The sequence below is a fragment of the Acinetobacter sp. 24-47-66 genome (assembly GCF_056779755.1).
Map to the genome: position 1 here is coordinate 57,672 of NZ_JBWYIL010000005.1, position 115,343 is coordinate 173,014.

Below are 115,343 nucleotides of genomic sequence, written 5' to 3' on the forward strand. Positions count from 1 at the left end.
CAAACGGGGGTCTAATTAACATCTTAAATGGTGGTATTGGTAACGACAAATTGTATGGCGATCTTGGTAACGAGACATACTATTTTGATCAAGGCTTTGGAGTAGATACAATCTATGAAAAAGGTGGTCAAGATACCATTCAATTTGGTGCTGGTATCTCAATTGATGATTTACTCGTTCAAGACTCTGGGAATGATCGTATCATCAAACTTAAAGATTCTGCTGATCAAATCACTATTAAAGATTGGGCAAAAGGTGAAGCACATCAAGTTGAATCAATCGTATTTAAAGACGGTTCTACATTCAACTTACTGACTCTAGATCAAAACTTAAGTTACGTGTAATTCTTAACCGCAAAAAAATAGGTGCTTAAAGCACCTATTTTTTTATCTTTTACCCATTGAGCGACGTGTACCACGTGGCGGCATCCATGTGCGATCAGCATAGCGCTGAGGCTTTGGACGTAAATCTTCGATTTCTTCATCAGCTTGCTTTGCGTCATTCACTTGCTTGATAGGAAATGGAAGATTCACTACAGGCTTCTTTTTGGGAGAATTTTCCGAACTCATTTGAGACTACTCATTTCAATCTAACGCTATTGTACGGAAATTTGTTTTTTTATGCGACCCACGTTGTTTAATGTGGATATGTATCATTTCATTAAAATTCGGTGAATTTCGTGATTTTTTGCTAATTTGCCTAGATATTGGACGACTAAAACATTCAATTTAAGCTAAGATAGTGTGCTTTTTATTTTTTAATCCCTATAAGAAGGAATACTGCCGTGGACGTACGTCTCTCTGATCGTGTCAATGCCATCAAACCGTCCCCAACGCTTGCTGTGACCAATAAAGCTGCAGAACTTAAAGCTGCTGGTAAAAACGTTATTGGTTTAGGTGCAGGTGAACCGGATTTCGATACACCACAACACATCAAAGATGCAGCAATTGCAGCGATTAACAACGGTTTCACTAAATACACCGCAGTTGACGGTACGCCAGGTCTTAAAAAAGCAATTATCGCTAAATTAAAACGTGATAATAACCTTGATTATGCTGCTAACCAGATTCTCGTTTCTTGTGGCGGTAAGCAATCATTCTTTAACCTTGCGCTTGCATTGTTAAATAAAGGCGATGAAGTAATCATCCCTGCTCCATTCTGGGTAAGCTATCCAGATATGGTGATCATCGCAGAAGGTGTGCCAGTTATTGTTAAATGTGGTGAAGAACAACGTTTCAAAATCACACCAGCTCAATTAGAAGCTGCAATTACTGATAAAACTCGCCTAGTTGTTTTAAACAGCCCTTCTAACCCAACAGGTATGATTTATACCAAAGAAGAATTAGAAGCATTAGCTGAAGTTCTTCGTAAATATCCTGAAGTATATGTTGCTTCTGATGATATGTACGAACCAATTCGTTGGGACGACGAGTTTTATAACATTGCTACAGTTGCACCAGATCTTTACGATCGCGTAATCGTTCTCAACGGTGTATCTAAAGCATATGCAATGACAGGTTGGCGTATCGGCTATGCAGCAGGTCCTGCTAAATTAATCGGCGCAATGAAGAAAATTCAATCACAATCTACTTCTAACCCAACTTCAATTTCGCAAGTTGCGGCAGAAGCTGCATTGAATGGTCCTCAAGATGTACTTAAACCAATGATTGAAGCTTTCAAACGCCGTCATGATTTAGTTGTTAATGGCTTGAATGATATCAAAGGCATTACATGCTTACCTGCTGACGGTGCATTCTATGCTTATGCAAACATTCGTCCATTGATCCGTGCAAAAGGTTTAAAATCTTGCACAGAATTCTCTGCATGGTTATTGGAAGAAACTGGTGTTGCGGTTGTTCCTGGTGATGCATTCGGTTTAGGCGGTTATATGCGTATTTCATATGCAACAGCAGATGAAGTATTGGTTGATGCGCTTGCACGTATCAAAAAAGCAGCTGACTCAATCGAAGGCGTAGATGCAGCAATTGCTTCTATCGCAGCTGAAAAATAATCTGATAAATTAATCAGATCAAAAACCCGCGATTTTCGCGGGTTTTTTTGATTAAATCTAAACCCCTTCATGCACCTACATAACCCAATACGCAAGATAAAACCTTTTGTTTAGTACGCTCGCTCACTGAAGCGAAAAAAGTGTGCTTTTAGGATTGGATAAAAGTCAGAAATTTTTTAAAAAGCAACTCAAACATGATCCAACAGTTGTCTAAGTAGCCCGCTGATAAATTAAGGTTTATACACTATTCATAGTATCGATAGCCCAATCTGAAACATCATATTTATCACTGAAAAATCCCATTTATAGATATGCTTTGCACCATCATATAGAAGTTGGAACTGATCTAAGTAACCATAATATGGGATTTAATTAATGAAAAATAAGTTCTAGAAACACCAATTCACCCTACTAAAGAAGATAAAATGACACAGGCTAACTTGGACTATATTTTAAAAAAAATCAATTCATTCAACAATTTCAGATTTAACTTGTGAAACTTTGCCTAAACTGTAAGCTGTTTATTAAACAAATGCTTTGAAGGACGAGAACAACTTAGGCATTCAACATAATATTTAAGTGGTGACTTTAATAAAATCTCGCTCACCGCATTCGACTCATTTAACCAAGCAAGCGATTTATTCGTGCCAAGAATAGCATTCCCTTTTATGGAGTAGATATAGACTTTATTTAAGTTAGCTTTTAAGTCATTTGCTGCCAAATATTGTTCAAGCGTGCATGATTGATCGTGATCAACAGACCATTTTTCAGAAAACCACAGCTGTAATAGCTCACCCAAAACCAGATGATGTTTTTTAAAAGGAAATACATCAATTACCGCGCCCTCTACTTCAATAAAATAAGCACTAGGCGAATTCAAGATAGACAGGTAATTTTGTTTATAGAATTCAAGATTGGAAAAGATCTGAGAAATGGTAAGCGTATTCATTCGCTTTCTCCTATTTTAGCCATTTAGTGCTGGCAAGTTGGTATAAATCCACACTGCTTAAAACTCTGTTTCAAGCGCTCTGTTGTTAAATAAATCTAACAAGCTCATTCTAAATTGGCAAGTAAATTTAAAAAAAACATTTTATTTGAGCAAATAAACAACATGCGGCTCAAAAGTGACAATTGTATGGCAATTTACACTTGACCCAATCTTAAATCCCCTTATAATCGCATTCAGATTCTCCAATAGCTCAGTCGGTAGAGCGACGGACTGTTAATCCGCAGGTCCCTGGTTCGAGCCCAGGTTGGAGAGCCAAATACTAAAAAGCCCAAGCATTTAAGACTTGGGCTTTTTTTATGAAAAAAAAATCCCCCACTTGGGAGGATTTTCTCAACCATATTTTAAGCTGCTTTTGCTGGAACTCCACTGTGAAAACGGAAGGTTTCATCAGGTGTTAAGATGAGTTGCTTTTCAACTTCACGAATGTGCTCTATACGACTTTGAATATCCTCCTCAGGATCTTTCAATTTCGCAGTTTTAGCCACATCCAGAGCTAGAGCCAAATAATCCTCGTAATGGCGTGATTCAGATTTTAGTAAGTAGCGATAATAGCGCCCTAATTCCTCATCGACTCTGGGCGCTAATGCATAAAAACGTTCACATGAGCGTGCTTCCACAAACGCACCAATAATTAAAACATCAATTAGCGCTTCTGGTTCATACGTCCGAATTTCTTTGCGTAAGCCACCCGCATAACGCCCAGCACTTAAACCGACCCATTGCTGCCCGCGCTTATTCATAAACTCTAAAACCTGCTCATAATGCAGCATTTCCTCACGCACTAATTGAGCGAGCTTAACTTGTAAATCTACAAAAAAGCTGTATCTAAACATGAGATTCATGGCTGTACTGGCTGCTTTCTTTTCACAGTTCGCATGATCTTGCATCAAAATATCAAGATTATTTACAGCCTCATCTAACCAAGCTTGTGGAGTTTCGCAACCAAGGAAGCCTATGACAGGCTTCATTAATTCATCATAATCAATATTTGACATAGTACTCATCAATCTTATCGTGCAGCTTTGATTGCTGCTTTCATATCTTGAACTGCTTGCGTAAGTCCTTTAAAAACAGCATCGGCAATCAGAGAATGTCCAATATTCAATTCATGTATTTGAGGAATTGCTGCAATAGGAGCAACATTGTCAAGATTAAGTCCATGCCCAGCATTTACAACCAAACCTTTAGCAGCAGCGTACTCTGTTCCACGGATAATACGTTGTAACTCTACCTGCTGTGCTTCTTCTGTTTCAGCATCTGCATAAGCACCTGTATGAATCTCAATAGTTGGCGCACCACAGGCAATTGCAGCATCAATTTGTTCAATATCAGCATCGATAAATAACGATACATCACATCCAATCGCTGCTAATTCCTGTGTAGCAGACTTAACAGCCTCAAAATTACCAACAACATCTAAGCCACCTTCGGTCGTGACTTCTTGACGCTTTTCAGGCACAAAACACACGTGATGCGGCTTTATTTCTTTAGCAAATGCCACCATCTCATCTGTCACTGCCATTTCAAGGTTCATGCGTGTTTTAAGTACAGGGCGCATGCGACGGACATCATCATCATGAATATGACGACGATCCTCACGTAAATGTAATGTAATGCCTTCGGCCCCTGCCTCTTCACAAATTAGTGCTGCCTGTACTGGATCCGGGTAGCGTGTGCCTCGAGCCTGTCTTAGAGTTGCAACATGATCAATGTTCACACCAAGCAATGCAGCCATAACATTTTCCTAATTTGATTTTGATTGAGCGTTTTGAATCCACAATTGACGACTTTTTAGTGGGCGATCACCCAATAATGAAGTAATCATTTGACGATATAATTTATTCAGTAATTGTAACTGTTCAGCGTTGAAATCTGTACCATTTTCATAATTTATCATGCTGCGAATTTGCTCACCTGTCAGTGTAGCAGCGCTTAAATAATGAACTGGTACGAATCCTTCATTTAATTGAAATTGATATTTTTGTGAAGTTAAAATTTCATTTTGGTGTGCATCTATCGAGTAATCAATCGCATAACCAAGCTCTTCTAGAAGTACGTATTCAAATTGACGAAGAATTTGCTTCAAGAATTCGTTAGGATTTGAATGTTGAGCTAATTTTTGTAAACTTTCTAATGTCTTGTGGTACTGTGCAAAAGTATCTGGCATTGCCTCTTCTAATGGGCATAATCTCAATAAGATTTCATTTAAATAAAATCCTGAAAAGAATGCATCACCATGAAAAAAAATGGGATGATTAACAATTTCTAATTTTGTGAAATTTTTTAATTCAGACTTTCCTGTCGCTTGAAGTGCGATAGGCTGATATTGCGGTGGTGGAGGTTGTCTTAGTATGCCATCAACTCGTCCATACTCTTCAGTGAATAAATGGACAATATGACTCCGCTCTCGATACTTTCGATGATGGATTAAGTATCCATGCAAAAATTCATTTCGCATCGACTAATCTTATTATTTATCTTTCTTTAGTTCTTTTTCATCATCGTCATCACCATCGGGAATAACAGCCCCAACTACTGCTGCAGTACCTTTGACGACTCCTTTGGTGGTTTTATACGCAACTTTTACAGGAACTGTGACAACTTTATGAATGCAACCTTGTAAAACCAAAGCACATACAATTATCGCAACCATCTTCATCATCATCAGCTCCTATAACCGTTTAATCCTTAGATATCACTATATCCTAGGCTTTTTAATGCACGCTCATCATCAGACCAACCGCCTTTGACTTTAACCCAAAGGGTGAGCATGATCTTTTCTTCGAACATTTTTTCCATATCAGCACGTGCATCCATACCAATTTTTTTCAACTTTGATCCTTTTTCACCGATGACAATGGCTTTTTGCCCAGGGCGATCAACAAAAATCGTAGCATCAATATAGGTACAAGCAGACTTCATACGACCAGTTTTCTCATTTAAAGTCGCTTCTTCTGTTTTAAACGATTCAATTTGAACCGTTAAATCATATGGAAGCTCTTCACCCAGTTGACGCATGATTTTTTCACGAATAATTTCAGAAGCTAAGAAGCGTTCAGAACGATCTGTGAGTTGATCTAGTGCATACAATGGTGGTTGAAACGGTAAGTATTTTTCGATCGTATCTCTAAGATGATCAAGGTTAGCGCCACGCAATGCCGATACCGGAACGATCTCAGCAAAATTCATTAATTTAGTACGTTCTTGAATTAGAGGTAATGCCTGATTTTTATTCTCAAATGTGTCCAATTTATTAATGACCAAGATGACAGGCATTTCGGCATTTTTGAGCTTCTCAAGGACTAATTCATCATTTTGAGTCCATTTGTCAGTGTCTACAACAAACAGTACAAGATTTACATCACGCAAGGCTGAATGAGCTGCACGATTCATCATTTTATTGATAGCACGGACTTCTTTCTTATGCATTCCAGGGGTGTCAACAAATACTGCCTGAGATTTCTCACGCGTATCAATACCCACAATCTTGTGTCGAGTTGTTTGAGGCTTACGAGACGTAATCGAAAGCTTCTGACCCAAAATATGGTTCATTAATGTAGATTTACCTACATTCGGACGACCTACAATTGCTACAAAGCCACTTTTGTAGTCTGAGGGAATTGTAGTACCTTGAGAACTAAAAAATTGATTGATTAAATCATTGCCGCTGTCTTGCGACTCGTGATCAGCATCGATGTGATCGGAATGAGTAGTCATGAAGACTTTTGCTCCAAAAATTTTAAAATTTCCGCCGCTACTGCTTGCTCAGCAAAACGACGACTTGAACCCTCACCCATACATTTTGGCAAGCCTTCAACCATACATTCCACTTTAAAATGTTGGTTTGGTGCATCACCCTGAATATCAACAACCTCATACACTGGGAGAGGTTTTTTACGAGCTTGAAGATACTCTTGTAAACGGGACTTAGGATCTTTCAATTGATCTGTTGGTTCAATATGATCTAAATAAGGTTCATACCATTTCAACACAATTGATTCTAACAACTTTAAATCTTGGCTATCAGTATAGATTGCACCAATAATCGCTTCGACTGTGTCAGCGAGTATCGACTCTCTATGATGACCACCAGATTTTAATTCACCAGTACTGAGTATTAAACTCTGACTAAGTTTCAAATCTGTTGCAATTTTGCCTAACGCTTCTTGTCGAACCAAAGTAGCTCGCATACGCGTCAGACGACCTTCGTTTTCATGTGGATAAGCATGATAAAGGTAATTGGCAATAATCATACCTAACAATGAATCGCCTAGAAACTCTAGGCGTTCATAGTTATGTTTATGGCTAACCGATCGGTGTGTCAACGCAAGTTGAAGTAATTCAATTTTCTTAAACTGATAACCGATGCGACTCAGTAAGCGAGAATCACTTACTTTGAACTGACCTTTGATCAAAACTTTTCTCGAATGTGAGGACTAAATCAATATTAAATAAGAATGGCTTTCTTACTTCATATTTCTTTGTCACTTGTAAACCTTGTTTAGATTTGACAGTCGCAATATCTTTGAACTCAATGTCACGGATATTGTTCATGCTAAACTTCTGCCCCATTGTTGAAGTAAACTGTTGTGGTGTTGTCGCCTTTGAGCTGATTGCAACTTGTTCTTCAATCAATTGATTGATTAGTCGGTCATCCCAATAAGGCTGCCACAATGCTACGAGCACTTTAAGTCCAAATGCCGCAACAATTACCCCTAATAAAATCGCTGTATACGATGCACCACGTTGAGTGTTACGCATTTTTTATTATCCATATATTTGAAGATTACTGAATTTGACCATTACGACTGAATGATGGCAATTTCAAACCAGCTTCTTTATGCATCCATACATAAATTGCTTGTCCTGTTAAATTTGCCTCAGGTACGAATCCCCAGATTCGACTATCAGCACTCTGATCACGGTTGTCACCCATGGCAAAGTAATATCCTTTCGGAACAGTTACTTCCCAGCTTTGACCATTTGTTCTCACAAAGCGATCATTCGCAGTGGCAACATAAGGAAGATCTTGTTTGGTTTGTGCATAATTGAAATGCGCAATAATCGGGTTTTGACCTTCCAAATTACGAACCAAATACTTATGATCACCTAAAGTTTCATAATGATAAATTGAATTTGGCGTGTCTGAAACATCTTTTTCACGATTAAATTCAGCCGATTCCGTTACAACTTTTTCACCATTGATGGTTAATTGATTATTCTCAAAAACGATATGATCACCAGGTAAACCAATAATACGCTTAATATAGCTAATTGATGGGTTTGGTGGATATCTAAATACCGCCACATCACCACGTTCAGGCTCATTGACATTCAACACTTTGGTGTTGCTAATCGGTAAACGAACACCATATTGATATTTGTTTACCAAGATATAATCACCCGTTTCCAATGCCGGAACCATGGATTCAGATGGGATATTATAAGGTTCAAAGAAGAATGATCGCAGCACTAACACAACTGCAAGTACAGGCCAAAAATCATATGCCCATGTGATAATGAAATTTTCATTCCCTTTTCCTTTGGTTGCTCTTTGTTTGAGTACCAATTTATCCAGCAACCATAATCCAAAAAAGATCAGGGTTGCAGGTACGAGAATGAGATTAAAATCAAAATCCATGGGATATTCCTTGTTGTTATCGCTCTACTTTTAACACTGCTAAGAAAGCTTCTTGTGGGATTTCTACACTACCCACCTGCTTCATACGTTTCTTACCTTCTTTCTGTTTCGCAAGAAGTTTCTTCTTACGTGAAACGTCACCACCATAACATTTCGCCAATACGTTCTTACGCATTGCTTTTACTGTTGAACGCGCGATAATTTGAGCACCAATTGCAGCTTGAATCGCCACATCAAACATTTGACGTGGAATCAAATCTTTCATTTTTTCAACAAGTGCAATACCACGATGACGCGCATCTTGACGATGACAAATCATTGCCAATGCATCGACTTTTTCACCATTGATCAAGACATCTACTTTTACAAGAGAAGAAGACTCAAAACGGACGAAGTTATAATCTAACGATGCAAAACCACGTGAACATGATTTTAATTTATCGAAGAAATCCATCACGACTTCAGCCATTGGTATTTCAAATGTAATGGCTACTTGGTTTGCCATAAACTTCATGTCTTTTTGAACACCACGGCGTTCAACGCATAACGTCATTACATTACCAAGATATTCTTGTGGCACAAGGATATTACATTCTGCGATCGGCTCACGAAGGTCTTCTACCGTCGAACCATCTGGCATTTTTGATGGACTGTCGATATAAACTGTCTCGCCACTCTTCATGACAGCTTCGTAAATCACAGTCGGTGCTGATGAAATCAGGTCTAGATCATACTCACGCTCTAAGCGCTCTTGTACAATCTCCATGTGCAGCATACCCAAGAAACCGCAACGGAAACCAAATCCTAATGCATCAGAACTTTCAGGTTCAAAGAATAATGCTGAATCGTTAATTTGCAGTTTTTGTAATGCTTCACGGAAAGGTTCAAATTCACTTGCATCAATCGGGAATAAACCTGCATATACCTGCGGTTTAACTTTTTTGAATCCAGGTAGAGTTTCTACTTCTGGCGTAGTTGCAAGTGTGATCGTATCACCGACTGGCGCACCAAAAATATCTTTGATACCAGCAATCACAAAGCCGACTTCACCTGCTTCTAAAATATCAGTTTCTGTATGTTTAGGATTGAAAATACCGACAGAGGTAATAATGTGCGTTTGACCCGTTGATTTCATCAACATTTTATCGCCTTTACGCACGCGACCTTGCTTGATACGGACTAAGGATACAACACCTAAATAGTTGTCAAACCATGAGTCAATAATTAAAGCTTGAAGCGGCGCTTCACGGTCACCCGTCGGAGCAGGAATGGTATTCACAAGTGTTTCTAAAACACCTTCGATTCCTAATCCAGTTTTAGCTGAACACGTAGGTGCTTCAGTTGCTTCAATTCCGATAATGTCTTCAATTTCTTGAATGACACGCTCAGGTTCTGCTTGAGGCAAATCGATTTTATTGAGTACAGGTAGAACCTCAAGCCCTTGCTCAATTGCTGTATAGCAGTTTGCAACTGATTGAGCTTCAACACCTTGAGCTGCATCGACAACTAAAAGCGCACCTTCACAAGCAGCAAGCGAACGTGATACTTCATATGAGAAATCCACGTGCCCTGGTGTATCAATAAAGTTGAGTTGATACTCTTCACCATTTGGATGCGTATAATAAAGCGTCACAGACGTCGCTTTAATGGTAATCCCGCGCTCACGCTCAAGCTCCATTGAGTCTAGAACTTGCGCTTGCATTTCGCGATCTTGCAAACCACCACAGGTCTGAATAAAACGGTCAGCTAATGTCGACTTCCCGTGATCGATGTGAGCAATAATCGAAAAGTTACGTATATTTTTGATATTTACGGATTTTTTAGCTTGCGCCATGGGTTACCTTGAACAATAAATTGCGCTATGCATGAAATAAAAACTACATAGCAAAAGCTGTTTAACAAATTGCGGACGATTATAGCAGATGGATTTTTCAAAGTATTCATAATAATGAACACCATGTGGTGAAATATTTAATTCGACCGACTCAAGCAATTCTTTAGTTAGCGGATAAAGAATAATCTTGAGTGAAATCCAAAGGATTTAATACCTCAGAAATAGGCTGATAAGCTTGAGTAAATGTTGGAGATAATCGTTTGGGTCTGCCTGTTGCAATCTCTACACAGGCCCATTTGGTATTTCCCACAAATAATAATGATTGGTCTGAAGGTCTAAAAAAAGCGTACTGACGAAATGAATACATCGCATTCAAATCATTAAGCCAAGTTCTTAAAATAATTTCATCATTTTCAAAACACGCCTTTCTGTAATTCATGTGATGCTCAACTGCAACCATGGCATGTTTGAGTTCTAGATATTGCTCAACCCCTAAACCCAGTTGTTCAATATGTGCTGTTGCAACATCTTGCATCCATTTTACATACACCACATTATTCACATGACCTAAAATATCAATGTCTTGTGCTATTGCTTTTATTTTAAGGTCAAAGATTGTACTCACTATATTCCCTTGTATTGCGTATTCATCATCAACATTCGAAAAGAGTTTAATATAATTTTAGAGTTAAATAAAAAAGACCTTGCTATCGCAAGGCCCTTTATTCAATTCATGTTTACTTGATTCTTAATCCGATCATGGCATTTCGCCCTTCACGGATGATACCCACTCGTGCAACGGTATTGGTTTTAAGATTAGCCACCGCCTCCACAAAATCTTGTGTTGTACTTACATTCTTACCATTAATCGAGGTGATCACATCACCAGCCATAATTCGAGATTGTGCCGCCAAACCTCCGCGTACAACCTCTTGAATGTAGACACCACCTTTAACACCAAGACGTGTTTTTTCAACAGGTGCAAGTTCGCGAATCGCAACACCTAGTGTAGGTCCGCGTTTTTTGGCTTCACTTACATTTTGCGCTTGTGCTGGTGTTTCATCTGGTGCTGATGCAAGTGTTGCTGTAATCGTACGTACACGTTCATCACGCAATATTTCTAACTGAATTTTTTGATTTGGCTGTGTTCTATTTAAGTAATTTAATAGCTCACTCGTTCTTGAAATTGCAGTTCCGTTGTATTTCAAAATAATATCATTTTGCTTTAAGCCAGCGCGCTCTGCTGGGGAATTTGGCGCAATTTCTGTGATTAAAGCACCTTCAGGTTTCGGTAACTTATAAGCTTCTGCAAGGTTACGATCAATCTCTTGTAAATGAACTCCAAGATATGAGCGACTGACTTTACCATTTTTCTTTAATTGATCTGCCACATCCATCGCCACATCGATTGGAATGGAGAATGACAATCCCATATATCCGCCAGTACCACTGAAAATACGAGAGTTCACACCAATCACTTGACCTTGTTGATTAAACAATGGTCCCCCAGAGTTACCAGGGTTTAATGCGACATCAGTTTGAATAAACGGAACTGATGTTTCACCCAACATATTTCTTGATTTGGCACTGACAATCCCCGCAGATGCCGAGTACTCAAAACCAAACGGTGAGCCAATGGCAAGAACAGGTTCTCCAACTCTTAATTGGTCGATATTCCCAGTCGAAAGTGCTGGGTAGTTCGCACCTTCAACTTTCAGTAATGCCACATCAGTACGTTCATCACTACCAATAACTTTGGCATCAATCTCGCGACGATCATTTAACATGATGGTGATTTGTGAAGCATTTTCTACAACATGATGGTTGGTAATCAGGTAACCATCACGGCTAATAAAAAATGCACTCCCAAAACCCGTTTTCTCTTGAGGAGCTTGGCGCTGCGGAATAATAATTTGATTGCCGAAGAATCGTTTCAGCAGTTCAGGTACTTGTTGTTGAAGAATTTCTTCTTGTGTCATTTTCTTAACAACATTCACGCTGACGACACCCGGACTTACTCGCTCTACAAGATTTGAAAAGTCAACAGTAGCCGCCGCTTGAGTTTGCACTGCCGCAGTAAATACTGCAGCAAAAAGTCCTGATGCTATAACGCGATTTTTCATGTTAAGTGAACTCTCATTTATGATTCTTGGATAAAATAATTTTTAGCACAATCAAAATTCTCTGTGCGTAAATAAATGTTTCTATATTAATAGAAAACAATACTTTACTTAAAATATGATTAAAAACTAATAGTTCAAGTGCATAAAAAAAAATTTGATCAATCAAACTCTTGAATTTTGCTTTAAAAAAGAGCCATATTAACGCACTTTTAAAATTCAGTTTGCGAATGGAAATGCCGAAAAATACAAGTGCGCATCAATTTGATGTGATTATTGTGGGCAGTGGCGGTGCGGGTTTAAGTCTAGCACTCTCATTACCTGATCATTTTAATATCGCAGTGTTAGCAAAATCTCATTTGAAAGATGCCAGCACGTATTATGCACAAGGCGGCGTTGCAGCTGTTCTTGATGAGGCTGATTCTATTCAACAACATATTGATGACACGCTCATTGCAGGTGCTTATCTCTGTGAAAAACAAGCTGTTCAACACACGGTTGAAGGAGGAAAACCCTCTGTTGATTTTTTACTGAAACAAGGTGTTAAATTCACACTAGATGATGAAGATAACTTGCATCTCACACGTGAAGGTGGGCATTCTCAGCGCCGCATTATTCATTCCGCAGATGCAACAGGGAAAGCAATTTCAACCACTTTAGTTGAACGGGCACAAGAAAAAAACAATATTCACATCTTTGAAAATTACATTGCGATTGACCTCATTACAGCGCATAAGCTGGGGCATTTGAATCAGGAAAATCGTGCTTTAGGCTTATATGCTTTAGATGAGCAAACCGAGCAAGTGCATACTTTCTTAGCACCATTTACTGCACTGGCATGTGGCGGTGCCATGAAAGCATATTTATATACCTCTAACCCTGATATCGCTACAGGCGATGGTATTGCAATGGCATATCGTGCTGGATGCCGCGTCGCCAATATGGAATTTAATCAATTCCACCCAACCTGTTTATATCACCCTCAAGCACGTTCCTTCTTAATTACTGAAGCAATGCGTGGTGAAGGCGCTTATCTTCGTTTACCTGACGGCGAACGCTTCATGCTTCGTTTCGATGAACGTGCAGAGTTAGCACCACGTGATATTGTAGCTCGAGCTATCGACTACGAAATTAAAAGATTGGGTATACGACATGTATGGCTAGATATTACCCACAAAACCCCTGAGTTCATTAAAGAGCACTTCCCCACTTTGTATGCTCGCCTACTCGAGCTGGGTATTGATATTACCAAAGATATGATCCCAGTTGTGCCAGCAGCGCACTACACCTGTGGTGGTGTCGTAGTCGATGAACATAGTCAAACGGACATTCAAGGTCTATATGCGATTGGTGAGACGTCTTATACAGGTTTACACGGCGCCAACCGTATGGCAAGTAACTCACTTTTAGAATGTTTTGTTTATGGCATGAGTGCAGCAAAGCATATTCAAGATCAACATCAAAATATTATAGATCACTATGAAGTCCCTGAATGGGATGCTTCTCAAGTCATGAATCCTGATGAAGACGTTGTCATTTTGCAAAACTGGGATGAGTTACGTCAGACCATGTGGAACTATGTAGGTATTGTACGAACGACCAAACGTTTAGAACGTGCATTACATCGCGTTGAAATGCTGAAACATGAAATCACCGAATATTATCAAGATTATCATGTCAGTAAAAATCTAATTGAGCTTCGTAACCTTGTACTCGTTTCTGAGATGATTATTCGTTGTGCGATGCAAAGAAAAGAATCACGCGGATTACATTACACTTTGGACTATCCTGAGCCTTCGCAAGAATTACGAAAAACTGTACTCACCCCACCAAATTTTGAAGTGGAAACACCTTTAGTTGAGGTTTAAGTTCAACATAAAAAAGCGAGTTCATACTCGCTTTTTTATGCCCTTTTGGGCGGAATTGAGTAAGTCCCAGTAACGTGAGCTATCGGCTCATCATCCCCAACAGAGTATAAGTAAACCTCTCCGACAACTAGAGTTTTGCCAACTTTCATTAATTTACAAACACCCTTGATGTCACAACCACCTTTGGGTTTTCTAAGAAAGTTAATATTCATATTGGTTGTCACTGTAAGACCTACAATACCAATTTCTCCCAGTATTGCGATATACAACCCATAATCGGCAGCTGTCATCATGGTCGGACCTGAAACTGTCCCTCCAGGTCTTAAATCATTTTCATCAACATGATAAATGACTGTAGCACCACGTGGCTCTACCGATACTATTTCACATTTTTGGAGACTTTGTGGAAATTCGGTTTTTAGGAATTTGAGTATTTCTTCTTTATTACTGATCATATTGAGTCTAATCGTTTTTCCATAAACAATGACTCAATATAAATCATATTTGCTTTTTTAATTAGCACTTATGCTCAGCTTTCCATGAACTAATTCGTTCAATTGCATCATTAAATACTTGCTCAGGACTTTGTGTTGCATCAATACGCTTAACACGATTCGGCTCTAACTGATGTAATTCAGCAAATCCTGCGCGTACTTTTTCAAAAAAAGCTGCTTTTTCTTGTTCAAACCGATCCAATGCTCCACGCGCACGCGCTCGTTGCATTCCGAGTTCAGTCGGAGCATCCAACCAAAATGTCAGGTCAGGCATTTTTAGAACAAAGTTTTGGTTTAAAAGCGCTAATTTTTCACGGCTTAACCCACGACCTGCACACTGATACGCGAAACTGCTATCACAAAAACGGTCGCATAACACGATCGAACTATTTTCAAGTGCAGGCATTATGACTTGTTGCAAATGTTGCGCTCGAGCTGCGTACATTAATAATAGTTCAGTATCATTACTCATTCTTTCTTCATGATTCACTGTCAGAAGTACGGAACGAATTTGCTCAGCGAGCGGAGTACCACCTGGTTCACGAGTTAGAACAACTTGCTTTGATTGCTCAAGGAAGTAGTCACGAATTTTATGAATCAATGTCGTTTTACCAACACCTTCTGTGCCTTCAAAGCTAATAAACACGTCTATTTTACCCCTTATTTTTTAGATCGAATCACAGCAAGATATTCTTGAACAGCGCGATTATGGTCATCTAGATTGGTACTGAATTTGTGACCTCCATTTCCAGTCGCCACAAAATAAATATAGTCAGAATGATCTGGATGCATTGCCGCTTCGATCGCTTTATCACTTGGTAATGCGATCGGTGTTGGTGGCAATCCGTAAATCGTATACGTGTTATATGGTGTTGGCGTTCTTAAATCTTTACGGGTAATGTTGCCCGTATATTGATCGCCCATACCATAAATGACGGTTGGATCAGTTTGTAAACGCATACCAATTTTTAATCGACGAACGAATACGCCCGAGACTTTATCTAACTCATGATCAACATTGGTTTCTTTCTCAATAATTGATGCCATGATGAGCGCTTCATATTTATTTTTATACGGCAAATCAGAAGCTCGATTTTCCCAGGCTTTATCTAGTGCCTTCATCTGATGTTGATACAAATCAGTTAAAATTTTACGATCTGTTTCACCCTTTGCAAAAAAATAAGTATTTGGCGCAAACAATCCTTCTGGATGTGAAAATGGAATATTCAATTCCTTTAATATTTCTGCATCGCTCAAATGAACCAGCTCTTTCGTCACCAATTCATCATTCTTAAGCGCATTTTTTAACTGCTTAAATGTTGTACCCTCAATGACCAAAATTCGATTCAATTGTGCATTTTCAGAATTTGAAATCATGTCTAGAACTTGACGGACACTCATTCCCTCTTTGACCTCATAGACTCCAGCTTTCATGCTGTCATGAATCATGAATCGTTGATAAATCTTTAAAATAATGGGAAATGAAACTTGCTTATTTTTAGCTAAACGATCAATAAATTGTGAGTAAGTATCACCATGATTAATCGCGAGCATTTGCTTTTTACCCTCTACAGGATAATCCTTCCATAGACTTGCAGATAGAATCATGGTTGCAAGCAACATTAGACCTGCAATAATGAATAAAAGCGCTTTAGGTTTAAAGGATGTCTTGCTGTTCTTTTTCTTTGTTGATTTCTGAGGAGAGGACATAAGCTTTAAATCTGATTAAGTTGAAGGTGGTGAAAAAGATCAATACACGCTTGTGTATCTAATCGACGATCATCAAGGCAAGAGGCGATTTTCATTGGGTGGAGCGCATTACAATAAAATACACTTTGAATGTGAAGAAGTTCATTCAAATCAATTACTCTTTTTTGGAACGTTATACCATAATGATTCATACGCTCCAAAATTTCAGCACGCATCACCCCATGAACGCCATTATAACGAAGTTCAGGACAAATCCACGTATCATTCAATCGTATAAAGCAGTTACTGCTGATTCCTTCAACAATATAGCCTTGAACATCTGTAACTAAGGCTTCTTGAAAACCCTTCTCATCAGCTTCCTGCTTTAGTAACACTTGTTCTAACCGATTCAGTGATTTAATTCCCACCAATTGTGGCATAGTTAAACCCATTACTCGCTCAAGTAAACCACTCTCAATGACTTCATAGTGATGATCAGTCACGTTTTGCGGATAATAATACAACCAAAGATCTGCTGAATGATGAGGTAAACTGTATCCTCGTTGCCCCTCGCCTCGACTCAGTACAATTTTAATCGTCCCGTTTAATTGCTCATATTCTTGCTGTAAATACTGGATAGACTCAGAAATATAGTCAAGATTAGCTTGAAGTGACAATCGCTCAATGGCCGTATTCAATCTTGTTAAATGACGTTCAAATAATTCAATTTTATTATTTCGAATTCTTGCCGTGGTAAAACAGCCATCCCCATAATGGAAGCCACGATCCAAAATAGATATTGCATCCATTGGCTTGGCATTTTTTAAACAGATCATTTCAAGCAACCTCATTCCTTTCTCATAGTGTAAAAAGTCACTCACAAAATGAATAGCTGTTTTGATCATAACTTTTTCATTTCTTCTTATTTTTTTATTTTAAAAAATTTCCCTATGCTCAAATCATCAAAAAATGACAAACACATAGGAATAATGATGCGTACTTTTAAAATTGGGGTCATTGCAGCTTTACTTTCAGTCACTTCTGTTTCCACACTCGCAAAAGATTTTTTAAATGTTTCATATGATCCAACTCGCGAACTTTATGACAACTTTAATAAAGAGTTTGGAGCATATTGGAAAAAGCAGACTGGTCAAGAATTGAATTTTAAACAATCTCATGGTGGATCTGGTAAACAAGCCCGTGCGGTCATTGATGGCCTAGATGCAGATGTCGTGACTCTCGCACTCGCAGCAGATATTGATGCGATTGCTGAAAAAACCAATTTATTACCAAAAGACTGGCAGAAAAAATTCCCACAGAACTCTACACCCTATACCTCAACCATCGTGTTTTTAGTCAAAAAAGGCAATCCCAAAGGGATCAAAGACTGGGGAGACTTGATTAAAAATGATGTTGGAATTATTACGCCAAACCCTAAGACGTCAGGTGGTGCGCGTTGGAATTACTTAGCAGCATGGGCTTGGGCAAAACACCAACCCGGCGGTAACGATGCTAAAGCACAAGAATTTGTACGACAAATTTATAAAAATACTAAAGTGCTAGACTCTGGTGCACGTGGTGCCACAACAACTTTTGCAGAGCGTGGCATTGGAGATGTACTCCTGGCTTGGGAGAATGAAGCGCATTTAGCACTTCGTGAACAACCTGGAAAATTTGAAATCATTACACCAACACTTTCCATTCTTGCTGAGCCCCCTGTAGCAATTGTTGAGAAAAATGCGCAAAAAGATGGCAACCTCAATGTAGCAAAAGCCTATTTGAATTATCTGTATTCTCCAGCTGGTCAAACCATTGCTGCCAAAAACTTTTATCGACCACGAAATACGACGGTACTTTCAAAATACCAATCCGTATTTAAACCTTTAAAATTGGTCACGATTGATAAAGAGTTTGGAGGTTGGACAAAAGTCCAAAAACAACATTTTGATAATGGCGGGATATTCGATCAAATTGTCAAAGCAAACAGTAATAAATAAATTAAGATTTAAGCTTTAACTTATGGCTTGCCGATCATATTCATGATCGGCATTTTTTTAACGACACACCTAAATCTTTTTTTTTCATATAAAATTCATTTTTAATTATTTTTTATGCATAAAGATTAGATTTATTCTAGCGCCATGTAACAGAATATTTTCTTTTGAGGTTGCCATGCGCTTTTCAGCTAAATTAAAACTTGGGGTTATCGCAGCTTTTGTTTCAGCTGCTTCGCTTAGCGCTTCCGCTAAAGATTTATTAAACGTCTCTTACGATCCTACTCGTGAACTCTACGTAGAAGTAAATAAAGAATTTGGTACGTATTGGAAATCTCGGACTGGACAAAACGTCAACTTTCGTCAGTCACATGGCGGTTCAGGTAAACAAGCGCGTGCAGTCATTGATGGTTTAAATGCAGATGTTGTGACTCTAGCACTTGCAGCTGACATTGATGCGATTGCTGAAAAAACCAATTTATTACCAAAGGATTGGCAGAAGAAATTCCCACATAATTCTACACCCTACACTTCCACAATTGTTTTCCTCGTCAAAAAAGGAAATCCAAAAAATATTAAAGACTGGGGTGATTTAGTAAAACCGGGTGTGGACATTATTACGCCAAACCCTAAGACCTCAGGTGGTGCACGTTGGAATTATTTAGCGGCTTGGGCATGGGCTAAACACCAACCAGGTGGAAATGACGCCAAAGCACAACAATTTGTTCAACAAATTTATAAACAAACCAAGGTCTTAGATTCGGGTGCTCGTGGCTCAACTACAACTTTTGCTGAACGCGGTATTGGCGATGTTTTGCTTGCTTGGGAAAATGAAGCTCATTTAGCACTGCGTGAACAACCCGGTAAATTTGAAATTGTGACGCCAACACTTTCTATACTTGCTGAACCACCTGTGGCGATCGTTGAAAAAAATGCAGAAAAATCAGGCAATAAATATTTGGCGCAAGGTTATTTGAATTTCCTTTACTCACCTAAGGGACAACATATTGCCGCGAAAAATTTCTATCGTCCGCGTAATCAAGCTGTATTAAAACAATATTCATCAACATTTAAGCCACTGAAATTGGTCACAATTGATCAAGAGTTTGGTGGCTGGGCGAAAGTACAAAAAGCTCATTTTGAGAATAATGGTATTTTTGACCAAATTACCAAAGCCAATAACACAAAAAAATAATCAGTGGAGCATGACATGATACATACACTCATTGTACCCGGCGTCGGCGGAAGTGATGAAAATCATTGGCAATCATGGTTGCAACGTCAAGTCATGCCATGCTCACGTGTTCAACAAGATGATTGGAACTTTCCCTTACTTTCAGATTGGATCAATCGTTTTGTAGAAAAAATTTCGCAGATAGATGCACCCGTACAGATTGTTGCACATAGTTTTGGCTGTTTAACGTCAGTCGCTGCTCTGCATCAGCACCCAGAAATAGCACAGAAAGTTAAACAACTGGTTTTAGTTGCACCAGCCAATCCAAGTCGTTTTGGTGAAAATGGTTTTGCTCGTTTGAGTTTGACTGATTATAGTTTTTACTTTCATCAAATTAAGATTAGCGTTCCCACAAAAATGCTCATCAGTGAAAATGATCCGTGGTTAGGTTTTGAGGATGCAAAAAAATTAGCAAAATCATGGGGTGTAAAACCGATTAACTTAGGTCAAGTCGGTCATATTAATGTTGATTCAGGATTTGGACCATTTCCAGAGATCTTCGATTTTTTGATTCATGAAAAGCTGTCGAACTATATCAATAGTATTGATAATGGCAAGTTGTATTACAAATTTGCAATTTAAAGTTCGCCACTTATTCTTGATAAATTTTTCAATTCAATTGCTTATTGATTACGGTAAGCTTTTTCTCTCATTTGAGGAGTAGTCATGTCGCAGCGATCCCGAGTGCTGCCAGGATTTGGTCTATCTCTAGGCTTTACCCTAGCGTATTTATCTTTAATTGTGCTCATACCATTGTCGGCTGTTTTTATTAAGTCTTTAGGTATTGGCTGGGAAGGTTTATGGGAGATTTTAAGTTCTGAGCGTATCTTAAAATCATTACAACTAAGTTTCAGTGCTGCACTCATTGCTGCCTTCATTAATGTTGTATTTGGCCTATTACTCGCTTGGTGTCTCGTGCGCTATAGTTTTCCTGGTAAACGAATTGTTGATGCATTGGTTGATTTACCCTTTGCGTTACCAACAGCTGTTGCTGGGATTGCATTAACATCTTTATATGCTCCGACAGGCTGGATTGGTCAATATCTTGAACCCTTAGGAATTAAAGTTGCTTATAGTCCTATTGGGATTACATTAGCGCTGATATTTATTGGCTTACCTTTTGTGGTTCGTACAGTACAACCTGTACTAAGTGACTTAGAGACTGAACTTGAAGAAGCAGCGTCAGCATTGGGTGCAAATCGACTACAAATTGTAACCAAAGTGATTTTACCGATTCTTTTCCCTGCATTAATCACAGGATTTGCTCTCGCATTTGCCCGTGGCGTGGGTGAATATGGTTCGGTCATCTTTATCGCAGGTAACCAACCCTTCGAAACTGAAATTGCGCCATTAATGATTATTTCTCGATTGGAAGAATATGACTATGCAGGTGCAACAACGATCGCCGTTGTCATGCTCCTTATTTCATTCGCTATCTTGTTCTTGATTAACTTGTTACAAGCATGGGCGAGTCGTCGTACAGGGAGAACTGCACAATGAGTTTGAATACAAATAGCAATGCTTTAGCGGAAAAATTGCAATCTCGTGATGCGACGCGTGAACCGACTTGGGTTCGTTATACACTCATTGTCATTGCCATGATTTTCTTCCTCAGTTGCTTAATCCTGCCTTTGATTTTAGTTTTTGTTGAAGCATTCAAACAGGGTATCGGCGTTTATGCGCAAGCTTTAGTTCATCCAGATACATTGTCGGCTGTAAAGCTCACCTTACTGACAGCTGCAATTGCTGTACCGCTCAACGTAGTATTTGGTGTGGCGGCAGCTTGGTCTGTTGCGAAATTTAATTTCCGTGGTAAATCCATATTAACCACGATTATCGATATGCCTTTCTCAGTATCACCTGTAATCGCAGGTCTGATGTTGGTATTAATGTTTGGTACTCAAGGTTGGTTCGGTGGATGGCTGATGGATAACGACATTAAGATTCTATATGCCGTTCCAGCAATTGTACTAGCAACCATCTTTATTACAGTTCCTTTTGTGGCGCGTGAGCTCATCCCCCTGATGGAAGCTCAAGGTACAGAAGAAGAGGAAGCGGCAATCGTTTTAGGTGCTTCAGGCTGGCAAACTTTTTGGAAAATCACGATTCCAAATATTAAATGGGGCTTGATATACGGGGTTATTCTTTGTAACGCACGTGCAATGGGTGAATTCGGGGCAGTCTCTGTAGTATCGGGTCATATTCGTGGAGAGACCAATACATTGCCACTGCATGTAGAGATTCTCTACAACGAATATACCTTTAGTGCAGCATTTGCTGTTTCATCCCTCTTGGCTTTATTGGCGATTGTGACATTGATTCTTAAAACATGGGTCGAAATTCGCCAAGAGAAATTAAGCAAACGTAATGAAGATTCTACAGTTTAAAGGAAGTATCCGATGAGTATTCAAGTTAAAAATATTGAAAAACACTTTGGTGCTTTCCATGCACTAAACAATATCTCCCTAGATTTTCCTGATGGTCAACTCGTGGCATTGTTAGGACCTTCAGGCTGCGGTAAAACGACTTTACTTCGCATTATTGCTGGTCTTGAATCTGCCGACAGCGGTCAAGTGATCCTTGAAGGTCAAGACTCAACAAATGTTCATGTTCGTGAACGTCAAGTCGGCTTCGTATTCCAACATTATGCTTTATTCCGTCATATGACAGTATTTGACAATATTGCTTTTGGTTTACGTGTTCGTCCACGTTCAACACGCCCTTCAGAATCTGAAATCAAAAAACGGGTTACACGACTACTTGATTTAGTTCAATTAGGATTCTTAGCAGATCGTTATCCAGCACAATTGTCAGGTGGACAGCGTCAACGTATTGCGCTTGCACGTGCGCTTGCAGTTGAACCTCGTGTACTACTTCTGGATGAGCCATTTGGCGCACTTGATGCAAAAGTTCGTAAAGAGTTACGTCGCTGGCTGAGAACTTTACATGATGAACTCCACATCACCTCGATTTTTGTAACCCACGATCAAGAAGAAGCGCTTGAAGTTGCAGATCAAATCATTGTAATGAATAAAGGTAATGTTGAACAAATTGGCTCACCTCGTGAAGTTTATGAAAAACCAGCAACGCCTTTTGTATTTGACTTCTTAGGTCAAGCCAATAAGTTCGAAGGTCATAATCAAGCGGGAATCGTACAGATCGGAAATGATCGCATTCAACTGCCTTTAGCTAAAGATGCACCTGAAGGTAAAGTGATTGCCTTCATTCGACCAGATGAGTTTCAAATTCACGCTCAACCTACAGACAATGCAATTCAAGCAACGTTCTTACGTGAAGTTTGGATTGCAGGAAAAGTGGTTGCCGAACTTCAAGGTCAAGATGGCAATCTCATCGAAATTCTACTCACTCCAGATGAAGCTAAACTGCATCAATTCCGCCCAAATCAATCGGTTTGGTTAACGACTAATACATTGCACTTATTTGCACAAGAAAACGCATAAAAATGTGTAGATGGGGCTTTTATATAGCCCCATCATTTTAAAGGTAACAAAGACTATGAACTTTCAACAATTAAGAATTATTCGAGAAACCGTCAGACAAAATTTTAATTTAACGGAAGCTTCCGCTGCCCTTTACACGTCTCAATCAGGCGTAAGTAAACATATTAAAGATTTAGAAGATGAATTAGGTGTTCAACTATTTATCCGAAAAGGTAAACGCTTATTAGGGTTAACTGAACCTGGTCAAGCTTTGCTCGGTATTGTGGAGCGAATGCTGGTCGATGCAGACAATATTAAAAGATTAGCCGATGATTTTAATCGTGTAGATGAAGGTACATTAACCATCGCAACCACTCATACTCAAGCGCGATATGTATTACCACCAATTGTAAATTCATTCAAAAAATTATTTCCGAAAGTTCATTTGATTTTGCAACAAGCAAGCCCAACTGAAATCACTGAAATGTTACTTTTAGGCGATGCAGATATTGGTATTGCTACTGAGAATCTGACTACTGAAGAAAACTTAGCAAGTGTTCCTTTTTATAACTGGAAACACAGTATTATTACGCCTCAAGGTCATCCACTTACTCAAATAGCAGCGCGAGAGATTAGCTTAGAACATTTGGCAGAGTATCCGATTATTACCTATCACGGTGGTTTTACGGGACGTTCAAAGATTGATAAAGCCTTTGAAGACTCAGGACTTGATGTTGATTTAGTGATGTCTGCGCTTGATGCTGATGTAATCAAAACTTATGTTGAATTAGGTATGGGTGTCGGGATTGTCAACGATGTTGCCTACGATACAGAACGAGATCATCGCTTAAAACAAATTGATACTGATTTATTCGGGGTGAATACCACTTGGATTGCTGTACGTAAAGGTCATTTGTTACGTGGATATGGTTACGAGTTTATTTCGCTATGTGCACCTAGTGCTGATATCAAAGCGTTAAAGCGTGTGGCTTATCCTGAAGATTAACAAACTACAAATAATAAAGGTGCTATAAGCGCCTTTATTATTTGCATTAACTTGCATAAAAAAACGAGCCGAAGCTCGTTTTTTTAATAGGATCTTACCAGTGGAAGCTCACACCCACTTTACCGACTGGAAGCCATTCGTATTTGTCTTTGTTAGCAATATCACTTTCTTGATCACGTAAAGCTTGACCTAATGTACGATCATCGCTACCAATTAAAGCATTATTATCAGAAGCTAGATTAACACTCGGGTTGCCCGTATAAAATGCACCAACTTCACCAAACACACCGATATTTTTGTTGATTTTAGGAGCAAAACCAAAACCTACGTATGGTGCAATTTCATTATCATAAGATAACTTACCTGCGATATTTACACCATTAGCTCCACCATTAAAACGAGAACCATCCACTTCTACAGAAGCGTTAGTACCAACACGTTTGTCTAAATCATATTTAGTATCAACATAACCTACACCCGCTGCCATATATAAGCCTTGAGCCCATGGATTTTCGCTCGCACCCCAAGGACGAATTTCAGCGTTTAAATAAGCTACATTATTATCCATTTCAGCATCATACTTAGTACCGTTGATTGATAAATCATCAGACCAAGAGATATCACCACCGTTGTAACCTAAAGCAAGACCAACGTATGGGTTAGCAGTCCAAAGTAATGCACCACCGTAACCAGTTGTACCAACTTCAGCACGAACACCAGTAGGGATTAATTGATTAGCTTCAAATACATTACCTGTACGTACAACTTGAGTGTCCGCCATAGCGAAGCCTGAAACAGATAATGCTGTTGTAACAGCGAGTAATTTTAACACTTTCATTTTTTTCTCCTCAAAGAAATGAGTTGTTCTTTAATCATTAATGTGTTCGACTCGGAAGCATCTTAATGGAGATTTCAAAGCTGGTTAATATTCAAATTGATGCTTTTTTGTTATTTTTTGATACAATTTTGATTTAGTTGTTGTTTTATAAATAATTTGCACTTAAGTCTTTTATTAACTTTTATTAACATACTTATAAAGAATAGTCATTATTGTCGGACATTTTTTCAGGATTAATTGTAATTTTTATAATCAATTTAGTGTAAAATCTTGGAAATTTTTTTTGGAAGAGAAGATTATGTCTCAGCTTTCGTCAATCATCGAACAAGCGTTTGAAGATCGTGCAAACTTCACAGCTACAGATTGCCCTGCTGAAATTCGCCAAGCAGTCGAGGAAGCAATTGCTGGCTTAGATAATGGTTCATTACGTGTTGCTGAAAAGATTGATGGTGAATGGGTTGTTCATCAATGGTTAAAAAAAGCTGTTCTATTGTCATTCAAACTCAATGATAATAAACCAATCGAATCATGCGATCTCCAATTCTATGACAAAGTAGACACTAAATTTACAGGTTGGACTGAAGAACAATTTAAAGCAGCTGGTGTACGTGTTGTACCGCCTGCAGTTGCACGCAAAGGTTCTTATCAAGCTAAGAATGTTGTACTTATGCCATCTTATGTCAACATTGGTGCTTATGTTGATGAAGGTACAATGGTTGATACATGGGCGACTGTAGGTTCATGTGCGCAAATTGGTAAAAATGTTCACCTTTCTGGTGGTGTTGGGATTGGCGGTGTACTTGAGCCTCTTCAAGCGAACCCTACGATCATTGAAGACAATTGTTTTATCGGTGCACGTTCTGAAATCGTTGAAGGTGTAATCGTTGAAGAAGGCTCAGTGATTTCAATGGGTGTTTACATTGGTCAATCAACTAAGATTTATGACCGTGAAACAGGTGAAATTCACTACGGCCGTGTTCCAGCAGGTTCAGTTGTTGTTTCTGGTAGCCTTCCTTCAAAATGCGGTAAATACAGCTTGTATGCTGCAATCATCGTGAAAAAAGTCGATGCTCAGACTCGTGCTAAAACAAGTTTGAACGACTTATTACGCGCTGACTAATTTTTTTATACTTTATAGTATTTGGAGTTACACTCCACATCTCTACGGTTAGTAATAATCGTAGAGATTTTTCTTTTATATAATCTCTATTTTAGTTTGGTTTTGTCGATATGAGTAATTTGCGATCTTCCGCTATTCCTGTTTCTGATCCGTCTGCGGGGTTACGTATTACGGAGATCTTCTATTCATTACAAGGTGAAGCCAACACTTCAGGCTTACCTACAGTGTTTATACGCTTAACAGGTTGTCCACTGCGTTGTACTTATTGTGATACCACCTACTCTTTTGAAGGCGGTGAACGTCAGTCTTTAGAGGATATTATCCAGACCACGCTTGATTTTAAAACACCTTATATTTGTGTTACTGGTGGTGAACCATTAGCCCAACCCAATGCATTACCGCTCATGGAGCGTCTAGCAGATTTAGGCTGTGAAGTTTCACTTGAAACGAGTGGAGCGCTAGATGTTTCAAAAGTGGATCGTAGAGTTTCTAAAGTCTTAGATTTAAAAACACCAACTTCAGGTGAAGACTCACGTAATTTAATGAGTAATTTAGACCATTTAACTCAACATGATCAGATTAAATTTGTCATATGCAATCGTGAAGATTATGAATGGTCTAAACAACAAGTGAATCAATATGAATTGCACAAGCGTGTAAGTACAGTTTGGTTCTCACCTGCGTTTGCTGTAGAAAAAGGTGCTGCAAAGTTACCGCAACTTGCGCGTGATTTAGCACAATGGATCTTAGAGGATCACTTACCAGTTCGTTTCCAGCTTCAATTACATAAGTTGCTCTGGAATGACGAAACAGGTCGTTAAAATGTAACAAATAGCTCAAATTAAAAACAGTACAGCACTTTTTGTGCTGTTTTTTTAAGAGAAAATGATCTTTTAGTGCGCTGACACTTTAATGGTCGTGCCATTTAAATTAATCCCTTTCATTGAAATATCCCCAATTTTATTATTTATTGATGATGCATCTCCAACGCCTACTCCCCATAACATGGCATTAAAGCCATTTTGATCTCCAAGACGATTTATTTTGAGTTCCAGTCCATCTGTACGTATCGAACCTGCAACATCAAAATCAAGATTATTGATGCCAAAACGCCCTGGTTGAGTATTTTTTAAATTAATAAATTCTATTCCAAATGCGCCACCACCATCATGATCGTGGACTTTAAAGCCTTCTAAACGTAAACCATCTTTAAATATTCCATTAAGTTTTAAAAGACTGCCTTGAGGTGCTGAACCGAGCTGAATATTGGTTGAGAGGTTGGATACATAAAATTTCATATTATCCATAATTTTAACGGGGTCACTATAGCCTCGTCCTGTTGGACTAACTTGACCCGATTTACCCACCCAAATATCACCGGTATTAATAATAATATCTTCAGGAACAAATACACCTAAATTCAGGAAAGGCCCTGTAGTACTATTCCCTCCTTGTGCATCGATTTTTAAAGTAATACTAATATCTGCCGAACCAGAAGAAAGTGATAATGGATTTTTACTACGCCCATTCGCAGTACCGAAAATTAAGGCACCTGCTTTTGTGTTTCCTTCGTTGTAATCTGGTCCGAATCCACTGTTATCGTGCCAAATCAAATCAGCTTGAATGGGTCCACCTGGTAAAAGGCTAATCGTAATACCATCTTGTGCTGCATAGGTTGACAATTCTTGATCTGAAAGCTCCTCAAATGCAAAAGAATTTGTACTGATCAACGCAGCAGTGGTTAAAATTAAAGTATTAATTTGATTCATTTTCATTCCGTAAAATTATTTTTGTAAGTTTTAATCAAGTATTTGTTAAATTATATTTAATATTTAAATAAAAACAACAACTGTTTAAACTTTATTCGACTCGAAAGAGAATCTTATCTCATCTTCTAAAACGAACTTTCACGTTCTTTATAATGATCTCATTTAGTTTTGTGACTTCTGCAGATCTATATATTCAAAAAATTTATACCCCATTATTCTTTATATAATCAGTTATAATTCATTTTTTATTTACTTTAATTTTTTGGAGTTCTCCTATGCGCCCTCGTGCCATTGTATTGTTATCAGGTGGTTTAGACTCAACGACTTGCTTGGCTTGGGCGCAAGCACGCTATGAATGTATCGCTTTAAGTTTTATGTATGGTCAACGCTCAACAACTGAATTGGATGCTGCACGTAAACTGACACAACAAGCAGGCGTTGAACATCGCGTGATTAATATAGATTTGGGTAATTTAGGTGGTTCTGCATTAACTGATCATTCCATTGATGTTCCTGATCAAGAACAAGAAGGCATCCCTGTCACTTATGTTCCAGCACGTAATACGATTTTCCTGTCTTATGCACTTGCAGCAGCAGAAGTGTTTGACGCAGAAGCCATCGTAATTGGAATTAATGCGGTGGATTATTCAGGTTATCCAGATTGTCGACCAGAATTTATTGAAGCATTTGCTAATTTGGCAAGATTAGCGACAAAAGTAGGTGTGGAAGGAAAACCTCTTAAATTTGAAACACCTTTACTACAATTATCCAAAGCAAATATTATTCGCTTAGGCATCGAACATGGCGTAGACTACAGTCAAACGGTGTCATGCTATCAAGCAGATGACCAAGGACGAGCTTGTGGAAAATGCGACAGCTGTCGTTTGCGTAAACAAGGTTTTGCAGATGCTGGCGTTGAAGACCCAACTCGTTATATACCGTAATAACAGGGTGCCATATATGAAAAATTTAAAATCAAACATTATTCTTTCAGCCATTGTTTCTGCTGCAGCACTTTTCGGTTCTGCTGCTCAAGCAAATGAGCCGAATAATAAAATGCAGCAAGCCTACAAAAGTACTAACGTAAAATCTGCACTGATTAATGTTTGTAAGGAAGAAACTGCTAAAGGGAACAAGCTTTCTGCTGCTGAAGTCAGCAAATATTGTACATGTGCAATTGAAGCAGACGGCAAGCTAACTAATGCTCAAAAATGGGAAATCCAAAGTGCGATTAACCAAAAGAAAAGCCCTTCTACTTTAGCTATCGTGAAGAAACAGAATACTGATCTTCAAGCATGCTTCGGCCCACAGTTAACGTCTAAGCTACAGTCGTTAACAGAGGAAGCAATGAAAGCAGCACAAGCTAAAAAATAATTGCAGCTTGTATAAGGTATAAGATAGCCACCTCGTGTGGCTATTTTTTTGAATTCCCCTATAAATGTAGTGACAACTTTTGAGGAAATTATAATGTCAACGGAAACGATTAGTTTACCCAATCAAACATTCCCAACGACTACAGGTTCTGTGAATTTAACTGAGTTGAATACAGATTGGCTCATCATTTATTTTTATCCAAAAGATTCAACACCTGGGTGTACAACGCAAGCTATTGGTTTTTCATGTTTGAAAGATCAGTTTGATGCGCTTCATACCACTATTTTCGGTGTTTCTAGAGACTCAGTAAAAGCCCATCAAAACTTCACCGAAAAGCAAGCTTTAACAATTGACTTGATTAGCGATAAAGAAGAAGTGCTTTGCCAACACTTTGATGTGATTAAAGAGAAAAATATGTATGGAAAAAAAGTGATGGGGATTGAGCGCTCAACTTTTATTTTTCATCAAGGTAAACTCGTTAAAGAATATCGTAAAGTCAAAGCTGCAGGGCATGCTGAACAAGTGCTTGAAGATTTAAAAGCTTTGCAAAAATAATAAAAAAAACCCACGATTGACGTGGGTTTCATCTATTTATACTTCTTTTTAACTACGATTAGAAATCAAAGCTTACGCCAAGTTTATAGGTACGTCCTGCACCCAATGTGGTAAAGCCACTGTTAAATACACCCGCCCAATATTTTTCATCTGTGACGTTGTCAATATTGGCACGGAAAGTCGTATCTACACCGCCAAGATTGGTTGTGTATTTCGCACCGATATCGAGTAACGTATAGTCAGGAAGTTCGAGCGTATTGGTATTGTTGAGATATTGGCTATCTACATAGTTAGCACGTGCATTCACACTTAAACCATCCACCGGGAGTTTATACTCAATGCCAAGCCCTGCTGTGAACTCAGGTTGACCTTCTACTGTATTTCCCGAAAGCTCAACTTTTCCACTCATACCTTTGGTATATTCAGCATCAATATAAGCCAAGTTACCCCAAATAATCACATCATCTGTGACATTGCCTGAGAATCCATACTCAAGTCCTTTTGAGGTAGTTTCACCACCATCTGTCGTAATCTGAGTCGATCCATTGATCGGGGTGGCATAAAACTCTGTAATTGTACTTGGTTTTTCAATTTGATATGCAGCAAGGGTATGTAACCAAGAACCATGTTGATATTTTGCGCCCATCTCATACTGTTTAGTTTGGAATGGTGCGAATGTTTTTCCAAAATTCACATCTGTTTCCGTCGTTACAGTATTGCCTTGAGACAACCCTTCTACATAACTTGCATAAAGCGAGATATCTTCACCCCAAGGTTTCACCACGATCCCTAAACTTGGTGAGACTTTATCTTCGCTATATTCAACGCCAGTCAATGGATTTTTGATGTCCATATCTTGGTAACGTGCACCTAAAATGAATTGTAATTTATTATCAAGCACTGAAATTTGATCAGTGAATGAATAACTGATGAAATCATTATCGGCCTGTTTAAATATTTCAGGCGCCTGCTCTGGCATATGACCTTCGTGGCTTGGATCGTAGAGATTGGTGACAAATGGGACAGCTGTAGATCCTTGTCCTTTATGTTTCACTGTTTCAATATTTAAGTAGTCTGCACGTAAACCAATTTTATGTTCAATTGATCCAGTATTAAATGCACCCTCTAAACCTAAGTTTGCTGAGGTATTATTTTGCTTTAATTTTACATGATAATATTGAGAGTTCGCGTCACCTGCATCATTGATTACGATCATGCGTGTACCAAAAAGATGCCCTTGATATTTTTGTTCTGCAGTACCAACGCCAGCAATGACTTTTAAATTATCTAGTAATTTATATTCACCTGACAATCCAACATATTGTGCTGATTGTTTACCATGGATATTCGGGAAAAAGTTACTACGACCGTCAGGTGCATCTAAGACTTTGCCAAGCTGTGCAAATGAAACCATCGCAGGCGAACCACCTTCACGTTTATCATCCGTCACATAAGCATCAAAATTCACTTTTGCTTTATCAGTGGTCCAATCTAATGCTAATACGGCTGAGGTACTTTCATCTTCTAGGCCATCAACAACATGTTCACCTTGTCCATAATTGGCACTTAAGCGAGCACCAAACTGTTGATCTTGACCAAAGCGGCGTGCAACATCAAAGCCAGATTTATAAAAACCTTCTTCTTCGAAATTCGCGGTGACACGGGTAAGTTCTTTGTCTGCACGTTTCGTATTTGCAACGATTACACCGCCAACGCTTCCACCCGGTGCCATCCCTGCAACAAGTGCATTCGGTCCTTTGAGCACCGTCACTGAATTGAGAATATCTGTGGTCACACGCCCCGTAGGTGCCATGCCATAAGTACCATTTAAATTGTAATCTTCCCAATTCACACCAAAACCACGAATACTAAAGTTTTCATTGAGATGCCCACTATTGGTCGTGGTACGAATACTTGGGTCGATCTTTAAGACATCCATAATGGTATGCGCGTGTGCATCTTGAATGGCTTGATCGCTGTAGTTACGGATGGTAAACGGCGTGTCTAACACATCCTTTTCACCTAAAATATTCAGTGTAGCTTTTTTTTTCAGTTTACCTGTGACATCGGTTTCTTGTGAGTCTGCTTTTACTACAATGGTTGCCAATTGTGTTGGTTCTTGCGCAACTGCAAAACACGGTATAGAAACTAAAGACAGAAATAATAGATTTCTTTTCACGTGGATGCCCTCTTATATACGGTTTTGGGCACATCATACACAATTTAAATGATAATGATTTTTATTTATAATTAATTTATCATTAATATTTACTTTTGTTTTTAACTAATTCACAGTTATATTCGATCATATTACAACCTTAGAAAAGTATCTCGTCCAACTTATTCAGAGCGACTTAGTTTGAAAATTTAAGTAAGCATAAATATCAAGTTATCGATCGAAGCACAGTGAATCTAGCCATGAATAATCTAAGACAGTATTAATTAAAATTTTAAATATGACCAAAAATTATGAGGTGGTTCTTAGAGTTACAGATGCTGTGATCAAACATTTGGAAAATAAAAGTTGTCTTTTAAAAGGTTTTTTGCACAACTCCATGCTTTAATTTCTAGTTAACTAATTAAGTTATAGGCGATGTACCACATGATTAAAGCAATCAAAATATCCAAGACTTGCCATGCGCGGGGATTGTGAAAGTAAGCTGATAGATATTGCGCACCAAAACCCAAACTAAAGAAAAATAACCATGATGCCGTGATCGCACCTATGGCAAACGATAATAAGTGATCTTCAAATTGCGTCGATATTGCGCCTACAAGCACGACAGTATCTAAATACACATGAGGATTCAGCCATGTAAATGCCAAGCAAATGAGAATAATTTTAAACCATGAAACAGCCGTATGATGATCAAGACACATCGATTTTTTGGTCGAAAATGCTTGATAAAAATGATGTAAACCATATACCACTAGAAATATAGCCCCACCCCATTGTGCATATGTCATCACTTGTGGATGGTCTGAGATAAACTTCCCAAATCCAAATACACCAGCCAAAATTAAAAGTGAGTCTGAAAAGGCGCAAATGAGGCAAATAGACAGAACATATTCTTTTTTTAAGCCCTGTTTAAGGACAAAAGCATTCTGAGCGCCTATCGCCATAATCAAACTTAAACTCGTTACAAAGCCATTAAACAGTACGGATAAAGACATAAAACACCTAATATTTATCATTAGGCGGATTATGAACAATTCAATCTCAAATTGAGTATTATTAAATTAATATTAAGTTCATTAAGTTTTATTAAATCATGATTTTCAATTATAAAGACTGTGTCGCGTTTATCACCGTGGCGGAAACTGGAAGTTTTGATCTGGCAGCTAAAAAGCTTTGTCTCTCTGCGGCTGCAATTACTCTTCGTGTCCAACAATTGGAACGGCAGATTGGTCAAACATTAATTCTTAGAGAACGACCTTGTCGTGTGACACATTCAGGTGAAATATTGCTTGAACATTTATTACGGCAAAAGCGTCAAGAAGAAAATGTTCTGCAGCTTATTCAGGGAAAAAATCAAAATTCTGAGTTTTATAAAATTATCATTGGAACGAATGCAGATTCATTAGAAACTTGGCTTTTGCCTGCGATTGCTGAACAGTTAATAGAGCATAAAATCACAATACAACTTCGAATAGATGATCAGGATCATACGCATCAATTAATGGAATCAGGCTATGTAAATGCATGTATAAGCGCTGAATCCCAACCCATGACAGGTTGCCACTCAGAATTTTTGTTCACGATGCGTTATCAAATGGTGTGTACGCCAGAATTCAAATTAGCATGGTTTAAAAACGGACTAAATCGAGATTCCTTTCGCCGTGCGCCTGCGGTCATCTTTAATGATAAAGATCATTTACATGAAACGGTTCTACTGAATCAATTTGGATTACCGCAATCTAGTTATCCATATCATTATGTCCCCTCTTCTAAGTCATTTGTCGATGCAATCCAACTCGGCTTAGGCTATGGCATGGTGCCTGAACTGCAAATTCAAGACTTACTCGATCAAGGACAATTGATTTGTTTGTTGCCTGAGGCAACACAAGACGTTGATCTATATTGGCATCATTGGAAACAGCAGTCCCCACAACTCAAACATATTACTGACATACTTATGACATTAAAAAAGCAGTGATTGAATCACTGCTTTCTTTTTCTCAATTTAGTTGGCTTTCCATTGCCCTTCAAGCTTGATATTCACTTTTTCGCCAATTCCACCAATCGCTTTGCGCATACCGAAATCACTACGGTTGATGACTGTTGAAGATTGTACATTCAACACATTTGGATTCGATGCATTTGGAGTTAAAGTTGTATCAAATGAAACTGGGCGTGTCACACCACGCATAGTGAGTTGTCCATCAAATTTGTATTTATTATTTCCTAAAGCACGAATTTGATTACTTTGAAAGGTCACAGTTTTATATTTGCTTGCATGAAAGAAACTGTCACCAAAGACCATATCCTTTAAAGAGTTTTTGCTCAGTTTAAGGCTATTCACATCCATCACAAATTTAGCTGAACCTTGATTAGGCTGTGCCGGGTCAAAATTCATCTGTGATTGATACTTTTGAAATTGCCCATTTACAATCGACATTCCTGCAGATCGGATATCAAAGCTGATCTTACTGCTAGGTGATAGTGTCCATGTTTGCGCTTGAGCAAAAACAGAAGCAGATAACAGCACTGTGGCCAAACTCATTTGTGTAATAGTACGCACGATTTCCCTCGGTTTTCTTGTGTTAAACACAATCATTCAATTGATGCACTCAAACTTGTACTGTCTTGACGTTGGTATTTAGTTTTCAGTTGTTGGTAAATTTCTGAGTTTTGAAACGCTTGTAAAAATTGAATGGTTCCGTGGGGAAGTTCTTTTTCCATAATTTCCCCCCGATAGTATGCTTCGCGAAGTGGTGTTGCAGAAATTGCACCTTTTAAACTATCGAGTTCCAACATCTCCCATTCTGGGAAAAATTTGAGGTAATAGGATGAGTCATCTTTAAAGTGACCGATTAAGCCAACTTGATCATTTGGCTGTACTACACTCGCCACTAAAGATTTGACCAATTTTTGCCATTTTTCATCATTATAAACATCAATGACGTGTACAAATTTGATTCTTGCCTGTTGATCAGGAGAAAAGTTAGACAAAATCATCTGTTCACGTTCAATGGCTAAAAATGGATTTTTTATATTCCGCTCTAATTGAGCAGAACCAAGCGCTAAAATAACGTTCTGGCTATGCGTTAGCGCAATTTTAATGGTTTCCATATGTGCCAAATGAAAAGGCTGAAAACGTCCGATATAAACCAAATAATCAAATTTATAATTCATCGCCAAGTCACGTTTATGAACTGATCAGTTATGTCACTCTTCGCCAGAATACGACATAATAGATTTCATAAAATCTATATTAATTGAAAGCAAGGATAGTACGATGTCATTAAGTTGTATTCAACAACCTCATGAGCATTTAAATGCAAAATTAGAAGATGGTGTGCTGACCTTGGCGATTAATCGTCCTAAAGCCAAAAATGCATTATACGGCGAATTATACCTCTGGATCGCCAAAGCCCTTGATGAAGCAGACAAAGATCAAGCTGTTCGTGTGGTCATTTTACGTGGCGAAGATGCGGATTTCAGTGCTGGTAATGATATGCAAGACTTCATGAAATCTGCGGCGATGAAAGATCAAATTCGTCCAGAAGATGGTCCTCCTTTTGTGCTTTTAAAATCTGCTGCTAAATTTTCTAAACCCTTGATTGCTGCGGTACGTGGTGTCGCAATTGGTATTGGCGTAACGATCTTATTGCATTGTGACTTAGTTTATGCAGATAACACTGCTTTGTTCCAAATTCCATTTGTAAGCTTAGGTCTTTCACCTGAAGGCGCATCTAGTAAATTACTAGCACGTCAAGCAGGTCATGTGAAAGCAGCAGAACTTTTATTAACTGCTGATAAATTCGACAGTGAAAAAGCATTGGCTGCAAACTTGATCAACAGTATTGAATCTGACGTTTATGCAACTGCCGCTCAAAAAGCCACTCAACTGGCTTCACTACCACTTGCTTCTCTCGTGCAATCTAAAGCCTTAATGAAACATGATGTTAATGAGATCGTGTCCTGGATTGATCATGAAGCAGTAATCTTTATGGGGCGCGTCGGTTCTCCAGAAATGATGGAAGCTGTACAAGCTTTTATGCAAAAACGTAAACCTGATTTCACACAATTTAATTAAGCTAAAAGATCCGAGTCTCACGACTCGGTGAATACTCTCTATCTAAGGAATGGATCATGACGACTGAAAAAAAACGCTACTACGAACCTGCACCACAAGGCATTGATGTTGAAAATTTCAAAAAGGTCGTGACCAGTCGTCGATCTGTTCGGAAGTTTACAGGAAAACCTATACCGTCTGATATCCTCGATCAATGTTTAGATTTAGCACTCTTGGCCCCTAATTCATCTAACTTACAACCTTGGACTTTTTATGTTGTCCAAAATCCTGAAAAGAAACAAAAGATTGTAAAAGCGTGTCTAAATCAATGGGCTGCGCGCACAGCGGCTGAATTGATTGTCTGTGTCGCACGTACAGATCGAATTAATGAAATGGCAAAGCTGAATATTCAAGAATTTCCATTTCCTGAGATTCCTCCACTCGTCAAAAAATATTACACCTATATTCCACTGAATTATAAAACGGGTTACTTAAATGCAATTGGTAACTTTAAGAAAGTAACTTTCAAAGTAGCACGTACTTTTGACAAACAAATGCCTGTTACCGCTTTTACACCTGCGGATGCCAAACTTTGGGCAGCGAAGACAACAGCTTTAGCCTGCGAAAATCTTGTACTCGCGCTCAGAGCTTATGGATTCGACAGTTGTATGATGGAAGGTTTTGACGAACCTTTAGTATGTAAAACATTGGGGCTAAATGCTAAAGAGTTTCCAATTATGGTCATTGGTGCGGGAGAGCGTGCTGAAGATGGTGTGTTCTTCCCACAATATCGTTTCGATCGAGACTTATTTATTCAAAAAGTTTAAATGTAATATCACACATTTTTGATGACTTATTTTTCGTGTTGACACTTCAAACAATTGCTTACTGTTTGTAGTGTCAATTTTTTTCTTTTATCTCGATTTATATTTTTGATTGTATTTTTCCAAAAATGATTTTAAGCCAAAATATTAATTGAGAATAAGATGAAAATTAAACTTCCCTCAAGCATTGTTAAACATATAGATCATTTCAGCTCTAGTAAATGGTCAAGCTTTTGATGCAAACACTGCGATCCACACACCTCTCGGAAAATATACCTGTGTACACTACGGGATCATGATTCCCAATCTACCTGCCCCATTCAACTTCTTAAATATGATTGTGGTTGCAGGACAACCTCTCGTTAAAATATTCAGAAATTCTCATTTAATAAAAACTTCAGATTTAGATACCGCAAATCTATTAATTGGTACTGCTGCAACGCAGCCTAATTTATTTTCTGGATATAGTATACAGCATGAATGTTTACTGGCGACTAATGGTCAATATCTCAAATTCGGTAATGACTTAGTTATAGAGGTTAACTACCCAGACATTAAAGCAACTCGCCAAGGTCATGCTTTCAATTATGAAATTAAATTAAAAGCGACTGATAAAATCGCACATTTCGTTAAACTCGCCGGAAGCATGTATGAACATTGGTCACTGCTTTGTGAGTACCAAGGATATTTAGAAATCGATGGACAGAAAACTCAAGTTCAAGGTCTATGCACCTTCGAATATGCACGTGGTGTCAATATCAACATTCCCATTCGATTTTTTACTTATCAAATCTTAAATATTAATAACCACACTCAAGTCTTATTTGTGGACACTCATGGTCCAATGGGCTTAGTTTTGCAAAGTCGTGTTTATGTTCGTTCTGTAGATCATCATGGAGGAATATACGAACGAGGGCTTGAATCTGTGGTGCATGAATATGAGCCTGAACCTGTAACTACACCAAATGGCATTAAAATGCGTTTACCTCGAGTCTTTGAATGGCAAGTCAATGATGATCAAGGCAATCTTCTGATTTCTATTTATGGCAAGGCTAATGGCGACTTTAAATATGGTATGGCTGGCGGTTATGCAGGTAGTTACCAATATTCAGGTCAATTCAAAGGTCAGCATATTCAGGGTCGAGGTTATATTGAGTATATTGATCCTATAAGCAATTAAGCGCTTCAAAATAAACTTTCAATAATTAAGCCTCATGAGATGGGGCTTTGACATTTAAAGACATGTTCATTCATTCAAATTATTTCTAAACTCATTTCAACATTATAATTTCAGCATTTTAAACTGAGGATAGAGCATCCTTAGTTTTTCCAATGCATGACTTGAGTCTTGAATATCGGTATGAGCGCAAGAAAAAGTAAAATCAGAACTGATGCTGGTATTTTTCCAAGCATGGTATACGAGACACTGCAAAATATGGGCGTTGATGTGGATTTAATATTTTCGCAATTAAATGCGTTACAACATCCAATCGACTATCCTCAACGCGATTTAAGATATGACAATCGTGTTCAAAAAAAATTCTGGGAACTCACAGAAGTTATTACACAAAATTCCAATATTGGTTTAACTGTCGGTCACCATCTCCCCACTTTTCGTGGTCAACTTTTTGAATACATTTTTTTAAGTAGTGCAAATTTTGGCGATGCATTAAAAATAGCAATGAAATACTATCAATATTTCACTACAGGATTGGATATTGAACTTCACATAGAAGATGACACCGTTACCCTAAAAGGTTTTCATCACCCTGTCCGTCATTATTTAGAATGTACGATTACCATTGTTTTATCTTTTTTTGATTATATCAGTCAGGGAAAATTTCAAGCACAAGAAATTTGGCTCAGCTACGACAATACAGAATTTCAGGACTTATATCATGAGCTATGGCATTGCCCAGTTTATTTTAATCAGCCTTATGGTTGTATAAAATTCAAAGCAGAAATTCTAGAATATGCCTCTCCGTCTGCTCAGCCTGATTTATTTCTGTTACATCAAGCTATCATTGAGAAGCACATTGAACTTGTAGATAAACATGAACTAGTCATTCAAATTGAAGAGGCTTTAGGCGAACAACTAAAATTAAGACAATTCGCTCTAGAAGATATCGCAAGAATTCTTAAACTCTCCCCGCGTAAAATCCAAATTTCACTCAAAGATATTGGAACGAATTACGAGAATGTTCTAACGTCATTCAGACAAAAACTTGCTCGTCAGTTACTAGCGAAAACCGCACTCAAACATGATGAAATTGTCTATTTAACAGGGTTTTCAGAGCCATCAGCCTTTTCTCGAGCCTTCAAATATTGGACAGGAGAATCTCCATCCTCGTATCGTCAGCGCATACAAAATTCAACCGATCATGGGTCAATAGAAATAATGTGTAAGAATTCAAAAGCTGGTTCTTCATAAGGATGACTGGCTTTTAATGCACGTGCCACTTCTATGGCTTTATCTTCAGGCACAATAGTTTCTACACGCCATTCTTCAACTTGTTCAAGCTCTCCAACTTGACCTATAAAAGGTTGAGCCGCATTGACAGGTTTAAATTGACCTAAGCCCTTGACCTGCCAAGCGCATTGCTCATAATCACCAATTCCGCCTGCACCTGCTTCAAATACTGCCTGTTTCGTCAACTCTAGATGTGATTCTGGTACAAAATAGATCAGTTTAAGCATTAATGACCTCTTCCGCGCTTTTCCGCTCTGTTGTCATTTGCATAAGGGCTTCAGTAATCATTTTCAATGCAATATTGTTTGAATGACGATGATAATTCGCATATAGACCAAGCTGTGGTAATTGCTCATCTGTTTTAACAATTTTGATATTATGATTTAAAAACTTCAGGAGGTATTCGGGAGCAAAACTAAAGCCCATTCCCAAATTAATCAGATTGATATGCTGTAATACATTAGTCACCCACAGCATTTGATCATCCATCTTTTCGAAGGGAACTAAAACATTTAATTTGTCATAGAATATTGGTGAAGCATTTTGTTCACACATAATGACTGATGAATTTTTTAATTCTTGTAGTTTCAATGTCCGTTCTGAAGGATGAAGATTGTCTGCAGCCACCAAATAAATTTGTTCTGTCAAAATATGGATATCTTCATAATCTGAATGATCCATTTTGTATCGAGTAAAACATATATCAAGTTCAGCATTTCTAAGTTTTTGTATTTGCTCAGTACAAGTCAAACTGTGTAAATGAATTTTAAGATTAGGAATATTCTTTCTTAACTGCGCCAGAATGCTAGGCATCAGTTTCAGTTCAGCCACATTCAAAAATCCAATGTGAATCTGATTATTCTTTTGCTGAGCGACCTGTCTAGCTGCAGCTACAGCTTGCTTGGCATTGTCCAGCGTCAAAGCTGCGTATTTTAAAAATGCTTCCCCCTCATCAGTCAGTTTGACTTTACGAGTGGTCCGATCAAATAAAGTAACACCGACTTCGTGTTCAAGATCTTTAATTTGCTGACTGAGTGATGGTTGTGCGGTATAGAGCTTTTCGGCAGCTTTAGTAAAGCTTTGCTCTTGCGCAACAGTCATAAAATACCGTAAATGTCGTAATTCCATATCTCAATCAGCCCATCGTGCATAAGTGCACGTTCATTACTTTGAATTTTATATAGATCGATAGTTTATATGAATACGACTATAGATCACTGCACTTTTTTTCTAGACTGACTCAATTCAAAAACTCTCCCCATGTATTCAATTCATTTAGGAAAAAGCATGTCTCAACATTTTGACACTGATGTTCTTGTCATTGGTACTGGTCCTGCTGGTTCAACTCTGGGGCTTGCCCTTGCCAATTATGGCGTCAAAGTTCAATTGTTTACCCAGTTTAATTGGTTAGCCAACAGTCCTCGTGCACATATTACTAATCAACGTGCCATGGAAGTCCTCCGTGATTTAGGTATCGAAGAACAGGTGAAGGAAATCGCAACACCTTGGGAACACATGGGTGAAAGCCTGATCACAACCAGTTTAGTCGGCGAAGAAATTGCCCGTATCAGTGCTTGGGGCACAGGCGATGAACGTCATGGCGATTATATCAAAGGAAGTCCATGCCCTTTAGTAGATCTTATCCAACCTAAAATGGAAGCGCTACTCGTTAAAAATGCGGCTGAGCGAGGCGCTATTTTTAACTTCAATACTGAATATTTATCTCACGTACAAGATGAACACGGTGTGACTGCGACTTTCCTCAATCGGATAACCAATACCGAATTCAATTTACGCGCCAAATACTTGGTGGGAATGGATGGTGCACGTTCAAAAGTCGTTGAACAGCTTGGATTACCCCTTGAAGGCGTGATGGCACGGGCTGGTACAGTCTATGTAACCTTCAAGGCAGATTTGTCTAAATACGTTCAGCACCGTCCTGCGATTTTGCAATGGATTGTCAATCCTGAAGCCAGTTTTGGTGATTTAGGTATGGGGCTATTGCGTGCTATCACCCCATGGAATGAGTGGATTATGGGTTGGGGCTTCGATATTTCTAAAGGTGAGCCTCAAGTGACTGAAGAACAAGTTCGCGCACGCCTTGATGCCTTCGTTGGTGAGCATGTAGAAGATGTCGAAATTCAAAAATTGTCTTATTGGTACGTGAACCAAACATGGGCAACTGAATATTCGAAAGGTCGCGTGTTCTGTGGTGGCGATGCCGTACATCGTCATCCACCATCAAGTGGTTTAGGCTCAAATACCTGCATGCAGGATGCCTTTAACCTCGGTTGGAAACTTGCATATGCAGTTAAAGGTTGGTCTCAACCTACGCTTCTCGATTCTTATACCGTTGAACGTGCGCCTGTAGGTAAGCAAATTGTTGCACGTGCCAACCAATCACGATTTGATTATAAACACCTCAAAGAAGTTTTTGGTTTTGATCAAGGTGTAACAACCCAAAAGCAAATGCTGGAGCGTATTTTTGCTGAAAATGAACAAGGCGCTGAAATACGTACAAAACTCTACAATGCATTAGCAATTAAAAATTTTGAATTTAATGCTCAAGGTGTTGAACTGAATCAGCGTTATAGCTCAAATGCTGTCATCTCTGAATCAGAACCTGAAGTATTTAAACAAGATGATCAACTTTACCTACAAGCCACTACACGCCCTGGAGCAAAAGTACCGCATACTTGGCTCATCAATGCTAAAGGTCAAAAAGTTTCAACTCTAGATATTACGGGCAAAGGTCATTTTACCTTACTCACAGGCCTCTCAGGCAAAGGCTGGAAACAAGCTGCTGAAAAACTTAATCTTGGGTATTTAGATGTTATTCAAATCGGTTCAAGAGATTATCGTGATGTCTATGGTACATGGAATGCGAAGTCTGAAATTCATGAGTCTGGTGCTGTTTTAGTACGTCCAGATGGCTATGTTGCTTGGCGTTATCAAGACAGTACCAACGATGCTTTTGATTATGAAAGTACATTGAAAGCAGTTCTTAGACATGTGCAATTAATCGTTTAAAATTTTCAAAGACGATTTTGTTAAACATTATGCACATCAATTTTTATAAAAGCCGAGTTCTTCTCGGCTTTTATATGTATTTCTAATCGACTAACTTAATAAATTTCGGAGTACCAATTTTTACATTCTCAAATGCGACAATCCCTACAATTTTTTTCTTAGGATCAAGTGGCTCAGTTAACTCACGATCAATCAATCCAACTTTGTGTTCAGTACCTTTAGAGTCCACTAGCTTAATTTGATCAGAACGGATAGTAATCGGCTGATTGCCCTGATTTTCAAGAGTAAGCTGATAATAATATGTATTGTCTTTCGATAAGTTTGTATTTTCTGCAAGTATTCGTAAATTTTTATTTTGCATCATATTGCTAGCGATAATTTCATCACCAACCACGATATCTTGTGTCTTCTGTATGTCATTTTTTATTTCAACATTTTTTGACTTTTGATCACATGCTGTTAAGCCCAATACAGCAATCATTGTTATAAAAATAATATTTTTCATTGTATTCTCCTAAATAAAAACAAATTTAAGTTTATTATTTTTTAATTAAATTACTTTTACTGTTTTGTAAAAATTTACAATAAGCTTCATGTATTAATTGGCCAAGTTCAATAGCCTATTAATTTGTAAATGTGAAACCCATGATTTTGGTTAACTTTTTTAAAAGCTCCTATTCAACCTTTAAAGCTTATTCTATATATCATTAAACTTTTACATAAAGAATAAAAGAATTTTCAAGCATTTTTATATTACTGGATAGAAATTAGATATCCTGCGATTAAAAACAAAATTTGTAGACCTGCAATGAAGAAAAATAGCTTCCAACCTTTTTGACGTGACTCTACTTTATTGGTCATTACTAACGCTTTATTCATATCACCACCTCATTGATTAGTGTTACAACAGCAGCATTGTCATTCTTGGCATCTATGCATAGATGCATCTAAATTGTGCAATAAATAAACTTTTCTTTCACACTAATATAAAAGCAAAAAACAAACCAATTTTTAATTGTAATAAAAAACAAATCTACTCTTTCAGCCAACTCGAGCAATCCTCACTTACATATTCCGTCTTCTTTAAAACAACATTGATCTTTTGACTAGGAAAATCACTCAGTGCAATATTATCAACAGTTCCATAACCCGCTTTAGAAACGCACATCGACCAACTGTAATTTTGTATACCATGAATGATTAAATTCTCCATTTTCCATTCTTTTACACTTTTAAAAATAGCTATACCCTCGGCATCAGTTTGAATAAGAACAAACTTGAGGGGTACTTTAGCAGGATGCTGTTCCGTAATGAGTAGAACATCTGCACCTTCTACTCTTTTCCCATTTTCATCCACAATATGAGCATCAAAAGGTAAACGAATGGTTTTATAAACAGGATAGCAGCCTGATAGGACTACACTGATCAAACCTAAAAATATGCAATACTTCATTTTAATATGTTATCCACACCTAAATTTCAGTATATAAAAAAAGCCACCCTAAGGTGACTTTTAAAATCTTTTTACAGCTTAACCAATAAATTTACGAGCATTACGGAACATACGTAACCATGCACCATCTTGATCCCAATCTTCAGGTTTCCAAGAATGTTGAACCGCACGGAAGTTACGCTCTGGATGAGGCATCATAATCGTTGCACGACCATCAGTTGAAGTCACACCTGTAATTGCTTCAGGTGAGCCGTTCGGGTTCAATGGGTAATGTTGAGTTGGATTACCTTGGCTATCAACATAACGTAAAGTCACTTGATTACCCGCATTCAATGCAGCAATAGAGCTGTCCGCTGCAACAACGCGACCTTCACCATGCGCCACAGCAATTGGTAAAATCGAACCTTCCATACCTTCTAACAGTACAGATTTAGATTTTTCAACACGAACGTTTACAGCTCGCGCTTCAAACATTTCTGATACGTTACGATGGAAACGTGGCCAGTTTTCAGCACCTGGAATGAGTGGAGCCAATTGAGACAACATTTGGCAACCGTTACAGATACCGAGTGAGAATGTTTCTTGACGGTTAAAGAATTTCTCAAATTGATCACGAAGTTTAGGATTGAACAATACTGATTTCGCCCAACCACCACCAGCGCCTAAAACGTCACCGTAAGAGAAACCACCACATGCCACTAAACCTTCAAATTCATCAAGGCTTACACGACCAGCGAGTAGGTCACTCATATGGACATCAATCGTATTGAAACCAACTTTGTCGAATGCAGCTGCCATCTCCACATGACCATTTACACCCTGCTCACGCAAGATTGCCATATTCGGACGACGTGTATTGATATACGGTGCTTCAATTTCTTCATTCAAATCGAATGTCGCTTTTGCAATAAGACCTTTATGATCTTTATTCGCAATTAGACTATATTCTTGATCTGCAGTTTCCACGTTGTCACGTAAACGTTGAATCTGATGTGACACTTCAGTCCACGCTTGTTGCAGTTCAACACGATCTAGCGTTAAACCATTAATCGTTAGCGTATCAGTAGTATTCACTGTACCAACGACACTGATCGCATCTTTTAAGCTTGATGCTGAAACTTCAGTCTGTAGTGCATCCCAATCAGCTTTAGCAATTTGTAATACTGCACCAATTTCTTCAGCAAATAAGCTTGCTACAGATTGATCTTCTAATGCCACACCTAAGCGTGAAGCGAACATCATCTCTGCAACAGTTGCGATTAAACCACCATCACCGATGTCATGGTAAGCTTTAATTAAACCACGGTTATTCCAATCTTGTACCAATTCAAAGAATGCTTTGAAGTCATCGAAGCTATCTACATCTGGTGTAACCGAACCAATTGCTTTATACACTTGCGCAAGGATCGAACCACCTAGACGGAATTGACCTTTAGACAAATCAATACGTACAAGTACTGAATCTAAGTTTTTCAATTCTGGTGTTAATGTCTTACGCACATCAGTCACCGGTGCAAATGCTGTGATCACACCTGACATTGGAGAAGTTACAGACTTATCTTCACCTTCGTCATTCCAAGTCGTACGCATCGATAAAGAATCTTTACCTACAGGAATTGCGATGCCAAGCGCAGGACACATTTCCATACCGATGGCTTTTACACCTTCAAATAATGCTTGGTCTTCGCCTACTTGACCTGCTGCAGCCATCCAATTCGCAGACAATTTAATGTCGCTGATTTTCTCGATTTTTGCAGACATGATGTTGGTGATTGACTCAGCCACTGCTAAACGTGCAGATGCCGCAGGATTTAACAATGCTACAGGTGGACGTTCACCCATTGCCATTGCTTCGCCTGTGTAGCCCACTAAACTTGTTGTTGTTACCGCAGCATCTGCTACAGGCACTTGCCATGGACCAACCATTTGGTCACGTGCAACCATACCTGTAATTGAACGGTCACCAATGGTAATTAAGAATGATTTAGACGCAACTGTTGGGTTCTTAATCACACGGTAAATCGCATCTTTAAGATCAGTCACTTGTGCAGCATCAAAGTCATCACCGTGACGTTCGATACAGTCATACGCGCGGCTCATACGTGGCGTACCACCTAAGATCACTTGCATTGGTACATCAACTGGGTTGTTACCAAACAATGGATCTTCAACCGTTAAATGACGCGCTTCAGTCGCTTCACCTAATACGGCAAACGGACAACGTTCACGCGCACAGATTGATTCAAATAATTCTAATGAAGATGGACGGATCGCCAATACATAACGCTCTTGCGCTTCATTTGACCAAATTTCCATTGGCGCCATACCTGGCTCCAATGATGGTACTTTACGAAGATCAAGCTTTGCACCTAATTCGTGGTCATTTACCAGTTCAGGCATCGCATTTGAAATACCACCAGCACCTACGTCATGTACAGACACGATTGGGTTGTGGTCTTCCATACGCCAGCAAGTATCAATGACTTCTTGGCAACGGCGTTCCATTTCTGGGTTTTCACGTTGTACAGAAGCAAAGTCTAAGCTTTCGCCCATTGTACCGCTATCTACAGAAGAAGCAGCGCCACCACCAAGACCGATGAGCATTGCAGGACCACCAAGCACGATCAATAAATCGCCCGGTTGGATCGCATCTTTTTCAACGTGGTCAGGACGGATGTTACCGTAACCACCAGCAATCATAATTGGCTTATGGAAACCTTTTACATCACCATTTACATTTTGCTCAAATGTACGGAAGTAACCATTTAACGCAGGACGACCAAATTCGTTGTTAAATGCAGCACCACCCAATGGACCTTCAATCATAATTTGAAGTGGAGATGCCATACGAGATGGTTTACCGTAGTTTTCTTCCCATGGCTGTTCAAAGCCTGGAATATTCAAGTTAGATGTAGTGAAACCTGTTAAGCCTGCTTTTGGCTTACCACCACGACCTGTTGCACCTTCATCACGGATTTCACCGCCCGAACCTGTTGCCGCACCTGCAAATGGTGCAATCGCTGTAGGATGGTTGTGGGTTTCCACTTTCATTAAGATGTGGGCAGCTTGGCTCTTGTATTTATAAACATAATGACCATTTTCATCTTTTTTTGGATAAAAACGTTGCGTATCAAAACCAACAATCACTGAAGCATTGTCTTTATATGCTGACAATACATCTGTAGGTGATTCTTTGTAGGTATTTTTAATCATTTGGAACAATGACAATGGTTGGACTTCACCATCAATTGTCCATTCTGAACCAAAGATTTTATGACGACAATGCTCAGAGTTCGCTTGTGCAAACATCATGAGTTCAATGTCATGCGGATTGCGACCTAACTTGATAAATGCATCAGTTAAGTAATCAATTTCTTCATCCGATAAAGCAAAACCAAATTCAGAGTTTGCTTTTACGAGCGCTTCTTTACCTTGACCTAGAATATCAATCGAGTTCAGCGGTTTTGGCTCAGTTTCAGTGAATAAAGCAGCAGCATCGTCAATTTGATTGAAAACACTTTCTGTCATTCGGTCATGCAGAATTTGCTTAATTTCATTTGAAACGTCTTTTACACCCTTCAAAGTAAACAAAACACCGCGTTCAAGACGATGAACCGGTGTGTTGCAGTTCGCGAAAATATCGGTCGCTTTTGAAGACCACGGCGAAATTGTGCCTACGCGTGGAGTGACTAAGATTTGAATCTCATCTGTGGCTGCTTGGCGTAATTCAAATGACGCACCATCATTTAGAAGCTGTAAAGCGGATTGCTGTTGTTGCTCGTTGAGCGCTTGGTCGAATAAATAAACCCATTGACTTTCTATTGATTGAACCGAACTAATTGACTGTAAACGAGTTAATAGTTGCGTTTGCTTAAAAGAAGAGTGTGCTGGTGCACCGGCCACGATAAACATGCTGATTTTGGCTCCACGGGATGGTCTTTTGAACCATGCCACAATGTGACTTGAAGAGAGCGCATATTCTACTGTGTATTGCAAAATTCAGCTAGATAGCAAAACTGCTTTAAGACATATTTTCGATCGAGTTTACGAATAAATCTTTTTTATTCAGTAAAAAAAATTGAATTGCACCCTATAATGCAATTCAAATGAGATACACCTAAATAATTCTTCAGTCATCTCAACTATTGAGTGTTGGTGACTTTTAACAGATGTTGAATCGCCTCTAGAGCCATAATCATAGATTTTGGATCAACTAAATCCTTGCTATCACAAGCTTGGTGATAACATGGAGCAAAATCTAAAATTATTTCGCCCTCGTTTGCACCTGGACGTTCTTGTTCATTAAATAAAATGATCGATGTGACCGGCACTTTTCCTAGAAATGGTGCTGTGTCGCTTGCTGTTAAAGTGGTGATGTCTTCTTTTATTGTTAAGTTCTTTGCTTTAAAGAATGATTTTAAATGTTCTTCAAGCGCAGTATCCCCTTGATGACTAGGTAAAGACTTTAAGCCATCAATCATTGGTTTATAGTCAGATTCAGATAATCCAGCAAACTTAAACTGGGCTTCTAAATCTTTTAATGAAGATTTATCTACATCAGCAACCAAAATATTCGGATTTTTTGTACCGACCATATCAACATTGATATAAGCCTTTATTCCCTTCAGCTGTTCAGGTGTCATTTTAGCAACAAAATCTTGCGAACCTCCGATACCATCTTCTTCAGAATCCCAAAATGCAAGGTAAATTGTATTTTGAGGATGATTTTCAGATTTTGAATAATGTTGTAATAGCTCTAATAGAACGGCTACACCTGTACCATTATCATTGATCCCAGGCCCTGTGGTCACAGAATCATAATGCGCACCGATTATCGTAGCTAAATCAGGATTTTTACCTTTGATTTCGATAATAATATTCTGACCTACAATCTTATTGCGATTTTCAAACGGCAACATCTGAGCGTGCAAACCAGCTTTTTTTGCCTCTACAATAATATAGGTTGCAGTTGCCTTACCACCATCCGTTCCAACTGCGCGATTACCGCCATGAGCTGCTGCAATATCTTCTAAGGCACTAAGATGACTCATGAGACGTTGTTCGATCAAATTCGAAGTATTGATTTGCGTGGTTACTTGTTGATTTTGATTTGGTGTATGTGAGCAAGCACTCAACATAAAAATACTGGTCATTAATGCTGTTAAACAAAGTATTTTTTTCATTGTCATGTGGATATCAGTTTATTAAGGATTCCATTTTAGAGAATAACCTTATTACATCCACAGATTTTTGTAATAAAAAAGAGCCCGAAGACTCTTTTTATTTATGTTTCTAAATTTTTAATCAACCAAATCGACCCGTAATATATGCCTCAGTCAATTGGTGATCAGGTTGAGTAAATACTTTTTCTGTCGAATTCACTTCAATCAAATCACCTAAATGGAAATAGGCAGTACGGTCTGATACACGTGCAGCTTGTTGCATTGAGTGCGTAACGATTGCAATAGTATATTGTGTTGAAAGCTCAGCGATTAACTCTTCAACTTTAGCCGTCGCAATTGGGTCAAGTGCTGAACAAGGTTCGTCCATTAAAATCACTTCTGGCGAAACTGCAATAGTTCGAGCAATACATAGACGTTGCTGTTGACCGCCTGATAAACCAGTTCCAGGCTGATTCAAACGATCCTTAACTTCATCCCACAAGCCCGCTTTACGTAAACTATTTTCAACGATCTCTTCTAAATCATATTTGTCACGTGCTAAACCATGGAGTTTAGGTCCGTATGCAACGTTTTCAAAAATTGATTTTGGGAATGGGTTTGGCTTTTGGAACACCATACCCACTTGCGCACGAAGTAGTACTACGTCGAGATTAGGATCATAAATGTCTTGATTATCCAACATGACTTTACCCGTTACCCGACAACTATCTATCGTGTCGTTCATACGATTTAAAGTACGTAGGAATGTTGACTTACCACATCCAGATGGACCAATAAAAGCAATCACTTCATTTTGGTAAATATTAAGATCAATGCCTTTAATCGCTTCAGATTCACCGTAATAAACGTGAACATCAGTTGTGCTCAATTTTACAACATCCGATTTTGCTTCTTTTTTATTTTCGCTCTGCGTGTCAAATTGTGAAACAAACGAAGTTGACGTTTTTTGATTTTCATCTTGAGATGTAAATTGTGTTTGATCTGAATTCACTGATTGATCCTTTTTTAAGGAATTTTGAGTTACTTGCGAAGTTACTGTATTCATATTTTGCTCCGACTACCAACGGACTTCAAATTTCTTACGTAACCAGATCGCTAAACTATTTAAGCTAATCATCATCGCAAGGAGAACAATAATGGCTGCAGCAGTACGACCTTCAAAGAAGTTACGAAGTTCATTACCCTGCCACAAGAAAATCTGTACAGGCAGCGCTGTAGATTGATCGAATGGGCTTGCTGGAATACTGGCTACAAAAGCACTCATACCAATCAACAACAACGGCGCAGTCTCACCCAATGCTTGAGCCACACCAATAATCGCACCTGTTAAAATACCTGGTAATGCCAAAGGCAGGACGTGATGAAAAACAGTTTGCAGTCTTGATGCACCCAATCCTAATGCAGCTTGGCGAATCGAAGGAGGAACGGCTTTTAAAGAAGCTCGTGTCGTAATAATCACCGTTGGCAATGTCATTAAACTTAACACAAGACCACCTACCAAAGGGGCAGACAATGGTAAATGCATCCAACCAATAAAAATTGCAGCACCAAGCAAACCGAATACAATCGATGGAACAGCAGCCAAATTATTGATGTTGACTTCTACAATATCTGTAATCCAGTTCTTTGGCGCGAACTCTTCAAGATAGATCGCAGATGCAACGCCGATTGGAATCGAAATAAAGATCACAATCAACATCATGAACAATGAGCCCATGAATGCACCAGCTAAACCAGATGTCGCTGGTGAACTACGAGAGTCAGGACTCGTGAAAATATTCGTGTTAAATGAATTTTCGATGACACCTTTAGCCTTGAGTTCATCAGCAATTTGACGAATCTCGGGACTAAGTTGTTGCTGTTCATCTGGCAAAGAACGATCAATATTACCTGCAAGCCACACATCAATATTTGCATCAGCAAGGACTTTTACGTCCACTGTTTTACCAACCAAGCTTGGATCATTCATCACCATATCACGGATACGATATGCTTCAGAGCTCGTATAGATATAGCTTAAATCATCACGTTGGGCTTCAAGTTGAGGATCTTGTTTGATCATGGCATTGATGATCAATGCATCCCAATCCACCATGCCAACTTCAGTCTGCCACTCAATAAACCGTTCTTCATACTGAGCTGGATTCTCACCTTCAGCCAGTACAGGCTTTGGACCAACCTCAACAATCTTTGGATCGAAATAGATTGGCAAATTCATGCTACTTTGCCAAAAAGCAGGCAAGCCTTTCGCTAAAATACTACCGAATAGCAATACTACGAAGAATAAGCCAGCAATCACTGCTGAAAAACCGAAGAAACGGAACGTCTTTTCTTTACGATGACGTTTAGCTAAAGAATTCTGAATAGTCTTCTTACGCTTTTCTCTAAGCTGCTCAGCTGTTGCTGAATCAACTGTCTCGAGAGTATTAGGATTAGAAGTACTCATTAGTCGTATTGCTCACGGTATTTACGCACGATGTAAAGTGCAACAATGTTCAAACCTAAAGTAATCACAAACAATGTAAGTCCTAGTGCGAAAGCGACTAATGCTTGCGGACTTGCAAAGTCAGTATCACCTGTTAATTGATTAACAATCGTAATCGTTACGGTCGAAACAGCTTCTAATGGATTTGCGTGTAAAAGAGGACTGTTACCAGCTGCTAGAACTACGATCATCGTTTCGCCAATTGCACGGGAAGCAGCCAATAAAAATGCACCAATAATGCCAGGCAACGCTGCTGGAATGACCACTTTACGAATCGTTTCAGATTTGGTCGCCCCTAATCCTAAAGATCCATCACGTAATGCTCGAGGCACTTGAGTAATAATGTCATCAGATAAAGAAGACACAAAAGGGATGATCATGATTCCCATGACAAAACCTGCAGTGAGCGCACTCGTTGCGTTGATATCAATACCAACCATTGCCCCTACAGTTTTAATAAATGGGCCAATAATCATGAGTGCAAATACACCATAAACGATCGTTGGAATACCAGCTAAAACTTCAATGGTCGGTTTTGCCCAAGAACGGAAGCGAGGAGAAGCATATTCAGCCAAATAAATCGCGATCATTAAACCTACTGGTACAGCAACCAATAGTGCGATCCCACTGACCATAAGCGTACCCCACAACAATGGAAGTAAACCATAGCTTCCTTCTGCACTTCCCGAAGTACTGAAACCCGGGTTCCACTCTGTTCCAAAGAAGAAATCAAAAGGATTAACAAAGCTGAAGAAGCGCATCGCTTCTCCAAACATCGACATTACAATCCCTAGTGTTGTAAGAATCGCGACACCAGAACATAAAGCTAAGCCAACATTGATGACTTTCTCGACTTGATTACGCGCTCTAAAATCTTGGCTAATTCTTTTTTTAGCCCATACCAAACCTGCCAATGCAGTGCAAATAACAACTGCTAATTTTGCAACAGAGCCAATAGTTGAAAATTTACTCAGTTGCTCTGCAGCAGCAACTTCATATGCCGTTGCCGTGTCACTGACACCAAATCCGGACGCAATTGATTGAACACGGTCAACAACTACGTTTAGGCTTGCTGGATCTAGACTCGCTTTAATATCCTGTGGCAAATGATTAAGCACCACCTGCTCCAAGATCGTTGGCTCAACCAAATTCCAAACAATCAAAATTAAAAATGCAGGGATACCACACCACAACGCAACTAATGCCCCATAGTAACCAGGACGTGAATGCAAAGCGGCAGAGTTATTTCCCTGACCTGCTAAGTTACGGCTTTTGCGTAATCCGATTTGATAGGCAATGGCGATGATCGCCAATAACACACCTATAAGTAGCAGATTCATGTATTCTCCACTGTCTTTTCAATTTTCATGGTTTGAAAAAACTTTTTTCAATGAAAAAACCAATGGCAGGATAATTCCTGCCATTAGTTTGTCGTTTGATTACTTAACAGCTTTACCTGCTTTAAAGTTTGCCAAAATTGCTGCACGCTCTTTGTCAGAGAGTGAAATTAAGCCCGCTTTTTCTAACTTAGAACCTTTACCTGAAACACGCTTATTTAAGAAATATTCAGTAAACTGTGGTAAACCTTTGATTGATTTCAAATGCTCACCTTTTACATAGAAGAATAATGGGCGTGATACAGGGTAAGAACCATTTAAAATCGTGTTTTCAGACGGTGCCACATTGTTCACAGTTGCAACGCGTAAACGGTCACGGTTTTGATCATAGAAACCTAAACCAAACACACCAACAGCACTTGGAGAAGTCTTTAAGCGTGCAAGTGTTTCTGTATAGTCACCCGCAATTTCCACAACACGACCATCTTTACGGAACGTTGTGCAAGCTTTCTTTTTGGCATCTTTATCTAAAGCTTTAATAGCAGCATACGATTCACAACCAGCGTCCACCATTTTCTCCTGGAAGACTTCACGTGTACCATGATTCGAAGCTGGGATTACAAGCGTGATTGGCTCATTTGGTAATGATTTATCAATTTGATTCCAACGTGTATATGGGTTTTTTACCATCTTACCGTTTGAAGGCAATTCAGCTGCCAAAGCTGCAAATACATGTTGTGGACGTAATTTATAAGCTGCTTTGTTAGCATTTGAAGCAAATACGATACCGTCGTAACCGATTTTAATTTCTAATACTTGGTTAACGCCATTTTTCTTACATTCAGCCAATTCGCTCGATTTGATTGCACGAGATGAGTTAGCAATATCGATCGTATTGTCGCCAACACCATTACAAAATTGTTTTAAACCACCCGACGAACCGCCTGAACCAACTACTGGTGTTTTAAATTGAGGGAAGTTATTACCGAATTCTTCAGCCACAATACTTGCATATGGCAATACTGTAGAAGAACCCGCAATTTGAATTGTGTCACGTGCTGCATTTGCGGTTGTTGCTACAGCTGCCCCAGAAAGTGCTAATGCAATTGCAATATTTGTAAAGCGCATCATGTTATCTCTCAATTTATGCAAATTTGGAGTACGCTACTTTTTATTGAAGTATTGTACTTATTTCGATACATGCATTTTGATTTGATAATATGACAATAAGGTTACAGCTTTATTACGATTTTATTATTTTTATTACACCAACTTGCTTATTTGTTTTTTAATTATATTTCAACGATTTATAATAATCACGGTTAAATACTGATATTTTTATTACCTACTTATTCTTTAATAATTATCCCCCTAATTCTGCATAAAGATTATTTCAATCATGATCTAAAAATATGTCAAAGTTATGAATTTTTAATATCAAAAAAGCGCTCAATTGAGCGCTTTTTTTCAAAAACAATCTATTAATCGATTGGTGGCGTATATGTACCATCAGCAATTGAAGCTTTGATGCGATCAGACTCAGCCAGTACAAGCGCAAGCAAGTTCTTCACATTGTCTAAAGTTGCTACTGGACTTAAAGTTGTCATTTTCAATGATTGAACCTGACCGACTTTAGTCACACCAATATTCGCTTCACCACGTGCAAACAATTCATCCGCAACGTTTTGGTTCAATGTATCGAGTAATTCTGTTGGGTAACCTTCAGGAATTACACGGAACAAGACTGATGCAAATTGTGGCTCAACCAATAACTCTAAACCGTCTGTTGCTTTAATATAATCTGCAACATCACGCGTTAAAGTCACACCGTGGTCAATCATAGAGCCGTAAAGCTCTTCACCGAGTGCTTCAATCGTCATCCACAATTTCAACGCATCAAAACGACGTGTAGTTTGTAGAGATTTAGAAACAAGGTTTGGTACGCCATGCTCTTCATCATAAGCAGAGTTTAAGTATTCCGCTTCATAATGCATAAAGCGATAGTTCGCTTCATCTTTAAGTAAGAATGCACCACAAGAAATCGTTTGGAAGTAATGCTTATGGAAATCAAGTGTGATTGAATCAGAAAGCTCGATACCATCTAACAAATCACGGTGATTATTAGATAGGATTAAAGCACCGCCCCATGCTGCATCGATATGCATCCACGCGCCGTACTTATTGGTGATTTCACGGACTTTCTTTAAAGGATCAATTGCACCCGCATCGGTAGTACCTGCAGTTGCAACCACACATGCCACAATTTTGCCTTCATTTTGAAGGTGTGCCATGGTTTTCTCTAGTGCATCCATGTCCATACGCGCATTTTCGTCGACAGGCACAGTCACTACAGATTGGAAGCCCATTCCCATCATCGCCATGTTCTTTTGCACAGAGAAGTGAGCATTTTCAGAACAAATGACTTTAACGTTACGCATCGCTTCCGCAGGTACGCCATCACGCTGAACAGACCACGGATTGCCGTTTTCGTCTTTCCATTTTTTCGCGATACATGCATCACGTGCAAGCAATACACCCATCAAGTTTGACTGCGTACCGCCAGAGGTGAACACACCTGCTTGACCTGCACCATAACCAACTTTTTGACGAAGCCAATCGATCAACTGAACTTCCATCAATGAACCTGCAGGGCTTTGATCCCATGAGTCCATCGATTGGTTAGTTGCGTTAATGAGTACTTCTGCGATTTGGCTAGTCACCATAGTAGGACAATGCAAATGCGCCAAAGAATGAGGATGATGTACTTTTAAGCTCTTATTAAGGAATAGCTCAACCATACGCTCTAATGACTTTTCCACACCCAATCCTTCTTTAGAAGGATTAAATGCAATTGCACTGCGAAGCTCTTTAATGCTACCGCCTGTGTACATTTTGTCATTTTGTAACCAAGCTGCTACTGCTTGAGTTGCCTGATCCATTGCTGACGTATAGTCAGCAATGGATGCAGCATCATTACAGAGCAAAGCTTTACGGTGTTCTGCAAAATCTACCATGAATTAAGCGCCTCGTACCGCAACTAATGCTTCAGAAATTGCTTTCTTAAAGCGCACAATTACTTCTTCACATTCAGCTTGGTTAATAATTAATGGGCAAAGTAGACGAATCACTGTACCGTTACGTCCACCCTTTTCTAACAACAATTTGTTGTTGAAACACGCTGCTTGGATTGCAGCAGCCAATTGACCATCTGCAGGAAGTGAACCCATATGGTCAGCAGGTTTACGCTCATCAACAATTTCGATACCGATCATTAAACCGCGGCCACGTACATTACCGATACATGGGAATTCTGCAGCTAATTTCTTCAATTCAGCTTGAAGGAAATCACCACGCTCTTGTGCGTTTTGCGCAAGATTTTGTTCTTTGATCGTTTTGATCGTAGCAAGACCAGTACCCATAGCCAATTGGTTACCACGGAAAGTACCCGTGTGACCTGCAGGCTGCCAAGCATCAAACTTACGCTTAATACCAAGTACTGCAAGTGGTAAGCTTCCACCTACTGCTTTCGACATCACTACAACATCAGGTTCGATACCCGCATGTTCAAAGGCAAACATTTTTCCTGAACGTGCGAAACCAGCTTGTACTTCATCAAGAATTAAAACGATGTTGTGCTTTTCAGTCACTTCACGAATTTTTTTCAACCATTTCACAGGTGCTGTAACCACACCGCCCTCACCTTGAATCGCTTCAAGGATAACTGCAGCAGGCTTAGTCACACCGCTTTCAACATCTTCGATGAAATTTTCAAAAAAATAAGTAAGCGCGTCAACACCCGCTTCACCACCTAAACCTAGTGGGCAACGGTATTCATGTGGATACGGCATGAATTGAACGCCTGGCATTAAACCATTAACAGCGTTTTTAGCAGACAAATTACCTGTCATTGCTAATGAGCCGTGAGTCATACCATGGTAGCCACCAGAGAAGCTGATCACAGTGCCACGGCCAGTATATGTTTTTGCAAGTTTAATTGCTGCTTCTGTACCATCTGCACCAGATGGACCACAGAACTGTAGGCAGTACTCTTCTTTACCACCCGGTAATTCAGCAAGTAAAGCTTCAGTAAAAGCATCTTTTAAAGGTGTCGTTAAATCCAAAGTATGTAATGGAAGACCACTCGCTAAAGTGTCTTGAATACTTTGAATGACCGCAGGATGATTATGGCCCAAAGCCAATGTTCCTGCCCCAGCTAAACAATCGAGGTACTCTGTACCTTCAACATCAGTAACCCAGCAACCTTGAGCTTTTGCTATCGCTAACGGCAATTTACGTGGATAGCTACGAACATTAGATTCCATCTGACTTTGGCGAGTCAAATAGTATTCGTTAGTAGAATTAGGTGCAGGATTTACAGAAGAAACGCTCATATCGAATTACCATCTCTGATATGGGTTAATAGAAATAAGTCGGGTGACTTGCGGTCCTTTGACTCGGTGCTTTATAGAGTTCTAGTTAGCCTATTGTGTAGAGTTATAACTAGAGGGCGCGATGATAACGAATTTTGAAATAAAATAAATAGATTTCTATCGTTTTCACCAGCAGATTCTAAAATATTAATGTGACAAATTGATAACTTGTATAGATTTCAAACTGTACCACTTCTATTTTAGATAAGTTTAAACTTGAGCTAAAGTAAAACAGTCCAAATTATGCAAAAAATGTTCAATTTTTTTTGCTGATTTGAACTGACTTTTTCAGTATTCCTAAATTCGAGCTTGGGCTAAAGCATAGTTTTGTAACATTATGAATCTTATATATTCATGTAGTTGTACGTGTGTGATTAAAACCACTTTTTTTCACTCATTTTTTTAAGAATAGTTTCAAGAGTTCTCGATTAAAATACATCAGCAACCCCATCATCACAACGACAATCCCCCACAAGGCTTCATTATGAATAATTTCATTATTTAAGGATGCCCCCAAAACTAGGGCGATGACTGGCGTCATGACATTACTCAAAGACACTGTCGACGCTGCTAAGCGGCGGATTAACCAAAAATAGCACAGCATCGCAACAATTGATGACATGATCATTGTAAACAAAAAACCCACCATCGCTTGCGTACTTGGTAGCACAGTTGGGATTTGTTGCCAAATGAATGGAATGATTAAGAGTGATCCTAAAGCTGAAACGATTAATGAACCTGTCGCCTGACTCATGGGGCTTAAAGGTGCATTAATTTCTTTGACCCAAAAAATCGAACTGATATACGACACCATACTGATCAGCATCAGAACCACACCCCAAGGATTGACTCGCTCATCTGCAGATTCTGCAAAAACAAATGTGAGACCCAATACGGCAATGACCATTCCACTCCATTGTAAAATAGACAACTTATGTGTTTTTAGGATGAGATGTCCAATGAGACCTGCAATTAATGGCGAAAATCCGAAGATCAGTGCCATTAAGCCTGACGTTAAATAATTTGCTGCTAAGTAGATAAATAACTGCGCACCTATTAAATTTAGGCTACCAGCCACATAACTTTTCAGCGATACATGATCAAACGGGAGTGGATCACGCATCATTTTGAGCAACGCCAAAGCAATTATAGATGCACCAAAGTATCGAATGATGAGCACCCACATTGGATGAATTTCTGCAACACTCCATACAATGGCAAGTGGTGTTGCAGCCCATATCAATACCAATAAGGCATATATACTCGCAACAACCATTATATTCGAGGAACTAGAATTCATAATTTGCTCAAAATTAAATCAATATTTTCTTAGGCACATAAAAAACAGACCTAAGTTACCCTAGGTCTGTTGCACAATCTCACCAAGTTTACTTCACAAGTTTACGAAGGTCTTGGCTAAGATCTAAATATTTATCTGCTTCAAATGCAGCTTGTTTGCTAATCAATTTTTTAAGATGACGCATTTCTTTAGCCGCATTTACCGTAATACCACCAACAATAATACCGTCAGTCACACCGAACAATACAAATGAAGATTCTGCACGTAGCTCAGGATTGATTTCACCACGTACTAACCACTCAGCTGCTGCCATATCACCTACGAATTGGTAGTTAATGTCCAACTGATCTGTCCAGAACCATGCTGGATTAGGAGTAGGATGTTCTACACCCATCACATGGCGTGCAAAGATACCTGCTTGAAGATTGGCATTTTCCCAAGTCTCAACACGACGGTGGTTACCACAGTCACGAAGTTGAGTTGCCACATCACCTGCCGCATAAATATCAGCATTCGAGGTTTGGCAATTTTCGTTTACTTTGATCGCGAGATCAACGTCAAGACCAGCATCAACTGCCAACTGTGTATTTGGCACAATACCGATACCGTAAACCACAGCATCCGCACGAAGTTCTTCGCCATCAGCTAAAGTCACCACAATTTCTTCGCCATCAAGCTTGCAATCTGCAATTGAAGTTGAAAGACGAACATCCACACCTGCCAATTTTTGCTGTTCAAGCAAGAATTCACTCAAGATGCGTGGCGATGAACGCCCCATCACCATTGGTCCCATTTCAATGACAGTGACTTCACATTCTTTGAAACGTGCAGATGATGCAAGCTCAAGACCGATTACACCACCACCAATCAGGATGATACGTTGACCTTTTTGTAACACTGGTACAAGGGCTTGTGAATCTTCAAGATTACGCAGCGTGTAAACATGTTTGCCAAGTGCATCGAAGTTTGGAAGACGACGTGCTGCACCGCCAGTTGCAATCAGCAATTTGTCATAAGCAACAACATCACCATTTTGAAGTTCGACAGTTTTGGCTTCAGCGTTGATTTTCACGACACCATTACCGCGAATTGCTGTCACACCAAGATCTGCTAATTTTTCTTCAGATAAAATTTCAATCTTGGTTTCTTCAGGTTTTAAAATCACGTCTTTAGACAGTGGTGGACGCTCATAAGGAAGATGCGTTTCATCACCAATTAATGTGATTTTACCTTCATATTTGTTTGCACGAAGCTCAAGGATCGCACTTGCGCCTGCTTGACCCGCACCAACGATGACGATGTTGTTTACATTGCTCATGGGATTAACCTTTTAATTCCGCAGATACGATACCGAAGCCCGCAATCCACTCACTAATATCTTCATAGCAGTGAGTTGTCATTTCATACTCACCAACTTCGCTCAGTGCAGCAAATGCTGCCATCCAGCAACGCACTTCTTGACCACCACGACCACCTTCGACACGAATTTCTGCCTCAGTCATCGCTTCCATTGCAGCAAAATCTGCTTGTTTAAATTTCTCAAGCAATGCGATATCCCACTCAGGGCTCAGCGGTACTGCAACTGATGTATCTCCAGCAGCAAGTTTCTGACCAACTGCAATAATTTTCGCTTGACGCGCATTACGTGCTTCTTCAGTTGGATTACGGCCAGCAATTAAAAACTCTTCAACTTCTGGTGGCACTGAACCCATTTGAGGTGTTGGTGGATCATGAGACAAACCACCTGTACCCAATACAAGTACACGCTCATTTTCAAGATTAAGTGACTTTATATATTGTCCAACCGCACGACCTAAAGCAATCGTACGCTTTGTGGTTGGCATTGGAGCGGCAGCGCCATTAATAAATATTGGAATCGTTTTATAACGATCAAGTTTTCCATCACAAAGGAAGTGTAATGGTTGAGTCACACCATGGTCAGCCTGCATACGATATGAGTATGCAACATCAACACCCTCATCTAGAACTTGACGCACAAGCGCCAAAGCCTTGTCTTCAGGAACATCGATTTTATTGTCAATTTTACCGTAATCCCAGTCACCAGCAGCCGTAGCACGGATACCGACACAGAAACTTGGCATAAGGTCGTAGAAAAAACCGTTAAAATGGTCTGGACCAAAAGTAATGATCAGTGTTGGATCGTAAGCTTTTACTTCAGCAGATAATTGTTCAAAAGCAGCACGTACTTTTTGCTCTTTTGACTGATCTTGAGGTGAAGCAAATTCCATTAAAGGACTGTGCGAAGCACAAATAAGTTTAACGGCCATGAGAGACTCCTTAAAAGGAAGGCAGCCTTAGAACAGGCTGCCGATAAGTCCATTTTTTAGACTAGATTTTATTCGTCAAAGAAACCAGCACGTGGTTGACGTAGACCACGAATACCCAAACCACATTCTGCATTGATCAGAACACCAGTTAAAGGTCGGTTATTTTGACGAGATGCCAAGAGCACATAAGAACCTGTCATTTCTTCAGGCTCAGGTAAGAAGTTCAACGGCATACCACGCGCGATTTTCTCAGGATCACGCGCATCTAAAAGACCTAGATTTTCTTGGCCTAATGATGCAGCACCTTTAATGTTTACATTCATACCTGACGGCGCAACAGCATTCACACGAACTTTGGGTGCAAGCTCGTACGCCAATTCCTTCATGATGCCTACGCCAGCATGCTTAGATGCTGTGTAAACTGGACCACCACCCGCAGAATATAATGCTGAGTTAGATAGTGTGAAGATTATCGAACCTTCAGATTTTACTAACTCATCAAGTGCAGCTTTAGCACCTAGAATTAATGCTTTCGTATTAATTCCCATGATTTCGTCAAACGCTTTATCAAGTTGCTCACCTGAAGTATTGACGATATCTGCGTAGTGATCCCAGATTCCTGCATTACCAATAAAGCAATCAAGCTTACCAAAACGCTCAACAGTTGCTTTTACAGCACGGACATTGTCTTCATAGTTGGCAACATCACCAGCGATTGCAACAATTTGATCACCAAAGCGTTCTTTTAAAGCATCGACTTTAGATTGTGAACGTTGTAACACACCAACGTGTGCACCTTCTTCAAGGAAGCGTTCAACTAAAGCCCAACCTAAACCAGAACCACCACCTGTGATCAGTGCAACTTCGCCTTTAAGCCAACCCATGATTACTCTCCTGCCATCTCAACGTATAACGCACCATCTTCAACAATCACTGGGAAAGTTTGAATTGGATCTGTCGCTGGTAAACATAATGCTTGACCGGTTTTTAAACAGAAGCGAGCTGAATGCAATGGGCATTCGACAGTGCCATCGTCTTCAAGATAACCTTCTGACATTGAAGCATTACCATGAGAACAACGGTCATTCATTGCGAAGAACTCACCACCATTGTTAAACACTGCAAGCGCATCGATACCGTTAACGCCGCAATCTACTTTCAACGCTTCGCCTTCGTCTAATTCGTCAACTTGGCAAACAAAAATCTTATTCATTAGAAGAATACACTCAGGTTGTGAGAGTTATAGGTAACTTGATCAAGCGTGATCTTACGGTTGAAAATTTGGAAGCCTAAGCCACCTTCAACTTTACGGATCTTGTCATGACGTTTACCACAGTAAATCGTGACATCTTTCTCTTTTTGTGTACGGTACAAAAGATATGTAACGTATACATCGTATTCGCCTTCAACTTCAGTAGCTTCTACGATCACGTTACTCACCATATGAGTTGTACGTGATGGAGGCTCTTCAGCCCACGCCATACCTGTTTCAAGACGAGCAACACGACGCTCTAAAAGATCTTTCGTATCATTGAACACCCAAGTTGTAGGTGGTTCAATTGAACGACGACGGTCACGCGTTTGAGCATTTGGTGTTGTACGTAGCGTGTAAGAAATATCTTCAGCTAACGTATCTAACCAGTCGCGAAATTTCCAATCGTCAAGCAATTTCGCTTCACGATAGAGGAATTGGCTAATTTGATGGTGAAGTTCTAAACTCACTTGACTCATTTCATAAGCTCCTTCTCATATTCGTCAGCTGCTTTCTCAACATCTTCCCATTTTTCATGGATTAGCAAGTCTGCCCAACGACGGTACATGCCGCGTGCCGCAGTTTCTGAGAAAATGTAGTTAGTGATACCAGGGATACCATCTTCACGAATTTTCTCGTTGCCAAGACCCATTTCCATAATGAGTTTGTTTTGACGCGCTTTGTAACCACGTAAGACTTTTTGAATTTCGATCCAGTTTTCAGAGTCATCTTGCTCTAAGAAACCAGCTGGACCAAATGCACGTGTCGCAGAACGTTCAAACGCTTCTTTCACTTCTTGTGACGCTTCAGCATCCGCAATACAGAACGCCCATACTTCAGTTTTGTTTGGACCACGTGGGTGCCATACGCGAAGTGTTGCTGTACCGTTTAACCAAGACAATGTTGGGAACATCGTGTTGTGACCAGCAAGACGTAACGCACGAATTTCACCAAGACGCTCTTTAACTTCTTCGTAAGTTTCGCGGAAATAGTTTGCTACTTCACCATCAACCCATACGTTTGCATCTGGTTTCTCTGTAAAGAAGAAGCCTGAACCGTGACCACGTGAACCATATTGGATCGCGTCTTTCGCAGTTTCCCATACCGGACGTGCAGTTTGCGCAGCACCTAGTTTCTTCGAAGATTCGTCATCAGGTTTAGCACCTAATACTTGAATCGCAGATGCGTGAGAGAACAATGCATGATATTGGTCAGATGCAAACTGTTCAGCCGCAAATTTCCAGTTACATTCGATTTCCCACTTATGAACACCACCGATGATCTCAGTACCACCTGGACGACGATCTAATACACCATCTAAGTACCAAGCAATATCACCCATGTATTCTTCAAGGTCTGGAGTTGTTTCATCCCAGCAACCGAAGATTAAGCCTTTATAAGACTTCACACGGTTTACTTCGATCAAACTCCACTTCTCTTTACATGCGCCTTGAGGGAATGCACGATCTTCAAGAGGAATATCTTTAAGAGAGCCGTCTACGCCATAAGACCAACCATGGTATGGACATGTAAACGCACGAGTGTTACCGCAGTCAGCAAAGCTCACGCGCATTGAACGGTGACGACATTGGTTTAATAATGCTTTAATTGAACCGTCTTTTTGACGTACCACGATGATCGGATCTTCACCCATATAGGTATTGAAGAAATCACCAGCCTTTGGAATTTGGCTTTCATGGCAAAGGAATAACCATGTACGACCGAACACACGTTCAAGTTCTAGTTCATAGATATCTGGATCTGTATAAATAGATGGCGTGATACGTCCATTTTGTGCATCGACTAAAGCATCGATTTCGCGCACATCAATTTTCCCACTCATGAAAAGCTCTCCTGTGACTAAATTAGACACAAACTAATAGACTCAACTTTGCAGAGATAATGAGTTTTGAACGAGTTTTGGGGAAATATTTTTTTTGTTTGAATCAAGATGTTTTATCGATAAATTAATCAATCGCTCAATACGTGAATTTTACCATATTTTAATAATAACGTTGATATTTCAATATACTCAGCCCCACTTCACCGAATATCCATTTGTGAACTATACTCGCACTTGATCATATTTAGACATTATATGAATCAATCTTTGGATGATTTTTTATGGAACTACGACACCTACGATATTTCATTGCTGTGGCAGAAGAACTCAACTTCACCAAAGCAGCCTTGCGCCTTTATACTGCTCAGCCATCATTGAGCCAGCAGATTAAAGATCTTGAAGATGAAATTGGCGTCCCTTTGCTTTATCGTACAAAACGTAAGGTAGAACTCACTGAGGAGGGTCAAGTCTTCCTTGAACAAGCTCGCCTCACGATAGCCCAAGCAGACAAAGCAGTCGCAATGACTCGTCAGATTGCCAAATCTAAACAGCAATTGTTACGTATCGGCTTTGTTCCTGTAGTTGAAATGAAAATTTTTCCTTACGTTCTCCCTAATCTTCGTGTTCAAAACCGGGGTTTAAAGATTGAATTGTTAAGCTTAAACAACTCCGATCAGTCAAAAATGTTAAAAAAAGGCGAAATTGATATCGCTTTTACTCGTCAAAATCTATTTAGTGATGAAATCGAAAGTCAATTTGTTTTACGAGAACCTTTGATTTTCTTACTCCCCAAAGATCATCCACTCGCTAAATACGATCGCATTCCAGTAAAAGAGCTCGATGGAATCGATTTCATTATTCCTTCTGAACAGCAATCTCAAACCCTAAATAAGATCATTCTAGATTTTGCAAAATACCATCAAATCAATTTAAATATTGTTCAAACTGCAGACAATATCCTCTTTAACATTAATTCTATTGGCATGAACCTGGGCTGTACTTTTCTACCTGGATATATCGCACCACTGACGATGAACAACACCGTGATTCGCCCGCTAGACGTGGAATTACCTTCAATCGATTTATTTGCAAGCTATAGAAAAAGTACTAACTCAGAAGGCGTCAAAAAATTTATGGACTTACTGAGCTCTGTTTTTTACCTTGATATTAATCGTAATTAATTAATTTTTTTTTCAAATTAATGATCACCGTTAAACATAGCGGTGATTTTTATTTTTTATTTCAACCAACAGTCTTAGACTTTAGTCTAATAAAGTTTTACGAATATCATCATAAATTCTATGAATTCAGGCTTTAGATTAGACTATTTTTTAAACAACCCATTAACTAACTAGACTTGATCTACCACTTAAGTCTAATGCATTAAAACAGATCAATGCTCAATATTGATTATCAATATGCAGATTTAAATGTATTAAACACATGTTCTGTATTTTAAGTTTTAAAAAAGAGGATGATTAAATCATCCTCTTTTTTAGTTTTTTAGGATCTTAAATTATTTAACACCATGAACTGCTAGATAATTTTTGATCACCGTATTAAATTCTTCTGCTTTTTCAACTTGCGACCAGTGACCGCACTGACTGAAAATATGTGCATCAGCATTAGGAACGATATTTAAAATGTCCCAAGTACGAGACACAGGAATCACCACATCTTGAGTACCATGAATCAATAATACAGGAACTGTAATATCTTTCATTTTTTCAAAGTCTAATGGGAACTCGAAACGATCACGGTCACGCGCACCCACAACATCCATTAAACGATCAGATGCGTAGTCATTCGCCGCAGAATCAAAACGTACTTTTACCAGCTCATCTGTAATTAAGTCTTTATTTACAACAAACATTGAAAGTGTCTTACGAATACCTTCTTCTGTTAAAACTGGGTTTGCATGCGCTTTTAGGGCTGCAGTTTGTTTTGCACCACCTGTACCCATTGAAACAATACCGAGTACACGCTCTGGATAATCAAGTGCCAATTGGAATGCTAACCAACCACCTAGCGAATTACCTACTAACCATGTTTTTTCAATACCAAGTGCATCAAGAGTACGAATTGCATGATCAACCCATGCACGGATACCGTATTGAGTTCCTGGTGCAACGACAGTTTGACCATAACCAATGGTATCAATTGCGATACAACGCGCTTGCTCACCAATTGCAGGTAAATTCAACCACCAGTTAGCAGCTGCTGATACACCAGTACCAGAACCATGAAGGAATAAAATAGGCGTGCCTTCACCAATTTCATGATAATGGGTTAACTCACCTTCAGCAGTTTCGATCCATTTATCTTCTAAACCAAAGAATGAATCCGTTTTATATTCTGGAATTTGAACAGTGCTCATCATAGTCCTCTAACTGTCTATAACTGATCATATATTTGTGAAACAATCATCAGTTGATGTTTATAAATGATAGTTTTACAGGCTTATATTAACTGCTCTGTACCTTTCAACTGATACAAATTTACGATTGCATCCTTCTTTTTACCAATTAAATAAATTACTGTTTTTCCTTATTTTTTTAAAATCAATATTCACCCTCTGAATATGACTTGATAAGATCTCGATATGATCCTTGCTCATCATATCGAGATCAATTTCATTTTTTAGAATTTATAACTATAACTTAACGCCACACGATGCTCTTCTAAATCACTCAAGGTGCCTGGAACATTGATGTTGTTATAATTAGTATCAATAAACATATAGTTGAAACCAAGACCTTTATACTTACCTTCTGGCACAACATAGTTCACGATGATGTTATTTTCATTCTCGCGACCTCGACCTGGTGTTGCCGTATCAATATTCCAACCTTGGAAATGACGTACAGTTGCAGATAATCCTGGTACACCCATTTCTTTAAAATTATAGGTATAACCTACGCTCCAAGATTTCTCATCCTTACGGATAAAACTCGCGACCGACCAGTTATCTAAATAAGGTTGTGGCACCCAACCACCCAATGTTGGGAATAGTGTCGCTTTATCTCCATGCTCGCCAAACATCTCTTGATAACCCAATTGAACAGTATGCATACCATGGTTGACTTTCGCCCCCATAGAAATTGCTTGGCTATCAATTTCACCAAAAAGTTTATCGCCAGTTTCACTGTTATCGAAGTAACGAATATGTGCATCTAAATTCGTTTTTTCATCAAGTTTAGTTTTATAGCTTGCAGCAACATAATGTTGCTTGAAGATATCAGTTAAATCAGCGAACCAATAACTACCACCAATCTTTGATGAAAACTGGTGATCAACACCAACAATATACATTCCGTCATCAGTTGTGAGACCTTGAGCTTCTGCCTTCGCAATATCATTGTTTGGGAATAAGGTCAAATCTTGATACTGATTATCGTAACGCGCATTAATACCATCAATATATGCCAAGGTTAATTTAGTATCCTGAATATCTTTCGACTCTAACCATGCACCACTATAAGTAGTTAATAATTGGCGTGATGGATCGAAGAAAATAACTGGTGACATCGGCAATAAATCACCTACTTTAAGTTCAGTTTCAGAAACTTTAACTTTTAAAGTCGCACCGAATTTAGCATTATCGCGTTCTGTACGACCTTGACTGTTATCATATGGCATATGAATGTCATTTACAGAATCACGCGATTTCAATCCAATTGCATATTGAGCCAAGAGATCTGCACCAACTTGAATGCCTGCACCAATATCGTGATAACCCGATTTAGCATCTAAAGTGATTGCTTGCGTCCAGTTACCATAATCTAGATTTGGTGCTGTATCGTAATTACGTTCTAAATAGAAATTTTTAAATTTAAGCTGAACATTTGAATCAGCCACAAAATTCGCGTGAGCAGCAGTTGTCCCTAGAGTTGTTGCAGCAATCATTGCTAGCCATAATTTTTGATGACGCATGGCTTCATCCTATACTCAAATCAGCGTTGATGAGCATATTGCTAAATTGTGCACTCTGAAGAAATCAGACTAGAGTCTAAAAAAAATTTAGACTTTTCCGATGAAAAACAATACTTTAAAAACTCTCATTGTTATAAACAATTAATAATAGCTCAGTAACTAAGCAAATTAACTTTTACGATGGATAATTTATTATATTTTAATATCTTACAAATTAACCCAGAAACATTTTGCCATTTTATTTAATCGTTTTTAAGTTTAACAATTACGATACGCTCTACACCAAATCACCCAATATAAGCACCCAAACATCTCACGCAATTGTTTTTTTATATGTATCTTTTCTAAATTCATAAAAAAAGCACTCCTAAGAGTGCTTTTTCAAATCACTTTTAAATTATGCGTTAAGTTCTTTTGCTTTAGCCATAGTCAAAGCTAGATCTTCAATCATGTCTTCCTGACCACCAACAGTACCACGGCGACCAAGCTCCATTAAGATTTCACGCGCAGATACGCCATATTTCGCTTCAGCACGTTTAGCAAACAATAGGAATGAAGAGTAAACACCCGCATAACCCAAAGTTGCCGCATCACGGTCTGCACGAATTGGGTTGTGCATCATTGGAATCACGAGATCTTCAGCAACGTCTTGTACTTTGAACAAGTCAACGCCAGTGTCCATACCCATACGGTTAGCAACAGCAATAAACAATTCAAGTGGCGTGTTACCTGCACCAGCACCAAGACCTGCAGACGCCAAGTCTACACGTACTGCACCTGCTTCAACCGCAGCAACAGTATTTGATACACCCATACCTAAGTTGTGGTGACCGTGGAAACCTAACTCAATGCTTGGGTCCAAGTGTTGACGTAAGTGACCAACGCGATCGATTACATCTTGAGGAAGCATATAACCTGCTGAGTCTGTAACATAAATACAGTTTGCACCGTAAGACACCATCTTCTTCGCTTCTTCTAAAAGACGCTCAGGAGTTGCCATGTGAGCCAACATTAAGAAGCCCACTGTGTCCATTTCTAATTTACGCGCAGCGGTGATGTGCTGTTCAGAACAGTCAGCTTCAGTACAGTGAGTTGCAACACGAATCGTTGATACACCGATTTCATGCGCCATTTTTAGATGGTCAACTGTACCGATACCAGGAAGAAGTAATGCAGAAACTTTTGCATTCTTCATACGAGGTACAACAGCAGATAAGTATTCTTCGTCAGTCGCAGCAGCAAAACCGTAGTTTACTGATGAACCACCAAGACCGTCACCGTGAGTGACTTCAATTAAAGGTACGCCTGCATCATCAAGTGCTGTTGAAATTGCAATCATTTGCTCAACAGTCGTTTGATGGCGCTGTGGATGCATACCATCACGTAAAGTCATATCATGAACAATAATCTTAGACATGCGGTTGCTCCTTAAGCTTCTTCTTTGTTGAATACGTGTTCAGCAAACATTTCTGCTGTACGAGCAGCTGCAGCTGTCATAATGTCGAGGTTACCTGCATATTTCGGCAAGAAATCACCCAAACCTTCTACTTCCAAGAAGATAGAAACACGGTTACCATCAAAAATTGGACCATTTACAAGTTTGTAACCTGGTACATATTTTTGCACTTCTTTAATCATCGCGTGAACTGATTCAGTGATCGCAGCTTGATCTGGCTCACCTTCAACAAGACAGTGTACTGTGTCACGCATCATAAGTGGTGGCTCAGCAGGGTTAATTATGATGATCGCTTTACCTTTTTTCGCACCACCAACTTTCTCAATAGCACCCGCAGTTGTACGTGTGAATTCGTCGATGTTTTTACGTGTACCAGGACCTACAGATTTTGTAGACACAGTCGCGATGATCTCACCATATTCAACAGGTTGAACACGTGAAACTGCTGCAACCATAGGAATTGTCGCCTGACCACCACACGTTACCATATTCACGTTAGGCACTTCACCTTCTGCAAGTAAAGCTTCTAAGTTCACAGGTGGAACACAGAAAGGACCAATTGCAGCAGGTGTTAAGTCAATCATCAGTACACCAAGTTCATTTAACTTGCGGCTGTTTTCAGCATGTACATATGCAGACGTTGCATCAAAAGCAATTTTAATATCATCTTCAATGACGTGAGGAAGAAGACCATCAACCCCTTCTGCAGTGGTTTTTAAACCCATTTTCGCAGCACGAGCAAGACCTTCAGAAGTAGGATCGATACCCACCATCCAAACTGGCTCTAACCATTCGCTACGTTGAAGTTTGTAAAGCAAATCAGTACCAATGTTACCTGGTCCGATCATTGCACATTTAATCTTTTTCATTAACGTACTCTCTCAAAATTCCGACTTATTCAGCAGCGAAAGCAGCAGTCACTGAACCAAAGCCTTCAATCTCAACTTTGAATTCATCACCTGGGTTTGCTACAACCATAGGGCCTAATGCACCTGTTAAAATAATGTCACCAGCTAACAATGGACGACCACGACGTACCATTTCATCAGCAAGCCAGACAGCTGCATTTAAAGGGTTTGCTAAGCAAGCCTTACCAACACCTTGAGACACGACTTCTTCACCACGTGTCATGATCATTTTACAATTCACTAGATCAAGGTTATCGAGTTTTACAGGACGTGACCCCAATACAAATGCAGCTGAAGATGCATTATCTGCGACAGTGTCAATCAAACTGATCTTCCAGTTTTCAATTCGACTATCCACCACCTCTACAGCAGGAAGTGCATAATCAGTCGCGCTGATAATGTCAGCATAAGTGTGTTTTTCTTTCGTTAAATCTTGATTGATCACCAAAGCGATTTCCGCTTCTACTTTAGGTTGGATCAATAGACCTGCAGGAATCGCCTCTCCATCACCATAAGCCATGTCTGCAAACAGCATACCGAAGTCAGGTTGATCTACACCGAGTTGTGCTTGAACCACTTTTGATGTCAAACCGATTTTACGTCCAACTAAACGACGACCTTCTGATAAGGCACGCGCTGTATTCACTTCTTGTACAGCGTAAGCGATATCTACATCAGCAGCTTCACCACCCAACGTTGGGCGAATTGGTGCGATTGCACTTTGTGATAATTCAGCAGTTCGTAACGCTTGTGCTACTGATTCAACTACAGCAGAATTAGACATCAAGACTTCCTTCAACTTCATTCGATGATCTATTTGACCTTAGGAAAATTGCTTGAAAACAACCTTCTGAGGGACAAATTCTTTTAGAGAGATACCTGCATCTCTGATGAGAGCTAGAATGGAAAAATCTTGACCTATATGCCAATACTTATTTTCTTTATGACAATAGTTTCAGACTATAAATAATTTATCAAATGGAGACTCTATCTTATTGTTTTACATGTTTTTAAAATTTTATTATTTAAATATACAGAATGTTTAATCTATTTCTAATACTACTTATTAGACCATTGATAATAGAATTATCTATGGATTACAAATTATTAATCACTAATCCAAAGACAAGTTATATTCTTTTATTGTTCAACTACAATTCAATTAAAATTCATTTTAAAAACCTTGTTAAGGCGACTTAAGTCGTAAAATCGGTGTTGAATATTACAATTGCTACTATCTCATCACCAAATAATCACATTTTCTCTCCATCAAAAAAGATTAGAATATTCTGTAGAATATTCATCAGGTGAAGATACAGAGATAACAATGAAATTATTAAAACTGCCACTATTGATCTTAGCTACTGGCATTAGCTTTTCGGTACTTGCTGACACAGAACCTAAAACTGATATTATTAATCTTCAAGCAGATGCTTCTAAACAAGTCTCTAATGATGAAATGCACGCCATTTTATTTATTGAAAAAAGTAATAAGCAGCCTGCACAACTTTCAACACAAATGACCCAATTGATGAATCAGGCCATCAGCATCAGTAAAAAATACCCCCAAGTAAAGGTCGAAACGGGTTCTCAGACCACTTATCCTGTCTATGACAACAACAATTCAACAAAACTGAAGGAATGGCGTGGCCGTGCTGAAGTAAATATTGAGAGCAAAGATTTTAAAGCAGCGAGCCAGTTAATTAGCGAGTTACAACAAGATTTTCAAACACAATCGATTAATTTCACTGTTTCCACTGAAAAACGAAAGCAGGTTGAAAATGAGTTATTGACTGAAGCCACGCAAAATTTCCAACAGCGCGCTCAGGTTCTCACTAAAGCCTGGAATCGTTCTAGTTATAACTTGGTTAACTTGAATATGAACACCAATAATTATTCACCAAGACCATTAGCCATGGCACGTGCCGCAATGGTTGTAGAGAGTGCACCCGTTGCAGACTCACAAAATATGGCTGCTGGAGAATCAACAATCACAGTCAATGCAAATGGATCAATTCAATTAAAATAGTTTGCTATTAAAGTTCAAAAAGCCACTCAATAAGTGGCTTTTTTTAATGATTTTACTTTTTAAATGGGAATGCATATTTCACAATACGCCCCAAAACCTGACCATATTGTTTAAATAAACTCGCATTATTGTAATTCAAGCCGTATTTTTCACACACCGCTTTCACTTTAGGCCCCATTTGACGGTAACGTCGAGCAGGAATATCTGGATAAAGATGATGCTCAATCTGATGACTCAAATGCCCCGTCAAAATATGGAATCCTTCAGAACCTGTGAGGTTAGAAGACCCACGAATTTGACGCATATACCAATGGCCACGGCTTTCATTTTCTAAAACTGACTTCGGAAAAACTTCCACATCTTTGGTGAAATGACCGCAGAAAATAATACTGAATGTCCAAATATTACGAATACCATTAGCGACTAAATTACCTGTGAAAACGGGTAATGCTGCAGGACCAGCGATGAGTGGGAAGAAAACATAATCTTTAAATAACTGTTTCCCCATTTTCTTTTTCATCGGATTCAAACGTTGTTGAAATTCTTCTTTGGTCATGCGCCCTTTTAAGCGCTTACCAATTTCTAAGTTCTGAATCGCTACACCCCACTGGAATAACAAACAGAATGGAATACTGTAAAGTGGTTGTAATAAATATCCTTTTTTCCAGCGTTGCTCTGGGAACAAACGAAGAATTCCATAACCAATATCATCATCCATACCTTTAATATTGGTATAGGTATGGTGTTTATAGTTGTGGGTTTGGCGCCAATCATCAGATGTGCCGACGATATCCCATTCGTAAGTTGTCCCTTTAAATTTAGGGTCGTTCATCCAATCATATTGACCATGCATCACATTATGGCCCAACTCCATGTTTTCCATGATTTTGGCAAAACCAAGTAAGCCTGTGCCTAAAAGCCATGCTGGAGGAAACCAGCCAGCGAATAAGCATGCACGTCCAAGTATTGAACTGTAGCGAATCGCTGCATACACTCGCTTAATATACTTTTCGTCTTTTTCACCTAAATCATCAAGAACTTCCTGCTTAATTGCATCAAGTTCACGTGCGAGTTCATCAAGTTGTGCATCAGTGAGTTCACGATTTTTTGGGTTTTTGAAATATTGTGCTTGAACTGGCATATTCATGATTATTCTCGCTTATAGGTCGATAGTGAGATCAGACTGAGCTGAATTGATACAGATTTTGAGCAAATTTCCAGGCTCAGTGTTTTCTGCACCATTGACGAGGTTTTTAGTTGCACCTTGCGCTTTATGGCATGCACATTTATTACATACCCCCATGCGGCAACCGTGCTGTGGGCGAATATTTTGCTGCTCTAAACTTGCAAGGATTGATTGTCCCTTTGGAATCGTGACGACCTTATTTGATTTCGTAAGTGTGACCTGAACAAAACCAGTCTCATCACTAATGAATGGTTCAACACTAAATGCTTCACCTTTAAATTTATGAACACGAGTATCAGTTAGTTGTTCAGCAACTTGCACAAATCCTGCTGGACCGCATGCATAAACCGTATAATGATCTAAGGATTCGATAGCCGTTAAATGAGAATCCTCTAAACGGGAATCAGCCTCTTCATCTTGAGTAGTAAAAAATTCAACATTAAAGTTTGAGTGTTGATTCGCCAAAGCAACCAACTCTGTTTGAAATGCTAAATCTTCTGTTTTTTTAGCCCAGTACATCAATTTAACTGGATGAACTAATTTTTTTTCTTGCTGCAATAATGCCTTGATCAAGCTGTACATTGGAGTAATACCACTCCCTGCAGCTAGCATTAACAGAGGCGTATTTACACTTTCAAGTGTCATATCACCATAGGGTGCACCAAACTCAACGATATCCCCTACCTCAGCTATATCGTTAATCCATGAACTGACTACCCCCTGATCGACTTTCTTAGCAGTCAACAATACATGTTGAGTGTCGATTTTGGTCAAACTATAGGTACGTTCAAAACAACGACCTTGTGTCGTGACAATAACTGGATGATGTTGCCCTGCTTCACCAAACTGAAATTTACGATTAACCGCAATTTTTAGGCTGACCATATCATTTGCAACTTGTGTACGTTCAACAATTTTGCCCAATGATTGATTCACCGACCAAGTTGGATCGATCTTTTGCAACCAAAAATTGGCAGCATTCGGATCAAATACAGCATTTACTGCTGATCTAATCAAATTTCTAGGTGGCTTAACTGCTTGCATTATGGGCTCATCACAGTGGGTTTAGAATTATTATACACATGTATATATATTTGTATAGACACTTGTATATCATCTATTGATTTCCATATCCTGACACAGAGCGATATAATGCAACTCTAACTGTAAACTTCTGATATTTATGAGCAGCTCTACGATTACTCTTTCTCCTCTACATGCCAGTGAATCCGCATCCATTTTGGAGCATCCAACTGCACGTACAGTCGGAAGAAAAGCCACAATCACGAAAGAAGAATTATTCCAAGCTGCTCTCAACCTTATCGGACCTCAAAAAAGCATCGCATCTTTAAGCTTGCGCGAAGTTGCCCGTGAAGCAGGAATTGCGCCAAACAGTTTTTATAGACATTTTAAAGATATCGACGAACTTGCCATTGAATTGATTGATCGCTCAGGTATTGTTTTACGTCAAATCTTGCATCAAGCTCGCTTAAAAGCAGTTCGCAATTCAAGTATTGTGCGTAGTTCAGTTGAAGTATTTATTGAACAGTTAGATGCTGACGAAGGTAATCTGAGCCTGTTGTTACGTGAAGGTTATACTGGTTCTGCCTCTTATAAAGAGGCGGTTGAAAAACAGCTCAATTACTTTCAGCAAGAACTCATGGATGATCTTGTTCGTCTCGAGCAAAATAACTCTCATAAAATCAAGCATCCAGAATTGGCTGCAAAAGCGATTACTCAATTGGTATTCACTATGGGTGCTAAATTAATCAACATGCCACACGATGAAAGAAAAGTTGTAGCTGAACAAACGATGACGATGATCCGAATGATTTTAGAAGGCGCACGTCATCTGAAAGAATAAATACTGAGTGTAAAAAAAGCCCTTCAGTTGAAGGGCTTTTTTATTACTTTTCCCAAATAACTTCTTTATTTTGAGCAACCCAAGTTGGAATAAGGGCTTCGTACTTCGCCTCAATTTTATTACGCTTAATCTTCATAGTCGGCGTCAACATATCGTTATCCATCGTCCACAAATCCATAATGACCACAAAGAATGCAATTTTTTCATGTGGCTCAAGCTTTTCATTAATTTCATTCTTCAACTCAATTAATTTTGCTTCGATATCATCACGTTTATTATCTTGTTGCAATTTATTGCGAATTTCTTCTGCCAACATCACAAAGCCGATCGGCTGTTTATGGCTTGCACCACCAACACAGACAGATTCAATCATTTGGTTATTACCAATCTTTTGTTCAATTGGTACAGGCATCACATACTTACCTTTCTGAGTTTTAAAGATGTCCTTTACACGTCCAGTAATTTTTAGACGGCCAGTCGCATCAATTTCACCCATGTCTCCTGTTCTTAAATAACCATCCTCAGTCAAATCTTCAGCTGTTTTTTCTGGGTTCTTGTAATAACCCAACATTGTTCCTGGGCTTCTGACTAAAATCTCACCATTCTCATCAATCTTGCAGTCTACTCGTGCTTGAACATGTCCGACATATCCACTCATATATTCACCCATACGTGTGATATGCGAGTATCCACAGTTTTCTGTCATTCCATAAACTTCAAGCAACTCTAAGCCCAAATTACGATACCATTTAATAATATCTACGGGTAAAGGTGCAGAACCCGTTAAAGCATAACGAACATGATTCAAACCCAATTTTGCCAAGAGTTTTTGCTTAATCTTATTCCCCAAGAATGGGATTTTAAACAACACGTTTTGTACATTAAGTGGAATTTTTTCATTAATCCCCAAATAAAATTTAGTCCATAAACGTGGCACAGAAAAGAAGATCGTTGGTTTTGCACGATTAAGATCTTCAATAAATGTATCTAATGAATTGGCAAAATAAACGGTAAAACCACAAATCATCACGGATGATTGAATAAATACACGCTCTGCAACATGAGCTAGCGGCAAGTAAGATAAAGCACGATCTTTTTCTGAAACACCAAACGTAGATTTCAGCTCACTCGCAGGTGAGAGCAAGGTCTTATAACTTTGCATAACGCCCTTAGGTAGACCTGTACTGCCCGAGGTATAAATAATGGTCGCAAGCTCATCCTCGTTTGGAAAATAAGGCTCACTGGTTGGTGCTGTTTTCGCAGTGATTTCATCCCATGTTGGCGCATTATAGTCAGGTGCCAATGGCAATTTAATACAATGCATATCTTGAGGGATGATTTGTTTCACATCGTTCCAACTGTCTCCAATACCATCCAATTTACCGATAAACAAAGCCTTAGTTTCACTATGATCTAGAACATATTTGGTTCCTTCACCATTGAGAGTCGTATATAAAGGAACCGACACATGACCTGCCATCCAAATTGCAAGATCTGCCATAATCCAATGCGCACTATTTTTACCAAAAATTGCAATCTGAGAACGACCAGGCAAATTCAAAGATTGTAAATAAGCAGCCATTTTTTTGACTTGACTGGCCACTTCTCCCCAGGTGTATTTAATCACCTGACCATTTGGTAAAGGCTGAACCAAGAAATCTTGGTTTGGCGATTTCTTTTCCCAATACATTAAATAGTGAATATGAGTCGGTAAAAACTCAAATTGGTTGTTGTTCTGATTTACTTCCATGTGTAATGACTCCCAATAACGCATCATTGTTGTTATGTAATGACTCATAACCGAAAGCTGATTTAATCGTTTTAAACTCGTCCTGAGTTCCTGATTGCCGAGTAAAAACTACAGCTTTACGATTTAAATTTTCGAATTATTTTCTATTTTCTATCATGAATTCTGATCAAAATCCAACCATTATTTTGCTCAGTTTAATTGCGCTATATTTTTGATAAAATTGTAATTTAAGACCAATGTGTTGATGATTATCGCCAATGTACTTGGACAATGATTATCCTATAACTAAATCAAACTCATGGATAGAGATTGATCATTATGGCTCAGATTGCCACTATTTTACGTGCAAAAACTCAACTCATGGCTGTCAAAGCCCTCACCCTTGCAATCCCAGTATCACATCCTCTCGTATTTGCGGGTGAAGATTCATCAATGCAATTGTGTGGCAATATTGCTCAGCTCGGCATGAAAAAAGTGATGATTGTGACTGATGCAGTATTAGTCAAATTAGGTGTCATACAACCCATTCAAGATCAATTAAAGCACAATGGGATTGAAGTTGTTATTTTCTCTGATGTAAAACCTGATCCAACTTGTGAAATTGTCGAAAAATCTCTAGCACTGTTTAAAAATACCGGATGCGATAGCGTATTGGGTATAGGGGGTGGTTCGACGATTGATACAGCAAAAGTATTAGCGCTCGCAGCCGCAAACCATAAATCACCTAAACAACTTTTTGGAATTTTAAAAAGCCGTAAACCTGCATATCCATTGTTCGTGATTCCGACCACCGCCGGTACAGGTTCTGAAGTTACCATTGCCGCAGTTATTTCAGACAGTGAAACTCATATCAAAGGCTTAGTTATTGATCCCAAAGTCGTTCCATTAGCAACTGCTTTAGATCCCGTCATCATGAAAGGCATGCCACCTGCTATCACTGCTGACACTGGTATTGATGCCCTTACTCATGCAATTGAATCGTGGGTAAGCGGATTCGCCAACAAACAATCAGATTATTACGCCAGTGCAGCCATGAAATTGATCATGGAAAATTTAAAAACTGCATTTGAAGATGGTCAGAATATTGCAGCACGTGAAGCAATGGCGCTCGGTTCTCATTATGCTGGTTTGGCAATGAATAGTGCTGGAATTGGCTATGTACATGCTTTGGCGCATCAATTAGGGACTCAATATCAAATCCCACACGGACGCGCTAATGCTATTATCTTGCCTCATGTTCTAGAATTTAATCGTAAAGCATCAGAAAAACGCTTAGCACTAGCAGCGAAGAAAATTGGTTTAAGCTCGTCACACACTTCGGATGAACAAGCCGCAAATATTTTCATTCAAAGCGTAAAGCAATTACTTAAAGATTTGAAAATCAATACTGAGATTCCGAATTTAAAAAAGCAAGATTTCCCAGAGATGATTAAATCTGCTTTTACTGAAGCCCATGGAATTTATGCCGTACCAAAATACATGAATTATTCAGATGCTGAGCAAATTTTAAATCGACTTTAATGCCAATAAGGCACGAATAAAAGCTCAGTATACAATCGTGTCTACTGAGCTTTTTTAATTTGCGACAAGGAATGCCGCCATGTTAAAAAATTTAGATTCACTAAACCCTTTTATTCATGTCACGATTGAGAATAGAATCCTGACCATCAAAATTGATCACCCCGAGCAAAAAAATGCTTTAAATGGGGAAATGTACAATGACATTGCAAAAATATTGGATGCGGCAGATCAATCTCAACAAGTGAATGTTGTGATTTTACAGGGTAACGAACAGGATTTTACCGCAGGAAATGATCTGAAAGATTTTATGTCTGCCGCTCAAAAATATGTTGGTTTAGCCGCTGATGCTACACCACCATTTGTCTTCCTAAAAGCGATCGCAAGATTTTCTAAACCTATTATTGCTGCGGTACGTGGCTGCACTATAGGCGTTGGCGTCACTATGCTATTTCACTGTGACATGGTATACGCTCACCCCGATACAGAATTTCAAATTCCATTTGTAAGTTTGGGATTATCTGTAGAAGGTGGCACCAGCCTTCTTTTCACTGAGTTGGCTGGTTATCATATGGCTGCCGAATTATTGCTCACAGGTCGAAAATTTTCAGCGGAAGAAGCGCTAAAATGTCGAATCATCAATCAGATTTGCGAGCAACCTGAACAATTAGCTTTACAGCGGGCTCAACAGATGAGTCAACTGCCAATGACCACGCTAAAAATTATTAAAAAACAAATTCGACCCGAGCAAGATCAAATTCAGAATTGTATTGTTCAGGAAGCTGAGGTTGTTGCAGAACGTTTAACATCGCCTGAAATGATTGAAGCCGTGATGGCTTTCTTACAAAAAAGAAAACCTGACTTCAATCAATTTCTGCAGTCCTAAAAAAGCACCCTAGGGTGCTTTTTTTTATTTTATGGCTTTACCACCACCAAGACTCGAATCGCTTCAGGCGTTACAGCTAAACCTTCTAAAAGGCTTAAGCCTTCTTTTTGAAGCTTCTGCAAACGTGCAATTTCATCTTCGCGAATACTTGGGTTAAATTGTTTCAAATAACTTAAACGATCAATTTCATATTGCCATTTATTGCTATAAATTTCTTTCGCTTGCTGTTTTAATTCAGGCAAAGCACCTTTTGCAATGTCTAAAGCTTGTGCATAACGTTGTTCAACGACATCACGACGTGCTTTCACCACTTGGCGACAACTATTACCGTCAAGATGATGTAAGTATGGTTTCAAAATATCTGGTGCAATTTTAGCTGATAAATCTTGGCCCTTTTCACTTAATAACACACGAATCAATTGTATTGGTAAACTCGCTGGCAAGTTCAATGCTTTCGGTGCAATCACATCCACTTTGAACCACACCTCAACTAAAACTGAACCTTGTGGTAAAGCTGCAGACTTCAATAACGCCACATTGGTACTACCAAACGATTGCGTATTGATCATTTCCATGACACTTTCAGTGAAAGGATGCTCAAGCGTTATGTATTGCGCATCTTCACGGATCTGAGCCTGATCACGATAGAACGTCACGGTCATGCCATCCTCATCCAAAGTCAGACCTTGGACTTGCATTTGATCAGTAGGCTTAATAATCACCGTGCCATTACTTTGCTCATCAAAATCAATATTGGTTGACGCCATGAAGCGTTTCATAAACATTGGCAAAGTCGTATTGTCATCATACTCTTCGAGTGCTTGCACAATTTCTTGCGCAACCATTGGGCGACAAGAATTGTATTCCAATAAACGATCACGTCCTGCTTGTAGCTCTTGCTCTAAAGCTTCACGTTGCACACTTACAGCTTCAAGAAGATCTTCAAACGCTTGACCTTTATCAGCCAACAAGCAATCTTTAAGATCAACAATAAAGTTTTCTTGTAAGGTTTGCGCAGTTGGAGAAATATTGCTGAAAATATTTAATGCTTCATTGTACCAACGGAACATGCGCTCTTGTGCAGTGCCCACTAAATATGGCACATGAATCTGAATACGGTTTTCTTGACCAATACGATCAAGTCGACCGATACGCTGTTCAAGAACATCAGGGTTCGCTGGCAAATCAAATAGGATTAAATCTGAAGCAAACTGGAAGTTACGACCTTCTGAGCCAATTTCTGAACACAATAAAATCTGAGCACCATACGAATCTTCTGCAAAATAAGCAGCTGCTTGGTCACGCTCTAATAGACTCATGCCTTCATGGAACATTGCTGTACGGATCCCTGCATGGATACGTAATGCATTTTCTAAAGCTTCAACTACAGGCCCACTACGCGCAATGAGCAAGACTTTTTTATGCTTTAACTGAGTACGGAGCATTTCCATAATCCACGTTACACGCGGATCAGTTTCCATCCAAGCCCCGTCCAATTGCGCTTCTTCTGGCCACATTTGTTCACGAAGTTTACCATCCATCGACCATCCTTCTGGCGCAGGTAATGGTGCAGGCTGACAATCACGACCAGGGAAGCCTTGAATCGCTTCACGTGTATTACGGAATAGTACACGTCCCGTACCGTGACGATCTAACAATTCATGAATTGCACGGAAACGCTGTTCTGGCTCATCTTCAATCTTGTGACCCAGTAACTGCTCAATTGCTTGGAAATGATCAGCTTCAAGAGGTTGATCCGACATCAGCACTTCTGCAATTTGAGCTGTTTGCTGATATTTTTCCTCTTCATCTAAGAAACGATCAAGCGAACTAAAACGTTGCGGATCGAGTAAACGTAAACGGGCAAAATGAGACTCGACCCCTAACTGTTCAGGCGTTGCAGTCAGTAAAAGTACGCCTGCAGTTTTTTCAGCAAATTCTTCAACAAGGTCATAGCGGTCATTACCACCTTCTTCTTCTGACCACATCAAATGATGTGCTTCATCCACCACAAGCAAATCAAAACCTGCTTCGAGCGATTGCTCACGTAAATCTTCATGGTCGATCATGAGATCAACAGACGCAATGATGCACTGTTCAGTTAAGAACGGATTCAATTCTGGATCATGTTCTTTGATCGAAGCAGTACGCGTTAAATCAAATAGCGAGAAATTCAAATTGAAACGGCGACGCATTTCAATCATCCACTGATATTGCAGCGAATCAGGAACTAAAACGAGGATGCGTTCAGAACGTCCTGTTTTAAGTTGCTGGTGTATGATTAAACCTGCTTCAATAGTTTTACCTAGACCAACTTCATCCGCCAATAAGACACGTGGAGCAAAGCGCTTACCTACTTCATGCGCGATATAAAATTGGTGAGGAATCAATCCAACACGAGCCCCCACCATGCCACGTAATGGACTATTTTGCATATTAGCTTGCATTTGTAATGCTTCAATACGCAGGTCATACCATTCTTTATAATCAATTTGGCTTGCCAGTAAACGATCAAGTGGTTTAGACAATTGAATCGTCGCACCAACACGAGTTTCATTTAATGATTTACGTTCATCAGTACCATCTTGTAACTGACGAATTACGTTGTAACGAATAACGCCACCACACTCTTCTAATGATTCGACTTTCCAGACGATGCCCTCTTGGTCTTGAAGCTCATCATTCACATTGAACACAATTCGAGATAAAGGTGCGTTACTACGTGCATAGACACGGGTTTCGTCACTTTTAGGAAAGAGGATACTAATTGATCGTTCATTTACATCAATCAAAACCCCTAAACCTAACTCTGTCTCTGTGTCTGATAACCAACGTTGACCAATAGCAAACTGCTGCAATTTTTCCACCTTATCTCAAGTTAGGACTGAAAACTTATGCTCAAACAGGAGATGATTTGAGCAAAATTTAACGTCTATAAGCAATATATTTTGACATAAAGCCCACCAAAAAGTGAGCAATATTTAGCAACGATATACTTAATTGATCATAACCATAATTTCATCATGATCAGATCATAAAAATATTCGTATGCTGATTTTAAAATGTGTATTTAGAACGGCACTGGACAATGAAAGTTCAGTCGTTCACCGGTAACAGGATGATTGAAACTTAACTGCTCTGCATGCAAACAGAGTCGATCTTTCAAAGCTTGTTGCGCTGGTGTTGCATACAAAGTATCCCCTACGATGGGATGCCCTAAATGCTGCATGTGAACGCGAAGTTGATGTGCTCGACCTGTGATTGGCGTTAATTTTACGCGTGTCACCCACTGATCTTGAATTTGAAATTGTTCAACTGCTTCCCAATGCGTTAACGCTGCTTTATTGTGATGCGCATCTACGATATGCAATGGCGGACGCGATGGGTCGTAAATCACAGGAATATCTACAGTTCCTTGACCTTTTACACATCCCACGACTAGTGCTTGATAAGTTTTATCGGTTTCACGTTCTTGAAATTGGCGAGAGATCGATTTTTGACCTGTTTTACTGAGTCCAAACACCAATAAGCCTGATGTATCACGATCTAAACGATGAATCAGAAGCGTACGTGGTTCTTCTTGAAGAAGACGATTGATAACGCAATCTTGAAGATCAGGCGTTTTGCCCGGAACAGAAAGTAATCCAGCTGGTTTGTGAATCACCATAAAATCTTGATCACGATGAATGAGATGTTCCTGAAGAAAATGACTCAAATTTCTATTCCTAGCAGATCGTGAAAACAAGGCGGCAATAATAGAAAGCTTAGCGATAAATTACAATCTTGAAATGGACAAACAGTGATGATTTTTCCGATATCTGATAGAAATTAAATCAATCTAACGATTCAAATGAATTAAGTTTTATTTTTGACATCTAGCAGTCTTTTCTCAGGATAGGAAGCAATTGAGAAAGTGTGCAATTTTGCACAAATGATTCAAAATCTATATGTGCGCCATTGGCTCTCCACAAGCCAATCAAACTCACCATTGCGACTGAATCTAAGCCATAGTTCCGTAAATCTTGAAATGGATCAATTTCAAAAATATCGAATTCGAGGTATTCAGCAATAGACAGTAATATGCCCTTTTCAGAAAGAATAAATGAAGTCGGCGCACTTAATTCCAGCATTCGAATCATGGCAGAGGTATTCATATGATGAATACCTTGTTCTACATAGTTCTCAATCCACTGTAAATGTTGGCTCTTCGTTTCTACATGAACAGCATCGTTCACCACACAAATTTGAGGAGTAATCGAAATGATATGCTGTAAAAGTTGCTTTATAGGTGAATTGATCATGCCAGACACAATGAGTTGTTTCTTTTCTGCGAGTAATTCACCCAACTGCGCTACTTTAGAAAATGATTGCTGCTCTTCAATTTCAATCACTTCAATATCTAAAGCCTGAGCTTTTTTAATTAAGCGATTTAAATGAATTAATAATTCTTGATGTTGGTCATTGCTATATTCAGCTAAACGTTGAAATCCAAAAACCACCAAGACGCATTGTTCAGCTTCAATGGACCACTTTGCCAAACTCGCGCTGAGTTCAATTTTTTTGGGTGGTGTATAAAAATATGACATTGCCACTCTAATCAGCTAAAGCCAAGAAAACTTCTATGGCATGCAGCGCAATTTCAGCATCTTCAAAAGATTTAGCACCTGAAACTCCCACGGCTCCCACCAATTGCCCTTGATAAATAATGGGTTCCGCACCTTCTAACATTCCCGACAATGAGTGAACAGTCAGAAAACCCAATTGCCCATCTTTGATCAGCTCTTCAAAAATTTGAGATGGGTGGCGGCTCAAAGCTGAACATTTTGCTTTTTCAGCTGACAAATTCGCAGTCATCGGAGAGGCACCATCCATACGTTTCATTGCAAGTAAACTTCCAGTTTCATCTACAACAGAAATACTGACATTCAACTTTTTATCAATCGCATATTGTTGCGCACGCGTCAGTAAGAACTCCGCGTCTTCTAAAGTTAAATAATGTTTTAATTTCATTTCTATTTTAAGTCCGTGAATTTTATACGTGCAAAAAAGCCTACAGTATTTACACTGTAGGCTTATGTTAATAGATTTTCAAAAAAATTCTATTTTAAACGCGCAAATACATTCTTAGCTGCTTGAATAGTGAACGCAATATCTTCATCGGAATGCGCACTTGAGATAAAGCCGGCTTCAAAAGCAGAAGGCGCTAAATTTACACCTTCATCCAACATGCCATGGAAGAATTTACGGAACATTTCAACATCGCATTTCAACATTGAATCAAAGCTTGTAATATCTTCTTGATCAGTGAAATACAATCCAAACATACCTCCAACCTGTTGAGTCTTAAATGGTATACCCGCTTCATCTGCGGCAGTCTGTAAACCAGTCAATAACTTTTCGAGCTGTGCAGTAAGATTTTCATAAAAGCCTGGTTGTCGAAGATGTTTAAACATCTCAATCCCAGCTCTCATTGCCAGCGGATTACCTGACAAAGTTCCTGCTTGGTAAACTTTACCTAGAGGAGCAATACATTCCATCACTTCGCGCTTACCACCAAATGCGCCTACAGGAAGACCTGCACCAATAATTTTACCTAGCGTAGTTAAATCAGGTGTAACACCGTAGTGTGCTTGAGCTCCACCTAATCCAACACGGAATCCGGTCATCACTTCATCAATAATGAAGACTGAACCATGCTCATCACACACATCTCGAATGGCTTGCAAGAATCCATCAATTGGTTTAACCAAGTTCATGTTACCTGCAACAGGTTCAACAATAACACCCGCAATTTCGGAACCAAATTTAGCAAAGCATTCTTTTAAAGTCGCAATATCATTGTATGGAAGCGTCAAAGTATGTTTTGCAAAATCAGCAGGAACACCCGCTGATGTCGCCTCGCCTTCACCACTTGTAAGTAGACCAGAACCTGCTTTCACTAAAAGTGAATCTGAGTGACCATGGTAACAGCCCTCAAACTTAACAATTTTGTCACGACCTGTATACCCACGTGCAAGACGAATTGCAGTCATTGTTGCTTCTGTCCCTGAGTTGGTCATACGTACCAATTCAATCGACGGCATAATTTCACAGATAATATCTGCCAATGTCGTTTCATGCACTGTAGGTGCACCAAAACTTAGACCATCAACAGCGGCGTCTTGAACAGCTTTAATAATCGCAGGGTGTGCATGTCCTAAAATCATTGGTCCCCATGAACCCACATAATCTACATAGCGTTTGCCATCTACATCATACAGGTAGGCACCTTGAGCTTTTTCAATAAATACCGGCGTACCGCCTACACCATTAAAAGCACGTACTGGCGAATTCACACCACCAGGAATATGTTTGCTGGCTTGTTTAAATAGTTGTTCTTGCTTAGGAGATAAACTCATGAAAATCACTCAACTCGAAAAAGTAAAAAATTTAAGCTTGTTTAGCAAATAGCTCTGACCAGTCGTAAACACGTTGACCAACAGTTGACATAGACCGACCCAATACATCGCTAATGACAGCACAAAGATCTGCTCCAGCAGCAATCACTTCAGCGCCATTTTCAACCGTCAAACCTCCAATCGCGCAAATAGGTACATTTAATTTTGCTTTTGCAGCTTTTAATGTTTCTAAACCAATATTACCTGCTTCAGGTTTGCTTTGTGTTGCATAAATTGCGCCGAATGCTACATAATTTGCGCCGTCTGCGATCGCTTGCTCAGCTAGTTCAATAGAATTATTACAACTACGTCCAATTAAGACGTTTTTTGGCAATCTTTCCACAGCCTCTTGGATTGAACCATCATCTTGACCAAGATGCACACCCACGCCATATTTGACTGCGGCCTCTAAATCATCATTGATGACAAAAGGAACCTTATATTGATTACACATATTCTTCATGTATTCAATTTCATAAGCTTGATCTTCTTTCGCAACGTTTTTACGACGATACTGAAGTACTGCAACTTCATAAGTTGCCATCGCTCCTTCAAGCTTTGCTAATAGAAGTTCAATAGGATCATCGTTGGTGATTAAATACAAACCGCGCATAAAGAATAACTCTAGGCAAATACTAAAAATTTAAAACATTATAGGACAAAGCCTTGGAAGAACACATTGATAAAATGTAGAAATTAACAGGCTCTATTGTTGACTAAGCGTATTAAAGATATTGATTGAAATGAATTTGTGAAATTTAATCCAAGAAAAATTGGCTCCAATACGTTTGAATATATTCCATCTAGTTCTTCGAAAGACACACTTAAGTACATAAAGGAAATTTGCGAAAAAAGAGATATGTTGCCTGCGAAGGAGCCTATACCTGGCATTAGTTATAAACGAATCAGTATGAAAACACCTTTTGGCATGTTATGTACAGCAAATGACTAAGAGATTCCCTTTTAAGATTAGGAGGAAAATAAAATATTATTAAAAATCAGAAATTTATGTATAAAAATAATAGTAAGGACTTAGTAAATGTAATTATTGAAAAGTAAATAACGATTTATCTAATTAAACCACTTTCAGTGAAAATTTTCTGACACGAGTAAAGAAAGTCAAATTGAATTTATTTGTTTTAAAGAAAATTTAGTAAATATTTATTTTGATTCTGATGAAATTTCGGTAGTACTAGATGGCAAAGACATTACGTCCGACTATCCAGTAAAGAAAATAGATAGCAGAAGAATATTTGAATTATACAAACCGCTTACATGTGTAAGGTGTAGTTAAAAAAGATGGTGTTGCACTTCAAATGCTAATCTAAGATTTATGCAAGAGATCTATATGTTCTAAAAAGTTCTTATTTGAAGAACAATACACCATATAATTGAATAATTCAGGATCTCAACGTAATATTATTTATATCCTAACCAATATTTATAGAAGAGAAAAATGGATCAATTAAAAAAAATAAATGATGATTTGCATCAAGCCGCTATATTATTAGACAGTATTCCTAGTAAGATTCAATCAGATCCATCACTAGAAAATAGAGAAAATATATTACTGATAGGAAAAGCTCTAAGTCATATTTTTGAACTCCAAAATAATATTTATAAAATTCGACCTGATTTAAAAAACTTAGGATGAGCTCTATTATGTTAAATAGTCGCATTTAATTATCTGATTCATCACTTAATCCATTCAATTCTATAAAAAAAGTTATCATATGAGTTAATTATATCATTCATCATACGTCCTCTTTATTTATTCTATTGATGGCTCGCTCTAATTCATCATAATGATGAATACTCTCATCTGTAATAGGTTTTTTTAGTATTTGATTTGGGTGAAAAAAATAGTTTTCATACCAACATTTTTTGCACCTTCTATATCAACTTTAGGATTGTCACCAATAAAAATACAATCAGAAGGTGAACAATTTAACTGGTAACAAGCATAAGCAAATATTTTTTTATCGGGCTTTCTTAAGTCAATCGCTTCTGAAACTATGATAGTCGAGAAATATTCGGTAAGACCTAAAGCATAAAAATTATGTTCCTGAAATGGGCTTTTTCCATTGGAGACTAACCCAATCTTATATCCCTTTTGATAAAGATCTGAAATGACTTTTTGGACGTCATCAAAACCAATTGAAAATTTATTGAAATCAGTAATGTAAGAATAAAGTAATTCACCAACAGTAAAATTTTTTATATTAAAAACTTTGCTTAATTGACTATAAACGATATCTTTCCAAACATTTCCATTATCATCCAATTCAATAAATTTTTTTATAAATGCATCTTTTAGTTCTTGTGGTACTAATTGGAAAAAATTTACTTGCCAATTTATAAAACGAATAAGTGACTCACTCCTATTCAAAATAGTTTGATCCAAATCAAAAAAAGTATGTTTCGCATTAAAAAATACTCATTCTCATAGTAAAAGTTTTACATATAGTTCATCTTCTTTTCTTTTTCAGTATTATTTAAATTAACATAATATGTATTATATGCGGTTTAACAGAATAATACCGTTAACTCATCTAACTGAATACGTTAATTTTTTATTTAATCCCAATATTTATAATTTGGATTTATTCATTGGATCTTAAGCCTTTCCAGCTATCATATAATCATATTTTTGTGTAGCTTTCTTAAAACATTTCATGACAAAAAAGCCCAGAATTTTCTGAGCTTTTTTAAAAAAATATAAACTTAGCTATCAATTTTATCAAATTTACGATCTTTTAAACTCAAGTTTCCGCGCAAAATATCCGATAACATTCTCCAGTCTGAAATAAAGCTATACAACGGTTGTTTAAAGCTTGCTGGCTTATTTTTTTCAAAAACAAAATGCCCCACCCACGCGCATGCGTAGCCTGAAACTAATCCGTAGACTAGATATTTAGCTTTACGCTGACGAATCGCTTGAGTAAAAAAATAAATACCGATTGAGCTACCTGCTGCATGTAAACGACGACTCATAATGCTGCGGTGTTCAGTCAAATAAAAACGATAAAATTCTGAGTAATTCTTGATGGGTAATTGAAATTTAGCTTCTTCTTGCGATGAAGACGGCTCTACATAAGCATTCATTGTTGTATTCCTGTCCTTTTTTTGACCACCTTAATTCAAAAAATTGCACTTGAAAAGCTTATCTTACAAATATTGTGATTAATCATTCATTCAAGTAAATATAAGTGAATTGTCAAGATTGTGGTTCTAACTGAATCAGTTACAATCCCCTTAAATTAAAAGGCAATCAAATGTCTTACTTCTATGAAAATGATTGATCAATTAGGAAAATCACATGCTTGAAATTGAATTAAAGTTTCAGATCCCAGAAGCTCGACGGAATGCGATTTTAAAAGCAATCGATCCAAAAAAGTCTGAACTCATTCAAATGCAAGCAAAGTACTATGACACTCCTGATCGCCTACTCTCTCAGCATGGGATAGCCATTCGACAACGTCTTGAAAATACCAATTGGGTTCAAACCTTAAAAGCGACGAAAAGTAAAAGCCATTTACACCGTTTCGAACATAATCATGATTTAGGTAATCTTGAGGCTGCACCGAATTTAGATTTATCTATTTATTCAGATAATTCCGAAGCTTATGAGGTCTTAAATGACGCATTGAAAGGTGATTTTGACCAATTAGTCTTGCAGTTTGAAACAGACATTCAACGTACAGTTCGAGTGATTAGCTTTGAAGATGCTGAAATTGAAGTGTGTCTAGATATTGGCGTTGTACGATCAGGTGATCGAGAACATGAGATTCATGAAGTAGAGTTTGAACTCAAACAAGGAAAAGTTGAAACATTACTAGCGTTTAGTTTTGAGTGGGTCAAAAAATATCAACTTTGGCTAGATGTTCGAAGTAAAGCTGAGTTTGGAAATTTATTGGTTTCAAATTTAGTTGTAAGCCCAGCGCGAACTGAAAAAGAATGGATCGTTGCAAAAAAAGAAAGCGCAGAAAAAATGATTCGAATGATGATCGGTCATCATATGCAACATTTGCTGCCGAATATTGCTGCGATTTCTGCGGAAGTGGCTGAACAGGAACACATCGAACAAGCACATATTGCTTTGAACTATTTGTTTTTAAGTCTATCTATTTTTAAAGACTGGACATCAAAGAGCACAGATAAATGGGCACATCAGTTATCTGCATTTAAAAGTCATTTTGAAAACCTAAAACATTATGAGCATATGCAACACACCTTAGGCGCTATTCTGCAAAACCCTAAAACTGCTGAAATGCTAAGTAAAGATGTGCTCTACGCCCGAGAAAAATTAAATAACTTAGTCAAATCTACCCAAAACGTTCAACACTATCTTGAACTTTTGAGTTTTAGTTTAGGCAATTCCAAGAAGGTGCAAACCCAAGACCTCAAAACCTATGCTCAAAATACGCTTCAACAGCAGTATAAAGTTTTACAGGAATGTCTGAATGAAGCTGATCCTTCTAACTTTGAAAGTCTTGACCAATTGGCAATACATTTAAGTGAATTAAAATTCAGTTTCCCAGTCTTAACACAAATTTTTGATGTGAAAAATTTACAAAAATACGGCAAGGCGCTTAATGATGCACATTATGCAGCTGAACAATATCAAGTATTATCTTCCTCATCATCATACTTACAGCAAACAGAATTAGAAGCCAGTGACTGGTTCGCCTTAGGTTGGTTGACGGCAAAGCAAGAAATTTACGCTGAAAAACTTTTGGAAGCGACTGAACAATTCTTAGTCAGTCGAAAATTTATCAAATCATAAAATTTAAGTCAGAACTTTTCGTCAATGAGAAGTTCTGACTCAAAAATGATCCCAAGTTTGCATCGCCATGTGTACAACGCTTTCCAATTGTTCAAAAGTCGCCCCATCACGTGCTTGTAAGCTTAGTCCTTGTAAAATCGTCATATAATAATCTGTCATTGCCTGAATATTAGTTTGTGTACTAATTTCACCTGAGGCTTGAGCAGCTAATAATTTTTCTAGTAAATTCGATTTAGATAACTGTCTTTTTTGCGAAATTGATTGTTGTATTTGTTGATTTTGAATCGAACAGTTCATTGTCGACACGACCAACATACATCCTTTCGGTTTGTCTTTCTGCACCAGTCGTTTTAGATTTTCAATCAAATAAAGTTCCATTGCTAATTTTATGGAATGTGCATGTTTAAAAATCATTTCCATCGAGCATGATTCGTGCCTGAGATAATAGTCAATGCAACGATTAAAGAGCTCTGATTTATCACCATACGTACTATAAAGACTAGGTGCAGTGATTCCCATGGCGAATGTTAAATCACTCATTGAAGTAGCTTCATAACCGTATTTCCAAAATAGTGTCATGGCTTTTTCAAGTGCTTGTTCTTCATTAAAACACTTAGGACGTCCACGCCCCTTAGATATTGATTTGGCACTATCCATTTGATTTATTGGCTTTGAACTTTCCTGCATATTCAACCCAATTAATTTTATAATGATCATTAATAAATTAATTGACCCAGATCTTAAATTCAAATATTTTATTTTTATAACAATCATTATGAAATTATTTTCAAGGAGCGTTGGTCAATGAAATCTGAATCTCATCTGACTGAAACCGCTGTTAATTCTCCATCTCCTACAAAAAATCAAGGAAATTGGTTTGCTGTTATTACACTTTCTATCACCGCTTTTATATTAGTGACCAGTGAGTTTCTCCCTATTGGTGTGCTCAATGCAATCGCACTAGATCTCAACATTTCAGTCGGTACTGCTGGCCTGTTCATTACCCTTCCAGGCGTGATGGGTGCTTTCGCAGCACCGCTTATCTCGGTCTGGGTGAAGCAACTTGATCGACGCTATTTATTAATCGCACTCACAGCGGTCATGGTCATTGCAAATTTCATTACGAGCTATTCAGAAAGTTTCACTTGGATTCTATTGAGTCGTTTTTTCTTGGGTATCGCGATAGGCGGATTCTGGGCAACTGCAATCGCCTTAAGTGGTCGTGTTGCACCTCCTCACCTACCCATCGCCAAAGCAACAGCTATCGTCATGGCTGGCGTGACTCTGGCAACTGTGCTGGGTGTTCCGGTTGGAACATGGCTAAGTGAAATTTACGGTTGGCGTAATGCTTTTATGATCACCTCAGTGATTGGTGCCATTATTCTGTTATTTGAGATTAAATTCCTACCGAAATTACCGCCGACTTCAGCTATTCAATATAGCGATCTACCCGCATTGTTTCGAGATCCCAAAGCTCGTAAAGGCTTAATCATTGTTTTATTTATCGGATTAGCGCATTTTTCAACGTACAGTTACTTGGCGCCATTCTATAAAAATGAAGCAGGATTTGATGGTTCAACCATCAGTTCATTGCTTCTTATTTATGGAGCAGCAGGCTTCGTAGGCAATGCATTCTCCGGTTATAGCAGCAATATCAATGTCCGCTATACGCTTTTTGCTGTTGCATTGTGTTTAGCGATCGTATTCCTTACATTCCCGGTTTATGCCAAATTCTTAACTGGTGCATATATTCTTACAGCATTATGGGGTTTTGCTTTTGGTGCCTTTCCTACGACAGCCAATATTTGGATGTTTTTACATGCGCCACATGCGGTTGAAAAAGGGATGCCTCTTTTTGTCAGTATGTTCCAAATCATGATTGCAGCAGGCGCATTATTTGGTGGTTTTATGGTAGATCACTTCAATACCAGTACCTTAATTTACAGTGTATTGATTTTTATCTCTTTAGCTGTAATTGCTGTATTCACTCATAGTCGAGGATTGAATAATCCTAAAGCTCAGCAATGTACATCAATTAATTGAGTTGAGTTGAGTTGAGTTGAGTTGAGTGTAATTTTTTACGCTCAATTCTTAAATAATTCTATGAAATATAAACTCATTTCGTTGAGTGAAATCAATTTAAGAAATTAACGCGCTAAATTCTCAACCATCATTCAAATCGATCAATGCACCAATTCGGTGACATTTGCACAAAAATGATGAATTTTTTCATGAAAAATCCGTTAATCACTCCTCTATATTATTAATTATACCTAAATTATATATTTATCATTATTTATTAGTTGGCATACAAAATGCATTCATTATGATGAGTCTATCGTTTAACGCTAGTTATTCGATTTACTTGAAAATAAAATCAAACATGAATGGTGAATACAATGAATAATTCAAATCCAACAACTTTAAAAGAACTTACATTAGATGAAATTGAAGCAGTATCTGGTGCAGGTTTAGTGACTAATTTGCTTGGTACTGTCGGCTCTCTTGTAGGATTAAAAGATCCTTTAGTGAAAGTTGGCACTGGCGTAAATGAAACACTTAATGGAACAATTGATTCACTAGGATTAGGTGTATTAAAAGGTGTTGTAGACACGTTGATTTAATTTTAAAAATCTTATGAACAATAGACTTTTTAATCTTTCAAATCACTCATCAAAAGGCTCATGAATGAGCCTTTTGATTGATATCCTACAAGATTTTGAACTAGAATGCTCTATACATGGATTGTTCAGCAATACAATAATTTTCCTCTATTTATGGCATCTAAGTTCGGGGTTAATGTGAATTCTTCCGATGAGAAGCTTACTCAACCATAAGATTGGTAAATTCTGCTGCTAAACTTATATACATTCATCCCTAAAAATACACATCAAAAGCTGAACTTTTCTCACTTTGATTAAGTCGTTATTTTAAAAAGTAGCAATTTCATACTCGATAATTTTCATTATATTGATAAATTAAATATTTAATTTTTAAAGGTGCGAACTTGAAGACAATTGGTTTATTAGGTGGAATGAGTTGGGAGTCGACTGATTTGTACTATCAACAAATCAATAAGATGGTTCAAACGAAACTTGGCAAGTTACACTCTGCTAAGGTTATTCTTATTAGCGTTGATTTCGCTGAAATTGAGGAATTACAACGCAAAGGATTATGGGAAGATGCAGGAATCTATTTAAGAGATCAAGCCATACAATTAGAAAAAGCAGGTGCAGATGGCATAGTACTTTGTACAAATACAATGCACAAAGTAGCAACTTATATTGAGGAATCAACCAACATACCATTTATTCATATAGCAGATGCGACAGCCATGGAAATCATGAGCCAGAAAATTACAAAAATTGGGCTGCTTGGTACTGCATTTACGATGGAACAAGATTTTTATAAAAGCAGATTGGAGGAAAAAGGACTTAAAGTAATAACACCTAATAAAGCGAGTAGAAAAATTGTTCATGATATTATTTACAACGAATTATGTTTAGGCATAATTAGCGAAGATTCGCAAAAGAAATATATTCATATTGTCGAAGAATTAATATCTTCTGGCGCTGAAGGAATCATTTTAGGATGCACTGAGATTTGTATGCTTATAGGAGATCTAAAATTCTCAGTCCCTCTATTTGATACAACTTCTATTCATGCGCAAGCAGCTGTAGATTTTGTATTATCATAAATATTTCATAGCATAAAAATCATTCAGCTCATGCTAAAAAATATTTAACTGACATCAAAATCTATCATCAAGTACATGAATCGTTGCTCAAGACTAAATTTAATCAAATAAATACATATTTTAAAAATCGCTTTTTTTGATTGATATTCATGCCACAACAATCATCATTTAATCCTCATCAATAGAATTTAGAATGATGTTGAAATCAATAATTTCATCTGCGATTTCTGTCGCCATACGTTCATGAGAAATCATAATGACCGTTTCAACTCGCTCTTGAATAATTTTTAAAATTTTCGAACTTGTTTTCTCATCTAAGGCTGCTGTAGGTTCATCTAAGATCAGAAGCTCTGGTTGTTTTAATAATGCACGAATGATGTTTAATCGTTGTTTTTCACCACCAGAGAAGTTTTTATAAATTTCTTGTATATCATCGTCTAACTCAATTTGATTTTTTTCCAGCAAATGGAGTAAATCGAACTCTTTTAGCCAATGTTTAAGCTCCTCATCAGAATATTTGATCTCAGTATTTTGAATCAAATTTTGTCTTAATGAGCTTGAATATACGATCGGAGTTTGGCTGACCACAGCAATCTGATCAAATATCTTTTCTGAAAATACTGAAGTGATCTCTAAATTTCTAAAGAATAGTCGTCCAGATTTGATCTTTTCTATTCCCACCAAATAATTAAGAAAACTTGATTTTCCAATACCTGTTCGACCTTGAATTAAATATATTTTTCCACACACAATGTCTAAATTAAAATTTTCAATCGTCTGCTGACCTAGATCAAATGTCACATTTTGAAATGAATACGCCACCTCACTTTCTTTCTGTTCCTCAGCTGTTAGATCATTCGTATTGAATGACTCATGTTCCAATTCAAAATATTCTAGGTACTGATTAATAGCCACAATATGACCTTTCAAATGAATGATATTTTGAGACATCATCATTAAAGGAATGGTTAAACCTATAATATAGGTACTGACTAAAACAAAATCACCTGAACTAAAGCTTTGATATTCAAACATATAGACTGATAAAACCATGAATACCAAAAGAAAAAATGACACAAATAACAGTTGATATATCATGAGATACTGAAGTTTTTTATAGGTATCCTGAGTCTTTATTTTATAGTCATCGATTCTGCGGCTAAACTCTTCAAATTCGTAATATTTCGAATGACTGAGTTTGATATCATAACTTTGTTGGAGTTTTTCAATCACAAATTGATTCAGTTGATTTCGAGCACCATACATAATCGTAAAGATATCTTGTGTCTTAAAGGTAATGATGAGCGATAAAGCAACTGTACAAGCTGAGAATACGAAAAAATACACACCAAATTCAAGATTGATCGTATTTCCGAGCACATACACCATACCTAAGATTTTAAATACCGTAGGTACAATAACAAAAAATATAGTAAAAATAATTGTACCAAGTGCTTCGCTGCCACGAATTAAATTTGCATTAAATACACCGATATCTTGTTGACGTTGATCTTTTAATTTCAAATCTAGAAAATTAAATACACCAGCTTTAAGCATGGATGCATCAACATTTCTGATCATCATAGACATGGCAAAATTATTTACATTCTTCATCCCTTCATTGATAAACCAAGCGAGTGCATAAGCTACGGCGAATAAATAGAGCAGATGAATTTGAAAAAAGTCTTGAATCGAGTAGTAATGATCAGGTTCACTGGTCTGGTCAATCAGCAGCTTAAACAAATACGGTAAACCAACACTCGTACCAATAATTAAAATTTGAAGTATTGCTAAAACGAAGAATACACTTAATCCATTTTCATCATGTTGACGGAATAACATCCACGCCTTTTTAAATTGTTTAATCTTTTCAGTCATCATTCTTTAAATTAGTTATTTTTTGTGATGACTATTTTAAACAATACTAATCAATAGGTTTGGATATTGATCGTAGAAGCTTTGTACTTATAAAGTAGCTAATCATTGATTCTAATGTCTAAAAACTAAGTTCAATCAGCTCAACTAACGATATTTACCATAAATACGCCACGTGTTGTTATCCGCCAATGGATCGCTATATGAGTCATTTCGTTGCTTACGTGGTTTATCGCGAGCATCAACCAACTCGAAATGAGGCTCAACACTTAAGACAATACCATTTACATAAAATCGTGTTCTCGTATATTCACTTTGCCCATGCTGAAATACATAAGTTCTTAAATCTATAAATTCGCGATGCGCAACTAATGCAGCAGTGTCATCATGATCCAACCAGCGACTCATTGCTAAAACTTGTTCAGGTTCAAACTGTCCACACTTCTCTAACACACTAGCAATACCACGAAAAGTCTTTGATTCCTTTGCACGTGTTTTGTTAATGCGAATTCGGTCTACATGAAAATAAAACAGCGGTAAATTTAGATGACTCGGTAAATGAATGGCATCTAAAACCTCATCTTCCATAAAAGGTTGAAATAAATCTTGTGCCCTTTCGATTAGACCTGTCCACTGCTGGTAATAAGCAGCTACTTGCTCTTTGCTTCCATAATAAATGGGAAGACCTTCGACATTTGCAAGATCAACAGGTGGCCAAATATTCTGTCTCAGTAACGCAATATCACTTTTTAAACTTTGAACTGCGATAGCATCTTGCATAGAAAGGCTCATAAAAATTACTTAGGCTATTTTTAGATTAAGTGAAAGGTTTAGTTTATGCAAGCCTTTGCCTATAATAGTGCTTGAATTAAGTTATTTATTAGGAACAATTCATGGTTCAAAAGATTCAAGCGACTGATGTCACTGAAGAAGAAGCATTGAATGCGATTTTCTTCGAACGTGCTGATGAATTTATTAAGCAAGCCAATGAATTTTGCCGTGTTGAAAAAGGTTCTACTGTTAAACCAGCCGATGCTCGTGGTCAAGTCAGTGCTGCGATGCTATTTGGTACTGCTCGTTTTAACACATGGGTTGCTGCCAATAACTTTAAAGATGGCAATGAAATGCGTGATGCTAAAGAACAAGTGATGTCTTATATCATGCAACAGTTTCATATGATGCTTGAAGATAATTATGACGAATACTGCGAACAGTTTGAGAACTACCTTCGCTTCCGTCGTAATGAAGAGTTTCATGCAAATAAACATGACCACGATCATTAAATAGATTTGCATTGTGTGCATTGAGCCTCCTTTAGGGGGCTTTTTTAATGATTAAACTCTAATATTCAAACGAAAATGCAATTCAAAAAATGATCAATTTCTCGTATGTTATTCTTATTGATGACTCAACTAAGGATAGCGATGAATCAACTCAACTTTCCCATCGTCGATGCACATATCCATCAATGGGATCCTTATCACACGCCGCACGCTGCCGCTTTAGCTGTTAAGCTTTTTGGAAAACATCCAAAAATATTGGATAAAGTCGTTCGTCTCGTAAAACCTAAAGATTTAATTGATACAGTAGGACTTACAGATTACATCACAGCACCCTATTTACCAGCGGATTACCACAAAGACATTGGACACTATACTGTGAGCCGTGTTGTACATGTCGAAGCCAGCTGGCATCATCAAAAAGGGACTGGCGTTGTAGAAGAAACGCAATTTATTCAGCAGCTTCCTTTTTCTCAAGAAAACATCAAATTGGCTGGAATCGTTGCAACAGCTGATCCTCGTGAAAGTAATTTCAAAAAAATTCTTAAAATGCATAAAAAGGCATCTCCGCATTTTCGTGGTATTCGAAAAATGGCTGCACATCATGAAGATCCTGGAATTCATGCATGGAACGATGATCCCCACCTCTACACTGATCGAAAATTTTTAAAAGGTTTTGAAGCCTTAGCCCAGTACAATTTAAGCTTTGATGCTTGGGTTTATTCTAGCCAGCTTAAAGATGTTATTGCTTTGGCAAAACGTTTTCCTGAGACTTCGATTGTCTTAGATCATTTGGGCACACCAGCAGGTTTATTCGGCCCAGTAGGTAAACACACAGGAATCACCCAAACTGCGCGAGACAATATCTATTTCCACTGGAAAGAAGATCTTGCAGAATTAGCTCAATGTCCGAATGTATATACAAAAATGTCTGGACTCTTCATGCCAGTTTTGGGTCATCAATTTCATACACGACGAACACTAGCATCTAAACAACAAATCATTGAATTGGTCTCTACTATGATTATTCATGCTTTACAATGTTTTGGGCCTTATCGTGTCATGTTTGCATCCAACTTCCCGATGGATAAAGTGAGCACATCACTCACAAATATCATTGATGCCTTTAGCGACATTGTCGCTACCTATAATTCAGAAGTTGTTGAACAGATATTTTGTAAAAATGCGCAGCAATTTTATAAGCTTTAAAAAAAAGGCTCATTCACGATCGAATGAGCCTTTTTAAATCGTACATTGTGGTTCTAAGTTTTAGGCTTTGAAATCATTTCAGGTTGTGGTTTACCATACTGATCTGCCATAACTTCAACCAAAAACTCAGGCTTAATATATTTTTTGATCACTGCATCTATATCTTTCTTCGTCAGTTTTGCAAATGCCTGATCTCGCTCTAGCCTTGAAAGCTGTGTTTTATTTTGCTCAAGCTGACTGTTCAATCCACGATGAATACGGCGCTCATCCTCTAAATTCGTGACACGCTGTTTCATAATATTGGCTTTAGCCGCTTCAAGCTCTTGCTCCGTCACACCATTCTTTAATAAGTCAGTAAATACTTTATGCACACCTTGAGAAACTTGAGCTGATTTTCCTGCTGCATAATTAGCACTTACACCTAGAGCACCAACATTGATAAAATTATCCAAACTCAAACTACTTCCAAAGCTGTAAACCAACGCATTTTTTTCACGTAACTCCATGGCAAGGCGTGATGATAATTGTGACTCGCCTAGAATATGGCTCAACACATATAATGCTTCTGCATCAGGATGATTATTACCCACTGGAATGGCAATAACCGCTTGATAATTACCAAATTGACGCTGTTCAGCCAGCGCATGAACTTTTTGAGCAGGATAATCTATATGACTGCCCTGCAAACGTTGGTATGGTTCTTTTGTCTTAGACTGACCTAAAGATGAATTCAAATATTTCAGAATGGCTTTGTCATCAAAATCACCAGTCACCGATATTTGACCATTTTGAGTTGTAAAATACTTTTGGTACAAAGCTTTAATTTGATCATTGGTGATGGTTTCAATTTGCTGCTTTGCTAGCTCAGGTTCAAAATGATATCGCAAATCACCTGGTTCATATCGCTCTACGATTCTAGCGATAGTCAGTCCTGCAACAGTTTCAGGCTCTGTATATGGTCGATTTAATGACGATAATGTTTGCGATTTGATGAGGTCAAACTGACTTTGCTCAAATTTCGGATTATTCATAACGTCGACAATAAACTTGAAGAATTCTGTAAATTTTTCTTTCTTCGCAGATACGTTAATCACAATACCATTATCAACAGCTGAAGCAGATGCTCGACCACCCGCCTCGATTGATTTGTCTGCAATATCTTGCAGACTATACTGCTCAGATGCTCTCAATAGCAAATAAGACATAAAGCCTAATGCTTCACCTTGATGCTTGAGTGATAGTGCTGTCCCAAAATTTAAAGATATCGATGCGTAAGTTTTGTCATCGCGTGTTGACGTTGGGAATAGTGCATACTGCATCCCATTTTTCAAAGTACCACGCTTGATTTTTTTCTCTAACTTTTCAACATACTGTTTGGAATTTTTTAGGTGCTCAGCCACTTCAGCTTTATACACAGCTGGGTCTTTTAAAGGCTCTTCTTGAGTTGTCACTTGATCTAAAGTTTTTGATTCTTGCTCATGAGCGTCTAGCTCGAGTGCCTTTTTTTGATCCTCAGGCGTAGGTTGTATGTCTCCCGAAATACGATGCTCAGCAACCAAGAATTGATTTATTGCCTGATTAACCTGATCGACATTTAAACTTTGTATCTCTGCTTGATCTTTAAAATATTTTGTCCAATCCCCATTGGATGAAACCACATAATCACTAATGAAACCACCCACAGAAGAGGCATTGGTCATCATGCTCTCTTGACCATTTTTAATCATGTTTTTGACACGATTTAATTCTGTTTCATTAAATTGATGCTTTTTCTCAATTCCTTTTTCTAGAGACAGGGCAACTTTTTTCTCGTCGTGATTAGGAGCATACACTGCCCCCATAAAAACAAGATTAAAATCGGGTGTTAACCATGTCGTCGATTGAACCTGTGTAGCTGTACCTGTTTCTACAATATCTTTGTACAAATGACCACTAGGTTGCATTGTAAATAAATAAGGTGCTAAAGCGAGTGCAGTCTGTGTTTTATGCTGGACACCATTGAGATAAATATTGTATTTACCTAAATCACTTCCCTTTTGCACGATAAATTGACGATCTTTAATCTTGGTCGAATCAAGCATTGGAACTTTGGTTGACTCAGGAATTTGACGCGCAGGAATTTGATTAAAATTTTTATCCACTGCTCTCAGAATATCCGCTTTATCAAATTTACCTGCAATCACTAGAACTGCATTATTCGGTGCATACCATTGTCGGTAAAATTGATTCAGTTCCTTCATGTTGATTGACTGAAGCTCAGTTAAATCACCAATCGGTAGACGACCTAGATACTGATTTCCGTAAGCAGATTTCCAAATTTGATCCATCAATACTGAAAAAGGTTGATCCATTCGAACCTCACGCTCTCGTTTTACGATTGCGATTTCTGACGGAACAAATTTTTCCTGAAGTACGAGCTTATCCATTCGCTCTGCCTCAAGATACAGCATTTCATCAATGGCTTTTTTTTCTGGACGGATGACACTCATATACTGGGTAGAATAGTAGTCAGTCATCGCATTACTCATGAGCGTATGCTGATCTAGACGACGTTGAAACTCATCTCCTTTTACATTTTCTGTGCCTTTGAACGCGAGATGCTCAAGTAAATGTGCTAAACCACCTTTACCTTGTGGGTCATTCAAAGCTCCAGTTAAATACACCATATTCATAAAAATTTTATTTTCTTTAGGTATCGGTGCCAAAATTACCCGTAAACCATTTTCTAGTTTGTATTCTTCAATATTTTGTTCAGTCTTGACCAAAATAGGTTGTGCTAAACCGCTAGAACTGACCGCAACGATCATTAAAGTAAGTGAAAGTTTTTTAAAACGAGTTAGCATTGTTCTTCCAATTATTGATATAAAAAAATTGATCACACGCCTGACAAGGGTATGATCAATAGGGTTTATGCTTTAAAGGTAAATTTCAGCTTTCATATAAAGTTTGGCATAGCCAGAAATTTCAATTCTTTGATTCTCTTTAAGTTGGCAATACAACACGCCACCTCGTTCTGAGCTTTGAAAAGCAATAAGTTCTGTTTTATTCAATTTCTCAGCCCACAAGGGTGCTAATCCTGTATGCATAGAACCTGTTACAGGATCTTCATTGATGCCTTTATGTGGTGCAAAATAACGTGCCACATAATCATATTGTTCTGATGCTGCAGTTATAGCAATATCGGGATGATCGGATGCTGTAATACAAGTACTAACCTCATATGCTTCAGCAATTGCATTAATATTGGCAAAATTAGGTTTGGCATCAAGCACATCTTGTTCACTTTCCAAGACTAAAATATAAGCTTGTTGATTTAGATAAATTTCCTTGATTGGGCGATCGACCACTTCTTTTAATAATTCAGGAAACTCTTCAGTTAAATGAGGGATTCGAACTGGGAAATTCATTGTGATTTTTCCATCGTCTTGTCGCGTGATGGTAAAAATTCCTAAATCTTTAACATGAAATTTAATGTTTTTCGCTTGAGTATACTCATTAAAAAGTACATAACTGCTCGCTAAAGTGGCATGACCACAAAAATCGACTTCAACTTTAGGTGTAAACCAACGGATTTCATAATTTTCATCATCAATAATTTTAACAAAAGCCGTTTCAGCCAAATTATTTTCAAATGCAATATTTTGCATGAGTGATGTATCAAGCCATTCTTCACTAACCACTACAGCTGCAGGATTCCCCTTAAACAACGCTGTAGTAAAGGCATCAACTTGATACATTTTCATAAATACACCCTAATATTTCCAAACTTCTAATTGAGAATAATAATCTTTTATTATTTCAAATCATAGATTAATTTCAATCTTGACTATAAATTATTGCTTCACAAAGATTCGTTCATAAACTGTATACTTCTAATGATCTTCCATAAAAAAACCCTCACATGAGGGTCTTTTGCTATTTACGCTTTTTGAGCGCTTTCTTTAAATCTTTTAACTTAGATTCATGCTTAGAAATTTTCTTAAGTCTCGATTTAATTTGATCTTTTAAATCTTTAATTTTTAACTTGGACTTATTCGCCATATCTTATCTTCCTCGTGTCATTCACTTTAAATTGTTAATCCTTGAATTTACTGACAAGAATGGGCATTCATCCCTAAATTCCCATTCAATTCATGATTAATGGATTAACGATTTTGTTGATCTAAATCAGATTGCTGTTGTGATTGTTGACGGGACTGTTGCTGATTCTGCTGCTGTTGATCTTGTTGCTGTTGCTGCTGATTCGGTTGTTGTTGATGTGGCTGTTGACCTTGTTGACGTTGTTGGTGATTTTGTTGCTGTTGCTCATTTTGATCTTGATTGTATTGATTACTCATTTCATATCTCCATGATTATCAGTTTTTTGATACGGATCTTAAATTCTTTTTTACTTGAATTAGACCAGTACAAATAACCATAACCCTTTTGCACGAAACTGCGAGCATAGAGCTGTATCAAAATACTGCATCGTAACTTCCATTGTGTAAGCTATTTAAATTTCAGAGGATTAAAATTGATATATGTTACGAGGCTTACAAGGCTCTCTCATTTGTTTACTTGTATTAACGAGACTTATTCCTCTGGTTTTAAATATGGTTTTAAATATGGATATGGATTTGTAGCACCACTCGTTAAATAAATCCCATAATGTAAATGCGGAGGTGTATTGATCGCATTGCCAGTATTTCCCACATATCCTAATACTTCACCGACTTCAACCCAGTCACCTTCTTGGATGTGTGCTGCATATTCATCTAAATGTGCATAGTAATGGCGACTTAACTGAGGTCCTACCACCCAGATGACTTTACCTCCCAAACTATTTGTGCCGATACGACTTACAATACCTTGTGTTGTACTCAATACAGGCGTACCTCGTTTGGCAAAAATATCAATTCCTTGATGTGTACGACCATTTGAACGTGCTGCCCCCCAAGTATCTGCTATTTGAGTTACTTTGACTCCTTCAACGGGTATCGCCAACGGCTCTGTCAACGCTTGCTGTTGAAGTTTCCAGTATAAATATGGATATTGTATTCCTGCTGTTGCGCCTGAATTTGGGGGCTGACAAGCAGTAAGCATCCAACTGATTGCAATGAGTGATCCGATAATCCTTTTTTTCATATACAACCTAACATCTTAAATTGAGTTAAATTTTAGCGTCTGAACGACGTTTGCATTGTATTGTTTAAATTAAGAGCACTTGTCAGAAACCAATAAAAGCCTGCTTATACCGATTAAATCGTCAGAATTACATATTTTTTTTGATCAATACGATACTTTCTTTTTTGAATCACGCATAATAGTCACCAATTCCCCGATTTATTTTGTTTGACTTCAATGATCGAATCCTCAGATCAATTCAGGATGTTCATAAATTCTTGATAAGTCAGACCTTTCACTATTTGCACATTATTGAAGTTTTTATATGAAAATCGTCATTCTCAATAAACCTTATGGCGTTCTCTCCCAGTTTCGTAAAGACGAAGCGCATATGACAATGTCTGATTTCGTTGACGATCCGACTTTACGTCTTGCTGGACGTTTAGACATGGACTCTGAAGGTCTAGTGTTTTTAACCGACCATGGTGGTTTAAATCAGTACATTACCAACCCTGCCAATAAGAAATTTAAAACTTATTTGGTTCAAGTTGATGGTGATGTGACTGAAGAGGCTTTAGAACAGCTTCGTAAAGGTGTAGAGCTTAAAGACGGTATGACTCTACCCGCAAAAGCTGTAAAAGTTGAACAGCCTGAGTGGTTATGGGATCGTGATCCTCCTGTTCGTTTCCGTGCTTCTGTACCTACTTCTTGGGTTGAAATTTCGATTTGCGAAGGTCGTAACCGCCAAGTTCGACGTATGACTGCAGCAGTAGGTTTCCCAACTTTACGTCTTATTCGCACTAAAATTGGATCAATAGACTTAGTACAGATGGGTCTTGAATCTGGCGAAACTAGAGAAATTGAACCATTACTTTATCCTGACTTTCAAAATGTTCCTGCAGAAGAGCCATACCGCTCACGCTCTTATGTGAAGAAACCGGGCGGTACAGGTGGCAAGCCGATTAATAAGAAAGTCAATAAAGATGGTACTAAGAAAAAATCGGGTACTAAACGTATTTGGCAAATGGAAGAGCATGAGAAACCACGTCGTAAGACCAATGGTACTACTCGCCCAAATACAAAAGCTCCACGTGGACGCGCACGCTAAGCTCAAGCTATTGTATAAAAAAGTAAAAAGGATGCGGTTGCATCCTTTTTTTATACATAAATTAACTTAAATCATCTCTCATTTTAAGTACACTTTTTCGATTATTTGCTTACTGTGAGTTGATACTTATGAAAAAATTTACGCTTGCTATTTCAGGTTTTGCATTTTCAACATTCACTTTGGCAAATCCTTTAAGTGTTCATGTGCTTAATCAAGAAACTGGTCTACCATCTTCTAATATTGCAGTTACACTTGAAGCGCAGCAGGGTGAAAAATGGGTAAAGCTCAACGAAGCTAAAACGGATGAAAATGGTCGTATCAAGGCTCTATATCCAGCCGAAACAGATCTTCAAAAAGGTGTTTACAGAGTAACTTTTAAAACTGGTGACTGGTTTAAAGCAAACAACAAGCGTACTTTCTTCCCAGAAGTGCCAGTAGTTTTTTTGATTGATGGTAGTTTAGATCATTACCATATTCCGTTGTTACTAAGTTCATATGGTTATTCAACCTATCGAGGGAACTAATGTTTTTTTTGTTGATCATTTATGACACAAATTTAGCTCACATTATGTGAGCTTTTTTATTTCTTTATTGATTTTAAAAGTTTAATTATCCTATTCAAAAGAATAAGGATTTCTTATGAACATAAAAAAAGCTTTACTAAAGGCTATTACGCTGCTTTTATTTTTATCAATTCTTTACTACTTCTTTTATGCATTGAATGAAAACAAGTTATCTCACTATTGTGATAACTATATTTGTCTTGAAATCTTATCTTTAGCTGAATTTCTTGGGATAATCACAGCTTGGATCAGCCTATATTTCGTACTGAAGTCCCTAGAATCATGGAAAGATGCCTATAAATTCCATAGAGCAATTGAAACTTTATCCAAGTTTGAAGAACTTAAGATTATTTCAAATCAATATCACACCATCTTATACCAATTAAAAAACTCACTCATCCGCGCTAAAGGTCATGAATTACACAGCTCATTTGATTTAGAAGAGCAAAAATACGAAGATAAATTCAATAATCTGTATTACTACGACAAATTAATAAATCTTCAACAGTGGCTTAATCAAGAAAAAAATGTGAACAAGCATAAAGATTTTAAAGAAGTTTTAAGAACTTTTGAAACTGCTATAGATTCTGCTCATAGACTTGTTTCAGAAGCTCATTTAAGTGAGGTAAATTATGGTCAAAATTACGCCTCAGAAACCGACATAAACAGAAGAAAAGAATCTATAAAAAAGGTTCAAATTGCTTTTGAAAATACTCAAAAGACAAAACAATATTGGAAAGCGTTTGGAAGTTCTAAGACGAAAACTGGAGTTATGAAAAACCCATAGCTAAGCATGGGTTTTTCATTAATTTTATAGTCTAAGCAAATTAAGCTTTAAGCCATTTATCAACTTTAGATTGATCTGCAACCTTAAGTTCCACTTCAGTGAGTTCACTACCACCTGATTGAATTTCAAATTGCATTAATTCATCACGACGGAAAGCATGCACATTAAAAGTACCTTCCAATTTTGCATACTTATCGAGTTGCTTAGTGGTCGCCTTTAAACCATCAACTGCGATGATAATATCATGAGCAGAAAGCCCAGCATTAACACCAGCGCCATCACGACGAGCAGACTGAATTAATACACCTTCAGGTTTATCTACAAGTTTTAAACCAAATGGTAAAGATTTATCATGCTTTAAAACATAGTCTAAGCCAAATTCAGGGAACAATTGATCAAGCGGTAACTCATCCGTGGTATTAATCAAATGATTAATTTGTTCAGACCAATCATCACCTGTTAATTCTTGGCATAATTCATAGATGGTACGTTCATGAACCTGTATACCCTTTTGCGCATTTTCATACAGCTTACGCATCAATGCATCAAGACTTGAACCTCTTAAACGTAAACCTAAATCTAGACACAGCGCTACTAAGCAACCCTTGTTATAGTAACTTGTGCCAGCATTGTTAGAGTTTTCATCTCGACGATAGAATTTGACCCATGCATCAAAACTTGACTCTGCAACAGTTTGAACAAAACGACCTGGATTTTGCAAATAACGATCGATCTGCGCCTTTAACAACTTCAAGTAAGATTCCTGAGAAATCACACCACTACGAAGTAGAATTAAATCATCATAGTAGGACGTAAAGCCTTCAAAAATCCATAACAAAGAGGTATAGCCTTCTTTGTCTAAATCATAATTCACAAAATTTTCAGGGCGAATAAATTTCACCAACCATGAATGAAAATATTCATGGCTACACAAACCTAAGAAACGCTGATAATCAGCGGAAGGTTCAACAGGCTCATTGGACTTAGGTAGATCATCACGTGGAGAAATCAAACTGGTTGAGTTCGGGTGCTCTAAACCACCATAACTGTTACCCGTCGCGATGGTCATAAAAGTGTAGTTTTCAAATGGTGCTGAACCAAACATGGATATTTCTGTCGCACAGATTTTCTCAATGTCTTGTTTCATACGTTGGACATTCATCGCATGTTTGCCAGAAACCACAAACTCATGTGGAATACCATTTGCTTCAAAAGCAAAACGAGTTTGATCTGCAAGCTCAAATGGTGCATCAATCAATTCAGCGTAGTTTTTTGCCTTAAGCGTATAGCGACCACGCACTAAACTTTTAGATGCCAATCCTGTAGCGAGTTGGAAATGTTTCAATTCATCTGGCAAAAATAACTCAACTTCTACCGCTTTATCTTCTTGTCCTTCTAAACCTAAACATGCACAAGCAGGATTCACATATAAGCGTGTTTCATCAACATAAGCACCACGTACTGAGAGGTCGTATGCATAGACGTCGTACTCAACCGTAATCAGCTCAAAATCAGTATTAAATAACTGCCACTTATTTTTTTCATTTTTACGAATCTTGAGTATTCGACCATCTTCATCATAGGCACGAACAGACTCAATATGTTTTGAAAACTCTCGAATGAGATAACTTCCTGGAATCCAAGTTGGCAAGCTCAATACTTGAGTTGGTTGAGCAACGAAACGAACAGTAACGTGAATGAGATGCTGACGAAAGTCGTCAAATTCGATCTGATAATGCAACATAATGTCTTAATTGAGAAACTATAGAACCAACTTGTATTTAGATTAGCATTTTTTTACTTGGAGTTGCGCGATTCGTATTAATTGTCTACAAATCTGACTAGAGTTTCAGAAAAAAAAGGCATAGCATGCGGTGTGCTTGATGATCTATGCCATTGGATTGGCTTATATAGGTAAACCCGTTGAAACTCTACTCTGCTCTACTCATAATTTTTAGTTTTTTTATTGTAAATATCACACATGCTTCCTTGTTCGAAGTTGCACCAGAAAGTTTAGAAGCTGAAGCATGGACTGTCTTAGATCCACAATCAGGTCAAGTCATTACTGAACACAATAGCCATGTCCAACGTGCACCAGCTTCGTTAACCAAAATGATGGTGGCATACATCGTTCTGAAAGACATTCAAGCAGGTAAAATTAACAAAAATGAAGTTATTACTGCCACACCAATCGTCAATGTAGTTCAATGGGATGAGTCTCAGATGTATCTGAAACCGACTCAACAAATTACGATTGATCAGCTTTTGGCAGGCTTAATTATCATGTCTGCCAACGATGCTGCTGTCACATTGGCTGAACGAATTTCAGGATCTGTACCTGCATTTGTTCAACGCATGAATCAAGAAGCCAAAGCACTTGGCATGAAAGATACAAACTTTGCCAATCCCGCGGGCATTACAATGGATATGCACTATTCAACAGCGCATGATTTAGCCGTGCTCGCACAAGCACTCACCAATGAAACACCCGATTACCTTGACTACTCGAAACAGCAAAGTTTTACTTACAATCAGCATTTTCACCGTGCAACGAATATCTTACTTAAACAAGATGCTACTGTTGATGGTTTAAAAACAGGGTTTACTCGTGCTGCAGGCTATAACCTTGCACTTACAGCCAACCGACCAACTCAACAATTTGACCTCAATCAAAGAAGACTTATTGTTGTGGTACTCGGTGCTCAAAGTGGCTTCAAACGCGCTGAAATCGCACATCAGCTTTTAAACCTATCCTATGCTTATACACGCAATGAAATTGCAATTAAAAATAAGCAACTAATTGCTGAACTCCCTGTAGTCGCATCTACCTTAAAAATGTTCAGAGTCGAAACTAAAAAGCCAAGTATCGTGACGACCTCTTTGTATAACGCGAATCAAATGATTGATATGCGTGATTTTGACAATCAAACTCATCGTTTGATTCAAACAGATGCTTTTGGATTCACTTCAGCTCTTGAGCCTTTACAGCAAACTCAAACGCATATGAACGTCGAGCTACTAACACAATCATTAACCGCACCTATTGCGCAAATTCAGCAGTTGGCACGTATTCATATCTATCAAAATAATCGACTCATTCAAACGGTATTGATTGAGGATGAACTTCAAATTGATGAAGCATCATGGTTTGAAAGTATTTTGAATTGGTTTAAACAATTATTTAGTTTCGGATCTAGCAGTGCAAATCAAGCAAAAATCTATCCTTTAAACTAATTGCAGTTTTTTATTGTAAATCTGTAACTTGTAATACAAAAAGGACAATTCTTTTAAAAAAGAGATGGCATATTAACCCCATCTCTTTTTTATTTATGACGCTATAAAAATAGGAATATTAAATGTCGAATCTTCATCATATTGTCATTGTGGGTGGTGGTGCTGGTGGCTTAGAACTAGCAACACAACTGGGTGACACGCTGGGCAAATCTAAAAAAGCAAAAATTACATTAGTTGACCAAAAGCTTACACATATTTGGAAACCACTTTTACATGAAATTGCAGCAGGTACGTTAAGCCCTAGTGATGAAGAAACAAACTATTTTGGTCATGCTGCAAAACATCATTATGAGTTTGTATTGGGTAAATTTGAACAATTAGATCGTGAAGCCAAGACCATTCAATTGCTCAAACCTGTGGCATCGACCTATGACCAATCGACTGATCATTTAACGCTAAGTTATGACACTCTTATTCTAGCGGTTGGTTCGGTTTCCAATGATTTCAATACTTCAGGTGTGCAAGAACATTGTCACTATTTAGATAATCCAAAACAGGCTGAACAGTTCCAGCAGCATCTACTTCATCTTTATATCGAAGCTCAAAATAATAATGACCATCGTGAGCTGCATATTGGCATTATAGGTGCAGGTGCAACGGGTGTTGAGCTTGCAGCGGAATTAGTTCAAGCCAAACAAAACTTCTTTAAATACGGTCTTAATAAAATTGATCCTAAAAATGTCAAAATTTCACTAATTGAAGGCGCGGATCGTATTCTACCGGCTCTTTCTGAAAAAATGTCAGACCACAGCACTAAGCAGCTTAAGCGTATGAATGTGGATATTTTAACGTCTAAGCGTGTCGAAAAAGTGGATGCTGATCAAATTTACTTTAATGATGGAAGTTCAATTCCAGCACAATTAAAAGTTTGGGCTGCGGGCATTAAAACTCCAGCAGTGATTCAAAACCTAGAAGGCTTCGAAAAAGATCGTATGGGTCGCTTACACGTATTTGCAACACTCCAAACAAAAGCAGATCCGAATGTTTTTGCATTCGGTGATTGCGCATACTGTATTCTAGATGCCCGTGAAACAGCTTTAGGACCGCGTGCGCAAGTTGCAAGTCAACAGGCTGCTTTCCTCGTTGATGCAATGAAAGCGCGAATTTCAGGAAAATCACAACCGATGTTCAATTTTTCTGACAAAGGTTCACTTGTATCTTTAAGTGAGAATAAAGCAGTTGGTGAATTACTTGGTCAGGTCAATGTTCAAGGATTTGTGGCGAAATCGATGTATGTATCGCTTTACCGACTGCATCAAGCCACGATTTATGGTTATGCACAGGCAGGATTACTCACAGCCAAAGATTTTGTGACCAGAAAAATAGCACCTAAAATCAAATTGCATTGAAAAATCTAAAAGACGCCCCAATGTAATATTTAAGCGTTATAAATTATCGAAACTGCATTTTTTTTAGAAAATTGTCTACAAAAATTGGTTTTCACTTTATGATGTACCCTTAAAATATTTGAATGGATCATTAACATGACAGTTATTGCAAATGACCTTGTGGTTTTATTTAACTATAAATTGACTAATGCAGAGGGTGAAACTCTCGATCAATCTCAAGGTGAACCACTTGCATATTTGCAAGGCGCTGGCAACATTATCCCTGGCTTAGAAAAAGCAATGTTAGGTAAAACGACTGGTGACAAATTCACAGTAACGATTCCTGCTGCTGAAGCTTATGGTGAGTACAACACTGATTTAGTTCAAGAAGTACCTAAACAAATGTTCCAAGGCGTAGACAACATCGAAGCTGGTATGCAATTCCAAGCGCAAACTGATGATGGCGTTCAAATTGTGACTGTTAAAGCTGTTGAAGGCGAAAACGTAATCGTTGATGCTAACTTCCCGCTTGCTGGTCAAGACTTAACATTTGATGTTGAAATCGTTGAAATCCGTGAAGCAACTCAAGAAGAGTTAGATCACGGTCACGTTCACGGTGTAGGTGGTCACCACCACTAAGATCTACGGATTTTAGGACAAAAAGGTGAAGCTTCTGCTTCGCCTTTTTTTTATGCAAAAAATTACAATGCTTAACGATTTAAATGATTCAAATTCTTATAATTTCCTGAGGATATTTGGATATTAATCATATGAATCTCATTTGGTTTCGTCAGGATTTAAGAGTTAGGGATAACACGGCGTTAATGGAGGCAAACCGGCATGGGAATACTTGTGCAGTGGTGATACTTTCGCCTGAACAATGGAAATTGCATGATGATGCAGTGATTAAAATTGACTTTTATCTTCGCCAACTTAAATCACTTGAAAGTGAGTTAAAGCAATTCAATATCCCACTTGTGGTGGAAATCGTGCCCCAATGGGACGATGTACCAGCTAAAATATTAACTTTCGCAAAAAAATATCAAATTACTGCGATACACGCTAACATCGAAATCGGCATGAATGAGTTGAATCGTGATGCGCAAGTCCAGACCTTATTAGAATCGCATCAGGTGACTGTCGAGTATTATCATGACCGCACAATTTTCCCACTTGGATCAATTCGTAATAAGACGCGCCAGCCTTATCAAGTTTTTGGTGCTTATAAACGTGCATGCTATGAAATCTTGAATATCTCTGTTCCTCAACCACTCGCTGTACCGAAGGTACAACCTCATGAGCTTATACAACGCTTTCATACCTCCAAAATTCCATCGATACATGATTTTTATCCTGATGCTCAGATTAAATATCAATGGCCTGTTGGAGAGTCATATGCACTACAAATGCTCGAGAAATTTGTTGACGAGAATTTAGAGACGTACAAACAACAACGCGACTTTCCAAACATTGATGCAACCAGTCAATTATCACCGTATTTAAATCTAGGATTTATTTCGATTCGACAATGTTTGGCTGCAATTTTTAGTCGCTCAAATGGCAATTTTCATCTCTACTCTGATGGTCAACAAACTTGGTTAGATGAATTATTATGGCGAGAATTTTATCAACACATCCTGTTTGACTTTCCAAGATTATCGAAATATCAACCATTCAATTTAAATACATCTAATGTGCCATGGCGTGATGCACCCGATGAATTAAATGCTTGGAAGTTTGGACAAACGGGTATTCCAATTGTGGACGCTGGAATCCGTCAAATGCTTGAAACAGGATGGATGCACAATCGTGTCAGAATGATTGTCGCCATGTTCCTTAGTAAGAATTTGCTCATCGACTGGCGTAAAGGCGAACAATGGTTTATGCAACATTTGATTGATGGAGATTTAGCGGCAAATAATGGTGGCTGGCAATGGTGTGCTTCAACAGGTACAGATGCTGTACCTTATTTCCGTATTTTCAACCCCATTAGTCAATCACAAAAATTTGATAGTCAAGGTGATTATATTCGCAAATGGGTACCTGAATTAGCTCATCTTGATGCGAAAATCATTCATGAGCCTTACGCTAAAAATCCGAATCTTAAACTCAATTATCCAAAACCTATTGTTGATTTAAAGATGAGTCGACAGCGCGCATTAGCTGCTTTCAAATCAGCTAACTAATGCTCGTTCTAAATTTTGTTTGGCTTGATTTTCTAAAGTGTCATGAAAATATGCTGTTTTATAAATGGATTCCATTTGATAAAAGCTATTAAGAACTTCATTTCGTTTTAGTGTATAAAATTCAGATGGTACCCAACTGAATTCTTGATGAATTTGCTGCTGATATTCTTCAAAACGTTTGGCGTTTGAACCGAGAATTGCAAGATCAATATCAAGTAAATAGTTAAGATCCGAATCAGATGCACAACGATGCTCTTTGGTCGCTAATATCCACTGATAAATTTTCTCACATCTCATCATCTCCATGTGAGGAGATATGATGTTCAGCATCAGATCAGCACTTTGTTGTTCATTATCGTGTGCCTTAGGCTCATAAATGACATCATGAAACCAAAGAGCCATAGAGACTGACAAAGGATCTTTTAAATTTGGTAGAACCAATTGTAAGTGTTCCATACATTCAACGATATGCTGCACTGTATGATAATGCCGATGAGGCTCACTGTAATGAACTTCTAATCTATCAAGAATAGCTATGGAATCCTCTGAGGATAGTTCAAGCTGTTGTGCAGTAGCGGCCCAGTATCTTCTGAACTGTTTTAAATATGAATCAATCATCAGACACCTTGCCCCGCTACCGCCTATTTATTTTTAAGCCGCCTGCTCATCACGTTTAAATACGAGCTCACCTTTCAAAGAACTTTCAGCATCGAAATAATAGCCGTCTGTATTGAATGATTTAAGATCATCCACAGTATTAGGTTTATTTTCGATAATATAACGTGCCATCAATCCACGCGCTTTTTTAGCATAGAAGCTTATCACTTTATATTTCCCATTTTTCTGGTCTAAAAACACGGGCTTGATAATTTCAGCTTCAATTTTGCTTTCTTTCACCGATTTATAATATTCATCGGATGCGATATTGACCAATAAATCACTTTTGGCTTCTGATAAGTCTTGATTGATCAATTGGGTAATTTCATCTCCCCAAAATTCATAAAGATTGTGACCTCGTGGATTTGCTAATTTCGTGCCCATTTCTAAACGATAAGGCATCATTAAATCCAGTGGTCGAAGTAATCCATAGAGACCTGATAGCATTCTTAAATGGCGTTGAGCATATTCTAAATCAGCTTGCGTAAGCGAATACGCATCCAGACCTGTATAAACATCGCCCTTAAAGGCAAAAATTGCTTGGCGTGAATTTGATAAATCAAGGTCTGATTGCCAATCTCTAAAGCGTTCCACGTTAAGATTCGCAATTTTTTCACTTACACTCATTAATTTGGCGATTTCTGAAGCAGACAGTTTACGACTTACGTCTATAAGCTGTTGTGAGTGGTCAAGCAATCTTGGTAAAGTATGCTCATCAGTTGGAAGTGTAGATTCATAATCTAATGTCTTAGCAGGAGAAATTAAGGCAAACATAGAAACCTGATCAAAAAACAATTAATCAAACTATAACAGTAGACTTATTTTATTTCCAATTGTGTTTTTTTTAATTATTGACGTTAAAATATACGATTCTCCTGCACGTTAATCGGTATTTTTATGTCTGAACAAATGTTCATTCAAGGCCCTGTTGGCAAAATTGAGGTTTTTGTAGATTATCCTCAGTCTGAAGTAAAAGGATTTGCGGTCGTTTGTCACCCTCACCCGCTTCAAGGTGGTACTCCTCAGCACAAAGTTCCCACTCTGCTAGCTCAAATGTTCCTTGAGCGTGGTTATATCGTTTATCGTCCAAGTTTCCGTGGATCAGGTCAAAGTGAAGGGGTTCACGATGAAGGATTCGGTGAAACAGAAGATATTTTAGAAGTCATTCGTCAAGTACGCGCGAAACACCTTACATTGCCTTTCTATGTTGGAGGCTTTAGTTTTGGTGCACATGTCATGGCGAAGGCATATCATGCACTACCTCAAGAAATTCAACCTGAACAAGTTATTCTATGTGGTTTACCAACAGCTACAGTTGCTGGTATCCGTCACTATGTTACTCCGGCAATTAAAGGTGATATTCTGTTTATTCA

At 38.3% G+C, this 115,343-nt stretch carries 110 protein-coding genes, 1 tRNA gene and 1 pseudogene (2 of these 112 cut by a window edge); 42 read left to right on the forward strand and 70 right to left on the reverse strand.

Annotated features, from left to right (window positions below; all coding sequences use genetic code 11):
• Positions 1-344: the 3' end of a calcium-binding protein gene (locus AC1M84_RS06570; protein ID WP_481594680.1), read on the forward strand. The gene continues 2,551 nt to the left of window position 1, outside the view; 344 of the gene's 2,895 nt are visible here — the last part of the coding sequence; the start codon falls outside the window, past its left edge; its stop codon occupies positions 342-344.
• Positions 345-386: 42 nt separating this feature from the next.
• Here AC1M84_RS06570 and AC1M84_RS06575 read toward each other — a convergent pair whose 3' ends face one another.
• On the reverse strand, positions 387-569 hold the full coding sequence (locus AC1M84_RS06575) for a hypothetical protein (RefSeq protein WP_179997905.1): 183 nt from the start codon (positions 567-569) through the stop codon (positions 387-389).
• 215 nt (positions 570-784) lie between these two features.
• Here AC1M84_RS06575 and AC1M84_RS06580 point away from each other — a divergent pair, with 215 nt between their 5' ends.
• On the forward strand, positions 785-2,011 hold the full coding sequence (locus tag AC1M84_RS06580; RefSeq protein ID WP_035265512.1) for a pyridoxal phosphate-dependent aminotransferase: 1,227 nt from the start codon (positions 785-787) through the stop codon (positions 2,009-2,011).
• A 505-nt stretch (positions 2,012-2,516) separates the two neighbouring features.
• On the opposite strand, the gene AC1M84_RS06585 is transcribed toward AC1M84_RS06580, so the two are convergent.
• A complete protein-coding gene (locus AC1M84_RS06585; RefSeq protein WP_481594681.1) occupies positions 2,517-2,960 on the reverse strand; it encodes a hypothetical protein in 444 nt (147 codons plus the stop codon).
• 239 nt (positions 2,961-3,199) lie between these two features.
• On the opposite strand from AC1M84_RS06585, the gene AC1M84_RS06590 reads away from it, so the two are divergent.
• A tRNA-Asn gene (locus AC1M84_RS06590) sits at positions 3,200-3,275 on the forward strand.
• A gap of 86 nt (positions 3,276-3,361) precedes the next feature.
• On the opposite strand, the gene AC1M84_RS06595 is transcribed toward AC1M84_RS06590, so the two are convergent.
• The 11 genes from AC1M84_RS06595 to AC1M84_RS06645 form a co-directional block, all read right to left on the reverse strand.
• On the reverse strand, positions 3,362-4,015 hold the full coding sequence (locus AC1M84_RS06595) for a MiaE family protein (RefSeq protein WP_035267174.1): 654 nt from the start codon (positions 4,013-4,015) through the stop codon (positions 3,362-3,364).
• A gap of 14 nt (positions 4,016-4,029) precedes the next feature.
• The gene (gene pdxJ, locus AC1M84_RS06600; protein WP_035267175.1) at positions 4,030-4,755 is read right to left on the reverse strand and encodes a pyridoxine 5'-phosphate synthase; all 726 of its coding nucleotides are present in this window, start codon (positions 4,753-4,755) and stop codon (positions 4,030-4,032) included.
• Positions 4,756-4,764: 9 nt separating this feature from the next.
• Positions 4,765-5,478 carry a DNA repair protein RecO gene (gene recO / locus AC1M84_RS06605; protein ID WP_481594682.1) on the reverse strand — a complete coding sequence of 238 codons (714 nt, stop codon included), beginning with the start codon at positions 5,476-5,478 and terminating at the stop codon, positions 4,765-4,767.
• Between the two features lie 12 nt (positions 5,479-5,490).
• Positions 5,491-5,682 (reverse strand): NF038104 family lipoprotein, encoded by a 192-nt coding sequence (locus AC1M84_RS06610; RefSeq protein ID WP_180028433.1) that lies wholly within the window; start codon positions 5,680-5,682, stop codon positions 5,491-5,493.
• Between the two features lie 26 nt (positions 5,683-5,708).
• Positions 5,709-6,737, reverse strand: coding sequence for a GTPase Era (gene era, locus AC1M84_RS06615; protein ID WP_481594683.1), 1,029 nt, complete (start codon positions 6,735-6,737; stop codon positions 5,709-5,711).
• Positions 6,734-7,435, reverse strand: a complete 702-nt coding sequence (rnc, locus tag AC1M84_RS06620) for a ribonuclease III (protein WP_035267179.1) — start codon at positions 7,433-7,435, stop codon at positions 6,734-6,736. The genes era and rnc overlap by 4 nt, the downstream gene beginning before the upstream one ends.
• The gene (locus tag AC1M84_RS06625; protein ID WP_481594684.1) at positions 7,407-7,781 is read right to left on the reverse strand and encodes a DUF4845 domain-containing protein; all 375 of its coding nucleotides are present in this window, start codon (positions 7,779-7,781) and stop codon (positions 7,407-7,409) included. The genes rnc and AC1M84_RS06625 overlap by 29 nt, the downstream gene beginning before the upstream one ends.
• A gap of 25 nt (positions 7,782-7,806) precedes the next feature.
• Positions 7,807-8,661: a signal peptidase I gene (lepB, locus tag AC1M84_RS06630; protein WP_035267182.1), complete on the reverse strand. Its 855-nt coding sequence runs from the start codon at positions 8,659-8,661 to the stop codon at positions 7,807-7,809.
• Positions 8,662-8,677: 16 nt separating this feature from the next.
• Entirely contained in the window at positions 8,678-10,495 is a 1,818-nt protein-coding gene (gene lepA / locus AC1M84_RS06635) for a translation elongation factor 4 (RefSeq protein ID WP_481593446.1), read from the reverse strand.
• Positions 10,496-10,658: 163 nt separating this feature from the next.
• Positions 10,659-11,120, reverse strand: coding sequence for an acyl-CoA thioesterase (locus AC1M84_RS06640; protein WP_481593447.1), 462 nt, complete (start codon positions 11,118-11,120; stop codon positions 10,659-10,661).
• A gap of 112 nt (positions 11,121-11,232) precedes the next feature.
• A complete protein-coding gene (locus tag AC1M84_RS06645) occupies positions 11,233-12,618 on the reverse strand; it encodes a Do family serine endopeptidase (protein ID WP_481594685.1) in 1,386 nt (461 codons plus the stop codon).
• 233 nt (positions 12,619-12,851) lie between these two features.
• Between AC1M84_RS06645 and nadB the strand changes: the two genes are divergently transcribed.
• Complete coding sequence (nadB, locus tag AC1M84_RS06650) at positions 12,852-14,483, forward strand: L-aspartate oxidase (RefSeq protein WP_416224321.1); 1,632 nt, start codon at positions 12,852-12,854, stop codon at positions 14,481-14,483.
• Positions 14,484-14,518: 35 nt separating this feature from the next.
• Here the strand turns inward: nadB and AC1M84_RS06655 are convergent, their stop codons facing one another.
• The 4 genes from AC1M84_RS06655 to pabC form a co-directional block, all read right to left on the reverse strand.
• Positions 14,519-14,938, reverse strand: coding sequence for a PaaI family thioesterase (locus tag AC1M84_RS06655; RefSeq protein ID WP_481593448.1), 420 nt, complete (start codon positions 14,936-14,938; stop codon positions 14,519-14,521).
• 61 nt (positions 14,939-14,999) lie between these two features.
• Positions 15,000-15,623 (reverse strand): dTMP kinase, encoded by a 624-nt coding sequence (gene tmk, locus AC1M84_RS06660; RefSeq protein WP_035267194.1) that lies wholly within the window; start codon positions 15,621-15,623, stop codon positions 15,000-15,002.
• 14 nt (positions 15,624-15,637) lie between these two features.
• Positions 15,638-16,687: an endolytic transglycosylase MltG gene (mltG, locus tag AC1M84_RS06665; RefSeq protein WP_481593449.1), complete on the reverse strand. Its 1,050-nt coding sequence runs from the start codon at positions 16,685-16,687 to the stop codon at positions 15,638-15,640.
• Positions 16,688-16,692: 5 nt separating this feature from the next.
• A complete protein-coding gene (pabC, locus tag AC1M84_RS06670) occupies positions 16,693-17,502 on the reverse strand; it encodes an aminodeoxychorismate lyase (RefSeq protein ID WP_481594745.1) in 810 nt (269 codons plus the stop codon).
• Positions 17,503-17,655: 153 nt separating this feature from the next.
• Here pabC and AC1M84_RS06675 point away from each other — a divergent pair, with 153 nt between their 5' ends.
• From AC1M84_RS06675 to AC1M84_RS06705, 7 genes are all read left to right on the forward strand, one after another.
• Complete coding sequence (locus AC1M84_RS06675) at positions 17,656-18,663, forward strand: sulfate ABC transporter substrate-binding protein (protein WP_481593450.1); 1,008 nt, start codon at positions 17,656-17,658, stop codon at positions 18,661-18,663.
• A gap of 175 nt (positions 18,664-18,838) precedes the next feature.
• Complete coding sequence (locus tag AC1M84_RS06680; RefSeq protein ID WP_481594686.1) at positions 18,839-19,855, forward strand: sulfate ABC transporter substrate-binding protein; 1,017 nt, start codon at positions 18,839-18,841, stop codon at positions 19,853-19,855.
• A gap of 15 nt (positions 19,856-19,870) precedes the next feature.
• Positions 19,871-20,476, forward strand: a complete 606-nt coding sequence (locus AC1M84_RS06685) for an alpha/beta hydrolase (protein WP_481594687.1) — start codon at positions 19,871-19,873, stop codon at positions 20,474-20,476.
• Positions 20,477-20,560: 84 nt separating this feature from the next.
• The gene (gene cysT, locus AC1M84_RS06690) at positions 20,561-21,394 is read left to right on the forward strand and encodes a sulfate ABC transporter permease subunit CysT (protein WP_035267202.1); all 834 of its coding nucleotides are present in this window, start codon (positions 20,561-20,563) and stop codon (positions 21,392-21,394) included.
• Positions 21,391-22,281: a sulfate ABC transporter permease subunit CysW gene (gene cysW, locus AC1M84_RS06695; protein ID WP_481589027.1), complete on the forward strand. Its 891-nt coding sequence runs from the start codon at positions 21,391-21,393 to the stop codon at positions 22,279-22,281. Before cysT ends, cysW begins: the two co-directional genes overlap by 4 nt.
• 12 nt (positions 22,282-22,293) lie before the next feature.
• A complete protein-coding gene (locus AC1M84_RS06700) occupies positions 22,294-23,355 on the forward strand; it encodes a sulfate/molybdate ABC transporter ATP-binding protein (RefSeq protein WP_035267206.1) in 1,062 nt (353 codons plus the stop codon).
• Between the two features lie 55 nt (positions 23,356-23,410).
• On the forward strand, positions 23,411-24,340 hold the full coding sequence (locus tag AC1M84_RS06705) for a CysB family HTH-type transcriptional regulator (RefSeq protein ID WP_092767071.1): 930 nt from the start codon (positions 23,411-23,413) through the stop codon (positions 24,338-24,340).
• Positions 24,341-24,434: 94 nt separating this feature from the next.
• Here AC1M84_RS06705 and carO read toward each other — a convergent pair whose 3' ends face one another.
• The gene (gene carO / locus AC1M84_RS06710) at positions 24,435-25,178 is read right to left on the reverse strand and encodes an ornithine uptake porin CarO (RefSeq protein ID WP_481594688.1); all 744 of its coding nucleotides are present in this window, start codon (positions 25,176-25,178) and stop codon (positions 24,435-24,437) included.
• Between the two features lie 298 nt (positions 25,179-25,476).
• Here carO and dapD point away from each other — a divergent pair, with 298 nt between their 5' ends.
• Both dapD and queE read left to right on the forward strand, forming a co-directional pair.
• Entirely contained in the window at positions 25,477-26,298 is an 822-nt protein-coding gene (dapD, locus tag AC1M84_RS06715; RefSeq protein WP_179997889.1) for a 2,3,4,5-tetrahydropyridine-2,6-dicarboxylate N-succinyltransferase, read from the forward strand.
• 110 nt (positions 26,299-26,408) lie between these two features.
• A complete protein-coding gene (gene queE, locus AC1M84_RS06720; protein WP_092767073.1) occupies positions 26,409-27,119 on the forward strand; it encodes a 7-carboxy-7-deazaguanine synthase QueE in 711 nt (236 codons plus the stop codon).
• Positions 27,120-27,191: 72 nt separating this feature from the next.
• On the opposite strand, the gene filA is transcribed toward queE, so the two are convergent.
• Complete coding sequence (gene filA, locus AC1M84_RS06725; protein ID WP_481594689.1) at positions 27,192-28,067, reverse strand: putative pilus system protein FilA; 876 nt, start codon at positions 28,065-28,067, stop codon at positions 27,192-27,194.
• Positions 28,068-28,342: 275 nt separating this feature from the next.
• On the opposite strand from filA, the gene queC reads away from it, so the two are divergent.
• The 3 genes from queC to AC1M84_RS06740 all read left to right on the forward strand — a co-directional run bounded on the left by queC (position 28,343) and on the right by AC1M84_RS06740 (position 29,996).
• Positions 28,343-29,011, forward strand: a complete 669-nt coding sequence (queC, locus tag AC1M84_RS06730) for a 7-cyano-7-deazaguanine synthase QueC (RefSeq protein ID WP_481594690.1) — start codon at positions 28,343-28,345, stop codon at positions 29,009-29,011.
• 16 nt (positions 29,012-29,027) lie between these two features.
• Positions 29,028-29,441 carry a hypothetical protein gene (locus tag AC1M84_RS06735; RefSeq protein WP_179997886.1) on the forward strand — a complete coding sequence of 138 codons (414 nt, stop codon included), beginning with the start codon at positions 29,028-29,030 and terminating at the stop codon, positions 29,439-29,441.
• 93 nt (positions 29,442-29,534) lie between these two features.
• A complete protein-coding gene (locus AC1M84_RS06740; protein ID WP_481593457.1) occupies positions 29,535-29,996 on the forward strand; it encodes a peroxiredoxin in 462 nt (153 codons plus the stop codon).
• 58 nt (positions 29,997-30,054) lie between these two features.
• On the opposite strand, the gene AC1M84_RS06745 is transcribed toward AC1M84_RS06740, so the two are convergent.
• The gene (locus tag AC1M84_RS06745) at positions 30,055-32,175 is read right to left on the reverse strand and encodes a TonB-dependent receptor (protein ID WP_481594691.1); all 2,121 of its coding nucleotides are present in this window, start codon (positions 32,173-32,175) and stop codon (positions 30,055-30,057) included.
• Positions 32,176-32,567: 392 nt separating this feature from the next.
• On the reverse strand, positions 32,568-33,170 hold the full coding sequence (locus AC1M84_RS06750; protein WP_481593459.1) for a LysE/ArgO family amino acid transporter: 603 nt from the start codon (positions 33,168-33,170) through the stop codon (positions 32,568-32,570).
• A 101-nt stretch (positions 33,171-33,271) separates the two neighbouring features.
• Between AC1M84_RS06750 and AC1M84_RS06755 the strand changes: the two genes are divergently transcribed.
• Positions 33,272-34,153 carry a LysR family transcriptional regulator ArgP gene (locus AC1M84_RS06755; RefSeq protein ID WP_481594746.1) on the forward strand — a complete coding sequence of 294 codons (882 nt, stop codon included), beginning with the start codon at positions 33,272-33,274 and terminating at the stop codon, positions 34,151-34,153.
• Between the two features lie 27 nt (positions 34,154-34,180).
• Here the strand turns inward: AC1M84_RS06755 and AC1M84_RS06760 are convergent, their stop codons facing one another.
• Positions 34,181-34,738: a YceI family protein gene (locus AC1M84_RS06760; RefSeq protein WP_228143107.1), complete on the reverse strand. Its 558-nt coding sequence runs from the start codon at positions 34,736-34,738 to the stop codon at positions 34,181-34,183.
• A gap of 32 nt (positions 34,739-34,770) precedes the next feature.
• A complete protein-coding gene (locus AC1M84_RS06765) occupies positions 34,771-35,352 on the reverse strand; it encodes a nicotinate-nicotinamide nucleotide adenylyltransferase (protein ID WP_481594692.1) in 582 nt (193 codons plus the stop codon).
• A gap of 103 nt (positions 35,353-35,455) precedes the next feature.
• On the opposite strand from AC1M84_RS06765, the gene AC1M84_RS06770 reads away from it, so the two are divergent.
• The 4 genes from AC1M84_RS06770 (at position 35,456) to AC1M84_RS06785 (ending at position 39,490) form a co-directional block, all read left to right on the forward strand.
• Positions 35,456-36,256 carry an enoyl-CoA hydratase-related protein gene (locus AC1M84_RS06770; protein WP_481593461.1) on the forward strand — a complete coding sequence of 267 codons (801 nt, stop codon included), beginning with the start codon at positions 35,456-35,458 and terminating at the stop codon, positions 36,254-36,256.
• A 56-nt stretch (positions 36,257-36,312) separates the two neighbouring features.
• Entirely contained in the window at positions 36,313-37,062 is a 750-nt protein-coding gene (locus AC1M84_RS06775) for a nitroreductase family protein (protein WP_092767080.1), read from the forward strand.
• Positions 37,063-37,354: 292 nt separating this feature from the next.
• A complete protein-coding gene (locus tag AC1M84_RS06780; protein WP_481594693.1) occupies positions 37,355-38,239 on the forward strand; it encodes a DUF6670 family protein in 885 nt (294 codons plus the stop codon).
• A gap of 180 nt (positions 38,240-38,419) precedes the next feature.
• On the forward strand, positions 38,420-39,490 hold the full coding sequence (locus tag AC1M84_RS06785; protein WP_481594694.1) for a helix-turn-helix domain-containing protein: 1,071 nt from the start codon (positions 38,420-38,422) through the stop codon (positions 39,488-39,490).
• Here the strand turns inward: AC1M84_RS06785 and AC1M84_RS06790 are convergent.
• Together AC1M84_RS06790 and AC1M84_RS06795 are read right to left on the reverse strand one after the other, a co-directional pair.
• Positions 39,439-39,756 (reverse strand): NGG1p interacting factor NIF3, encoded by a 318-nt coding sequence (locus AC1M84_RS06790; RefSeq protein WP_481594695.1) that lies wholly within the window; start codon positions 39,754-39,756, stop codon positions 39,439-39,441. The two genes, AC1M84_RS06785 and AC1M84_RS06790, sit on opposite strands and share 52 nt — an antisense overlap.
• Positions 39,749-40,657 carry a LysR family transcriptional regulator gene (locus AC1M84_RS06795; RefSeq protein ID WP_481594696.1) on the reverse strand — a complete coding sequence of 303 codons (909 nt, stop codon included), beginning with the start codon at positions 40,655-40,657 and terminating at the stop codon, positions 39,749-39,751. The genes AC1M84_RS06790 and AC1M84_RS06795 overlap by 8 nt, the downstream gene beginning before the upstream one ends.
• 159 nt (positions 40,658-40,816) lie before the next feature.
• On the opposite strand from AC1M84_RS06795, the gene AC1M84_RS06800 reads away from it, so the two are divergent.
• Entirely contained in the window at positions 40,817-42,559 is a 1,743-nt protein-coding gene (locus AC1M84_RS06800) for an FAD-dependent oxidoreductase (protein ID WP_481594697.1), read from the forward strand.
• An 82-nt stretch (positions 42,560-42,641) separates the two neighbouring features.
• On the opposite strand, the gene AC1M84_RS06805 is transcribed toward AC1M84_RS06800, so the two are convergent.
• The 18 genes from AC1M84_RS06805 to hcaE form a co-directional block, all read right to left on the reverse strand.
• On the reverse strand, positions 42,642-43,064 hold the full coding sequence (locus AC1M84_RS06805) for a hypothetical protein (protein WP_481594698.1): 423 nt from the start codon (positions 43,062-43,064) through the stop codon (positions 42,642-42,644).
• A gap of 248 nt (positions 43,065-43,312) precedes the next feature.
• A complete protein-coding gene (locus AC1M84_RS06810) occupies positions 43,313-43,438 on the reverse strand; it encodes a KGW motif small protein (RefSeq protein WP_481594699.1) in 126 nt (41 codons plus the stop codon).
• 154 nt (positions 43,439-43,592) lie between these two features.
• Positions 43,593-44,012 carry a hypothetical protein gene (locus AC1M84_RS06815; protein WP_481594700.1) on the reverse strand — a complete coding sequence of 140 codons (420 nt, stop codon included), beginning with the start codon at positions 44,010-44,012 and terminating at the stop codon, positions 43,593-43,595.
• 78 nt (positions 44,013-44,090) lie between these two features.
• On the reverse strand, positions 44,091-47,924 hold the full coding sequence (purL, locus tag AC1M84_RS06820; protein ID WP_481594701.1) for a phosphoribosylformylglycinamidine synthase: 3,834 nt from the start codon (positions 47,922-47,924) through the stop codon (positions 44,091-44,093).
• Positions 47,925-48,154: 230 nt separating this feature from the next.
• A complete protein-coding gene (locus AC1M84_RS06825; RefSeq protein WP_481594702.1) occupies positions 48,155-49,201 on the reverse strand; it encodes a M20/M25/M40 family metallo-hydrolase in 1,047 nt (348 codons plus the stop codon).
• Between the two features lie 115 nt (positions 49,202-49,316).
• A complete protein-coding gene (pstB, locus tag AC1M84_RS06830; protein WP_481594703.1) occupies positions 49,317-50,240 on the reverse strand; it encodes a phosphate ABC transporter ATP-binding protein PstB in 924 nt (307 codons plus the stop codon).
• Positions 50,241-50,252: 12 nt separating this feature from the next.
• Positions 50,253-51,641, reverse strand: a complete 1,389-nt coding sequence (pstA, locus tag AC1M84_RS06835) for a phosphate ABC transporter permease PstA (RefSeq protein WP_481594704.1) — start codon at positions 51,639-51,641, stop codon at positions 50,253-50,255.
• Positions 51,641-53,020 carry a phosphate ABC transporter permease subunit PstC gene (gene pstC / locus AC1M84_RS06840; RefSeq protein ID WP_481594705.1) on the reverse strand — a complete coding sequence of 460 codons (1,380 nt, stop codon included), beginning with the start codon at positions 53,018-53,020 and terminating at the stop codon, positions 51,641-51,643. The genes pstA and pstC overlap by 1 nt, the downstream gene beginning before the upstream one ends.
• Positions 53,021-53,119: 99 nt before the next feature.
• Positions 53,120-54,145 (reverse strand): substrate-binding domain-containing protein, encoded by a 1,026-nt coding sequence (locus AC1M84_RS06845; protein WP_035267165.1) that lies wholly within the window; start codon positions 54,143-54,145, stop codon positions 53,120-53,122.
• 353 nt (positions 54,146-54,498) lie between these two features.
• Positions 54,499-56,031, reverse strand: coding sequence for a pyridoxal phosphate-dependent decarboxylase family protein (locus tag AC1M84_RS06850; RefSeq protein WP_481594706.1), 1,533 nt, complete (start codon positions 56,029-56,031; stop codon positions 54,499-54,501).
• Positions 56,032-56,034: 3 nt separating this feature from the next.
• Entirely contained in the window at positions 56,035-57,408 is a 1,374-nt protein-coding gene (locus tag AC1M84_RS06855; protein WP_035267118.1) for a diaminobutyrate--2-oxoglutarate transaminase, read from the reverse strand.
• 433 nt (positions 57,409-57,841) lie between these two features.
• A complete protein-coding gene (locus AC1M84_RS06860) occupies positions 57,842-58,747 on the reverse strand; it encodes a DMT family transporter (protein WP_481594707.1) in 906 nt (301 codons plus the stop codon).
• Between the two features lie 88 nt (positions 58,748-58,835).
• Positions 58,836-60,065 carry a 3-phenylpropionate/cinnamic acid dioxygenase ferredoxin--NAD(+) reductase subunit gene (gene hcaD / locus AC1M84_RS06865; RefSeq protein ID WP_481594708.1) on the reverse strand — a complete coding sequence of 410 codons (1,230 nt, stop codon included), beginning with the start codon at positions 60,063-60,065 and terminating at the stop codon, positions 58,836-58,838.
• Between the two features lie 4 nt (positions 60,066-60,069).
• Entirely contained in the window at positions 60,070-61,035 is a 966-nt protein-coding gene (locus tag AC1M84_RS06870) for a 3-carboxyethylcatechol 2,3-dioxygenase (protein ID WP_481591390.1), read from the reverse strand.
• A 68-nt stretch (positions 61,036-61,103) separates the two neighbouring features.
• Positions 61,104-61,919, reverse strand: a complete 816-nt coding sequence (gene hcaB / locus AC1M84_RS06875) for a 3-phenylpropionate-dihydrodiol/cinnamic acid-dihydrodiol dehydrogenase (protein WP_035267124.1) — start codon at positions 61,917-61,919, stop codon at positions 61,104-61,106.
• 2 nt (positions 61,920-61,921) lie between these two features.
• A complete protein-coding gene (gene hcaC / locus AC1M84_RS06880; protein ID WP_005181999.1) occupies positions 61,922-62,248 on the reverse strand; it encodes a 3-phenylpropionate/cinnamic acid dioxygenase ferredoxin subunit in 327 nt (108 codons plus the stop codon).
• Positions 62,248-62,766, reverse strand: a complete 519-nt coding sequence (hcaF, locus tag AC1M84_RS06885) for a 3-phenylpropionate/cinnamic acid dioxygenase subunit beta (RefSeq protein ID WP_035267127.1) — start codon at positions 62,764-62,766, stop codon at positions 62,248-62,250. Before hcaF ends, hcaC begins: the two co-directional genes overlap by 1 nt.
• Positions 62,763-64,130: a 3-phenylpropionate/cinnamic acid dioxygenase subunit alpha gene (hcaE, locus tag AC1M84_RS06890; protein WP_035267128.1), complete on the reverse strand. Its 1,368-nt coding sequence runs from the start codon at positions 64,128-64,130 to the stop codon at positions 62,763-62,765. The genes hcaF and hcaE overlap by 4 nt, the downstream gene beginning before the upstream one ends.
• Positions 64,131-64,411: 281 nt before the next feature.
• Between hcaE and hcaR the strand changes: the two genes are divergently transcribed.
• Positions 64,412-65,311, forward strand: coding sequence for a DNA-binding transcriptional regulator HcaR (gene hcaR, locus AC1M84_RS06895; protein WP_481594709.1), 900 nt, complete (start codon positions 64,412-64,414; stop codon positions 65,309-65,311).
• 335 nt (positions 65,312-65,646) lie between these two features.
• Here hcaR and AC1M84_RS06900 read toward each other — a convergent pair whose 3' ends face one another.
• The 5 genes from AC1M84_RS06900 to AC1M84_RS06920 form a co-directional block, all read right to left on the reverse strand.
• Complete coding sequence (locus AC1M84_RS06900) at positions 65,647-66,507, reverse strand: alpha/beta fold hydrolase (protein WP_035267132.1); 861 nt, start codon at positions 66,505-66,507, stop codon at positions 65,647-65,649.
• 263 nt (positions 66,508-66,770) lie between these two features.
• Positions 66,771-68,063 (reverse strand): OprD family outer membrane porin, encoded by a 1,293-nt coding sequence (locus AC1M84_RS06905; RefSeq protein ID WP_481594710.1) that lies wholly within the window; start codon positions 68,061-68,063, stop codon positions 66,771-66,773.
• 397 nt (positions 68,064-68,460) lie between these two features.
• On the reverse strand, positions 68,461-69,480 hold the full coding sequence (gene dmpG / locus AC1M84_RS06910) for a 4-hydroxy-2-oxovalerate aldolase (RefSeq protein ID WP_035267135.1): 1,020 nt from the start codon (positions 69,478-69,480) through the stop codon (positions 68,461-68,463).
• Between the two features lie 11 nt (positions 69,481-69,491).
• Positions 69,492-70,388 carry an acetaldehyde dehydrogenase (acetylating) gene (locus AC1M84_RS06915; RefSeq protein WP_035267137.1) on the reverse strand — a complete coding sequence of 299 codons (897 nt, stop codon included), beginning with the start codon at positions 70,386-70,388 and terminating at the stop codon, positions 69,492-69,494.
• A 25-nt stretch (positions 70,389-70,413) separates the two neighbouring features.
• Positions 70,414-71,211, reverse strand: a complete 798-nt coding sequence (locus AC1M84_RS06920) for a fumarylacetoacetate hydrolase family protein (protein WP_035267140.1) — start codon at positions 71,209-71,211, stop codon at positions 70,414-70,416.
• Positions 71,212-71,754: 543 nt separating this feature from the next.
• Between AC1M84_RS06920 and AC1M84_RS06925 the strand changes: the two genes are divergently transcribed.
• The gene (locus AC1M84_RS06925; protein ID WP_481594711.1) at positions 71,755-72,456 is read left to right on the forward strand and encodes an SIMPL domain-containing protein; all 702 of its coding nucleotides are present in this window, start codon (positions 71,755-71,757) and stop codon (positions 72,454-72,456) included.
• 52 nt (positions 72,457-72,508) lie between these two features.
• Here AC1M84_RS06925 and AC1M84_RS06930 read toward each other — a convergent pair whose 3' ends face one another.
• Positions 72,509-73,603 (reverse strand): fatty acid desaturase family protein, encoded by a 1,095-nt coding sequence (locus AC1M84_RS06930; protein ID WP_035267144.1) that lies wholly within the window; start codon positions 73,601-73,603, stop codon positions 72,509-72,511.
• Positions 73,604-73,615: 12 nt separating this feature from the next.
• The gene (locus AC1M84_RS06935) at positions 73,616-74,686 is read right to left on the reverse strand and encodes a flavin reductase family protein (RefSeq protein ID WP_481594712.1); all 1,071 of its coding nucleotides are present in this window, start codon (positions 74,684-74,686) and stop codon (positions 73,616-73,618) included.
• Between the two features lie 139 nt (positions 74,687-74,825).
• Here AC1M84_RS06935 and fabR point away from each other — a divergent pair, with 139 nt between their 5' ends.
• Entirely contained in the window at positions 74,826-75,506 is a 681-nt protein-coding gene (gene fabR, locus AC1M84_RS06940) for an HTH-type transcriptional repressor FabR (RefSeq protein ID WP_092767102.1), read from the forward strand.
• A gap of 43 nt (positions 75,507-75,549) precedes the next feature.
• Here the strand turns inward: fabR and AC1M84_RS06945 are convergent, their stop codons facing one another.
• Positions 75,550-77,256 (reverse strand): AMP-binding protein, encoded by a 1,707-nt coding sequence (locus AC1M84_RS06945; RefSeq protein ID WP_481594713.1) that lies wholly within the window; start codon positions 77,254-77,256, stop codon positions 75,550-75,552.
• 318 nt (positions 77,257-77,574) lie between these two features.
• Here AC1M84_RS06945 and AC1M84_RS06950 point away from each other — a divergent pair, with 318 nt between their 5' ends.
• Together AC1M84_RS06950 and AC1M84_RS06955 are read left to right on the forward strand one after the other, a co-directional pair.
• A complete protein-coding gene (locus AC1M84_RS06950; RefSeq protein ID WP_092767103.1) occupies positions 77,575-78,777 on the forward strand; it encodes an iron-containing alcohol dehydrogenase in 1,203 nt (400 codons plus the stop codon).
• A gap of 79 nt (positions 78,778-78,856) precedes the next feature.
• Positions 78,857-79,660: an enoyl-CoA hydratase-related protein gene (locus AC1M84_RS06955; RefSeq protein ID WP_481593475.1), complete on the forward strand. Its 804-nt coding sequence runs from the start codon at positions 78,857-78,859 to the stop codon at positions 79,658-79,660.
• A gap of 29 nt (positions 79,661-79,689) precedes the next feature.
• On the opposite strand, the gene rapA is transcribed toward AC1M84_RS06955, so the two are convergent.
• From rapA to thiE, 6 genes are all read right to left on the reverse strand, one after another.
• Complete coding sequence (gene rapA / locus AC1M84_RS06960; RefSeq protein ID WP_481594714.1) at positions 79,690-82,527, reverse strand: RNA polymerase-associated protein RapA; 2,838 nt, start codon at positions 82,525-82,527, stop codon at positions 79,690-79,692.
• A gap of 203 nt (positions 82,528-82,730) precedes the next feature.
• On the reverse strand, positions 82,731-83,375 hold the full coding sequence (locus AC1M84_RS06965) for an RluA family pseudouridine synthase (RefSeq protein ID WP_180028829.1): 645 nt from the start codon (positions 83,373-83,375) through the stop codon (positions 82,731-82,733).
• A gap of 160 nt (positions 83,376-83,535) precedes the next feature.
• On the reverse strand, positions 83,536-84,246 hold the full coding sequence (locus AC1M84_RS06970) for a phosphopantetheine-binding protein (RefSeq protein WP_481594715.1): 711 nt from the start codon (positions 84,244-84,246) through the stop codon (positions 83,536-83,538).
• Positions 84,247-84,253: 7 nt separating this feature from the next.
• Entirely contained in the window at positions 84,254-84,670 is a 417-nt protein-coding gene (locus AC1M84_RS06975; RefSeq protein ID WP_035267160.1) for a GlcG/HbpS family heme-binding protein, read from the reverse strand.
• Between the two features lie 89 nt (positions 84,671-84,759).
• Positions 84,760-86,058, reverse strand: coding sequence for a glutamate-1-semialdehyde 2,1-aminomutase (hemL, locus tag AC1M84_RS06980; RefSeq protein ID WP_481586402.1), 1,299 nt, complete (start codon positions 86,056-86,058; stop codon positions 84,760-84,762).
• A gap of 31 nt (positions 86,059-86,089) precedes the next feature.
• Positions 86,090-86,710 carry a thiamine phosphate synthase gene (gene thiE / locus AC1M84_RS06985; protein WP_481586403.1) on the reverse strand — a complete coding sequence of 207 codons (621 nt, stop codon included), beginning with the start codon at positions 86,708-86,710 and terminating at the stop codon, positions 86,090-86,092.
• 843 nt (positions 86,711-87,553) lie between these two features.
• On the opposite strand from thiE, the gene AC1M84_RS06990 reads away from it, so the two are divergent.
• The gene (locus tag AC1M84_RS06990) at positions 87,554-87,751 is read left to right on the forward strand and encodes a hypothetical protein (RefSeq protein WP_481588997.1); all 198 of its coding nucleotides are present in this window, start codon (positions 87,554-87,556) and stop codon (positions 87,749-87,751) included.
• Positions 87,752-87,851: 100 nt separating this feature from the next.
• On the opposite strand, the pseudogene AC1M84_RS06995 reads toward AC1M84_RS06990, so the two are convergent.
• Both AC1M84_RS06995 and AC1M84_RS07000 read right to left on the reverse strand, forming a co-directional pair.
• Positions 87,852-88,501 (reverse strand): annotated as a pseudogene (locus tag AC1M84_RS06995) (HAD family hydrolase).
• Between the two features lie 320 nt (positions 88,502-88,821).
• Complete coding sequence (locus AC1M84_RS07000; RefSeq protein ID WP_180028595.1) at positions 88,822-89,202, reverse strand: Mpo1-like protein; 381 nt, start codon at positions 89,200-89,202, stop codon at positions 88,822-88,824.
• Positions 89,203-89,416: 214 nt separating this feature from the next.
• Here AC1M84_RS07000 and AC1M84_RS07005 point away from each other — a divergent pair, with 214 nt between their 5' ends.
• Positions 89,417-90,883: a CYTH domain-containing protein gene (locus tag AC1M84_RS07005; RefSeq protein ID WP_481594716.1), complete on the forward strand. Its 1,467-nt coding sequence runs from the start codon at positions 89,417-89,419 to the stop codon at positions 90,881-90,883.
• 39 nt (positions 90,884-90,922) lie between these two features.
• On the opposite strand, the gene AC1M84_RS07010 is transcribed toward AC1M84_RS07005, so the two are convergent.
• Positions 90,923-91,570 carry a TetR/AcrR family transcriptional regulator gene (locus AC1M84_RS07010; protein WP_481594717.1) on the reverse strand — a complete coding sequence of 216 codons (648 nt, stop codon included), beginning with the start codon at positions 91,568-91,570 and terminating at the stop codon, positions 90,923-90,925.
• A gap of 117 nt (positions 91,571-91,687) precedes the next feature.
• Between AC1M84_RS07010 and AC1M84_RS07015 the strand changes: the two genes are divergently transcribed.
• The 3 genes from AC1M84_RS07015 to AC1M84_RS07025 all read left to right on the forward strand — a co-directional run bounded on the left by AC1M84_RS07015 (position 91,688) and on the right by AC1M84_RS07025 (position 94,580).
• Positions 91,688-92,926 (forward strand): MFS transporter, encoded by a 1,239-nt coding sequence (locus AC1M84_RS07015; RefSeq protein WP_092767119.1) that lies wholly within the window; start codon positions 91,688-91,690, stop codon positions 92,924-92,926.
• Between the two features lie 356 nt (positions 92,927-93,282).
• Positions 93,283-93,507 (forward strand): hypothetical protein, encoded by a 225-nt coding sequence (locus AC1M84_RS07020; RefSeq protein WP_481594718.1) that lies wholly within the window; start codon positions 93,283-93,285, stop codon positions 93,505-93,507.
• A 383-nt stretch (positions 93,508-93,890) separates the two neighbouring features.
• Positions 93,891-94,580 carry an aspartate/glutamate racemase family protein gene (locus AC1M84_RS07025; protein ID WP_481594719.1) on the forward strand — a complete coding sequence of 230 codons (690 nt, stop codon included), beginning with the start codon at positions 93,891-93,893 and terminating at the stop codon, positions 94,578-94,580.
• A gap of 168 nt (positions 94,581-94,748) precedes the next feature.
• Here AC1M84_RS07025 and AC1M84_RS07030 read toward each other — a convergent pair whose 3' ends face one another.
• Together AC1M84_RS07030 and AC1M84_RS07035 are read right to left on the reverse strand one after the other, a co-directional pair.
• Entirely contained in the window at positions 94,749-96,458 is a 1,710-nt protein-coding gene (locus AC1M84_RS07030; RefSeq protein WP_481594720.1) for an ATP-binding cassette domain-containing protein, read from the reverse strand.
• Between the two features lie 144 nt (positions 96,459-96,602).
• Positions 96,603-97,235, reverse strand: a complete 633-nt coding sequence (locus AC1M84_RS07035) for a hypothetical protein (RefSeq protein ID WP_035268706.1) — start codon at positions 97,233-97,235, stop codon at positions 96,603-96,605.
• A 113-nt stretch (positions 97,236-97,348) separates the two neighbouring features.
• On the opposite strand from AC1M84_RS07035, the gene AC1M84_RS07040 reads away from it, so the two are divergent.
• Positions 97,349-97,738, forward strand: a complete 390-nt coding sequence (locus AC1M84_RS07040; protein WP_481586410.1) for a DUF3144 domain-containing protein — start codon at positions 97,349-97,351, stop codon at positions 97,736-97,738.
• Positions 97,739-97,879: 141 nt separating this feature from the next.
• Positions 97,880-98,944, forward strand: coding sequence for an amidohydrolase family protein (locus AC1M84_RS07045; protein ID WP_481594721.1), 1,065 nt, complete (start codon positions 97,880-97,882; stop codon positions 98,942-98,944).
• Between the two features lie 53 nt (positions 98,945-98,997).
• Here the strand turns inward: AC1M84_RS07045 and AC1M84_RS07050 are convergent, their stop codons facing one another.
• The 5 genes from AC1M84_RS07050 to AC1M84_RS07070 all read right to left on the reverse strand — a co-directional run bounded on the left by AC1M84_RS07050 (position 98,998) and on the right by AC1M84_RS07070 (position 104,068).
• Positions 98,998-101,787: a M16 family metallopeptidase gene (locus tag AC1M84_RS07050; protein ID WP_481594722.1), complete on the reverse strand. Its 2,790-nt coding sequence runs from the start codon at positions 101,785-101,787 to the stop codon at positions 98,998-99,000.
• 72 nt (positions 101,788-101,859) lie between these two features.
• On the reverse strand, positions 101,860-102,687 hold the full coding sequence (locus AC1M84_RS07055) for a PhzF family phenazine biosynthesis protein (protein ID WP_481594723.1): 828 nt from the start codon (positions 102,685-102,687) through the stop codon (positions 101,860-101,862).
• A gap of 172 nt (positions 102,688-102,859) precedes the next feature.
• Positions 102,860-102,985, reverse strand: coding sequence for a hypothetical protein (locus AC1M84_RS07060; RefSeq protein WP_257219857.1), 126 nt, complete (start codon positions 102,983-102,985; stop codon positions 102,860-102,862).
• Between the two features lie 104 nt (positions 102,986-103,089).
• Positions 103,090-103,281, reverse strand: coding sequence for a hypothetical protein (locus AC1M84_RS07065; RefSeq protein WP_035268717.1), 192 nt, complete (start codon positions 103,279-103,281; stop codon positions 103,090-103,092).
• Positions 103,282-103,516: 235 nt separating this feature from the next.
• A complete protein-coding gene (locus tag AC1M84_RS07070) occupies positions 103,517-104,068 on the reverse strand; it encodes a M23 family metallopeptidase (RefSeq protein WP_481594724.1) in 552 nt (183 codons plus the stop codon).
• Between the two features lie 304 nt (positions 104,069-104,372).
• Between AC1M84_RS07070 and AC1M84_RS07075 the strand changes: the two genes are divergently transcribed.
• The 3 genes from AC1M84_RS07075 to AC1M84_RS07085 all read left to right on the forward strand — a co-directional run bounded on the left by AC1M84_RS07075 (position 104,373) and on the right by AC1M84_RS07085 (position 106,505).
• Entirely contained in the window at positions 104,373-105,155 is a 783-nt protein-coding gene (locus AC1M84_RS07075) for an rRNA large subunit pseudouridine synthase E (protein ID WP_035268720.1), read from the forward strand.
• A 128-nt stretch (positions 105,156-105,283) separates the two neighbouring features.
• Positions 105,284-105,679 (forward strand): hydroxyisourate hydrolase, encoded by a 396-nt coding sequence (gene uraH, locus AC1M84_RS07080; RefSeq protein ID WP_481594725.1) that lies wholly within the window; start codon positions 105,284-105,286, stop codon positions 105,677-105,679.
• 115 nt (positions 105,680-105,794) lie between these two features.
• The gene (locus tag AC1M84_RS07085; RefSeq protein WP_481594726.1) at positions 105,795-106,505 is read left to right on the forward strand and encodes a hypothetical protein; all 711 of its coding nucleotides are present in this window, start codon (positions 105,795-105,797) and stop codon (positions 106,503-106,505) included.
• Between the two features lie 40 nt (positions 106,506-106,545).
• On the opposite strand, the gene AC1M84_RS07090 is transcribed toward AC1M84_RS07085, so the two are convergent.
• Positions 106,546-108,249: a M61 family metallopeptidase gene (locus AC1M84_RS07090; RefSeq protein WP_481594727.1), complete on the reverse strand. Its 1,704-nt coding sequence runs from the start codon at positions 108,247-108,249 to the stop codon at positions 106,546-106,548.
• Positions 108,250-108,428: 179 nt separating this feature from the next.
• Here AC1M84_RS07090 and AC1M84_RS07095 point away from each other — a divergent pair, with 179 nt between their 5' ends.
• The 4 genes from AC1M84_RS07095 (at position 108,429) to AC1M84_RS07110 (ending at position 113,313) form a co-directional block, all read left to right on the forward strand.
• Positions 108,429-109,739: a D-alanyl-D-alanine carboxypeptidase family protein gene (locus AC1M84_RS07095; protein ID WP_481594728.1), complete on the forward strand. Its 1,311-nt coding sequence runs from the start codon at positions 108,429-108,431 to the stop codon at positions 109,737-109,739.
• 122 nt (positions 109,740-109,861) lie between these two features.
• On the forward strand, positions 109,862-111,148 hold the full coding sequence (locus tag AC1M84_RS07100) for an NAD(P)/FAD-dependent oxidoreductase (RefSeq protein WP_035267310.1): 1,287 nt from the start codon (positions 109,862-109,864) through the stop codon (positions 111,146-111,148).
• Between the two features lie 135 nt (positions 111,149-111,283).
• The gene (locus AC1M84_RS07105) at positions 111,284-111,766 is read left to right on the forward strand and encodes an FKBP-type peptidyl-prolyl cis-trans isomerase (RefSeq protein ID WP_092767151.1); all 483 of its coding nucleotides are present in this window, start codon (positions 111,284-111,286) and stop codon (positions 111,764-111,766) included.
• 131 nt (positions 111,767-111,897) lie between these two features.
• Positions 111,898-113,313 (forward strand): cryptochrome/photolyase family protein, encoded by a 1,416-nt coding sequence (locus AC1M84_RS07110; protein WP_481594729.1) that lies wholly within the window; start codon positions 111,898-111,900, stop codon positions 113,311-113,313.
• On the opposite strand, the gene AC1M84_RS07115 is transcribed toward AC1M84_RS07110, so the two are convergent.
• Both AC1M84_RS07115 and yaaA read right to left on the reverse strand, forming a co-directional pair.
• On the reverse strand, positions 113,302-113,931 hold the full coding sequence (locus AC1M84_RS07115; protein WP_481593024.1) for an HD domain-containing protein: 630 nt from the start codon (positions 113,929-113,931) through the stop codon (positions 113,302-113,304). The genes AC1M84_RS07110 and AC1M84_RS07115 overlap by 12 nt on opposite strands.
• Positions 113,932-113,964: 33 nt before the next feature.
• Positions 113,965-114,744 (reverse strand): peroxide stress protein YaaA, encoded by a 780-nt coding sequence (yaaA, locus tag AC1M84_RS07120; RefSeq protein ID WP_481588983.1) that lies wholly within the window; start codon positions 114,742-114,744, stop codon positions 113,965-113,967.
• Positions 114,745-114,867: 123 nt separating this feature from the next.
• Here yaaA and AC1M84_RS07125 point away from each other — a divergent pair, with 123 nt between their 5' ends.
• A protein-coding gene (locus AC1M84_RS07125) for an alpha/beta hydrolase (protein ID WP_035267316.1) crosses the window boundary here: on the forward strand, positions 114,868-115,343 show its 5' portion. 154 nt of this gene lie beyond the right edge of the window; the window shows 476 of its 630 coding nt (coding positions 1-476); its start codon is at positions 114,868-114,870; its stop codon lies off the right edge, out of view.

Excerpts from the sequence above, each read along its gene's own strand:
- AC1M84_RS06575 (WP_179997905.1), bottom strand. The coding sequence starts at position 569 with ATGAGTTCGGAAAATTCTCCCAAAAAGAAGCCTGTAGTGAATCTTCCA.
- AC1M84_RS06585 (WP_481594681.1), bottom strand. The coding sequence starts at position 2,960 with ATGAATACGCTTACCATTTCTCAGATCTTTTCCAATCTTGAATTCTAT.
- AC1M84_RS06595 (WP_035267174.1), bottom strand. The coding sequence starts at position 4,015 with ATGTCAAATATTGATTATGATGAATTAATGAAGCCTGTCATAGGCTTC.
- pdxJ (WP_035267175.1), bottom strand. The coding sequence starts at position 4,755 with ATGGCTGCATTGCTTGGTGTGAACATTGATCATGTTGCAACTCTAAGA.
- recO (WP_481594682.1), bottom strand. The coding sequence starts at position 5,478 with ATGCGAAATGAATTTTTGCATGGATACTTAATCCATCATCGAAAGTAT.
- AC1M84_RS06610 (WP_180028433.1), bottom strand. The coding sequence starts at position 5,682 with ATGATGAAGATGGTTGCGATAATTGTATGTGCTTTGGTTTTACAAGGT.
- era (WP_481594683.1), bottom strand. The coding sequence starts at position 6,737 with ATGACTACTCATTCCGATCACATCGATGCTGATCACGAGTCGCAAGAC.
- AC1M84_RS06625 (WP_481594684.1), bottom strand. The coding sequence starts at position 7,781 with ATGCGTAACACTCAACGTGGTGCATCGTATACAGCGATTTTATTAGGG.
- lepB (WP_035267182.1), bottom strand. The coding sequence starts at position 8,661 with ATGGATTTTGATTTTAATCTCATTCTCGTACCTGCAACCCTGATCTTT.
- lepA (WP_481593446.1), bottom strand. The coding sequence starts at position 10,495 with ATGGCGCAAGCTAAAAAATCCGTAAATATCAAAAATATACGTAACTTT.
- AC1M84_RS06645 (WP_481594685.1), bottom strand. The coding sequence starts at position 12,618 with ATGAAAAATCGCGTTATAGCATCAGGACTTTTTGCTGCAGTATTTACT.
- nadB (WP_416224321.1), top strand. The coding sequence starts at position 12,852 with ATGCCGAAAAATACAAGTGCGCATCAATTTGATGTGATTATTGTGGGC.
- AC1M84_RS06655 (WP_481593448.1), bottom strand. The coding sequence starts at position 14,938 with ATGATCAGTAATAAAGAAGAAATACTCAAATTCCTAAAAACCGAATTT.
- mltG (WP_481593449.1), bottom strand. The coding sequence starts at position 16,687 with ATGTCCTCTCCTCAGAAATCAACAAAGAAAAAGAACAGCAAGACATCC.
- pabC (WP_481594745.1), bottom strand. The coding sequence starts at position 17,502 with ATGATCTGTTTAAAAAATGCCAAGCCAATGGATGCAATATCTATTTTG.
- AC1M84_RS06675 (WP_481593450.1), top strand. The coding sequence starts at position 17,656 with ATGATGCGTACTTTTAAAATTGGGGTCATTGCAGCTTTACTTTCAGTC.
- AC1M84_RS06680 (WP_481594686.1), top strand. The coding sequence starts at position 18,839 with ATGCGCTTTTCAGCTAAATTAAAACTTGGGGTTATCGCAGCTTTTGTT.
- AC1M84_RS06685 (WP_481594687.1), top strand. The coding sequence starts at position 19,871 with ATGATACATACACTCATTGTACCCGGCGTCGGCGGAAGTGATGAAAAT.
- cysT (WP_035267202.1), top strand. The coding sequence starts at position 20,561 with ATGTCGCAGCGATCCCGAGTGCTGCCAGGATTTGGTCTATCTCTAGGC.
- cysW (WP_481589027.1), top strand. The coding sequence starts at position 21,391 with ATGAGTTTGAATACAAATAGCAATGCTTTAGCGGAAAAATTGCAATCT.
- AC1M84_RS06700 (WP_035267206.1), top strand. The coding sequence starts at position 22,294 with ATGAGTATTCAAGTTAAAAATATTGAAAAACACTTTGGTGCTTTCCAT.
- AC1M84_RS06705 (WP_092767071.1), top strand. The coding sequence starts at position 23,411 with ATGAACTTTCAACAATTAAGAATTATTCGAGAAACCGTCAGACAAAAT.
- carO (WP_481594688.1), bottom strand. The coding sequence starts at position 25,178 with ATGAAAGTGTTAAAATTACTCGCTGTTACAACAGCATTATCTGTTTCA.
- dapD (WP_179997889.1), top strand. The coding sequence starts at position 25,477 with ATGTCTCAGCTTTCGTCAATCATCGAACAAGCGTTTGAAGATCGTGCA.
- queE (WP_092767073.1), top strand. The coding sequence starts at position 26,409 with ATGAGTAATTTGCGATCTTCCGCTATTCCTGTTTCTGATCCGTCTGCG.
- filA (WP_481594689.1), bottom strand. The coding sequence starts at position 28,067 with ATGAATCAAATTAATACTTTAATTTTAACCACTGCTGCGTTGATCAGT.
- queC (WP_481594690.1), top strand. The coding sequence starts at position 28,343 with ATGCGCCCTCGTGCCATTGTATTGTTATCAGGTGGTTTAGACTCAACG.
- AC1M84_RS06735 (WP_179997886.1), top strand. The coding sequence starts at position 29,028 with ATGAAAAATTTAAAATCAAACATTATTCTTTCAGCCATTGTTTCTGCT.
- AC1M84_RS06740 (WP_481593457.1), top strand. The coding sequence starts at position 29,535 with ATGTCAACGGAAACGATTAGTTTACCCAATCAAACATTCCCAACGACT.
- AC1M84_RS06750 (WP_481593459.1), bottom strand. The coding sequence starts at position 33,170 with ATGTCTTTATCCGTACTGTTTAATGGCTTTGTAACGAGTTTAAGTTTG.
- AC1M84_RS06765 (WP_481594692.1), bottom strand. The coding sequence starts at position 35,352 with ATGAATTATAAATTTGATTATTTGGTTTATATCGGACGTTTTCAGCCT.
- AC1M84_RS06770 (WP_481593461.1), top strand. The coding sequence starts at position 35,456 with ATGTCATTAAGTTGTATTCAACAACCTCATGAGCATTTAAATGCAAAA.
- AC1M84_RS06775 (WP_092767080.1), top strand. The coding sequence starts at position 36,313 with ATGACGACTGAAAAAAAACGCTACTACGAACCTGCACCACAAGGCATT.
- AC1M84_RS06780 (WP_481594693.1), top strand. The coding sequence starts at position 37,355 with ATGATTCCCAATCTACCTGCCCCATTCAACTTCTTAAATATGATTGTG.
- AC1M84_RS06785 (WP_481594694.1), top strand. The coding sequence starts at position 38,420 with ATGAGCGCAAGAAAAAGTAAAATCAGAACTGATGCTGGTATTTTTCCA.
- AC1M84_RS06790 (WP_481594695.1), bottom strand. The coding sequence starts at position 39,756 with ATGCTTAAACTGATCTATTTTGTACCAGAATCACATCTAGAGTTGACG.
- AC1M84_RS06795 (WP_481594696.1), bottom strand. The coding sequence starts at position 40,657 with ATGGAATTACGACATTTACGGTATTTTATGACTGTTGCGCAAGAGCAA.
- AC1M84_RS06800 (WP_481594697.1), top strand. The coding sequence starts at position 40,817 with ATGTCTCAACATTTTGACACTGATGTTCTTGTCATTGGTACTGGTCCT.
- AC1M84_RS06805 (WP_481594698.1), bottom strand. The coding sequence starts at position 43,064 with ATGAAAAATATTATTTTTATAACAATGATTGCTGTATTGGGCTTAACA.
- AC1M84_RS06810 (WP_481594699.1), bottom strand. The coding sequence starts at position 43,438 with ATGAATAAAGCGTTAGTAATGACCAATAAAGTAGAGTCACGTCAAAAA.
- AC1M84_RS06815 (WP_481594700.1), bottom strand. The coding sequence starts at position 44,012 with ATGAAGTATTGCATATTTTTAGGTTTGATCAGTGTAGTCCTATCAGGC.
- purL (WP_481594701.1), bottom strand. The coding sequence starts at position 47,924 with ATGTTTATCGTGGCCGGTGCACCAGCACACTCTTCTTTTAAGCAAACG.
- AC1M84_RS06825 (WP_481594702.1), bottom strand. The coding sequence starts at position 49,201 with ATGACAATGAAAAAAATACTTTGTTTAACAGCATTAATGACCAGTATT.
- pstB (WP_481594703.1), bottom strand. The coding sequence starts at position 50,240 with ATGAATACAGTAACTTCGCAAGTAACTCAAAATTCCTTAAAAAAGGAT.
- pstA (WP_481594704.1), bottom strand. The coding sequence starts at position 51,641 with ATGAGTACTTCTAATCCTAATACTCTCGAGACAGTTGATTCAGCAACA.
- pstC (WP_481594705.1), bottom strand. The coding sequence starts at position 53,020 with ATGAATCTGCTACTTATAGGTGTGTTATTGGCGATCATCGCCATTGCC.
- AC1M84_RS06845 (WP_035267165.1), bottom strand. The coding sequence starts at position 54,145 with ATGCGCTTTACAAATATTGCAATTGCATTAGCACTTTCTGGGGCAGCT.
- AC1M84_RS06850 (WP_481594706.1), bottom strand. The coding sequence starts at position 56,031 with ATGGTAGATTTTGCAGAACACCGTAAAGCTTTGCTCTGTAATGATGCT.
- AC1M84_RS06855 (WP_035267118.1), bottom strand. The coding sequence starts at position 57,408 with ATGAGCGTTTCTTCTGTAAATCCTGCACCTAATTCTACTAACGAATAC.
- AC1M84_RS06860 (WP_481594707.1), bottom strand. The coding sequence starts at position 58,747 with ATGAATTCTAGTTCCTCGAATATAATGGTTGTTGCGAGTATATATGCC.
- hcaD (WP_481594708.1), bottom strand. The coding sequence starts at position 60,065 with ATGAGCAATGTAAACAACATCGTCATCGTTGGTGCGGGTCAAGCAGGC.
- AC1M84_RS06870 (WP_481591390.1), bottom strand. The coding sequence starts at position 61,035 with ATGGCCGTTAAACTTATTTGTGCTTCGCACAGTCCTTTAATGGAATTT.
- hcaB (WP_035267124.1), bottom strand. The coding sequence starts at position 61,919 with ATGGGTTGGCTTAAAGGCGAAGTTGCACTGATCACAGGTGGTGGTTCT.
- hcaC (WP_005181999.1), bottom strand. The coding sequence starts at position 62,248 with ATGAATAAGATTTTTGTTTGCCAAGTTGACGAATTAGACGAAGGCGAA.
- hcaF (WP_035267127.1), bottom strand. The coding sequence starts at position 62,766 with ATGAGTCAAGTGAGTTTAGAACTTCACCATCAAATTAGCCAATTCCTC.
- hcaE (WP_035267128.1), bottom strand. The coding sequence starts at position 64,130 with ATGAGTGGGAAAATTGATGTGCGCGAAATCGATGCTTTAGTCGATGCA.
- hcaR (WP_481594709.1), top strand. The coding sequence starts at position 64,412 with ATGGAACTACGACACCTACGATATTTCATTGCTGTGGCAGAAGAACTC.
- AC1M84_RS06900 (WP_035267132.1), bottom strand. The coding sequence starts at position 66,507 with ATGAGCACTGTTCAAATTCCAGAATATAAAACGGATTCATTCTTTGGT.
- AC1M84_RS06905 (WP_481594710.1), bottom strand. The coding sequence starts at position 68,063 with ATGCGTCATCAAAAATTATGGCTAGCAATGATTGCTGCAACAACTCTA.
- dmpG (WP_035267135.1), bottom strand. The coding sequence starts at position 69,480 with ATGTCTAAGATTATTGTTCATGATATGACTTTACGTGATGGTATGCAT.
- AC1M84_RS06915 (WP_035267137.1), bottom strand. The coding sequence starts at position 70,388 with ATGAAAAAGATTAAATGTGCAATGATCGGACCAGGTAACATTGGTACT.
- AC1M84_RS06920 (WP_035267140.1), bottom strand. The coding sequence starts at position 71,211 with ATGTCTAATTCTGCTGTAGTTGAATCAGTAGCACAAGCGTTACGAACT.
- AC1M84_RS06925 (WP_481594711.1), top strand. The coding sequence starts at position 71,755 with ATGAAATTATTAAAACTGCCACTATTGATCTTAGCTACTGGCATTAGC.
- AC1M84_RS06930 (WP_035267144.1), bottom strand. The coding sequence starts at position 73,603 with ATGAATATGCCAGTTCAAGCACAATATTTCAAAAACCCAAAAAATCGT.
- AC1M84_RS06935 (WP_481594712.1), bottom strand. The coding sequence starts at position 74,686 with ATGCAAGCAGTTAAGCCACCTAGAAATTTGATTAGATCAGCAGTAAAT.
- fabR (WP_092767102.1), top strand. The coding sequence starts at position 74,826 with ATGAGCAGCTCTACGATTACTCTTTCTCCTCTACATGCCAGTGAATCC.
- AC1M84_RS06945 (WP_481594713.1), bottom strand. The coding sequence starts at position 77,256 with ATGGAAGTAAATCAGAACAACAACCAATTTGAGTTTTTACCGACTCAT.
- AC1M84_RS06950 (WP_092767103.1), top strand. The coding sequence starts at position 77,575 with ATGGCTCAGATTGCCACTATTTTACGTGCAAAAACTCAACTCATGGCT.
- AC1M84_RS06955 (WP_481593475.1), top strand. The coding sequence starts at position 78,857 with ATGTTAAAAAATTTAGATTCACTAAACCCTTTTATTCATGTCACGATT.
- AC1M84_RS06970 (WP_481594715.1), bottom strand. The coding sequence starts at position 84,246 with ATGTCATATTTTTATACACCACCCAAAAAAATTGAACTCAGCGCGAGT.
- AC1M84_RS06975 (WP_035267160.1), bottom strand. The coding sequence starts at position 84,670 with ATGAAATTAAAACATTATTTAACTTTAGAAGACGCGGAGTTCTTACTG.
- hemL (WP_481586402.1), bottom strand. The coding sequence starts at position 86,058 with ATGAGTTTATCTCCTAAGCAAGAACAACTATTTAAACAAGCCAGCAAA.
- thiE (WP_481586403.1), bottom strand. The coding sequence starts at position 86,710 with ATGCGCGGTTTGTATTTAATCACCAACGATGATCCTATTGAACTTCTA.
- AC1M84_RS06990 (WP_481588997.1), top strand. The coding sequence starts at position 87,554 with ATGGATCAATTAAAAAAAATAAATGATGATTTGCATCAAGCCGCTATA.
- AC1M84_RS07000 (WP_180028595.1), bottom strand. The coding sequence starts at position 89,202 with ATGAATGCTTATGTAGAGCCGTCTTCATCGCAAGAAGAAGCTAAATTT.
- AC1M84_RS07005 (WP_481594716.1), top strand. The coding sequence starts at position 89,417 with ATGCTTGAAATTGAATTAAAGTTTCAGATCCCAGAAGCTCGACGGAAT.
- AC1M84_RS07010 (WP_481594717.1), bottom strand. The coding sequence starts at position 91,570 with ATGCAGGAAAGTTCAAAGCCAATAAATCAAATGGATAGTGCCAAATCA.
- AC1M84_RS07015 (WP_092767119.1), top strand. The coding sequence starts at position 91,688 with ATGAAATCTGAATCTCATCTGACTGAAACCGCTGTTAATTCTCCATCT.
- AC1M84_RS07020 (WP_481594718.1), top strand. The coding sequence starts at position 93,283 with ATGAATAATTCAAATCCAACAACTTTAAAAGAACTTACATTAGATGAA.
- AC1M84_RS07030 (WP_481594720.1), bottom strand. The coding sequence starts at position 96,458 with ATGACTGAAAAGATTAAACAATTTAAAAAGGCGTGGATGTTATTCCGT.
- AC1M84_RS07035 (WP_035268706.1), bottom strand. The coding sequence starts at position 97,235 with ATGCAAGATGCTATCGCAGTTCAAAGTTTAAAAAGTGATATTGCGTTA.
- AC1M84_RS07040 (WP_481586410.1), top strand. The coding sequence starts at position 97,349 with ATGGTTCAAAAGATTCAAGCGACTGATGTCACTGAAGAAGAAGCATTG.
- AC1M84_RS07045 (WP_481594721.1), top strand. The coding sequence starts at position 97,880 with ATGAATCAACTCAACTTTCCCATCGTCGATGCACATATCCATCAATGG.
- AC1M84_RS07050 (WP_481594722.1), bottom strand. The coding sequence starts at position 101,787 with ATGCTAACTCGTTTTAAAAAACTTTCACTTACTTTAATGATCGTTGCG.
- AC1M84_RS07055 (WP_481594723.1), bottom strand. The coding sequence starts at position 102,687 with ATGAAAATGTATCAAGTTGATGCCTTTACTACAGCGTTGTTTAAGGGG.
- AC1M84_RS07060 (WP_257219857.1), bottom strand. The coding sequence starts at position 102,985 with ATGGCGAATAAGTCCAAGTTAAAAATTAAAGATTTAAAAGATCAAATT.
- AC1M84_RS07065 (WP_035268717.1), bottom strand. The coding sequence starts at position 103,281 with ATGAGTAATCAATACAATCAAGATCAAAATGAGCAACAGCAACAAAAT.
- AC1M84_RS07070 (WP_481594724.1), bottom strand. The coding sequence starts at position 104,068 with ATGAAAAAAAGGATTATCGGATCACTCATTGCAATCAGTTGGATGCTT.
- AC1M84_RS07075 (WP_035268720.1), top strand. The coding sequence starts at position 104,373 with ATGAAAATCGTCATTCTCAATAAACCTTATGGCGTTCTCTCCCAGTTT.
- uraH (WP_481594725.1), top strand. The coding sequence starts at position 105,284 with ATGAAAAAATTTACGCTTGCTATTTCAGGTTTTGCATTTTCAACATTC.
- AC1M84_RS07085 (WP_481594726.1), top strand. The coding sequence starts at position 105,795 with ATGAACATAAAAAAAGCTTTACTAAAGGCTATTACGCTGCTTTTATTT.
- AC1M84_RS07090 (WP_481594727.1), bottom strand. The coding sequence starts at position 108,249 with ATGTTGCATTATCAGATCGAATTTGACGACTTTCGTCAGCATCTCATT.
- AC1M84_RS07100 (WP_035267310.1), top strand. The coding sequence starts at position 109,862 with ATGTCGAATCTTCATCATATTGTCATTGTGGGTGGTGGTGCTGGTGGC.
- AC1M84_RS07105 (WP_092767151.1), top strand. The coding sequence starts at position 111,284 with ATGACAGTTATTGCAAATGACCTTGTGGTTTTATTTAACTATAAATTG.
- AC1M84_RS07110 (WP_481594729.1), top strand. The coding sequence starts at position 111,898 with ATGAATCTCATTTGGTTTCGTCAGGATTTAAGAGTTAGGGATAACACG.
- AC1M84_RS07115 (WP_481593024.1), bottom strand. The coding sequence starts at position 113,931 with ATGATTGATTCATATTTAAAACAGTTCAGAAGATACTGGGCCGCTACT.
- yaaA (WP_481588983.1), bottom strand. The coding sequence starts at position 114,744 with ATGTTTGCCTTAATTTCTCCTGCTAAGACATTAGATTATGAATCTACA.